97 protein-coding genes and 2 pseudogenes (2 of these 99 only partly in view) are annotated in these 115,343 nt (G+C 71.6%); 73 read left to right on the top strand and 26 right to left on the bottom strand.

Translation table 11 applies throughout. From position 1 onward, the window contains the following. The 8 genes from recG to mutM all read left to right on the top strand — a co-directional run. Nucleotides 1-1,853, top strand: the 3' portion of a protein-coding gene (gene recG, locus OG875_RS07295; protein WP_330173407.1) for an ATP-dependent DNA helicase RecG. Its footprint begins 379 nt before the window's first position; the window shows 1,853 of its 2,232 coding nt (coding positions 380-2,232); its start codon lies off the left edge, out of view; its stop codon occupies nt 1,851-1,853. Nucleotides 1,854-2,053: 200 nt separating this feature from the next. After that, nucleotides 2,054-2,635 carry a 16S rRNA (guanine(966)-N(2))-methyltransferase RsmD gene (rsmD, locus tag OG875_RS07290; RefSeq protein ID WP_330173406.1) on the top strand — a complete coding sequence of 194 codons (582 nt, stop codon included), beginning with the start codon at nt 2,054-2,056 and terminating at the stop codon, nt 2,633-2,635. A 26-nt stretch (nt 2,636-2,661) separates the two neighbouring features. Then, nucleotides 2,662-3,141 carry a pantetheine-phosphate adenylyltransferase gene (gene coaD / locus OG875_RS07285; RefSeq protein ID WP_330177638.1) on the top strand — a complete coding sequence of 160 codons (480 nt, stop codon included), beginning with the start codon at nt 2,662-2,664 and terminating at the stop codon, nt 3,139-3,141. Between the two features lie 135 nt (nt 3,142-3,276). Then, nucleotides 3,277-4,443, top strand: a complete 1,167-nt coding sequence (locus OG875_RS07280; protein WP_330173405.1) for a cell division initiation protein — start codon at nt 3,277-3,279, stop codon at nt 4,441-4,443. A 224-nt stretch (nt 4,444-4,667) separates the two neighbouring features. Beyond that, nucleotides 4,668-5,309: a YceD family protein gene (locus OG875_RS07275; RefSeq protein WP_330177637.1), complete on the top strand. Its 642-nt coding sequence runs from the start codon at nt 4,668-4,670 to the stop codon at nt 5,307-5,309. A gap of 2 nt (nt 5,310-5,311) precedes the next feature. Further along, nucleotides 5,312-5,485: a 50S ribosomal protein L32 gene (gene rpmF, locus OG875_RS07270; RefSeq protein ID WP_003965982.1), complete on the top strand. Its 174-nt coding sequence runs from the start codon at nt 5,312-5,314 to the stop codon at nt 5,483-5,485. Between the two features lie 19 nt (nt 5,486-5,504). Then, on the top strand, nt 5,505-6,368 hold the full coding sequence (rnc, locus tag OG875_RS07265; protein ID WP_330173404.1) for a ribonuclease III: 864 nt from the start codon (nt 5,505-5,507) through the stop codon (nt 6,366-6,368). A gap of 291 nt (nt 6,369-6,659) precedes the next feature. After that, complete coding sequence (gene mutM, locus OG875_RS07260; RefSeq protein WP_330173403.1) at nt 6,660-7,520, top strand: bifunctional DNA-formamidopyrimidine glycosylase/DNA-(apurinic or apyrimidinic site) lyase; 861 nt, start codon at nt 6,660-6,662, stop codon at nt 7,518-7,520. A gap of 315 nt (nt 7,521-7,835) precedes the next feature. On the opposite strand, the gene OG875_RS07255 is transcribed toward mutM, so the two are convergent. Beyond that, nucleotides 7,836-8,771, bottom strand: coding sequence for a CAP domain-containing protein (locus tag OG875_RS07255; protein WP_330173402.1), 936 nt, complete (start codon nt 8,769-8,771; stop codon nt 7,836-7,838). Between the two features lie 166 nt (nt 8,772-8,937). Here OG875_RS07255 and OG875_RS07250 point away from each other — a divergent pair, with 166 nt between their 5' ends. From OG875_RS07250 to ftsY, 5 genes are all read left to right on the top strand, one after another. After that, nucleotides 8,938-9,219 (top strand): acylphosphatase, encoded by a 282-nt coding sequence (locus tag OG875_RS07250; protein ID WP_330173401.1) that lies wholly within the window; start codon nt 8,938-8,940, stop codon nt 9,217-9,219. A gap of 466 nt (nt 9,220-9,685) precedes the next feature. Further along, nucleotides 9,686-9,904, top strand: a complete 219-nt coding sequence (locus OG875_RS07245; protein WP_330173400.1) for a hypothetical protein — start codon at nt 9,686-9,688, stop codon at nt 9,902-9,904. A 177-nt stretch (nt 9,905-10,081) separates the two neighbouring features. Next, nucleotides 10,082-13,894: an AAA family ATPase gene (locus tag OG875_RS07240; RefSeq protein WP_330173399.1), complete on the top strand. Its 3,813-nt coding sequence runs from the start codon at nt 10,082-10,084 to the stop codon at nt 13,892-13,894. A 160-nt stretch (nt 13,895-14,054) separates the two neighbouring features. After that, nucleotides 14,055-15,479: a sugar porter family MFS transporter gene (locus tag OG875_RS07235; protein WP_330173398.1), complete on the top strand. Its 1,425-nt coding sequence runs from the start codon at nt 14,055-14,057 to the stop codon at nt 15,477-15,479. A gap of 97 nt (nt 15,480-15,576) precedes the next feature. Continuing rightward, on the top strand, nt 15,577-16,797 hold the full coding sequence (ftsY, locus tag OG875_RS07230) for a signal recognition particle-docking protein FtsY (RefSeq protein WP_330173397.1): 1,221 nt from the start codon (nt 15,577-15,579) through the stop codon (nt 16,795-16,797). Between the two features lie 295 nt (nt 16,798-17,092). Here ftsY and OG875_RS07225 read toward each other — a convergent pair whose 3' ends face one another. After that, nucleotides 17,093-17,752 carry a bifunctional DNA primase/polymerase gene (locus OG875_RS07225; RefSeq protein ID WP_330173396.1) on the bottom strand — a complete coding sequence of 220 codons (660 nt, stop codon included), beginning with the start codon at nt 17,750-17,752 and terminating at the stop codon, nt 17,093-17,095. A gap of 551 nt (nt 17,753-18,303) precedes the next feature. On the opposite strand from OG875_RS07225, the gene nsdA reads away from it, so the two are divergent. The 5 genes from nsdA (at nt 18,304) to ffh (ending at nt 26,235) form a co-directional block, all read left to right on the top strand. Further along, nucleotides 18,304-19,770, top strand: coding sequence for a transcriptional repressor NsdA (gene nsdA, locus OG875_RS07220; protein WP_330173395.1), 1,467 nt, complete (start codon nt 18,304-18,306; stop codon nt 19,768-19,770). Nucleotides 19,771-20,086: 316 nt separating this feature from the next. After that, nucleotides 20,087-21,373: an ammonium transporter gene (locus OG875_RS07215; RefSeq protein ID WP_330173394.1), complete on the top strand. Its 1,287-nt coding sequence runs from the start codon at nt 20,087-20,089 to the stop codon at nt 21,371-21,373. Next, nucleotides 21,370-21,708 carry a P-II family nitrogen regulator gene (locus tag OG875_RS07210; RefSeq protein WP_078074856.1) on the top strand — a complete coding sequence of 113 codons (339 nt, stop codon included), beginning with the start codon at nt 21,370-21,372 and terminating at the stop codon, nt 21,706-21,708. The genes OG875_RS07215 and OG875_RS07210 overlap by 4 nt, the downstream gene beginning before the upstream one ends. Nucleotides 21,709-22,024: 316 nt before the next feature. Next, nucleotides 22,025-24,478: a [protein-PII] uridylyltransferase gene (locus OG875_RS07205; protein WP_330173393.1), complete on the top strand. Its 2,454-nt coding sequence runs from the start codon at nt 22,025-22,027 to the stop codon at nt 24,476-24,478. A gap of 206 nt (nt 24,479-24,684) precedes the next feature. After that, a complete protein-coding gene (gene ffh, locus OG875_RS07200) occupies nt 24,685-26,235 on the top strand; it encodes a signal recognition particle protein (RefSeq protein ID WP_330173392.1) in 1,551 nt (516 codons plus the stop codon). Between the two features lie 144 nt (nt 26,236-26,379). Here the strand turns inward: ffh and OG875_RS07195 are convergent, their stop codons facing one another. The 9 genes from OG875_RS07195 to OG875_RS07155 all read right to left on the bottom strand — a co-directional run bounded on the left by OG875_RS07195 (nt 26,380) and on the right by OG875_RS07155 (nt 35,836). Beyond that, nucleotides 26,380-27,660: a phosphopentomutase gene (locus tag OG875_RS07195; RefSeq protein WP_330173391.1), complete on the bottom strand. Its 1,281-nt coding sequence runs from the start codon at nt 27,658-27,660 to the stop codon at nt 26,380-26,382. A 53-nt stretch (nt 27,661-27,713) separates the two neighbouring features. After that, nucleotides 27,714-28,874 carry an alanine racemase gene (locus OG875_RS07190; RefSeq protein ID WP_330173390.1) on the bottom strand — a complete coding sequence of 387 codons (1,161 nt, stop codon included), beginning with the start codon at nt 28,872-28,874 and terminating at the stop codon, nt 27,714-27,716. 3 nt (nt 28,875-28,877) lie between these two features. Continuing rightward, the gene (locus OG875_RS07185) at nt 28,878-29,981 is read right to left on the bottom strand and encodes an aminotransferase class V-fold PLP-dependent enzyme (protein WP_330173389.1); all 1,104 of its coding nucleotides are present in this window, start codon (nt 29,979-29,981) and stop codon (nt 28,878-28,880) included. Nucleotide 29,982: 1 nt separating this feature from the next. Further along, a complete protein-coding gene (locus OG875_RS07180) occupies nt 29,983-31,050 on the bottom strand; it encodes a phosphotriesterase family protein (RefSeq protein ID WP_330173388.1) in 1,068 nt (355 codons plus the stop codon). Nucleotides 31,051-31,102: 52 nt separating this feature from the next. Beyond that, nucleotides 31,103-32,608, bottom strand: a complete 1,506-nt coding sequence (locus OG875_RS07175) for a YhfT family protein (RefSeq protein WP_330173387.1) — start codon at nt 32,606-32,608, stop codon at nt 31,103-31,105. Nucleotides 32,609-32,696: 88 nt separating this feature from the next. Further along, nucleotides 32,697-33,053, bottom strand: a complete 357-nt coding sequence (locus tag OG875_RS07170) for a DUF2620 domain-containing protein (protein WP_330173386.1) — start codon at nt 33,051-33,053, stop codon at nt 32,697-32,699. A gap of 13 nt (nt 33,054-33,066) precedes the next feature. After that, nucleotides 33,067-33,468 carry a transcriptional antiterminator gene (locus OG875_RS07165; RefSeq protein ID WP_330173385.1) on the bottom strand — a complete coding sequence of 134 codons (402 nt, stop codon included), beginning with the start codon at nt 33,466-33,468 and terminating at the stop codon, nt 33,067-33,069. A gap of 250 nt (nt 33,469-33,718) precedes the next feature. Continuing rightward, on the bottom strand, nt 33,719-34,657 hold the full coding sequence (gene yhfZ / locus OG875_RS07160; protein WP_330173384.1) for a GntR family transcriptional regulator YhfZ: 939 nt from the start codon (nt 34,655-34,657) through the stop codon (nt 33,719-33,721). Nucleotides 34,658-34,930: 273 nt separating this feature from the next. Then, complete coding sequence (locus tag OG875_RS07155) at nt 34,931-35,836, bottom strand: methyltransferase domain-containing protein (RefSeq protein WP_330173383.1); 906 nt, start codon at nt 35,834-35,836, stop codon at nt 34,931-34,933. An 841-nt stretch (nt 35,837-36,677) separates the two neighbouring features. Here OG875_RS07155 and OG875_RS07150 point away from each other — a divergent pair. The 17 genes from OG875_RS07150 to OG875_RS07070 all read left to right on the top strand — a co-directional run bounded on the left by OG875_RS07150 (nt 36,678) and on the right by OG875_RS07070 (nt 50,213). Continuing rightward, nucleotides 36,678-37,271: a hypothetical protein gene (locus tag OG875_RS07150; protein WP_147878267.1), complete on the top strand. Its 594-nt coding sequence runs from the start codon at nt 36,678-36,680 to the stop codon at nt 37,269-37,271. Between the two features lie 301 nt (nt 37,272-37,572). After that, the gene (gene rpsP, locus OG875_RS07145) at nt 37,573-38,013 is read left to right on the top strand and encodes a 30S ribosomal protein S16 (protein ID WP_330173382.1); all 441 of its coding nucleotides are present in this window, start codon (nt 37,573-37,575) and stop codon (nt 38,011-38,013) included. 2 nt (nt 38,014-38,015) lie between these two features. Beyond that, nucleotides 38,016-38,255 carry an RNA-binding protein gene (locus tag OG875_RS07140; RefSeq protein WP_004944869.1) on the top strand — a complete coding sequence of 80 codons (240 nt, stop codon included), beginning with the start codon at nt 38,016-38,018 and terminating at the stop codon, nt 38,253-38,255. Nucleotides 38,256-38,555: 300 nt separating this feature from the next. Then, a complete protein-coding gene (gene rimM, locus OG875_RS07135) occupies nt 38,556-39,218 on the top strand; it encodes a ribosome maturation factor RimM (RefSeq protein WP_330173381.1) in 663 nt (220 codons plus the stop codon). Nucleotides 39,219-39,229: 11 nt separating this feature from the next. Then, nucleotides 39,230-40,051, top strand: a complete 822-nt coding sequence (trmD, locus tag OG875_RS07130; RefSeq protein WP_330177636.1) for a tRNA (guanosine(37)-N1)-methyltransferase TrmD — start codon at nt 39,230-39,232, stop codon at nt 40,049-40,051. 134 nt (nt 40,052-40,185) lie between these two features. Next, the gene (gene rplS, locus OG875_RS07125) at nt 40,186-40,536 is read left to right on the top strand and encodes a 50S ribosomal protein L19 (RefSeq protein ID WP_330173380.1); all 351 of its coding nucleotides are present in this window, start codon (nt 40,186-40,188) and stop codon (nt 40,534-40,536) included. A gap of 57 nt (nt 40,537-40,593) precedes the next feature. Next, nucleotides 40,594-41,370 (top strand): signal peptidase I, encoded by a 777-nt coding sequence (lepB, locus tag OG875_RS07120; RefSeq protein ID WP_330173379.1) that lies wholly within the window; start codon nt 40,594-40,596, stop codon nt 41,368-41,370. Continuing rightward, entirely contained in the window at nt 41,363-42,367 is a 1,005-nt protein-coding gene (gene lepB / locus OG875_RS07115) for a signal peptidase I (RefSeq protein ID WP_330173378.1), read from the top strand. Before lepB (OG875_RS07120) ends, lepB (OG875_RS07115) begins: the two co-directional genes overlap by 8 nt. Further along, entirely contained in the window at nt 42,336-43,334 is a 999-nt protein-coding gene (gene lepB / locus OG875_RS07110) for a signal peptidase I (protein ID WP_330177635.1), read from the top strand. The genes lepB (OG875_RS07115) and lepB (OG875_RS07110) overlap by 32 nt, the downstream gene beginning before the upstream one ends. 69 nt (nt 43,335-43,403) lie before the next feature. After that, nucleotides 43,404-44,171, top strand: coding sequence for a signal peptidase I (gene lepB, locus OG875_RS07105; protein ID WP_330173377.1), 768 nt, complete (start codon nt 43,404-43,406; stop codon nt 44,169-44,171). Between the two features lies 1 nt (nt 44,172). Continuing rightward, on the top strand, nt 44,173-44,652 hold the full coding sequence (locus OG875_RS07100) for an NUDIX hydrolase (RefSeq protein ID WP_330173376.1): 480 nt from the start codon (nt 44,173-44,175) through the stop codon (nt 44,650-44,652). A gap of 56 nt (nt 44,653-44,708) precedes the next feature. Next, on the top strand, nt 44,709-45,017 hold the full coding sequence (locus OG875_RS07095) for a DUF2469 domain-containing protein (protein WP_003993268.1): 309 nt from the start codon (nt 44,709-44,711) through the stop codon (nt 45,015-45,017). A gap of 285 nt (nt 45,018-45,302) precedes the next feature. Next, nucleotides 45,303-45,665, top strand: coding sequence for a YraN family protein (locus tag OG875_RS07090; protein WP_330173375.1), 363 nt, complete (start codon nt 45,303-45,305; stop codon nt 45,663-45,665). Beyond that, entirely contained in the window at nt 45,665-47,293 is a 1,629-nt protein-coding gene (locus OG875_RS07085) for a YifB family Mg chelatase-like AAA ATPase (RefSeq protein WP_330173374.1), read from the top strand. The genes OG875_RS07090 and OG875_RS07085 overlap by 1 nt, the downstream gene beginning before the upstream one ends. Continuing rightward, complete coding sequence (gene dprA, locus OG875_RS07080) at nt 47,290-48,459, top strand: DNA-processing protein DprA (protein ID WP_330173373.1); 1,170 nt, start codon at nt 47,290-47,292, stop codon at nt 48,457-48,459. The genes OG875_RS07085 and dprA overlap by 4 nt, the downstream gene beginning before the upstream one ends. 271 nt (nt 48,460-48,730) lie before the next feature. Further along, nucleotides 48,731-49,579 (top strand): RNA polymerase sigma factor WhiG, encoded by an 849-nt coding sequence (gene whiG / locus OG875_RS07075; protein WP_330173372.1) that lies wholly within the window; start codon nt 48,731-48,733, stop codon nt 49,577-49,579. Nucleotides 49,580-49,652: 73 nt separating this feature from the next. Then, nucleotides 49,653-50,213 (top strand): TetR/AcrR family transcriptional regulator, encoded by a 561-nt coding sequence (locus OG875_RS07070; RefSeq protein ID WP_330177634.1) that lies wholly within the window; start codon nt 49,653-49,655, stop codon nt 50,211-50,213. 301 nt (nt 50,214-50,514) lie between these two features. Here OG875_RS07070 and OG875_RS07065 read toward each other — a convergent pair. Further along, nucleotides 50,515-51,138: pseudogene (locus OG875_RS07065) on the bottom strand (peptidoglycan DD-metalloendopeptidase family protein); the annotation flags it as partial. 291 nt (nt 51,139-51,429) lie between these two features. Here OG875_RS07065 and rpsB point away from each other — a divergent pair. The 9 genes from rpsB (at nt 51,430) to OG875_RS07020 (ending at nt 61,484) form a co-directional block, all read left to right on the top strand. Next, complete coding sequence (gene rpsB / locus OG875_RS07060; protein WP_330173371.1) at nt 51,430-52,392, top strand: 30S ribosomal protein S2; 963 nt, start codon at nt 51,430-51,432, stop codon at nt 52,390-52,392. Nucleotides 52,393-52,478: 86 nt separating this feature from the next. Continuing rightward, nucleotides 52,479-53,339, top strand: coding sequence for a translation elongation factor Ts (gene tsf, locus OG875_RS07055; protein WP_330173370.1), 861 nt, complete (start codon nt 52,479-52,481; stop codon nt 53,337-53,339). 199 nt (nt 53,340-53,538) lie between these two features. Further along, nucleotides 53,539-54,318, top strand: coding sequence for a UMP kinase (gene pyrH, locus OG875_RS07050; RefSeq protein ID WP_330173369.1), 780 nt, complete (start codon nt 53,539-53,541; stop codon nt 54,316-54,318). Nucleotides 54,319-54,447: 129 nt separating this feature from the next. Further along, nucleotides 54,448-55,005, top strand: coding sequence for a ribosome recycling factor (gene frr / locus OG875_RS07045; protein ID WP_031229369.1), 558 nt, complete (start codon nt 54,448-54,450; stop codon nt 55,003-55,005). Continuing rightward, a complete protein-coding gene (locus tag OG875_RS07040) occupies nt 55,005-56,075 on the top strand; it encodes a phosphatidate cytidylyltransferase (protein WP_330173368.1) in 1,071 nt (356 codons plus the stop codon). The genes frr and OG875_RS07040 overlap by 1 nt, the downstream gene beginning before the upstream one ends. Nucleotides 56,076-56,253: 178 nt before the next feature. Beyond that, nucleotides 56,254-57,366 (top strand): 23S rRNA (adenine(2503)-C(2))-methyltransferase RlmN, encoded by a 1,113-nt coding sequence (rlmN, locus tag OG875_RS07035; RefSeq protein WP_330173367.1) that lies wholly within the window; start codon nt 56,254-56,256, stop codon nt 57,364-57,366. Nucleotides 57,367-57,625: 259 nt separating this feature from the next. Next, the gene (locus OG875_RS07030; protein WP_330173366.1) at nt 57,626-58,720 is read left to right on the top strand and encodes a thiamine ABC transporter substrate-binding protein; all 1,095 of its coding nucleotides are present in this window, start codon (nt 57,626-57,628) and stop codon (nt 58,718-58,720) included. 101 nt (nt 58,721-58,821) lie between these two features. Then, nucleotides 58,822-60,435, top strand: coding sequence for an ABC transporter permease (locus tag OG875_RS07025; RefSeq protein ID WP_330177633.1), 1,614 nt, complete (start codon nt 58,822-58,824; stop codon nt 60,433-60,435). 5 nt (nt 60,436-60,440) lie between these two features. Continuing rightward, on the top strand, nt 60,441-61,484 hold the full coding sequence (locus OG875_RS07020; RefSeq protein WP_330177632.1) for an ABC transporter ATP-binding protein: 1,044 nt from the start codon (nt 60,441-60,443) through the stop codon (nt 61,482-61,484). A 76-nt stretch (nt 61,485-61,560) separates the two neighbouring features. On the opposite strand, the gene OG875_RS07015 is transcribed toward OG875_RS07020, so the two are convergent. The 5 genes from OG875_RS07015 to OG875_RS06995 all read right to left on the bottom strand — a co-directional run bounded on the left by OG875_RS07015 (nt 61,561) and on the right by OG875_RS06995 (nt 66,878). Beyond that, nucleotides 61,561-62,739 carry an LOG family protein gene (locus OG875_RS07015; protein ID WP_330173365.1) on the bottom strand — a complete coding sequence of 393 codons (1,179 nt, stop codon included), beginning with the start codon at nt 62,737-62,739 and terminating at the stop codon, nt 61,561-61,563. A 79-nt stretch (nt 62,740-62,818) separates the two neighbouring features. Next, nucleotides 62,819-63,973, bottom strand: coding sequence for a hypothetical protein (locus OG875_RS07010; RefSeq protein WP_330173364.1), 1,155 nt, complete (start codon nt 63,971-63,973; stop codon nt 62,819-62,821). Next, nucleotides 63,955-64,683: an ABC transporter ATP-binding protein gene (locus tag OG875_RS07005; RefSeq protein WP_330173363.1), complete on the bottom strand. Its 729-nt coding sequence runs from the start codon at nt 64,681-64,683 to the stop codon at nt 63,955-63,957. The genes OG875_RS07010 and OG875_RS07005 overlap by 19 nt, the downstream gene beginning before the upstream one ends. 318 nt (nt 64,684-65,001) lie before the next feature. Continuing rightward, nucleotides 65,002-66,381 carry an aspartate aminotransferase family protein gene (locus OG875_RS07000; RefSeq protein ID WP_330173362.1) on the bottom strand — a complete coding sequence of 460 codons (1,380 nt, stop codon included), beginning with the start codon at nt 66,379-66,381 and terminating at the stop codon, nt 65,002-65,004. Next, a complete protein-coding gene (locus OG875_RS06995; RefSeq protein ID WP_330173361.1) occupies nt 66,366-66,878 on the bottom strand; it encodes an Lrp/AsnC family transcriptional regulator in 513 nt (170 codons plus the stop codon). Before OG875_RS06995 ends, OG875_RS07000 begins: the two co-directional genes overlap by 16 nt. 175 nt (nt 66,879-67,053) lie before the next feature. On the opposite strand from OG875_RS06995, the gene OG875_RS06990 reads away from it, so the two are divergent. After that, a complete protein-coding gene (locus OG875_RS06990) occupies nt 67,054-68,502 on the top strand; it encodes a gamma-aminobutyraldehyde dehydrogenase (RefSeq protein ID WP_330173360.1) in 1,449 nt (482 codons plus the stop codon). 614 nt (nt 68,503-69,116) lie between these two features. Here OG875_RS06990 and OG875_RS06985 read toward each other — a convergent pair. Together OG875_RS06985 and OG875_RS06980 are read right to left on the bottom strand one after the other, a co-directional pair. Next, entirely contained in the window at nt 69,117-69,824 is a 708-nt protein-coding gene (locus OG875_RS06985) for a glycerophosphodiester phosphodiesterase (protein ID WP_330177631.1), read from the bottom strand. A gap of 119 nt (nt 69,825-69,943) precedes the next feature. Further along, nucleotides 69,944-70,969, bottom strand: coding sequence for an adenosine deaminase (locus tag OG875_RS06980; RefSeq protein ID WP_330173359.1), 1,026 nt, complete (start codon nt 70,967-70,969; stop codon nt 69,944-69,946). Nucleotides 70,970-71,131: 162 nt separating this feature from the next. Between OG875_RS06980 and OG875_RS06975 the strand changes: the two genes are divergently transcribed. Continuing rightward, the gene (locus OG875_RS06975) at nt 71,132-71,869 is read left to right on the top strand and encodes a DUF4190 domain-containing protein (RefSeq protein WP_330173358.1); all 738 of its coding nucleotides are present in this window, start codon (nt 71,132-71,134) and stop codon (nt 71,867-71,869) included. A gap of 39 nt (nt 71,870-71,908) precedes the next feature. Here OG875_RS06975 and OG875_RS06970 read toward each other — a convergent pair whose 3' ends face one another. Beyond that, nucleotides 71,909-72,475, bottom strand: a complete 567-nt coding sequence (locus OG875_RS06970) for an NADAR family protein (RefSeq protein WP_330173357.1) — start codon at nt 72,473-72,475, stop codon at nt 71,909-71,911. Nucleotides 72,476-72,704: 229 nt separating this feature from the next. Between OG875_RS06970 and OG875_RS06965 the strand changes: the two genes are divergently transcribed. The 8 genes from OG875_RS06965 to OG875_RS06930 all read left to right on the top strand — a co-directional run bounded on the left by OG875_RS06965 (nt 72,705) and on the right by OG875_RS06930 (nt 82,883). Next, a complete protein-coding gene (locus OG875_RS06965) occupies nt 72,705-74,225 on the top strand; it encodes a gamma-aminobutyraldehyde dehydrogenase (protein WP_330173356.1) in 1,521 nt (506 codons plus the stop codon). Nucleotides 74,226-74,262: 37 nt separating this feature from the next. Next, complete coding sequence (locus tag OG875_RS06960) at nt 74,263-75,510, top strand: ABC transporter substrate-binding protein (protein WP_330173355.1); 1,248 nt, start codon at nt 74,263-74,265, stop codon at nt 75,508-75,510. Between the two features lie 152 nt (nt 75,511-75,662). Further along, nucleotides 75,663-76,829 carry an ABC transporter ATP-binding protein gene (locus OG875_RS06955; RefSeq protein WP_330173354.1) on the top strand — a complete coding sequence of 389 codons (1,167 nt, stop codon included), beginning with the start codon at nt 75,663-75,665 and terminating at the stop codon, nt 76,827-76,829. Beyond that, nucleotides 76,826-77,764, top strand: a complete 939-nt coding sequence (locus tag OG875_RS06950; RefSeq protein ID WP_330173353.1) for an ABC transporter permease — start codon at nt 76,826-76,828, stop codon at nt 77,762-77,764. Before OG875_RS06955 ends, OG875_RS06950 begins: the two co-directional genes overlap by 4 nt. Next, on the top strand, nt 77,764-78,558 hold the full coding sequence (locus OG875_RS06945) for an ABC transporter permease (RefSeq protein ID WP_330173352.1): 795 nt from the start codon (nt 77,764-77,766) through the stop codon (nt 78,556-78,558). Before OG875_RS06950 ends, OG875_RS06945 begins: the two co-directional genes overlap by 1 nt. Before the next feature lie 52 nt (nt 78,559-78,610). Then, a complete protein-coding gene (locus tag OG875_RS06940) occupies nt 78,611-80,026 on the top strand; it encodes an NAD(P)/FAD-dependent oxidoreductase (protein ID WP_330173351.1) in 1,416 nt (471 codons plus the stop codon). A gap of 252 nt (nt 80,027-80,278) precedes the next feature. Further along, nucleotides 80,279-80,791, top strand: a complete 513-nt coding sequence (locus OG875_RS06935) for a hypothetical protein (protein ID WP_443079246.1) — start codon at nt 80,279-80,281, stop codon at nt 80,789-80,791. 259 nt (nt 80,792-81,050) lie between these two features. Continuing rightward, complete coding sequence (locus tag OG875_RS06930) at nt 81,051-82,883, top strand: chitinase (RefSeq protein ID WP_330173350.1); 1,833 nt, start codon at nt 81,051-81,053, stop codon at nt 82,881-82,883. Here OG875_RS06930 and OG875_RS06925 read toward each other — a convergent pair. Beyond that, the gene (locus OG875_RS06925; protein WP_330173349.1) at nt 82,834-83,457 is read right to left on the bottom strand and encodes a phosphatase PAP2 family protein; all 624 of its coding nucleotides are present in this window, start codon (nt 83,455-83,457) and stop codon (nt 82,834-82,836) included. The two genes, OG875_RS06930 and OG875_RS06925, sit on opposite strands and share 50 nt — an antisense overlap. Nucleotides 83,458-83,895: 438 nt before the next feature. Beyond that, nucleotides 83,896-85,230, bottom strand: coding sequence for a 4-aminobutyrate--2-oxoglutarate transaminase (gabT, locus tag OG875_RS06920; protein WP_330173348.1), 1,335 nt, complete (start codon nt 85,228-85,230; stop codon nt 83,896-83,898). A gap of 283 nt (nt 85,231-85,513) precedes the next feature. Between gabT and OG875_RS06915 the strand changes: the two genes are divergently transcribed. The 4 genes from OG875_RS06915 (at nt 85,514) to OG875_RS06900 (ending at nt 94,085) form a co-directional block, all read left to right on the top strand. Beyond that, nucleotides 85,514-87,946: an ATP/GTP-binding protein gene (locus tag OG875_RS06915; RefSeq protein WP_330173347.1), complete on the top strand. Its 2,433-nt coding sequence runs from the start codon at nt 85,514-85,516 to the stop codon at nt 87,944-87,946. A 290-nt stretch (nt 87,947-88,236) separates the two neighbouring features. Then, nucleotides 88,237-89,820 carry a PucR family transcriptional regulator gene (locus OG875_RS06910; protein ID WP_330177629.1) on the top strand — a complete coding sequence of 528 codons (1,584 nt, stop codon included), beginning with the start codon at nt 88,237-88,239 and terminating at the stop codon, nt 89,818-89,820. Between the two features lie 561 nt (nt 89,821-90,381). Then, on the top strand, nt 90,382-91,827 hold the full coding sequence (locus OG875_RS06905) for an aldehyde dehydrogenase family protein (RefSeq protein ID WP_330177628.1): 1,446 nt from the start codon (nt 90,382-90,384) through the stop codon (nt 91,825-91,827). A 296-nt stretch (nt 91,828-92,123) separates the two neighbouring features. Next, on the top strand, nt 92,124-94,085 hold the full coding sequence (locus OG875_RS06900; protein ID WP_330173346.1) for an acyl-CoA dehydrogenase family protein: 1,962 nt from the start codon (nt 92,124-92,126) through the stop codon (nt 94,083-94,085). A 65-nt stretch (nt 94,086-94,150) separates the two neighbouring features. Here OG875_RS06900 and OG875_RS06895 read toward each other — a convergent pair whose 3' ends face one another. Further along, a complete protein-coding gene (locus tag OG875_RS06895) occupies nt 94,151-95,365 on the bottom strand; it encodes a glycoside hydrolase family 64 protein (RefSeq protein ID WP_330173345.1) in 1,215 nt (404 codons plus the stop codon). 462 nt (nt 95,366-95,827) lie between these two features. On the opposite strand from OG875_RS06895, the gene OG875_RS06890 reads away from it, so the two are divergent. The 7 genes from OG875_RS06890 to OG875_RS06860 all read left to right on the top strand — a co-directional run bounded on the left by OG875_RS06890 (nt 95,828) and on the right by OG875_RS06860 (nt 104,321). Then, nucleotides 95,828-96,652 (top strand): hypothetical protein, encoded by an 825-nt coding sequence (locus OG875_RS06890; protein ID WP_330173344.1) that lies wholly within the window; start codon nt 95,828-95,830, stop codon nt 96,650-96,652. Between the two features lie 171 nt (nt 96,653-96,823). Further along, nucleotides 96,824-98,086: a 1-deoxy-D-xylulose-5-phosphate reductoisomerase gene (dxr, locus tag OG875_RS06885; RefSeq protein WP_330173343.1), complete on the top strand. Its 1,263-nt coding sequence runs from the start codon at nt 96,824-96,826 to the stop codon at nt 98,084-98,086. Continuing rightward, the gene (locus tag OG875_RS06880) at nt 98,083-99,384 is read left to right on the top strand and encodes a M50 family metallopeptidase (RefSeq protein ID WP_330173342.1); all 1,302 of its coding nucleotides are present in this window, start codon (nt 98,083-98,085) and stop codon (nt 99,382-99,384) included. The genes dxr and OG875_RS06880 overlap by 4 nt, the downstream gene beginning before the upstream one ends. A gap of 288 nt (nt 99,385-99,672) precedes the next feature. Further along, nucleotides 99,673-100,827, top strand: coding sequence for a flavodoxin-dependent (E)-4-hydroxy-3-methylbut-2-enyl-diphosphate synthase (gene ispG, locus OG875_RS06875; protein ID WP_330173341.1), 1,155 nt, complete (start codon nt 99,673-99,675; stop codon nt 100,825-100,827). Between the two features lie 263 nt (nt 100,828-101,090). Beyond that, nucleotides 101,091-101,933 (top strand): GNAT family N-acetyltransferase, encoded by an 843-nt coding sequence (locus OG875_RS06870; RefSeq protein ID WP_330177627.1) that lies wholly within the window; start codon nt 101,091-101,093, stop codon nt 101,931-101,933. A 15-nt stretch (nt 101,934-101,948) separates the two neighbouring features. Further along, on the top strand, nt 101,949-102,524 hold the full coding sequence (locus tag OG875_RS06865; RefSeq protein ID WP_330173340.1) for a GNAT family N-acetyltransferase: 576 nt from the start codon (nt 101,949-101,951) through the stop codon (nt 102,522-102,524). Between the two features lie 96 nt (nt 102,525-102,620). Beyond that, nucleotides 102,621-104,321 (top strand): proline--tRNA ligase, encoded by a 1,701-nt coding sequence (locus tag OG875_RS06860; RefSeq protein ID WP_330173339.1) that lies wholly within the window; start codon nt 102,621-102,623, stop codon nt 104,319-104,321. A gap of 287 nt (nt 104,322-104,608) precedes the next feature. Here OG875_RS06860 and OG875_RS06855 read toward each other — a convergent pair whose 3' ends face one another. Genes OG875_RS06855 through OG875_RS06845 form a run of 3 tightly spaced genes read right to left on the bottom strand, consistent with a single transcriptional unit; the run spans nt 104,609 to nt 106,564 of the window. Then, nucleotides 104,609-105,529, bottom strand: coding sequence for an aminoglycoside phosphotransferase family protein (locus OG875_RS06855; RefSeq protein ID WP_330173338.1), 921 nt, complete (start codon nt 105,527-105,529; stop codon nt 104,609-104,611). A gap of 34 nt (nt 105,530-105,563) precedes the next feature. Then, nucleotides 105,564-105,989, bottom strand: a complete 426-nt coding sequence (locus tag OG875_RS06850; RefSeq protein WP_330173337.1) for a ferritin-like domain-containing protein — start codon at nt 105,987-105,989, stop codon at nt 105,564-105,566. After that, nucleotides 105,986-106,564 (bottom strand): hypothetical protein, encoded by a 579-nt coding sequence (locus tag OG875_RS06845; protein WP_330177626.1) that lies wholly within the window; start codon nt 106,562-106,564, stop codon nt 105,986-105,988. Before OG875_RS06845 ends, OG875_RS06850 begins: the two co-directional genes overlap by 4 nt. A 228-nt stretch (nt 106,565-106,792) precedes the next feature. Here OG875_RS06845 and rimP point away from each other — a divergent pair, with 228 nt between their 5' ends. The 8 genes and pseudogenes from rimP to OG875_RS06805 form a co-directional block, all read left to right on the top strand. Next, nucleotides 106,793-107,290, top strand: a complete 498-nt coding sequence (gene rimP, locus OG875_RS06840) for a ribosome maturation factor RimP (RefSeq protein WP_330173336.1) — start codon at nt 106,793-106,795, stop codon at nt 107,288-107,290. A gap of 2 nt (nt 107,291-107,292) precedes the next feature. After that, on the top strand, nt 107,293-108,366 hold the full coding sequence (gene nusA / locus OG875_RS06835; RefSeq protein WP_330173335.1) for a transcription termination factor NusA: 1,074 nt from the start codon (nt 107,293-107,295) through the stop codon (nt 108,364-108,366). Nucleotides 108,367-108,753: 387 nt separating this feature from the next. Beyond that, nucleotides 108,754-109,023 (top strand): annotated as a pseudogene (locus OG875_RS06830) (YlxR family protein); the annotation flags it as partial. A 188-nt stretch (nt 109,024-109,211) separates the two neighbouring features. Continuing rightward, nucleotides 109,212-112,334 carry a translation initiation factor IF-2 gene (gene infB, locus OG875_RS06825; protein ID WP_330173334.1) on the top strand — a complete coding sequence of 1,041 codons (3,123 nt, stop codon included), beginning with the start codon at nt 109,212-109,214 and terminating at the stop codon, nt 112,332-112,334. A 287-nt stretch (nt 112,335-112,621) separates the two neighbouring features. After that, the gene (locus tag OG875_RS06820) at nt 112,622-112,915 is read left to right on the top strand and encodes a DUF503 domain-containing protein (protein ID WP_330173333.1); all 294 of its coding nucleotides are present in this window, start codon (nt 112,622-112,624) and stop codon (nt 112,913-112,915) included. A gap of 102 nt (nt 112,916-113,017) precedes the next feature. Continuing rightward, the gene (gene rbfA / locus OG875_RS06815; RefSeq protein ID WP_330173332.1) at nt 113,018-113,560 is read left to right on the top strand and encodes a 30S ribosome-binding factor RbfA; all 543 of its coding nucleotides are present in this window, start codon (nt 113,018-113,020) and stop codon (nt 113,558-113,560) included. After that, nucleotides 113,557-114,468, top strand: a complete 912-nt coding sequence (gene truB, locus OG875_RS06810; protein ID WP_330173331.1) for a tRNA pseudouridine(55) synthase TruB — start codon at nt 113,557-113,559, stop codon at nt 114,466-114,468. The genes rbfA and truB overlap by 4 nt, the downstream gene beginning before the upstream one ends. Nucleotides 114,469-115,282: 814 nt before the next feature. After that, nucleotides 115,283-115,343 carry the start of a bifunctional riboflavin kinase/FAD synthetase gene (locus OG875_RS06805; RefSeq protein WP_330173330.1) on the top strand. 893 nt of this gene lie beyond the right edge of the window, so only the first 61 of its 954 coding nucleotides appear in the window; the start codon lies at nt 115,283-115,285; its stop codon lies off the right edge, out of view.

The following is a 115,343-nucleotide window of genomic DNA, read 5'->3' as shown; positions in this document are numbered from 1 at the left end:
GGAAGCTCCAGCTCGCCCATCCCACCTATGTGCCGCTCGGCACGGACAGCGGCGACGAGGCGGTGGACGACTTCGCGGGCAAGCTGATCCCGATCTACCCGGCCTGCCGGGGACTGGAGTCCTGGAAGATCACCAAGGCGGTCGACGCGGTGCTGCCCAGAGCCGCCGAGGCCGTCGACCCGCTGCCGCCGACGCTCCGCGCGGGACGCGGCTTCGTCACCCTCCCCGAGGCCCTGCTGAAGATCCACCGGCCCCATACCCAGGCCGATGTCGCCGAGGCCAGGGACCGGCTCAAGTGGGACGAGGCGTTCGTGCTCCAGGTCGCCCTCGCCCGGCGCCGGCACGCGGACTCCCAACTCCCGGCGGTGGCCCGCCGGCCGGTGGCCGGTGGCCTGCTCGACGCCTTCGACGCGACGCTGCCCTTCACCCTCACCGAGGGCCAGACGAAGGTCACGGACGAGATCTTCGGCGATCTGGCGACCGAGCACCCGATGCACCGCCTCCTTCAGGGAGAGGTCGGCTCCGGCAAGACGATGGTGGCCCTGCGCGCGATGCTCTCCGTGGTGGACGCGGGCGGCCAGGCGGCGATGCTCGCGCCGACCGAGGTTCTGGCCCAGCAGCACCACCGTTCGATCACCGAGATGATGGGCGAGCTCGCCGAGGGAGGCATGCTAGGCGGCGCGGAGAACGCCACCAAGGTGGTGCTGCTCACCGGCTCCATGGGCGCGGCGGCGCGGCGGCACGCGTTGCTCGACCTGGCCACCGGTGAGGCCGGGATGGTGATCGGTACGCACGCGCTGATCGAGGACAAGGTGCTGTTCCACGACCTGGGCCTGGTTGTCGTGGACGAGCAGCACCGTTTCGGTGTCGAGCAGCGTGACGCGCTGCGCTCCAAGGGCAAGCAGCCGCCGCATCTGCTGGTCATGACGGCGACGCCCATCCCCCGTACGGTCGCGATGACCGTCTTCGGCGACCTGGAGACATCCGTCCTGGACCAGTTGCCCGCCGGGCGTTCCCCCATCGCCACCCATGTCGTCCCGGCCCAGGACAAGCCGCACTTCCTGGCCCGCGCCTGGGAGCGGGTGCGCGAGGAGGTCGGCAAGGGGCACCAGGCGTACGTGGTCTGCCCCCGGATCGGTGACGGCGAGGACGAACCGAAGAAGAAGGCGGCGGCCAAGACGGCCACGGCGGGCAAGCCGGCCAAAACGGGGGGCGCGGAGGGGGCGGACGCGGACAGGCGCCCGCCGCTGGCCGTGCTGGACATCGCGAAGCAGCTCGCCGCCGGACCGCTGGCCGGCCTCCGTGTGGAGGTGCTGCACGGCCGTATGCAGCCCGACGACAAGGACGACGTGATGCGCCGCTTCGCCGCCGGCGAGGTGGACGTGCTGATCGCCACGACCGTCATCGAGGTCGGCGTCAACGTCCCCAACGCCACGGCGATGGTCATCATGGACGCGGACCGGTTCGGCGTCTCGCAACTGCACCAGCTGCGCGGCCGGGTGGGCCGCGGCTCCGCCCCGGGGCTGTGCCTGCTCGTCTCGGAGATGCCGGAGGCGAGCCCCGCACGGGCCCGGCTCGGCGCGGTCGCCTCGACCCTCGACGGCTTCGAGCTCTCCCGTATCGACCTCGAACAGCGGCGTGAGGGCGATGTCCTCGGCCAGGCCCAGTCCGGGGTCCGCTCCTCGCTGCGGATGCTCGCCGTCATCGAGGACGAGGAGATCATCGCGGCGGCCAGGGAGGAGGCCGTGACCGTGGTCGCCGAGGACCCGGAGCTGGACGGCCTCCCGGAGCTGCGTACGGCCCTGGACGCCCTGCTGGACGCGGAGCGGGAGCGGTATCTCGACAAGGGCTGAACGGGGCCGCAGGGCCCCGTCCGGCGTCCCACGGCCCCGCCCGGTCCCGGCGGGTGCTCCCGGCGGGCCGGGCCCGGAGCCACGCCATATCGTGGGGGGAGCGCACGCACCCTCGCCCGCCGCCCCCACGCCCCACGCGAACCCGCCGCGTGACCTCCCCGTACCCGCGTACGTCCCCGAACCGAGGAGCCGACCCCCTCATGACCCGCGTGATCGCCGGCGCCGCCGGCGGACGCCGTCTCGCCGTCCCCCCGGGCAACGGCACCCGCCCCACCTCCGACCGAGCGCGCGAGGGCCTCTTCTCCACCTGGGAGGCGCTGCTCGGCCCCCTCGACGGTCTCCGGGTCGCCGACCTGTACGCCGGCTCCGGTGCCGTCGGCCTGGAAGCACTCTCCCGGGGAGCCGCGCACACCCTCCTGGTGGAGGCGGACGGCCGGGCGGCCCGCACCGTACGCGAGAACGTCCGCGCCCTCGGACTGCCCGGCGCCGACGTCCGAACCGGCAAAGCCGAGCAGATCGTGACAGGACCGGCCCCGGAGACCCCGTACGACCTGGTCTTTCTCGATCCGCCGTACGCCGTCACCGATGACGATCTTCGGGAGATCCTCCTCACACTCCGCTCGAAGGGCTGGCTCAACGACGCGGCCCTCGCCACCGTGGAGCGCAGCACCAGAGGTGGGGAGTTCACCTGGCCGAGGGGCTTCGAACCGTTGCGGGCGCGCCGCTACGGCGAGGGCACTCTCTGGCACGGTCGCGCCGCCGCACCGGAAGACGCCCGATGACCGGACCGGAGAGCGAGGGAATTCAGTTGCGCCGCGCCGTCTGTCCGGGGTCCTTCGACCCCATCACCAATGGTCACCTCGACATCATTGGCCGAGCCTCCAAGCTGTACGACGTCGTGCACGTCGCCGTGATGATCAACCAGTCCAAGAAGGGGCTGTTCAGCGTCGACGAGCGGATCGACCTGATCCGCCGGGTCACCGCCGAGTTCGGCAACGTCGAGGTGGAGTCCTTCCACGGCCTCCTCGTCGACTTCTGCAAGGAGCGCGACATCCCGGCCATCGTCAAGGGCCTGCGGGCGGTGAGCGACTTCGACTACGAGTTGCAGATGGCCCAGATGAACATCGGCCTCTCCGGCGTCGAAACCCTTTTCGTCCCGACCAACCCGATCTACAGTTTTCTCTCCTCCTCGCTGGTCAAAGAGGTGGCGACCTGGGGTGGCGACGTGTCCCACCTGCTGCCCCCGCTGGTGCACGAGGCACTGTCCCAGCGCCTCGCCGAGCGGTGACCGACGGGGCACGGAACGGGGCGCCCGGCGCGGCCGGGGGCCGATGAACCGTCATCCGGTGCCGGACGCGCACCGACTGGCCGTACAGTCGTTGCGTCCGTCTCCAACCCGGCTGTAGAGAGTGGCGAGCACACGGTGGACGTGCAGAAGAAGCTCGACGAGATCGTCGACGCGGTGGGGAACGCCCGTTCCATGCCCATGTCGGCCTCCTGCGTGGTCAACCGCGGCGAGCTGCTGTCGCTGCTCGAAGAGGTGCGCGAGACCCTGCCCGGCTCGCTCGCCCAGGCGCGCGAACTGCTCGGCGGCCACGAGCAGTTGTCCGAACAGGCCCGCCAGGAGGCGGAGCGCATCGTCGCGGCGGCCCACGCGGAGCGGTCCACGCTGATCTCCGAGACCGCGATCGCCCGTACGGCGCGGGAGGAGGCCGACCGCATCCTCGCCGACGCCCGCAGGGACGCCGAGGAGGTCCGCGCCGAGGCCGACGACTACGTGGACTCCAAGCTCGCCAACTTCGAGGTCGTCCTCAACAAGACGATCGGCTCCGTCGACCGGGGCCGTGAGAAGCTCCTCGGCCGTGGACCGGGCCTCGACCAGGAGGGGTACGCGGACGAGGACGCCCCCGAGTACAGCGCCGACCCCGACACCCTGATCCGCCGCGCCGACGACTACGTCGACGCCAAGCTCGGCGCCTTCGAGGCCGTCCTGTCCAAGACGCTCGAAGCGGTCGGCCGGGGCCGGCAGAAGCTGCACGGCAGGGTCGCCAGCGACGACCTGGGTCTGCACATGGCGGAGCAGGACGCGGCGGGACCCCAGGGCCACACCAGCGACGCGGACTACCTCTCCGGCCTCGCCGACGTGTCGGGGCACCAGTCGCTCCGCGGCACCGGGGGCCCGGCGCGCCAGGCCCCGGCCGCCCCCCCGGAGCAGCCCGCCCCGCTCGCGATCCCGGCGCAGACGGCGGCCGCGGGGCAGTACGCGGACCCCGCCGCCCAGCAGTACGCGGACCCCGGCTACGGCGGCTACCAGCAGCAGGACGCGTACGCCTACCAGCAGCAGGACCCGTACGCGTACCAGCAGCCCCAGCAGCCGGTCTACGACCCCGCCGCGTACGACCCGAACTACAGCCAGGGCTACGGGCAGAACTACGACCAGGCCGCGCAGGGCTGGCAGCAGCAGCCCGACGGCACGCAGACGGGCCACGCCGACCAGCAGCAGGCCCAGGGCGGGCTGGACGAGACCAGCCTCTTCGACACCAGCATGATCGACATGGAGCAGCTGCGCCGCTACGAACAGGGCCGCTGACCGGCCGCCCGGCGGTCGCGGGGCGCCGTACTGCGGTCGCGGGGCCGTCGCGGGACGCGTACCCGGCGCGCGAGACGGCCGCCGAGGGGCCCCGTCGGACCGGATTGGGCCATCGGCGACCGGTCAAGTATCCTTGCCCCTTGGTCGCGTGATGCCCGCGATCAGGCCGCCCGCCTCGCTCCGCGACATGGCGGCCCCTCCACGAACCGAAAGCAGGAACAGCCCTGAACGCCCGCCTCGACCACCGCGACCCCCTCGTGTTCGACACGCACGAGCTGGGTCGGCGTCCCGGCGCGCTCAAGCGGCTGACCCGCTCCGCGGCGGCGCCCAAGGACTTCGGTATCGACGGTGTCGTCGGGGTGCCGGACGGCGCTCCGATGGAGCTCAGGCTCCGCCTCGAATCGGTCATGGAGGGCGTGCTCGTGACGGGCACCGCCCGAGCGACCGCCGAGGGGGAGTGCGTAAGGTGTCTGGAGCCGGTGCGCCTGGATGTGGCAGCGGACTTCCAGGAGATGTTCTCGTACCCTGACGCCGACGACCGGGGCCGCAGCAAGCAGGCGGAACCGGCCGACGACGCCGAGGACGACGAGGACCCGCTCTACATCGAGGACGGACTGTTCGACCTCGAACCCGTGCTGCGCGATGCGGTGGTGCTCGCACTGCCGATGCAGCCGGTGTGCCGGGAGACCTGTGCCGGGCTGTGTTCCGACTGCGGAATCAGGCTGGACGAGAACCCGGACCATCACCACGACGTCGTCGACATCCGTTGGGCGTCGCTGCAAGGACTCGCCGAAACCATCACGGACGGCGAGAAGGACAACATGGGCGGCGCCGACGCAGGCGCCGACGAGAAGCAGGAGAAGTAGCCGTGGCTGTTCCGAAGCGGAAGATGTCGCGCAGCAACACGCGCCACCGCCGGTCGCAGTGGAAGGCTGCGGTCCCCACCCTGGTTTCGTGTGAGCGTTGCCAGGAGCCGAAGCTCCAGCACATCGCGTGCCCGAGCTGCGGCACCTACAACAAGCGCCAGGTCCTCGAGGTCTGAGCGGCTGGTGAGAGGCTCGATGTCTGAACTGTCCAGCGCCAAGAAGGCAGACAATGTCAGCACGGCCTCGTCCCACACGCTTCTGGAAGGGCGGCTCGGCTATCAGCTGGAGTCCGCCCTTCTGGTGCGTGCGCTGACCCATCGCTCGTTCGCGTACGAGAACGGCGGGCTGCCCACCAACGAACGGCTCGAATTCCTCGGGGATTCGGTGCTCGGGCTGGTGGTCACCGACACGCTGTACCGCATCCACCCGGACCTGCCCGAGGGCCAACTGGCCAAGTTGCGGGCCGCGGTGGTCAATTCGCGTGCACTGGCGCAAGTGGGGCGCGGCCTCGAACTCGGCTCCTTCATCCGGCTCGGCCGTGGTGAAGAGGGCACGGGAGGGCGGGACAAGGCGTCCATCCTCGCCGACACCCTGGAAGCGGTGATCGGCGCGGTCTATCTCGATCAGGGCCTCGACGCGGCGTCCGAGCTGGTTCACCGGCTCTTCGACCCGCTCATCGAGAAGTCCTCCAACCTCGGTGCCGGCCTGGACTGGAAGACCAGTCTTCAGGAACTGACCGCGGCGGAGAGTCTCGGCGTCCCCGAGTATCTCGTCACGGAGACCGGCCCGGACCACGAGAAGACCTTCACCGCTGCCGCCCGCGTCGGTGGTGTCTCGTACGGCACCGGCACCGGCCGCAGCAAGAAGGAAGCGGAACAGCAGGCGGCGGAGACCGCGTGGCGGTCCATCCGCGCGGACGCGGACGAGCGCGCGGCGGCGGCGAAGACCGCCGTCGAGGCGGGAGCCGCGGCCGACGGTGGCGATGCCGCCGGCAGAGAAGACGCGGCCGAGGCCCCGGCGCTGTCGGCGTCGGAATCCGCGGACGCGACCACGTCCTGAGCCGAGCTGTTCGGTTCCCTTCACGGTGCGCCCCTTGTGTCGATACGGCACGAGGGGCGCGACTCGTGACCGCGCCGTCCGGCGGCTCCGCGCCGGGTCCGGGACCGTGCCCGTGCCCGTGGCTGTGCGCGTCCGCCGGCCCTCGTCCGTTTCACGTCCCCAACTCCCGCCCCGTGTTCGGCCAATTGAGCCCGAGGCCGACCGTCCCGCCCCGTCTCATCCCCAGCCGAGCGTTCCATCCGATCCGATCCGATCCGATTCGCCCCGCCGCTGACTGTCTGAAGGAGCACCGTGCCCGAGCTGCCCGAGGTCGAAGTCGTCCGGCGCGGACTCGAACGCTGGGTCGCCGGGCGGACGGTGGCCGAGACCCAGGTGCTGCACCCGCGCGCCGTACGACGCCACCTCGCGGGCGGCGAGGACTTCGCCGCCCGCCTCAGCGGGCACCGTCTCGGTGTCCCCCGCCGCCGGGGCAAGTACCTCTGGCTGCCGCTCGCCGACACTGACGCCTCGATCCTCGGGCACCTCGGCATGAGCGGTCAGCTGCTCGTCCAGCCGGAGTCCGCCCCGGACGAGAAGCACCTGCGGATCCGTATCCGCTTCGCCGACGACCTCGGCACCGAACTCCGCTTCGTCGACCAGCGCACCTTCGGCGGTCTCTCGCTCCACGAGAACACCCCCGACGGGTTGCCCGACGTCATCGCCCACATCGCGCGTGACCCGGTCGACCCGGAGTTCGACGACGCCGCGTTCCACACGGCGCTGCGGCTGCGGCGTACGACGATCAAGCGCGCGCTGCTCGACCAGTCCCTGATCAGCGGCGTCGGCAACATCTACGCCGACGAGGCGCTGTGGCGCGCCAAGCTCCACTACGAGCGCCCGACGGCCACGCTGCCCCGGCCCCGCTCGGTGGAACTCCTCGGCCACGTAAGGGACGTGCTCGACGCCGCGCTCGCCGTCGGCGGCACCAGCTTCGACAGCCTCTACGTCAACGTGAACGGCGAATCGGGCTACTTCGACCGCTCCCTGGACGCCTACGGCCGTGAGGGCGAGCCCTGCCGCCGCTGCGGCACCCCCATCCGGCGCCGCCCCTGGATGAACCGGTCCAGCTACTTCTGCCCGCACTGCCAGCGCCCGCCCCGCCCCGCTGCGTAGCGCCCGCAACCCGCCCCCACGCCGCACCCCGATGCCTGCGCCGCCGCAACGTCGGCTCGGCGTCGTCGCGTAGCACCCGACACCTGCGCCGCCGCGATGCAGGCCCCCGCCCCGTAGCACCCGACGCCCGCGCCGCCGCAACGCCGGCTCCGCGTCGTCGCGTCGGCCCCGCGTGTCGTCGCCTCCGGCGGCCTTGGCCACGAAACGCGCGAGACCCGCGACACGGTGCTGTCGCGGGCCTCGTTGGGTCGTCGGTCGCCGGGTCGTCGGTCGATGTCTCCCGACACCGGCGGTACGTGGGGCGCTACGGGGCGGCTAGAAGCCGAAGTCCTGCGTCCACCAGGGGCCGCCCTCGGCGACGTGGGCGCCTATGCCGATGGTCGTGTAGTCGCAGTTCAGGATGTTGGCGCGGTGGCCCTCGCTGGCCATCCAGGACGCCATGACCGCCTGGGCGTCGGCCTGGCCCCGGGCGATGTTCTCGCCGCCCAGGTTCGTGACGCCTGCCTGCTCGGCGCGGTCCCAGGGGGTGTCGCCGTCCGGGTCGGTGTGGTCGAAGAAGCCGCGCTCCGCCATGTCCTTGCTGAACGCCTCCGCGAGGCCGTTCAGCGCCTCGTCGGCGCGCAGCGGCCGGCAGCCCACCTTCGCCCGCTCCTCGTTGACCAGCGCGAGGACCTCCGCCTCGGCGGTGGACGGGGCGGACAGCGACGGGCGCGGCGCCTGCGGCGTCTGCGGCGTCGTGGCGCGGTCCCTGGTCTCCTCGGGCGTCGGCGTGGTGGTGGAGGGCCTGGTGGTCGTCTCCTGGCTCCGGCCGCGCGTGGGCTCGCCCTCCGGCGCCGTCGTCCGCCGCTCCGGGCTCACGGACGCGGACGGCTCGTCCGGCGTCACCGGCGCGGTCCTCGGCGGCTGGGCCGGCCGTTCCGCGGTCTCACGGGTCGGCGCCGTGGAGGCACCGTCGGTCGGCTCGGCGGTCGCCCCGCCCTGCTGCTCCAGCTCGGGTGCGCCCGCCGTACGTACCTGTTCGCCCGGCAGGTTGCCGCCACTGACGGTGAACTGCTCCCCGCCCGGCAGCAGCCCGGAGGTCACGGCCACGGCACCGATCGCCATCGCGGCGGAGGCACCGAGCAGTCCGGTGCGTACGGGGGCGACGATGCCCCTCTTGCGGCTTCGGCCACTGCCCCGGTGCCGACCTGCCGCACCGGCCGCGTGGTCCTCAGCGGCGGGTGCGCCGGCCGAGCGACTATGGCGTCCCATCTGCTGTGCCTTCCTCGATGAGCCCAGGTGCCGGAGATCGCTCCCGCACCGGTCGTGACGACGGTGGTCTTCACCCGTTCGGGCGAGGCCCATTTCGACGGGACTGTACGCCAACCGGGGTGGGGGCGACGTGCTCACGTCGGGATTGGCCCATTAGCTTTCACGCATGAGTGAAGATGCACGGATCACCGTGTGGGTACGCGGTCGTGTTCAGGGAGTCGGCTTCCGCTGGTTCACCAGGGCAAACGCTCTGGAGATCGGGAGCCTGGCGGGCTTCGCCCTGAATCTGGACGACGGCCGGGTGCAGATCGTCGCCGAGGGGCCACGTGATAATTGCCACCGTTTGCTGGAGTGGCTGCGCTCCGACGACACGCCCGGACGGGTCGACGGAGTCACTGAGATCTGGGGCACACCACGCGGCGGATACGACACCTTCGCCATCCGCTGACCGCTCCGGGCCGGAGATCCGCCCGGACATGACCCGAACGCTCGCGATCATTCGGCGTCGATCTTGAACGGGCCGGACGCGCCGATTCGATATCTCCGCGAAAGGCCGTCCGGCCTGCCCGTATGCCTCATGAATGTGCACCGGGCAGGAATTCGCCGATGGTTGCCAAGAACGGCCGCCCATGCCAAGCTGCCGCGTTAACAACGATCTCCACGCCCTTCCGGGGCCGCAGGAGAGACGCCGTCCCACCGCACGCGGACAGGCGCCCCTGGGCCATCCGGTGATGACGGGCTGTGATCGTGTTGACCGTCAAACTTTTTGGTGAGACTCTGGAAGCCCCGCGCACCTTGGCTGTTTGGCAGTAAGAATCACAGTGCGGAACAACCTCTGCCAGGCAGTGCGGGTGCGGAAATCCCTCAGACCCACACCGCTTCGGTCGGTCACTCAGTGTGGAGGCCCATCCATCATGGCAAAGGCGCTTCTCGGTTACGTCGGCGGTTCTGACCCGCGACTCCTCGCCGAGATGCGACGGCTTCAGCAGCGTGTCCAGGACCTCGAATCCGAGCTCGTACGGATCCAGTCCGAGAACGACACGCTGAGCGCTGCCGCCGCACAGCACCAGGGCGATTCGCCGTTCGACGGCATCGACCTCGACGTACCCCGTGCGGAGCCCGCGCTCACCTGACAGCAGCCCCCGTCGGGGTCAGGTGAGAAACACTCCCGCAAGAACATGCAAGGGACGCTTCGGCGTCCCTTCTTTCTTTCCCCCGCCCTGTCACCCGTTCTTCTCTCGTCTGATGTGCCCTGCTCATTCAGCGGTGAAACGCCGTAGGGAGATGTGAGGACGGTAGAGTCCGGCGGCGTGCACCTCAAGGCCATGACCCTGCGCGGGTTCAAATCCTTCGCCTCCGCCACCACGCTGCGGTTCGAACCCGGCATCACGTGCGTCGTGGGTCCCAACGGATCGGGCAAGTCCAATGTCGTGGACGCGCTTTCCTGGGTCATGGGGGAGCAGGGGGCCAAGTCACTGCGCGGCGGCAAGATGGAGGACGTGATCTTCGCCGGGACGACCGGGCGGCCACCGCTCGGACGCGCCGAAGTCTCCCTGACGATCGACAATTCCGACGGCGCTCTGCCCATCGACTACGCCGAAGTCACCATTACGCGGATCATGTTCCGCAACGGCGGAAGCGAATACCAGCTCAACGGGGACACCTGTCGGCTGCTCGACATCCAGGAACTCCTTTCCGACTCCGGTATCGGCCGCGAGATGCACGTCATCGTCGGCCAGGGACAACTCGATTCCGTCCTGCACGCCGACCCCATGGGTCGCAGGGCTTTCATCGAGGAGGCCGCGGGTGTTCTGAAGCACCGCAAGCGCAAGGAGAAGGCGCTGCGGAAACTGGACGCGATGCGGGCCAACCTCGCACGCGTACAGGACCTCACCGACGAACTGCGGCGACAGCTCAAGCCGTTGGGGCGACAGGCCGCGGTGGCACGGCGCGCCGCGGTCATCCAGGCGGACCTGCGTGACGCCCGGCTGCGCCTGCTCGCCGACGATCTCGTGAAGCTGCGCGACGCCCTCCGTACGGAGATCGCCGACGAGGCGGCGCTCAAACAGCGCAAGGAGGAGGCGGAACTGCGCCTCAAGGACGCACTGGCACGTGAGGCGGAGCTGGAGGACGAGGTACGGCGCCTCGCGCCGAGGCTGGGGCGCGCGCAGCAGACCTGGTACGAGCTCTCCCAGCTGGCCGAGCGGGTACGGGGCACGATCTCGCTGGCCGACGCCCGGGTCAAGAGCGCCACCGCCCCGCAGGAGGACGAACGGCGCGGGCGGGATCCCGAGGACATGGAGCGAGAGGCTGCCCGGATCCGGGAGCAGGAGGCGGAGCTGGAGGCCGCGCTCGAAGCGGCGGAGCACGCCCTGGAGGACACCGTCGCGCACCGCTCGGACCTGGAGCGTGACCTGGCGGCGGAGGAGCGGCGTCTCAAGGACGTGGCACGCGCCATCGCCGACCGGCGCGAGGGACTGGCCCGGCTGCACGGGCAGGTGAACGCCGCCCGGAGCCGCGCCGCCTCGGCGCGGGCGGAGATCGGCCGGCTCGCTGAGGCCCGCGACGGGGCGCGGCAGCGGGCCGTCGCCGCCCAGGAGGAGTACGAACAGCTCAAGGCCGAGGTCGACGGTCTGGACGCCGACGACCGGGAACTGGGGGAGCGGCACGACGAGGCCAAGCGGACCCTGGCGGACGCGGAGGGCGCGCTGTCCGCCGCACGCGAGGCGGCCACGGCCGCCGAGCGGGAACGCGCCGCCGTCTCCGCCCGCCACGACGCGCTCGCCCTCGGGCTGCGCCGCAAGGACGGCACCGGCGCGCTGCTGGGCGCACGGGACCGTCTCTCCGGTCTGCTGGGTCCCGCCGCCGAACTGCTCACCGTCACGCCGGGCTTCGAGATCACGGTGGCGGCGGCGCTCGGCGCGGCGGCCGACGCGATCGCGGTGACCGACGTGGGGACGGCGGCGGAGGCGATCCGGCTGCTGCGCAAGGACGACGCGGGGCGGGCCTCCCTGCTGCTGGGCGGCGACCGGTCGGCGCGGCCGGCCGGCGTACCGGGACAGGCACCGCCGTCGTACGTCCCCGGAGACGGGGCCCCGGCCGCCGTGGCCCCGACGGGGCGCTCCGTCACGGCGCCGGGCGTGCCCGGACAGGGCGGGGCCGACCAGGCCGCCCCGTCCCCGGGGACGGACGGCGACGGGAGCGGGGGACGCGCTCCGTACGGCGCCGTCCCCGGCCAGGCCGACGGGGCGCGCGACGTCCCCGCCGTCGCGGCCGGCGACCCCGCCCGCCCCGTGCACGCGACCACCGCCACCGACCTGGCCGTCCCCCTCGTCATGGACCTGGTGCGGGGCCCCGACGCGCTCGTGGGCGCCGTACGGAGCCTCGTCCGCGACATGGTCGTCGTCGGCACCCTGGAGGAGGCCGAGGAACTGGTCGTCGCGCACCCCGGGCTGACCGCCGTGACGGCGGAGGGCGATCTCCTCGGCGCGCATTTCGCGCACGGGGGCTCCGCCGGGGCGCCCAGCCTGCTGGAGGTACAGGCGTCGGTCGACGAGGCCGCCACCGAACTGGCCGAACTCGCCGTACGGTGCGACCACCTGGCCGAGGCCCAGCGCCTGGCCACCGCTCGCCGCGCCGAACACGCGACACTGGTGGAGGAGTTGGGGGAACGGCGGCGGGCCGCGGACCGGGAGAAGTCCGCCGTCTCCGGCCGCCTGGGGCGGCTCGCCGGCCAGGCCCGGGGCGCCGCGGGCGAGGCCGAACGCACCGCTGCCGCCGCCGATAAGGCCCAGGACGCGCTGGACCGGGCGACCGAGGAGGCCGAGGAGCTGGCGGAGCGCCTGCTCGTCGCCGAGGAGGCCCCCGCCGAGGAGGAGCCGGACACCTCCGTACGGGACCGGCTCGCCGCCGACGGGGCCAACGCCCGTCAGACCGAGATGGAGGCGCGCCTCCAGGTCCGTACCCACGAGGAGCGCGTCAAGGGCCTCGCGGGCCGCGCGGACTCGCTCGACCGGGGCGCCCGCGCCGAGCGCGAGGCACGGGCCCGCGCGGAGCAGCGCCGCGCCCGGCTGCGCCACGAGGCGGCCGTCGCCGGGGCCGTCGCCTCCGGTGCCCGGCAACTCCTCGCACACGTCGAGGTGTCGGTCGTCCGCACCGACCGGGAGCGCGCCGCCGCCGAGTCGGCGAAGGCCGGACGCGAACGGGAACTCGTCGCGGAGCGGAACCGGGGCAGGGACCTCAAGGGCGAACTCGACAAGCTCACCGACTCGGTGCACCGGGGCGAGGTCCTGGGCGCCGAGAAACGCATGCGGATCGAGCAGCTGGAGGCCAAGGCCCTGGAGGAGCTCGGCGTCGAGCCGGCCGGCCTGATCGCCGAGTACGGCCCCGACGAGCTCGTACCGCCCTCCCTGCCCGCCGAGGGCGAGGAACTCCCGGAGGACCCCGAGCACCCGCGCAACCAGCCCCGGCCCTACGTACGGGGCGAGCAGGAGAAGCGCCTGCGGTCGGCCGAACGGGCGTACCAGCAACTCGGAAAGGTGAATCCGCTCGCCCTGGAGGAGTTCGCCGCGCTGGAGGAGCGGCACAACTTCCTCTCGGAACAGCTGGAGGACCTGAAGAAGACCCGCACCGACCTGCTCCAGGTCATCAAGGAGGTCGACGAACGGGTCGAGCAGGTTTTCACGGAGGCGTACCGCGACACGGCACTTCAGTTCGAGGGCGTCTTCTCACGGCTCTTCCCCGGCGGTGAGGGCCGCCTCGTCCTCACCGACCCCGACAACATGCTCACCAGCGGGGTGGACGTCGAGGCCCGGCCGCCCGGCAAGAAGGTCAAGCGGCTGTCCCTGCTGTCGGGCGGCGAGCGGTCCTTGACCGCCGTCGCGCTGCTGGTGTCGATCTTCAAGGCGCGGCCGAGCCCCTTCTACGTGATGGACGAGGTCGAGGCCGCGCTGGACGACACCAACCTCCAGCGGCTGATCCGCATCATGCAGGAGCTCCAGGAGAGCTCCCAGCTGATCGTGATCACGCATCAGAAACGCACGATGGAGGTCGCCGACGCGCTGTACGGCGTCTCGATGCAGGGCGACGGCGTCTCCAAGGTGATCAGCCAGCGCCTGCGCTGACCGCCCCGCCGGACCGCCGGCTACGCACCGGGACGGCGCCCCGGTCACCCGCTCCGCCGACCGGCCACGGTCGGGTGGTGCGCGCCGGGGAGCTGTGCCCCACTGGAAGGGCTTTTCCCCCTGCCCGGTGCCCCGTTCCGGGCGGCCCACAGGAGCCCATGTGACGAGCACAGCGCAGTCGCCGCGGTCCGGGCGGCCACCGGCCCGCCCGGAGCACCTCGGCCATGTCGTCTTCATCACCGCCGCTGCCGCCATGGGCGGCTTCCTCTTCGGCTACGACAGTTCCGTCATCAACGGCGCCGTCCAGGCCATCAGACAGCGCTTCGACATCGGCTCCGGCGCGCTGGCCCAGGTGATCGCCGCCGCGCTGATCGGCTCGGCCATCGGCGCCGCGACGGCCGGCCGGATCGCCGACCGGATCGGCCGTATCCGCTGCATGCGCATCTCGTCCGCGCTGTTCACCGTCAGCGCCGTCGGCTCGGCACTGCCGTTCGCGCTCTGGGACCTGGCCATGTGGCGGGTCATCGGCGGATTCGCCATCGGCATGGCCTCCGTCATCGGCCCCGCGTACATCGCGGAGGTGTCGCCGCCCGCGTACCGGGGCCGGCTCACCTCGTTCCAGCAGGCCGCGATCGTCCTCGGCATCGCCGTCTCGCAGCTGGTGAACTACGGCATCCTCAACATCGCCGACGGCGACCAGCGCGGCACCATCGGCGGCCTGGAGGCCTGGCAGTGGATGCTCGGCGTCATGGTCGTCCCCGCGATCCTCTACGGCGCGCTCTCCTTCGCGATCCCCGAGTCGCCCCGCTACCTGATCTCCGTCGGCAGGAACCGCGCGGCCAGGGACGTGCTCGCCGAGGTCGAGGACACGGGCGTCGACCTGGACGCGCGGGTGCGGGAGATCGAACGCAACCTCCACAAGGAGCACAAGCCGACATTCAAGGACCTGCTCGGCAGGGTGGGCTTCCTGCCGGTCGTCTGGATCGGGATCGGTCTCTCCGCGCTCCAGCAGCTCGTCGGCATCAACGTGATCTTCTACTACAGCGCGTCGCTGTGGCAGTCCGTCGGGATCGACCCCACCAGCTCGTTCTTCTACTCGTTCACCACCTCGATCGTGAACGTCATCGGCACCGTCGTCGCCATGGCCTTCGTCGACCGGATCGGGCGCCGTCCACTGCTGCTGATCGGCTCGGTGGGCATGACGGTGTCGCTGGCCCTGGCCGCGTGGGCGTTCTCGTACAAGAGCGGCAGCGGCACCGACATCTCCATCCCGGGCACCCAGGGCACCGTGGCGCTCCTCGCCGCCCACTTCTTCGTACTGTTCTTCGCGCTGTCGTGGGGCGTGGTCGTCTGGGTGCTGCTCGGCGAGATGTTCCCGGGCAGGATCCGGGCCGCCGCGCTGGGTGTCGCCGCGTCGGCGCAGTGGATCGCGAACTGGGCGGTCACCGTCTCGTTCCCGACCCTGTCGGACTGGGATCTCTCGGGGGCGTACGTGATCTACTCCGCCTTCGCCCTGGTGTCGATCTTCTTCATCCTCAAGTGGGTGCCCGAGACCAAGGGCAAGACGCTGGAGGCCATGGGCTGACCCGCCCGACCCGCCCCGTACGGGGGATTCGCCGCCCCGTACGGGCCCGGCATCTCCCCGTCGGCCCAAGCCGGCCGGCTCCTGCGAAGATGGCCGGGTGGACATCGTCATTCTCGCCGTAGTCATCGCCCTGGTCGCCGTCGCCGTGATCAGCGGGCTCGTGGTCAGCGGCCGCAGGAAGAAGCAGTCGCCGCCCTCGGCACCGTCGAGCACGCCGACCGTCACGACCCCGCCCGCGGAGCCGCACGTCGGCGACGAGGCGGGGCCGCCCCGGGAGGAAACCCGCCGCACCGTCGAGGAGGTGGGTCTGCCCGGCACGGCCGACGCGACCGCGACGCCGCCCGCCGTCGAGGACCCCGTCGTGGGCGCCCCGCCCGTGGCGATCGAGGTCCCGGAACCGTCCGCGGGCCGGCTGGTCAGACTCCGCGCCCGGCTCGCCCGCTCCCAGAACACCCTCGGCAAGGGGCTGCTCACGCTGCTGTCGCGCGAGCACCTGGACGAGGAGACGTGGGAGGAGATCGAGGACACCCTGCTCACCGCCGACGTGGGGGTCGCACCCACCCAGGAGCTGGTGGAACGGCTGCGTGAGCGGGTCCGCGTACTCGGTACGCGGACGCCCGACGAACTGCGGGCGCTGCTGCGCGAGGAACTGCTCGCCCTCCTCCGTACGGACTTCGACCGCGCCGTGAAGACCGAGAGCGGTCTGGACACACCGGGCGTGGTGATGGTCGTCGGCGTCAACGGCACCGGCAAGACCACCACGACCGGCAAGCTGGCGCGCGTCCTGGTGGCCGACGGCCGGTCGGTGGTGCTCGGCGCCGCCGACACCTTCCGCGCCGCCGCCGCCGACCAGCTCCAGACGTGGGGCGAGCGCGTGGGCGCCCGTACGGTGCGCGGCCCCGAGGGCGGCGACCCGGCGTCGGTCGCCTTCGACGCGGTCAAGGAGGGCATCGCCGAGGGCGCCGACGTCGTGCTCATCGACACGGCGGGGCGGCTGCACACCAAGACCGGTCTGATGGACGAACTCGGCAAGGTCAAGCGCGTCGTGGAGAAGCACGGTCCGCTGGACGAGGTGCTGCTGGTCCTGGACGCCACGACGGGGCAGAACGGCCTCGTGCAGGCGCGGGTGTTCGCCGAGGTCGTGGACGTCACCGGCATCGTGCTGACGAAGCTGGACGGTACGGCCAAGGGCGGCATCGTGATCGCGGTGCAGCGCGAGCTGGGGGTGCCGGTGAAGCTGATCGGGCTGGGCGAGGGGCCGGACGACCTGGCACCGTTCGAGCCGGAGGCGTTCGTCGACGCGCTGATCGGCGGCTGAGCGACGCCGTACGGGGCGCGTGGGAGACCATCCCGGCGCCGCAGCACCGTACGGGGCGCAGCGAGGCGCCGTACGACAGAAAGGGCCCTTCCGCGCGGCGAGCGTGCGGTGGGGCCCTTCGTACGGAGGTGGCGCGCGGGCACGCGGGTACGGAGGTGGCGCGGACCCTTCGTACGGAGGCGGCGCGCGGACATGCGGGCGCGGAGGTGGCGCGGACACCTCCGTACGGAGGTGGCGCGTCGGGTACGTCGCCGGGGCCGCGCGGCCGGCGGTCTCTCGGCTGCGCGGGCGGGACTCAGTCGCGTACGGGCGAGCGGTGGCACACGTACGCCAGGGTGCCCAGCAGCAGCCGCGCCCGCGGCGGATCCGCGGCGGTGTCCGGCACCGGCGGGCGGAGCCAGCGGACGGGCCCGAGGCCGCCGAGGTCCGACGGCGGGGCGGTGACATGGTCGCCGGCGCCCAGGCAGCGCAGATCGAGTCCGGCGTCGTCCCAGCCCATCCGGTAGAGGAGCCGGGGCAGTTCGGCCGCGGCGCCCGGCGCGACGAAGAAGAGCGCGCGCCCCGTCGGGGTGACGGCGACGGGGCCCAGCGGCAGCCCCATCCGCTCCAGCCTGACCAGGGCGCGGCGGCCCGCCGTCTCGGTGACGTCGAGGATGTCGAAGGAGCGCCCCACGGGGAGCAGTACGGCCGCTCCGGGCGTCTCGGACCAGGTCCTGGCGGCATCGTCCAGGGTGGCACCGGCGCGGACCTCCAGGGCCGGGTCCAGCGGATGCGCGCCCGGTGCGCGGCAGTCGGCGGCGCCGCAGGAGCAACGGCCCGCCGTCGCGCGTGCGCCGGGGACGACGTCCCAGCCCCAGAGCCCCGTGTACTCGGCCACCGTCGTGCACTCGGCACCTCGGCCACGGCGCCGCGAACCGGCCCGCATCTCCCGGATTCCGCCGATCGTGAAGACCATGTCCCCTCCAACGGGTCGAGCTCGTGGGTAGTTACGACGCGGAATCCCGCCCTGATCCTCCGTCCGCCCTGCCTTTCCGCGGCTCTCGCGCAGCTATCCCGCAGCTGTCGTGCGGGCCTGTCACGCGGTCGGAGCGGCCTCGTCGCGATCCCGCTCCGGCCTCGTGCCGATCCCGCCCCGGCTGCCGCGCGCCGACGGCGCGAGCGGGTTCGCGGACGGTGCGCCCCGTGGCGCGCACGCCCCCGTGCGCCCGGTGCGGGCCCCTCCGCCGCTTCCTGATCGACGCGTGTCAAGTGAATCGCGCCTGGCCACAGGCGAGTTCATTCGAAGGGGTGGCGAATGGTGGCGTTTACGGATTCCCCTTCACGGGAGGGGTGATCGTAGGATTACTTTGAGTACGCGAACGGTGGGGGGCTTCGTACGTTCGTCGTTGTGCCGCGGGCAACTCGGTTTCCCGTTCGAAGACGCGCGATCCCCGGACAGGCGAACGTGACTGACGGCATTCTGGTAGAAGTTCGCGCGACAGGGCTTCAGCGGATGGGGGCGTTCCAGTGGGCGGCAGCGGCGCAGGCGGTACGGCTGCCGGCAAGCGCCCGAACGAGCAGCTGACCTCCTGGTTCGGCCGCAGCGGCTGGTCCAAGGGCGAACTCGCGCGCCAAGTGAACCGCAGGGCCCGCCAGCTGGGCGCCCACCACATCAGCACCGACACCTCACGCGTACGCCGCTGGCTCGACGGCGAACAGCCCCGGGAGCCCATTCCGCGCATCCTCTCCGAACTGTTCTCCGAGCGCTTCGGCGTCGTCGTCGCGGTCGAGGAACTCGGGCTGCGCGCCGCGCACCAGTCGCCCTCGGTGTCCGGCGTCGACCTGCCCTGGGCCGGCCCCCAGACCGTCTCCCTCATCAGCGAGTTCTCCCGCAGCGACCTGATGCTCGCCCGGCGCGGCTTCCTGGGGACGTCGCTCTCGCTCGCCGCCGGGCCCGCCCTCGTGGAACCGATGCAGCGCTGGCTGGTGCCCACCTCACCGGCCGACCAGGACGAGCCGCCCGCGCCGCGCCGCGCGTCCCGGCTCTCCGCCGCGGAACTGGATCTGTTGGAGGCCACCACCGCGATGTTCCGTCAGTGGGACGCGCAGTGCGGCGGCGGACTGCGGCGCAAGGCCGTCGTCGGCCAGCTCCACGAGGTGACGGACCTGCTCCAGGAGCCGCAGCCCGAGGCCGTCTCACGGAGACTCTTCCGCTGCGCGGCCGAACTGTCCGAACTGGCCGGCTGGATGAGCTACGACGTGGGCCTCCAGCCCAACGCCCAGAAGTACTTCGTCCTGGCCCTGCACGCCGCCAAGGAAGCGGGCGACAAGGCCCTCGGGTCGTACATCCTCTCCTCGATGAGCCGTCAGATGATCCATGTCGGCCGCCCCGACGACGCGTTGGAACTGATCCACCTCGCCCAGTACGGCAGCAGGGACTGCGCCACCGCCCGTACGCAGTCGATGCTGTACGCCATGGAGGCGCGGGCCTACGCCAACATGGGCCAGCCCGGCAAATGCAAACGCGCGGCGCGCATGGCGGAGAACACCTTCGCCGACGCGGGGGACGACGGCCATCCGGAGCCCGACTGGATCCGGTTCTTCTCCGAGGCCGAACTCAACGGCGAGAACGCCCATTCCTACCGGGATCTCGCCTACGCGGCCGGGCGCAGCCCGACGTACGTCTCGCTCGCCGAGCCCGCCATGCGGCGCGCCGTGGAGCTCTTCGAGAAGGACGACGAGCACCAGCGGTCGTACGCGCTGAACCTCGTCGGGATGGCAACCGTCCACCTTCTCAAGAGGGAACCCGAGCAGTCCACACCTCTGATCGAGGAGGCGCTGGACGTGGCCAGGAAGGTGCGTTCCGAGCGCGTCAACACGCGGCTGCGCAAGACGGTGGCCATCGCCACGAGGGACTTCGGCGACGTCTCCGAGATCGGCGGGCTCACCGAGCAGCTGGCGGAGGGGCTCCCGGAGGCCGCGGAAGCCGTCTGAACGGCCCGTGGAGCGCGTCGCGGCCCCGCCCTGGTCTCCCAGGGGCTCCGGGGGTGCGGAAGGGCCCCTGGCGGCCCGTACGCCGCTTCGTGCCGCCGCGCCGGCGCCCCGTGCGCTGCCGGATTCTCCCAGTGCCACGCTCCGCGACACGGCAGTTCATCCAGGCGTAACACTCCGGACCACTTCGTCACTGACGCGAAACATTGGGTGGCATTGTCCGAAATCACCCCACGTCAATCTCCTCACCACCAGTCGGCCCACAGAACCACGAGCATCCGCACGGGCCGTATTTTCCACCCACGAGGAGACGCCGGCCTTGAATGGCGCAGATACCGCATTCGTATTGATCAGTGCCGCGCTCGTCATGCTGATGACGCCCGGCCTGGCCTTCTTCTACGGCGGCATGGTCCGGGTGAAGAGCGCCCTGAACATGCTCATCATGTCCTTCATCTCACTCGGCATCGTCAGTGTGCTGTGGGTGCTCTACGGGTACTCACTCACCTTCGGTGACGACATCGGTGCGGGACTGCTCGGCAACTTCGACCACATCGGTATGAAGGGCATCACCGCCGAGACCCTCACGGGCGGCAACGAGGGAATCCCCGTTTTCGCCTTCGCCCTCTTCCAACTGATGTTCGCCGTACTGACCCCGGCGCTCATGAGCGGCGCACTCGCCGACCGCGTCAAGTTCACCGCCTGGGCGCTGTTCATCACCCTCTGGGTCACCGTCGTCTACTTCCCGGTCGCGCACTGGGTGTGGCAGGCCGACGGCTGGCTCTTCAAGCTGGAGGTGATCGACTTCGCCGGTGGTACGGCGGTGCACATCAACGCCGGTATCGGAGCGCTCGCGGCCGTACTCGTCGTCGGCAAGCGCATCGGCTTCAAGAAGGACCCGATGCGGCCGCACAGCCTGCCGCTGGTGGTGCTCGGCGCCGCGCTGCTGTGGTTCGGCTGGTTCGGCTTCAACGCCGGCTCCGCCCTCGCCGCCAACGGCACGGCAGCCGTCATGGCCTTCAACACGCAGATCGCCACCGGCGCGGCCATGCTCGGCTGGCTGATCTACGAGCGCATCCGGCACGGCGCGTTCACCACGCTCGGCGCGGCCTCAGGAGCCATCGCCGGTCTCGTGGCCATCACCCCGTCCGGCGCGCACGTCAACGCCTTCGGCGCGCTGCTCATCGGTGTCGTCGCCGGTGCGGCGTGCTCGTGGGCCGTCAGCCTCAAGTACAAGCTGGGTTACGACGACTCCCTCGACGTGGTCGGCGTCCACCTCGTCGGCGGCGTCATCGGCACCCTGCTCGTCGGCGTACTCGCCATCGACGGAGTCGGCGGCGCCTCGCAGCTCGGCAAGCAGGCCATCGGTGCCTTCTCGGTGATGGGGTACTCCTTCGTGGCCTCCTGGATCCTGGCCAAGATCGTCGATGTCACCATCGGCTTCCGGGCCTCCGAGGACGACGAGACCAGCGGTGTCGACATGGCGTTCCACGCGGAATCCGCCTACGACTTCAGCGCGGTGGGAGGCTCGCCCTCGGGCCGAGGCAGCCTGACCACTCCTGACCCGAACCTCGCCGCCGCTGCGCGCAACAAGAAGGTGGACGTATGAAGCTCATCACCGCAGTCGTCAAGCCACACCGACTGGACGAGATCAAGGAGGCGCTCCAGGCATTCGGCGTCCAGGGACTGACGGTCACCGAGGCGAGCGGCTACGGCCGCCAGCGCGGCCACACCGAGGTCTACCGGGGCGCGGAGTACACCGTCGACCTGGTGCCGAAGATCCGCATCGAGGTGCTGGTCGAGGACGGCGACGCCGAACAGCTCATCGAGGTCGTCGTCAAGGCCGCCAGGACCGGCAAGATCGGCGACGGCAAGGTGTGGAGCGTGCCGGTGGACACGGCCGTCCGGGTACGTACCGGAGAACGCGGCCCGGACGCTCTCTGACCCCGCCGGACACGGGTCGGGACTCCGCCGCCGGACCCGGGGCCAGGACCCCGGGGCGGCGGACCGGGGTCCCGGCCCCAGGGGTCCGATGGCGGCGCGTGCTCGGTGAGCGGGCACGCCCCGGGCGCCGGGCGCACCCCCGCCGGGGTGCGCCCGGCGCCGCTCGCGTTCCGGGAAACCGGTCGCGAGCCGGAGCCGGCCGCCCAACTCGCGACAACGTCGCGCGAGTTGCTACACCGAGCGCGCCCGGAGAACGGGCGCGCAGCGACACCGGGCGCCCGTACACGGGGCGCCCGCCGAAAGACGGGACCTGCCGGTGACCACCCCAGAACAGACAACCGGACAGCCGGACCCGGGACCCAGCGGCTACGCGGCGGCCCGGCTGCGCCTCCTTCACGAGAAGGAGCAGCCGGGGCCGCCGCGCCGCGCCGCCCTGGCACGCCTCACCGACGACTGGCTGCACGCCCTGTTCACCGCCGCGGCCCGCGCCGCGGGCGTCCAGGGCGCGGCCCTCGTCGCCGTCGGCGGCTACGGCCGCGGCGAACTGTCCCCCCGCAGCGACCTCGACCTGCTCCTCCTGCACGACGGCAACTCCGACCCCGCGGCGATCGCCGCCCTCGCCGACCGCGTCTGGTACCCGGTGTGGGACCTCGGCCTCGCCCTCGACCACTCCGTACGGACGACGGCGGAGGCCCGCAAGACCGCCGGCCAGGACCTCAAGGTCCAACTCGGGCTCCTCGACGCCCGCCACATCGTCGGCGACCCGGCGCCCACCGCCGCCCTGCGCACCGCCGTCCTCGCCGACTGGCGCAACCAGGCACCCAAGCGCCTCCCGGAACTCGACGCGCTCTGCCGCGAACGCGCCGAGCGCCAGGGCGAGCTCCAGTTCCTCCTCGAACCCGACATCAAGGAGGCACGGGGCGGGCTCAGGGACGCCACCGCGCTGCGCGCCGTCGCCGCGTCCTGGCTCGCCGACGCCCCCCGTGAGGGCCTCGCCGACGCCCGCCGGGCCCTCCTCGACGTACGCGACTCCCTGCACCTGACGACCGGCCGGGCCACCGACCGGCTCGCCCTCCAGGAACAGGACGCCGTCGCCGAGGACCTCGGCATCGACGACGCCGACGAACTCCTGCGCCGCGTCTACGAAGCCGCCCGCACCGTGTCGTACGCCTCCGACGTCACCTGGCGCGAGGTCAACCGCGTCCTGCGCTCCCGCGCCGCCCGCCCCCGTCTCCGTGCCCTCCTCGGCGGCGGCAGGTCCGCCGCCCCGGAACGCACCCCGCTCGCCGAGGGCGTCGTGGAGCAGGACGGCGAGGCCGTGCTCGCCAGGACGGCGCGGGTGGACCGCGACACCGTGCTGCCCCTGCGCGCCGCTGCCGCCGCCGCCCAGTCCGCGCTGCCTATCTCGCCGTACGTCGTCCGCCGCCTCGCCGCAGCGCCACCGCTGCCCGTGCCGTGGCCGGCCGCGGCACGCGAGGAGTTCGTCACGCTCCTCGGCGCGGGAGAACCCACCGTCGCCGTCTGGGAGGCGTTCGAGGCCGAAGGGCTCATCACGCGCCTCATCCCCGAGTGGGAGCGCGTCCGCTGCCGCCCGCAGCGCAACGCCGTGCACACCTGGACCGTGGACCGCCACCTCGTGGAGACGGCGGTCGAGGCGTCCGCGCTGACCCGGCGCGTGAGCCGCCCCGACCTCCTCCTGGTCGCCGCACTGCTGCACGACATCGGCAAGGGCCTGCCGGGCGACCACTCCGTGGCCGGTGAGCCCGTCGCGCGCTCCGTCGCCCTGCGGATCGGCTTCGACCGGGCCGACGCGGAGGTCGTCGCCACCCTCGTACGCCACCATCTGCTGCTGGTCGAGACGGCCACCCGCCGCGACCTGGACGACCCGGCCACCGTCAGTCACGTCGCCGAGAAGGTCGACTCGATCTCCACCCTCGAACTGCTCCACGCGCTCACCGAGGCCGACGCGCTCGCCACGGGGCCCGCCGCCTGGTCCACGTGGCGCGGATCGCTCGTCACCGACCTCGTGGGCCGCGTCGCCGCTGTCCTGGCGGGTCGGGCGCCCGTACCGCCCCGCCCCGTCGTCACCAGCGCGGAACAGGAGCGGCTCGCCGTCGAGGCGCTGCGCACCGGCGGCCCCGTCCTGTCCCTCCACACCCAGCCGGAACCTCCCCAGGAGGACGACGAACCGGAGCCCCTCGGAGTCGAACTGCTCATCGCCCTGCCCGACCGCCCCGGCGTCCTGCCGGCCGCCGCCGGGGTCCTCGCGCTGCACCGTCTGACGGTGCGGGCCGCCGATCTGCGCATCGTCGAACTCCCCACGACGCTCGGCGAGGCCTCCGACGTCCTGCTGCTGAGCTGGCGGGTCGCGGCGGCGTACGGCTCCCTGCCGCAGGCGACGCGGCTGCGTGCCGACCTCGTACGCGCCCTGGACGGTTCGCTGGACATCCCGTCCCGGCTCGCGGAGCGCGAGGCGGCCTATCCCCGGCGGCGCGGCACCCAGGCGCCGCCGCCCCGTGTGACGGTCGTGCCGGTCGGTTCGGAGCTGGCCACCGTCATCGAGGTACGGGCGCAGGACGCCCCCGGTCTGCTGCACCGGATCGGACGGGCCCTGGAGGAGGCGGCGGTACGGCTCCGCAGCGCGCACGTGTCCACACTGGGCGCGAACGTGGTGGACACGGTCTACGTCACCCGCGCCGACGGTGCCCTCCTTACGGAGGGGGAGGCGACGACCGTCGCCAAGACGGTGGAGGAGGCCCTGCGCGCGTGACCGGGCGCGTGGCCGTGCCGTCGCCGTAGCAGGGGTGGCTCCGGCGCCGTACGGGGCAGGGGCCCGGGGGCGGAGCCGCCCCGTACCGGCTCCGGGTCAGGCCCCGTACGGGCCTTCGCACCGGGCAGCGCCCCCGTGTTCGCCCCGGCCGGATACTCTGGAGGGCAACCCACTCTGCCCCCGACCCCTGAGGACCTACGAGCGCCGTGTTCGATACCCTCTCCGATCGCCTCTCAGCGACTTTCAAAACCCTCCGCGGCAAGGGGCGGCTGTCCGAGGCGGACATCGACGCCACCGCACGCGAGATCCGCATCGCGCTCCTCGAGGCGGACGTCGCGCTCCCCGTGGTCCGCGCCTTCACCGCGAAGGTCAAGGAGCGGTCGCGCGGCGAGGAGGTCTCGCGGGCGCTCAACCCCAGCCAGCAGATCATCAAGATCGTCAACGAGGAGCTCGTAGGCATCCTCGGCGGCGAGACGCGGCGGCTGCGCTTCGCCAAGCAGCCGCCGACCGTGATCATGCTCGCGGGCCTCCAGGGCGCGGGCAAGACGACCCTCGCGGGCAAGCTGGGCCTCTGGCTCAAGGGCCAGGGCCACTCCCCCCTGCTCGTCGCCTGCGACCTCCAGCGCCCCAACGCCGTCAACCAGCTCTCCGTGGTCGCCGAGCGCGCGGGCGTCTCCGTCTACGCCCCGGAGCCCGGCAACGGCGTCGGCGACCCGGTCAAGGTCGCCACGGACTCCATCAAGTACGCCAAGGACCGGGTCCACGACGTCGTCATCGTCGACACCGCCGGCCGCCTCGGCATCGACGAGGAACTGATGCGGCAGGCCGCGGACATCCGCGACGCCGTCAGCCCCGACGAGGTCCTGTTCGTCGTCGACGCGATGATCGGCCAGGACGCGGTCAACACCGCGGAGGCGTTCCGCGACGGAGTCGGCTTCGACGGCGTCGTGCTGTCCAAGCTGGACGGCGACGCGCGCGGCGGCGCCGCGCTCTCCATCGCGCACGTCACCGGCAAGCAGATCATGTTCGCCTCCAACGGTGAGAAGCTGGACGAGTTCGACGCGTTCCACCCGGACCGCATGGCGTCCCGCATCCTCGACATGGGCGACATGCTCAGCCTCATCGAGCGGGCCGAGCAGACCTTCAGCCAGGCCGAGGCCGAGAAGATGGCCCAGAAGCTGGCGAAGGGGCCGAAGGAGTTCACGCTCGACGACTTCCTCGCGCAGATGGAACAGGTCCGCAAGATGGGCTCCATCTCGAAGCTGCTCGGCATGCTGCCCGGTATGGGGCAGATGAAGGAGCAGCTCAACAACATCGACGAGCGGGACGTCGACCGTACGGCCGCGATCATCAAGTCGATGACGCCTGCCGAACGCAACGAGCCGACGCTCATCAACGGCTCGCGCCGGGCGCGGATCGCCAAGGGTTCGGGTGTCGAGGTCAGCGCCGTGAAGAGCCTGGTGGAGCGGTTCTTCGAGGCGCGCAAGATGATGTCGAAGATGGCTCAGGGCGGCGGGATGCCCGGCATGCCGGGCCTTCCGGGCTCGGGAGGCGGCCCCGGCCGGCAGAAGAAGCAGCAGAAGCAGGCCAAGGGCAAGCGGCGTTCCGGCAACCCGATGAAGCGCAAGGCCGACGAGCAGGCCGCCGCCACACGGCGCGAGGAGGCGGCGCAGTCGGGCGGCGCGTTCGGCCTGCCGCAGGCCGGGGCGGACAAGAACTTCGAACTGCCCGACGAGTTCAAGAAGTTCATGGGCTGAGCGGCTGGGTGGCCGGGTGGCTGGGTCTGCTGAGCGGGCCGAGGCCCTCGGCCTCGGCCGGAGCCGCGACGGCGCGGGCCACGTCCGCCGTGGTTCTCAGTCCCGGCTGTCCGGCCGTCGTCCCGCGTCTCAGGGGCCGGCCGGCTACAGCGGCCCAGCCGAACGGCCGGAGGACCCGCTGAGCAGCGTCTCACCCGTCGTGAGCTCGGCCGGATCCAGGCCGAGGGCCGCCGCGGCTGTCGCCCCGACGTCCGCCAACGTGGCGGCGTCCGGGAGACGTTCGATTCCCGAGGCGTCCGGGCGGTGCATCAGGACCGGGACGTACTCACGTGTGTGATGGGCGTGACCGACCGTCGGGTCGTTGCCGTGGTCGGCCGTGACGATCAGGCGGTCGCCCGGCCCCGTGAGCAGCCCCGTCAGCTCGGCGAGCCCGACGTCGACCTGCTCCAGGACGCTCCCGAAGCGCTCCGTGTCCTGCTGGTGGCCCGCGAGATCGCTCTCCTGGACATTGGCGACCACGAGGCCGCCCCGCCCGCCCCGTACCGCGCCCCGTCCCGCTTGTACGGCGCTCCGCACCGCCGACAGGGTGTGCTCCAGTACCTCCGCCGTCGCGACGGCGGGGCGCCGTACGGCGGCGTCACACGCCAGGATGTCCGCCGCCTTGCCGACGAGGGTGACCGGTAGACCCGCGCGGGCGGCGACGTCGGGGAGTTGCCGGGTGTGGTCGAGGGAGGCGCCCAAGTGCCGCACCTGGAGGCCCCCGTTGCGGTAGAAGCCGCTGGCCGGGGTGTCCAGCCCGACGGTGCCGCCGTCACCGTCCCGTACGTACGCGGTGAGCGTCCGGTCCGCGTGGCCGCCGACGGCGATCACGCGGGCGACCGGCGCCACGGCCCGCACCGTGCGGGCGACGGACAGGATGCGGTCGAAGGACACGTCGCTCAGCCGCCCCGAGGCGTTCCAGTTGATGCCGGGATCGGCCTCCAGGTTGTCGTGGACGAGTACGGCCCCGTCCACGAGCAGAAGCGGCCGTTCCCCCAAGGGTTCGACCAGGTGCCCCGCGGCCTTGAGCGCGCCGCTCACCTCGTCGAGGTGCCCGGCGAGCGGTGCCACCGTGACCCGGCTGAAGTCCGCCCCCATCATGGTCTGATGCCCGGCGAACGTGTCCGCCCCCGGATAACCCAGCGCCGCCCGGCCCACGGCGACGGGGCGGTCGGTCCGGCGCGCGAGGTCCGGATGCGGACGGACCAGGCCGAGGCCCAGCGCGCCGAGAGCGGGCAGCCGGAGCGGCCGGCCCAGTGCCGCACGACAGTGGTCGAGAACGTGGCCGCAGGTGTCGGCGCTGAGATCGCCGGGGCGCAGCGCCCCGGCGTCCGGCATCGCGCCGACACCGAACCCGTCGATGACCACGATCACCAGGGTGCTCATGCTGCGGTTCACGCTCCTGCTCCGGGGTGCGGGTGCGGGTGCGGTGCGGGGCCTCACCGGACCCGGCCCTGGGCGTCGTAGAGACCGGTCAGCCTCGGCTTCCCGGTGGAGAGCCCGGCGACGACCGCGACGGTCGAGCGGGTGACGAAGATCTGGGTGCGGAAGGCGAGGACGGCGGTGTCTCCGACCTCAACATCCGCGGCGTGGCGGGGGCGTTGGAGCAGCCGGTAGTAGTCGATGTTCTCCGCCGGCGCGTCCAGTACGGGCAGTCGCAGTCCGGCACGCGGCAGCAGGGCGTCACGGATGCGGGCACGCGGGTAGAAACCGCCGCCGTGGAGCGCCGGCCGCCCGTCCGCCAGGGTGTGGGCGACCTCGCTGACGTACACGTACGCGGGCCGCTCGGGCTGCCGGCGGTCGATCGCGTGCAGGGGGGTCGTCCCGGTCAGGGCGTGACCCGGTTCACCGTGCGTGGCCCCGAGCTCGGCCAGCAGGGGGAGGGTGGCCACGCAGGTGGCGCTCGGCGCGCTGAGCTTCAGACCCTCGTGGCCCCGCGCGGCCAGCAACTCGCGCGACGTGATCGCGAGTTGGAAGTTCTGGGTGGGGGCCGGGGCGCCGGTCAGCGGATCGCACAGGACACAGGGGAACGCGGTGACGCCCGCGATCCTGATGCCGGGCAGTGCCTCCGCCGCCGTCGCGAAGTCGGTGAGCCCGGCGAGCGGCACACCCCCCTCCTGCCCCGGATAGACCTTGTCGGTGCCTTCCAGCCTCACGAGTACGTCCTGGACGAATCCGAGGCGCCGGGCGGCGTCGGAGACGGCGCGCGCGTTGGCCAGGTCGAACACGGTCACCGTCTCGGGCCGCAGGCCGAGCACGGCGGGCAGTTGACGGGGCGGGATCTGTACGAGGTGGCCGACGTTGCCTGCGCGGGCCCCCGCATCGTGCAGCAGCAGCGCCTCGTACGGATCGATCGCCGCGAACCGGGGGATGTGCCGCGCGATCGCCCGGACCAGGGCCGGGTTGCGGCCGATCTGCTTGACCACGAACCAGAGGCTGAGGCCGAGCCGTTCGGCCTCCCCGGCCAGCAGCGCGGCGTTGGCCTCCACGGAGTCGGCGTCGATCACATACGTGTCGGGAGGAACGGCGCCGGAGCGGTGCAGCGACACCGCCACGTCGACAAGTTCGGGATTGCGGGCCAGGACGGCGTCCAGGAACACGGGTCAGTCCTTCAGGTCGTGCAGCGAACGCCGCAGGATCTCGATCACCAGGTCGGAGCCGGCCCGCATCGGGTTGATCCGCACGGTCCGGTCGGCGAGTTCAGGAGCGTCGTCGATGGACGAGCCGGACATGCGGTAGAAGAGCGGGGCGATCTCGTAGCGGGAGTTGGAGCCCACGGGGTACGGCGCGGCGCCGTACCGGGCGGCGACGGCGGGCAGTTCGCCCGCGACGGGGCGCTCCAGCAGTACGAGCAGGCAGCGGTCCTGCGCGTTGGCGATCCGGACCTCCGCCACGCCGGGCACCTCCCCGGCGGCGAGCCGCTCGGCGATCTCGGCGCCGACCTGCGACTGGACGGCCCACATGACGGGGACGTGGGTGAGCGCGCGCAGGGCGTCGAGGGCCTGGTTGCCCTGCACCTGGCCACCGCCCGAGTAGTTGTCGGCCCGTACCCTCTCGACGATGTCGGCCGTCCCGACGACGGCGCCGACGCCCTCGGGGCCGTGCAGTTTGAAGAGGGAGAAGCACGAGGCGTCGGCGCCCAGCTCAACTCCGCACGACGGGGCGCGCATGACCGCGTAGTTGTCGTCGACGATCGTGCGCACCCCGGCCGCCCGGCAGACCGCGACGACCTCCCCCGCGTCGTACGAGTCCGCGAGCCGCTGCCTGCTGTGCTGGACGTACGCCCACCGGAACCCACCCGACTCCAGGGCCCGACGGAGCGCCCCGCCGTCGTTGAAGTCCGCCTCGACGGTGCGGACCCCGAGCCCGCGCAGCGTCACCGCGGTCGTGCGGTAGACCGGCGCCCGGTGGATCAGCAGCGGGTCGCCGGGGCCCACGGCGCCCTGGAGCGCGGCGCGGATGGCCCCGGTGCCCGCGCCCTGCACCAGCGCGGCGTCCTCGGCACCGAAGAAGTCCGCCAGCACCGCCTCGACCCGGGCAGTGGTACGGGGCCGGCCCAGCTCCGGCACCACGCCCGCGTCCGCCTCGAACAGCTGCTGACCCTCGAACCGCGCGGCAACGCACTCCAGCAGCCGGAACTGCTTCCGGACCGCGTCGTCCAGCGCGATCGTCGCCAGGGGGAAGGTCCGTGGCAGTCGTACGGCCATCTCAGTTCTCCTTCGGGTCCGCACCGGTCAGGAACCGCAGCGGATTGCGCCGTGTCATCAGGTCGATCAGGTCTTCGTCCACCCCGGCCGCGCGCACCCGGGGCAGAAAGGACCGGAAGAGATGCCCGTAGCCGTGGCCGCCCGCCGACCGGAGATAAGCGTGCCGGGAGATGTCGCAGCTGAGCAGGACCCGGTCGGCGTGGCCCGCCTCCAGCAGTGCCAGCAGGAGGCGCAGCCGCGTGGTGTCGCTCTGGTAGCTCTCCTTGCCGACGGTGTCGAAGGCGACGTACGCGCCGCTCGCCGCCAGCTCATGGTGCACGGACGGGGCGTCGAGCAGGTCCTGGTGTCCCAGCGAGATCCGGTGCGGGGGCAGTCCGGCGCCGGTGAGCAGTGCCAACTGGGCGAGACCGCCCCGGCCGAGCTGCGCGTGGGTGGCGACCGACAGGCCCGTGGCCACGGCGGCGTGTGCCGACGCCAACAGGACACGGGTCTCGGGCGCGGTCGGTGCGTCGCCGTGGCTGCCGATCTCGCCCAGAACGCCGGGCCGGACACCCGTGCCGCCGAACCCGTCCTCAACCTCCGCTACGAGGGTCGCGGTCAGTTCCTCGACGCCCGCCCCGTCGAGCTCCGGCGGGTGGAACGGCTCGTAGTACCAGCCGGTGGCGGCCACCACCGGTACCCCCGACGCGGCGGAGATCCGGGCCAGGGCGTGCGGACGGCGTCCCATGCCGCGGCAGGTCAGCTCGACGACCAGGCCGAGGCCGTACTCCTCGCGCAGGGCCGCCAGTTCCGCGACGACAGCGGGGCCGTGCCGCTCCGCGTCGAGAACCGCCGCCCCGTCCCCGGCGCGGTCGAGATCGAGGACCAGATGCTCGTGGGCGAGCACGGGGCCCCGGACGGCCGAGACGGCCAACGGGCCGGTGACGGTGCGCAGATGGCGCGGTTCACCCGGCGGGCGCGCACCGTCACCAGGACCACGGCCACGGCCAGGACCCCGTCCGATGCCGAGATCTGTGCCGTGGCGGAGGTACGGGGCGGAGCCGAGGCCCGGGTCGGGACGCTGCTCCATGGTGCGTGGTCCTTCCGTTGGGGGTGGGCGGCCAAGGGGGCTCGGAGCCGCCCTATCCCTTGATCGGGGTGAACAGGTCCAGCCAGTGGAGGATGTTCAGGAGTACTCCTCCGACGATGACCGCTGCGGGCGCCGCCGCCATGCGCACCACGGGGCGGCCCATCGACTCGTTCAGCAGGTAGAGCCCGCCCACGACGAGGATGCCGAGGCCCCCGCCCATGACGTTGGCGGCCATCAGCGAACCGAAGAGGATCGCGAGCCCCAGGGCGTCGCCGATCGCACTGCGCAGATATTCGGAGGAGTCGCGCACGCTGGGCAGTTTCCCGAGGAGCCTGCCGATGGCGGAGAGAGCGAGCACCTCGACGGCGAAGACCACGGCGCCCACGACGGCGGCGAGGAACGGGTTCGGCATGAGATAGCCGAGGGGGTACACGAAGGTGAACCCGGCGATGCCGTACGCGCCGGAGGCGAGCGCCGTCGTCGCGATCAGCGGTACGAAGCCGAACGCCCGGTAGAAGTCCACCTGGGCGGCTTCCGCGTAGTCCCCCTTGGCGATCAGGAAGCTCGTCGCCTCGCCGCCGGCGAACACATGTGACTGAGCCAGCACACAGACGCCGGCCCCGAGCAGCATGAACAGCGGCAGATGGCGGCGCAGCCGCAGTGCGCTCGCGCCGAACAGCGAGGCCATCGGGTCCGCCACGTCGTCGGCCGCCCTGTCGTCGGCCGCCCCGTGGTCCTTGCCCGGCTCGGCGGAGCCGCCTGTCGCAGTTGCTGTGGCCTTCGCCGGCTCGCCGACCGTCTCAGCCGTGGTCGTGGTCGTGGTCCTGGTCGTGGTCGTGGGCGCGGTCGTGGTCGTCCCGGCCGAGGCTGAGGCCGACGACTTTGCCGCCTCGGCCCGGTCCGCCTTCCGCTGCGTCATGTCCTTGTTGACCGCGAAGCCGATGAGTGTCAGCACTCCGACGGCCATCGCGAGGGAGCCGGGAAAGATGTCGGGCCAGACCTTCATCGTCGTCACGACGATGACCAGTTCGACCACCGCCGCTATCGCGCCCCGTCGCCGCCCGAACTGCTTGGTGATCGCGAGCACCGGAAAGAGCGTGAACAGGAAGAGGATCGGCGTCGACATCTGCTGGAGCGCCGTCAGGAAGTCGACGGGCAGGTCGTGGGCGAGGCCGTTGGCCCCGTTGAGGCCGAACACCACGATCGCGCCCCACGCGCCGCCCAGCAGCGGAGCGATCCATTTCCTGGGCGACAGGATGCCCAGGACGTCGGTGGGCAGGAAGACCAGCCACGGGTTGAGGACGCCGGTCGACAGCGCCATCGGGGCGCCGAGCCCGAAGATGAAGCCCGCGGAGAGCCCGAAGGACACGGCGGTGGTGGCGTTGCGCGTGGACCGCCCCTGGACGAGGTCCAGCATGAAGGGGCGTACACCGTCGTTGAAGACGGCCAGCGCCATATGAGAGATGAACGCGGTCAGCGCACACAGCGCCACCACGGTCAGTTGCTGGGCCGGCGAGAGGTCGAGGTGTGTCGAACTCGCTGCGAGGACGCTGCTCACGGAATCACTCCTCCATGCCCGGCGGGGCCTGGCACCGCGCGGGGTCGTACGAGTACTGCCGAGCCGCTACGGGCTCGCTACGGGGCCGTCAGCCGCGTGCGGCGACGGCGCGGGCCATGAGCGGGGCGATCACGTCGATCTGGTCGACGGCGAAGCCGAAGACCCGCTTGCCCTCCGCCAGCAGGGCGTTCACCTCGTCCTCGGTGGGGACGGAGCGGCCGAAGGTGTGACAGGCGGGCTTGCCGAGCAGCGCGAGGAGCACCCCGAGCGAGGCTCCGGCACCTGTGTGGCAGGTGCCGAGGTAGTAGTCGGCCTGACCGCCGCGAAGTTTCATCGCGGCGTCCATGTCGTTGGAGGTCGTGATCTCGATGCCGTCCAGGCCGAGGGCTTTGACGGTCGCCGTGACCTCGGTCTTGCCGACGCCGCCGGTGAGGATCTTCGTCATGGCTGTTTCCTTCTCAAGTCGCGCGACGTGATGGGGGAGTTCGGGACGGCGAGTTCCGGTCGAGCAGGGCGAGGTGCAGTCCCAGGAAGTTGATCTCCGAGTCGGGGAGGGGCGTGCCGAGCTCCGATGCCGCGCGTCGGGAGACGGCGCTCGCCCGTGTCACCGCCTCCGGATGCCCCGCGAGTTCGGCGGCGATCTCGGCGTCGGTGGTGAACTCCGTGATCGGTTCTCCGTCGAGCAGTCTGGTGAGGGCCATCATGAGGTGACTGGTGAGCGTGCCGGCGGTCTCCTCGGTGACGGTGCGGCCCTCGGCGGCCAGGGCGTCGAGTTCGTTCGTCACGAACGTGACGACCTCGGGCCGGACCTGACCGCCCTCGCGGAACAGGCGGATACGGAGGGCGAGCCGGTCGTCCATGCTGGTGGTCCCTTCGTCGGAGCAACACAACAGTAACCAGTATTTTGGATTTTGAGCAGAGGCTCGACTTCTTCTTTCCCCGGGCGGCGCGACGCTCCGGCCCGGGACGAAGCCGCGGGCACGCCGGTGTGAGCCGGCCCCGTACCGCGTGAGCCCGCCCGTACTTCGCGAGGCCGCCTCGTACCGCGTGAGTCCACCCCGTACACCGTGAGCCCGCCCCCTGCGGCGCCGACGAGGAGGAGCGCCGGGGTCAGTACGACGGGGCGCGCTCACCGCGCAACACCTCGTTCTGACAGGTGGTGATGACCGACAGGTCGAGGCAGTCTCGTACGGCGCCGAGCGCCTTCGCCCCCTCGGTCCTGCCGATGATCGCGGCGCTGGAGTTGCGCAGTGACAGGTCGCGGGTCATTTCCTCGCCCAGGGGCAGCACATCCACGCCGGGGCCGAGGCGGTCCTGGACCTCGTCGAGGTTCCACAGGGTGGCGTCGACCCGGTCGTGCGCGAACAGGTCGCGCAGTTGCATGTACGACGCCTCGACCCACCTGATGTCGGAACGCCCCGCGAAGACACGCTCCACGAGGGCGCGCTGGTCCTCCGAGGCATGGTCGACCGCGACGCGCAGGCCGACCGTTTCCCGCGTCGCCCCGCGGCGCAGCAGTAGCCCGTGGGCCCCCACGTACGTCGCGGGACCGAGGTCCGCGATGAGTTCCACGGGATGCTCCGCGATCAGCCGGTCGGCGGCGAACCGCGAGAGGACCACCAGGTCGACCTTGCCCTCGATCAGCGCGGTGGTCCGGGCTCCGGCGCCGCGCATGAACGTGATCGCGAAAGGCGCTCCGGCCCGCTCGAACGCCGCGCGCAGACCGGTCGCCAGTCCCTCGTACCGGTGCGAGTAGGGCAGCGGCATCGCCGCCAGGAGAGTGCCGAGCCCGGAGAACCGCCAGAGGACCGAACGGTCGGAGCGGACGAGGAAGGTGCCGAGATGGCCGCGTGCGGTCGTACCGATCGCGCCCGCCGTTTCGAGGAGTTGGAGGGCGGCCTGGACGGTGCCGTTGCCGACTCCCAGCTCCTCGGCGAAGTCACGGACACGGGGCAGGCGGGTGGCCGGCTCGTGATTGAGCAGGAGAACGGCGAGTTGTCGGGCGGCGAGGCCGTTGCGGCTCAGTAGGCGTTCGTCGATGCCGGTCACGGACAGGGACAGTAATCAGGATTCTGGATGCTGCCAAGGTCGACCGGCCAGGGACGACCGACTGAGAGGACCGGCCGAAGGGCGGCCTTCTCCCGCCCCGCGCCTGGCCGCCGACCGGGCCAGGTGGCCGACCCCACCCACCCCGCGCCCCCCGCCCCGCGACGCTGCGGCCTCCGTCCCCCGGCGTGCGAGGCGTCACGGCGTACGAGGCGCCACGGCTTATGAGGCGCCGCGGCGTACGAGGCGCCACGGCTTATGAGGCGGGCCCGTCCGTCAGGGCGTGCGCGCGATCAGGTAACGGAAGACGTTGGGCATCCATACGGTGCCGTCTCCCCGGACATGCGGGTGGAGCGCCTCCGTTATCTCCTTCTCCACCTGCGACTGGTCCGTCGCCCGTACCGCGGCGTCGAACGCCCCGGTCGACAGCAGCCCGCGCACCGCGCTCTCCATCCCCGCGTACCCGAACGGGCACGACACCCGCCCCGAACCGTCCGGCTTCAGCCCTGCCCGCGCCGCCACGTCCTCCAGATCGTCCCTGAGCGGCGGACGGTAGCCACCCCCCTTGCGCAGCCGTTCCGTCAGCCGCCCGGCGACCCGCAGCACGTTGGACGTCGCGCACCGTTCCGGCGGCCCCCAGCCCGCCAGCACGACGGGGGTTCCCCGGTCCGCCACGGACGCCGCCTCGGCCAGCGTGGGTCCGAGACCGTCCGCGTCGCCGGCGGCCACACCGATGGGCTGGAACGCCGTGATCACGTCGTAGGCGGGGCGCTCCGCCTCCAGGACGGCTGTCGCGCCGCCGGTCAGTACCCGCGCCCGTGCTCCTGCCCCGTCGCCGCGCACCCCCGACGGCGGCACGGCGTGCGGTGCCGTGTGGTCCGCGACGCGTCCGTCGTGGACGAGCCGCTCACGGGCCAGGGCGACGCGTTCCCGGTCGGCGTCCACGCCGGTGACCTCGGCGCCCCGGGCGGTGGCGATCAGCAGGGCGAGCCCGGAGCCGCAGCCGAGGCCCAGCAGCCGGGTGCCGGGGCCCACCTCAAGACGCTCGTACACCGCTTCGTAGAGCGGTACCAGCATCCGTTCCTGGATCTCGGCCCAGTCACGGGCGCGCCCGCCCGCCTCCGTAGGAGGCTCGGTCGCGGTCGCGTTCACCTGGTGCTGCTGGACGAGCGTACGAGTCATGGATAGCGCCCCAATCCGGCGAGAGTCCCCGTGCCCTGATTGACAGCCCCCGTGTACGTGCGCACCTTCGTTCCCCGTATGCCAGGGAACTCCCCATCCGTGCCCGCGTCCAGTGGTTCGCGGGCAATCCTTGCCTGCTCCGGTTGTGCGCCCCGGCGCACGGAAATCGTCTCTCGCCGGACATGGTCGGCCCACGCTCCGAGCCTCCGTCGAAACGCCCCTGGCCGCGCCCCGTGCCGGGCCCCGTGAGCCGTCATCGTGCGCGGGCGCGGAGCCGGCACAGGCAGGATGGGGCGGTCCACGGGGCCGACGACCGTGCGCTCGGGGGCGTTGGTGGTGAGGGGGCCGAAGGGGTGACGCCGCCGGGGCGTGACTGCCCCGCCCTTGCCTTCGACCGCCCCGCTCCCGGCCCCGACCGCCCCGCTATCCGCCGAATCCGTGCCGTCTGCCCCGAGCGGACCCCGATGCCGGGGATCGGCGGCGCGCCCGTTAGTGTCGTTCGTGCGGTTCTGCCCCCATGGCCGCCTCGTCACCGCCCCGTGCCGGTGTCCCGCCCCGTGCGGCGCCCGCGAGTCCTGTACGGCGGCCCGAGCGACGCCACCCTGTCACCACCCGCGCCGGCGGCGGCCGGGACGTGGCCCCGATCCGGTGTACGTATCCGGCCTACGCGTCCAGGCGTACCCCGTACTACGTACCGCCTTGTGACGAGAAGAGAAACTTCTCCGCACATCGACGCACCCGCCCTCGTCAGGACGCATCAATGGCAACTGACGGGTACGTGCAAAATATTTGAGATGCCCCGGAATGGAACCCGGGAGGGTCCCGGCTCGTTGTTCACGACGTGAGCACGACACCACCTGTCCTCGCCGCAGAACTGGCGCAGGCGTGGGCCGAGATTCAGCGGCACCACACCGAGCTGCCCGATCTTGCCGCGCCAGAGTCCCTGATCGGAGAGTCGTCGTCCGCCTGCGGCGCCGAGCTCTCCTTCGAGCGACTGCTTCACGAGGCAGTCCATGGCATCGCCGCCGCCCGGGGTGTCCGCGACACCTCCCGGGCCGGGCGCTACCACAACCGCCGATTCCTCGCGATCGCCGAGGAGTTGGGCCTGGATCATTCCGAGGAGCCGCATCCCAGCAGTGGCTTCTCGCTTGTTTCGCTCAACCCCGAGGCGAGACGGCGCTACCGCCCCACCATCGAGCGGCTCCAGCGCGCCCTCGCGGCGCACACGGTCGCGACGACGTCCGACACCGAGCGCAGCTTCCGCGGCCCCGCCGCGCGGCACGGCTCGTCGGGTGGCGGGGTGCGCGTCAAGGCGGTCTGCGACTGCGGTCGTAACGTACGCGTCGTGCCGTCGGTCCTCGCGCAGGCGCCCATCGTCTGCGGCGGCTGCGGCAAGCCCTTCCGTATCCCGGAAGTGGTCGCCGCTGCGAGCTGAGTGAGCCGGGCAGGCGGGGCGGGTCGAGTGGTCGGGGCAGTGCCGGGCAGTCTGGTCGCGCCGAAGGCCGTCGCGTCCGCCCCGCCCGGCGCTGCCCCGTCCCGGTTCACGGAGATCGGCGGCCCCGTCGGGCGGGGCACGGCGCGCCCGACGCGTGTGGCACAATGGCCAGCTGTACTCGACAGCCGCACAGGACCCCTCTCTCCTCCGGCTGACGCGTCCATCGGGCACGCGAGTACCGCAACCCCACGCGGCATGTCGCTGTGCCCAACCACGCCAAGATCCAGGAGAGACCACTTCCGTGGCAGTCAAGATCAAGCTGAAGCGTCTGGGCAAGATCCGTTCGCCTCACTACCGCATCATCGTCGCCGACTCCCGCACCCGCCGTGACGGCCGGGCCATCGAGGAGATCGGCCTGTACCACCCGGTGCAGAACCCGTCGCGTATCGAGGTCGACTCGGACCGCGCGCGTTACTGGCTCTCCGTCGGCGCCCAGCCGACCGAGCCCGTCCTCGCGATCCTCAAGCTCACGGGCGACTGGCAGGCGCACAAGGGCCTGCCCGCGCCGGCGCCGCTGCTCCAGCCGGAGCCGAAGGCCGACAAGCGTGCCCTCTTCGAGTCCCTCGCCAAGGACGGTGACGAGCCCAAGGGCGACGCCATCACCCCGAAGGCGAAGAAGGCCGACAAGAAGGCGGACGAGGCCGACGCTTCGGCGCCCGCCGCTGAGCCGACCGAGGCCTGAGCATGCTCGAGGAGGCTCTCGAGCACCTCGTGAAGGGCATCGTCGACAACCCGGACGAGGTGCAGGTCGCCTCGCGCACCCTGCGCCGTGGCCGGGTGCTCGAGGTACGGGTGCACCCCGACGACCTCGGTAAGGTGATCGGCCGCAACGGCCGTACCGCGCGCGCCCTGCGCACCGTCGTGGGCGCGATCGGCGGCCGTGGCATCCGGGTCGACCTCGTCGACGTGGATCAGGTCCGCTGACAGACTGGTGAACCGGCAGAGGCCGGGAAGGGCCTCGGCCCTTCCCGGCCTCTGCCGTCTGCGGGGCGTGGCTCCGGTACGTCGCGGCACCGGAGCTGTCCTGCCGACCCGCCCCGCCCCGTGGCACGCGCCGCCCCGCCGCCCGGCGCCCGCCGTTCGCGCCGGGAACGCGTACGACGCCGGGGAGGGCACCGGAACGGCTCCGGGGCCGAGCGGCCCCGGAGCGGCAGGAGTCCCACCCAGCAGTCGCGGAAGCCACCGCAGTAGTTACAGCAGGTTCGAGAACAGGGGCGTGTGCAAGTGCAGTTGGTAGTCGCGCGGATCGGCCGTGCCCACGGCATCAAGGGCGAGGTCACCGTCGAGGTACGTACGGACGAGCCCGAGCTGCGGCTCGGCCCCGGGGCCGTACTCGCCACCGAACCGGCCTCCGCCGGCCCCCTGACGATCGAGACCGGGCGGGTCCACAGCGGCAGGCTGCTGCTGCGTTTCGCCGGGGTCGGCGACCGTACGGGTGCCGAGGCACTGCGCAACACCCTGCTCATCGCCGAGGTGGATCCGGAGGAACTGCCGGAGGATCCGGACGAGTACTACGACCACCAGCTCATGGACCTGGACGTCGTCCTGCCGGACGGCACGGAGGTCGGCCGGATCACCGAGATCACCCATCTCCCGTCGCAGGACCTGTTCATCGTGGAGCGGCCGGACGGCACCGAGGTCATGATCCCCTTCGTCGAGGAGATCGTGACCGAGATCGATCTGGTGGAGCAGAAGGCCGTGATCGATCCGCCCCCCGGTCTCATCGACAACGACTTCGCTGTCGCCGTCCCCGACGACGACGGCGCACCACAGACCGGTGACGGCGCCGCTCCGGCCGAGGGCGACGCCGCCGACGACCGGGGCGTTGACGGGGGTGGCGACGGTGCCGGGGGCCCCGACGGTGCGGGCAGGGGCGCGGCGTCATGACGCGCGCCGCCATGTTCCGCGCCGACGTGATCACGATCTTCCCGGAGTACCTCGACCCGCTGAACGTCTCCCTCGTCGGCAAGGCCCGCGCCCGTGGCACCCTCGACGTGGGCGTGCACGACCTCCGCGCCTGGACGTACGACCGGCACAACACGGTCGACGACACCCCGTACGGCGGCGGCCCCGGCATGGTCATGAAGACCGGCCCCTGGGGCGACGCGCTCGACCAGACGATCGCGGACGGTTACGAGGCGGGCGCGCACCGCCCCGTCCTGGTGGTTCCCACGCCCAGCGGCCGTCCCTTCACCCAGGAACTCGCCGTCGAGCTGTCCGAACTGCCCTGGCTGATCTTCGCGCCGGCCCGGTACGAGGGAATCGACCGCCGCGTCGTGGACGAGTACGCGACGCGGATACCGGTGTACGAGGTCTCCATCGGCGACTACGTCCTGGCCGGCGGCGAGGCGGCGGTCCTGGTCGTCATGGAGGCAGTCGCCCGGCTGCTGCCCGGCGTCCTGGGCAACGCCGAGTCCCATCGCGACGATTCGTTCGCCCCCGGGGCGATGGCCGATCTGCTGGAGGGCCCCGTCTACACGAAGCCCCCGGAGTGGCGTGGGCGATCGATCCCGGACATTCTGCTCAGCGGTCACCACGGCCGGATCGCCCGCTGGCGGCGGGACGAGGCGTTTCGCCGTACGGCGCTCAACAGGCCCGACATGATCGAGCGTTGTGACCCCGCCGCCTTCGACAAGAAGGACCGCGAGACGCTCTCCATCATGGGCTGGGCCCCCGAGCCCGGTGGCCGATTTTGGCGCAGGCCCGACACCGTGGAATGATGAGCCACTGCCGTACGTCCGGTGCGCGCCCCTGCCACAGGGGGAACGACGCCCACCCGACGCGAACGGCACTCCGAACATTCCTCACGAGATTCCGTTGATGACCTGTGGCATCAGCGAGGAAGCAGACCATCATGGCCCACCTGCTCGACACCGTCGACGCGTCGTCGCTCCGCAGCGACCTCCCCCCCTTCCGTCCCGGCGACACCGTGAACGTCCACGTGCGTGTCATCGAGGGCAACCGCTCCCGTATCCAGCAGTTCAAGGGTGTCGTCATCCGCCGGCAGGGCTCGGGCGTCCGCGAGACCTTCACGGTCCGCAAGGTCTCCTTCTCCGTCGGCGTCGAGCGCACCTTCCCCGTCCACAGCCCGATCTTCGAGAAGATCGAGCTCGTGAGCCGTGGTGACGTACGTCGCGCCAAGCTCTACTACCTCCGTGAGCTGCGCGGCAAGGCCGCGAAGATCAAGGAGAAGCGCGACAACTGAGCCCCGGGCTCGACTCGCACACGGTTCCTACGGACCGCCGGATAAGCTCTGGGCCCGATGGACACCGAACCACAGCACTCGGAGCGCGACCCCTCATCACCGCCCGCCACAGGGACGGATGAGGGGTCGCGCTCCGTGCGCGTACCGGGACCCGGGGTACTTCCTCGTGCTCTTTCGTGGCGCGGCGCCCTCATGTTGGGCGTCCTCGGTACGGCGGCTCTGCTGCTGTTCAGCGCCTTCGTCGTGCAGCCCTTCCTGATCCCCAGCGGCTCCATGAAGCCCGGTCTCCAGGTCGGGGACCGGGTTCTGGTCAACAAGTTGGCGTACCGTTTCGGTACCGAGCCGCAGCGTGGTGATGTGGTCGTCTTCGACGGCACCGGATCCTTCGTCCAGGAGCCGGCGCCGGAGAATCCCCTCGCCGCCGCCGCCCACGGGGCGGCGGCGGCCCTCGGTCTCGCCGAACCCGCCGAGACCGATTTCGTGAAGCGTGTGATCGGCGTGGGAGGCGACCGGGTGGTCTGCTGCGACGAGGAGGGCAGGGTCGAGGTGAACGGCCGGGCGATCGACGAGCGGTACCTGTACGTCGGCGACTCGCCCTCCCGCGTGCCCTTCGACATCGTCGTCCCCTCCGGCACGCTGTGGATGATGGGCGACCACCGCAGCAACTCCCGCGACTCACGTGACCACTTGGGCGAGCCGGGCGGCGGCACCGTACCCCTCGACAAGGTCGTCGGACGGGTGGACTGGATCGGCTGGCCGCCGGCCCACTGGACCTCCCGGGAGCCCACCGACGCCTTCCGGGACGTACGAGGCCCGGACGGCGCCCATGGGTAACCGAGGCCGGCCCGGGGGCCACCGGGGCGACACCCGGCTGCCGACGGGCACCAGACCCACGTCAGGACGCGCCCTGCCCGGTCGCGCGGAGCGGCGCAAACTCGCACGCAGGGTGAAACGGCGCCGCCGCCGCTCCGCGATGACGGAGATTCCGCTGCTGATCACCGTGGCGCTGTTGATCGCGCTGGTGCTCAAGACCTTCCTCGTCCAGGCGTTCGTGATCCCCTCCGGTTCCATGGAGCAGACGATCCGGATCGACGACCGGGTGCTGGTGGACAAGCTCACGCCCTGGTTCGGCTCCCGCCCCGAGCGCGGCGACGTCGTCGTGTTCAAGGACCCCGGCGGCTGGCTCCAGGACGAGGCGGAGGTGCCGCCGGACGACCCGATCGTCGTCAAGCAGGTGAAGCAGGCCCTCACCTTCATCGGACTGCTGCCGTCCGCGGACGAGCAGGACCTGATCAAACGCGTCGTCGCGGTGGGCGGCGACACCGTCGAGTGCTGCGACCAGGACGGGCGGGTCGTCGTCAACGGCGTACCGCTCACGGAGCCGTACCTGAACCCCGGCAACCCCCCGTCGAAGCTCGACTTCCAGGTGAAGGTGCCGACGGGGCGGATCTTCGTGATGGGCGACCACCGGTCCAACTCGGCCGACTCGCGCTTCCATCTCGACGAGGAGTTCCGCGGCACCGTCTCGGAGGGCGAGGTGGTCGGACGGGCCGTCGTCATCGCCTGGCCGTTCAGCCACTGGCGGCGGCTGGAGGAGCCGGAGACGTACGCCTCCGTACCGGACGCGCGCGCCGTACCGACCACGGCGCTCGGCCCGTCGAATAGTGTGTCCTCCCAGGATCCGAACGGAATGATCCTGCTCCCGACCCCTGCGGAACTCCCGCTCGTTATGGGAGTGGTGGGCCTGCTCCGTCTCCGGAGCGGGCAGTTGCACGGAGTGAGGAGTGGATGTGGGGGATTTGGCCGTCGGCGCACGATCCGGACACGGTGAGCCCGAGGACAGGCCCGAGCAACTCGTGGAACCTTCCGTCGGTTCCGCCGGGTTCGCCGCGGGGACCCCATCCGCGGGCGCGTCCGGGGAGATGAAAGGCCACACGGTGGAGCGGCCGGACGGTGCACCCGGGACCGGTGGGCCCCGGGACTACGACGGGGCGGATGACGGGACGGACGACGGGGGGCCGGACGAGAGGAAACCGCGCTCGTTCTGGAAGGAACTGCCCCTGCTGATCGGCGTCGCCCTGCTGCTCGCCCTGCTGATCAAGACCTTCCTGGTCCAGGCGTTCTCGATCCCCTCGGACTCGATGCAGGACACCCTGCAACGCGGTGACCGTGTGCTCGTGGACAAACTCACCCCGTGGTTCGGGTCGGAGCCCGAGCGCGGCGAGGTCGTCGTCTTCCACGACCCGGGCGGCTGGCTCGACAGCACCCAGGCCCCCGAGCCCAACGTGGCGCAGAAGTTCCTCAGCTTCATCGGCCTCATGCCCTCCTCGGAGGAGAAGGACCTCATCAAGAGGGTCGTCGCGGTCGGCGGCGACACGGTGGAGTGCGTGAAGGGCGGCCCCGTCCAGGTCAACGGGAAGGCACTGGACGAGAAGTCGTTCATCTTCCCCGGGAACACCTCCTGCGACGACGAGCCGTTCGGACCGATCAAGGTCCCGGACGGCCGGATCTGGGTGATGGGCGACCACCGGCAGAACTCGCTCGACTCCCGCTACCACCAGGAACTGCCCGGTCAGGGCACCGTCTCCACGGACGAGGTCGTCGGACGGGCGATCGTCATCGCCTGGCCGCTCGACCGGCTGTCGACGCTGCCGGTGCCCGACACCTTCGACCAGCCGGGTCTCAGCGCCGCCTCCGTGGCGACGTCGGGGGCCCCGGCCGTGCTCGGTGTCGCGGGCGCCCTGCCGCTGGTGTTCTGGCGCAGGAAGAGGCTGACCGGCGGTCGTACCGCCGGGTAGGGTGCCGTCCCAGGTCGCCGATCCGGCGATGATCATTCTCCGGAACGGGGGACGGCCGGGATGACCGGGATGACCGGGAGCGTTGCGGGACGGACGAACGGCGGCCACGGCCGCCTCGGCAGGGTGCTGTCGGGGCTGGCCGTGGCCGTCGGCTGTGTGCTCTTCCTCGGCGGGTTCGCCTGGGGCGCGGTGGAGTACCTGCCGTACACCGTGCCGACGGACTCGATGGATCCGACGGTCAAGGCCGGCGACCGCGTCCTGGCGCAGCGGATATCCGGCGACCAGGTCCGGCGTGGCGACGTCGTCGTCTTCAAGGACGCAGAGTGGGGCGACATGCCGATGGTGAAGCGGGTCGTCGGTGTCGGGGGCGACAAGGTCGCCTGCTGCGACGCCGAGGGGCGGCTGACCGTCGACGGGAAGGCGGTCGAGGAGCCGTACGTCGGGCGGACGCCCGGCGGGCTCGCGTCGACCACCCGCTTCGGGGCGACGGTTCCGAAGGGGCAGCTGTTCCTCCTCGGCGACGAGCGCGGCGGGTCGCTGGACTCCCGGGTCCACCTCCAGGACCAGGGGCAGGGTTCCGTGCCCCGGTCGTCGGTGACGGCGCGGGTCGACGCCGTGGCATGGCCGCCGAGCGGCATGGTCGGGCGCCCGGCGGCATTCGCGGCACTGCCCGGCGGGGTGTCGGAGCCCGGCCCGGTGCGGCTGCTGGTGGGCGCCGTGGTTCTCGGGGCGCTGCTGATCCTGGGCGGTGCGGCGTACGAACCGGTCGCACGGCGCCTCGGCGGGGCGCGGCGTACGGGGCGGACCGGCGGGGAGGTCCCGACCGGTGCCCGGTGACATGCTCCGGAAGGTCTCACGGGTCGTACTGCTGGACCCGTACGACCGCATTCTGCTGATGCACGGGTACGAGCCGGGCGACCCGACCAAGGAGTGGTGGTTCACTCCCGGCGGCGGGCTGGAGGGCGACGAGACACGGCAGGAGGCCGCGCTGCGCGAGCTGGCCGAGGAGACGGGGATCACAGAGGTCGAACTGGGGCCGGTTCTCTGGCACCGTACCTGCTCATTTCCGTTCGACGGGCGGCGCTGGGACCAGGACGAGTGGTACTTCCTGGCACGTACGGCGCAGACCGATACCAACGCCGAGGGGCAGACGGAGCTGGAGCGGCGCAGTGTCGCGGGCTCGAGGTGGTGGACCTCCGCCGAACTGTCGACAACGCGTGAGACGGTGTACCCGACCAGGCTCGCCGGGCTGCTGCGCACGCTGCTCGACGAGGGTCCTCCTGGTGCGCCGGTGGTTCTCGCCCCTGAGATCGTCTAGGGGCGGCGGGGCCCGACGCACAATGGTGGGGACGGACGGCTGAAGGGGAACATGCCATGAGCGCCGAGGACCTCGAGAAGTACGAGACCGAGATGGAGCTGAAGCTCTACCGGGAGTACCGCGATGTCGTCGGGCTGTTCAAATACGTGATCGAGACGGAACGGCGTTTCTATCTCACCAACGACTACGAGATGCAGGTGCACTCGGTCCAGGGTGAGGTCTTCTTCGAGGTCTCGATGGCGGACGCGTGGGTCTGGGACATGTACAGACCGGCCAGATTCGTCAAGCAGGTGAGGGTTCTCACGTTCAAGGACGTGAATATCGAGGAGCTGAACAAGAGCGACCTGGAGCTGCCGAGCGGTTGAGGCCGTTGAAGCCGTTGAGGCGGTGGACGGTACGCGGCACGGTTGATGCGGTGCCGGCGGTGAGGCCTGGTGCCGGCGGTGAGGGCGGTGAGGCGCGGTTGGGGTCGTGCGTCGGCCCGGGGTTGTTCCTGGTGGCTTTCGTGTTGGCTGAGGTGGCTGCTGTGATTCGTGTGACGGCTGGTGCGCTGGTGGGTGGCGGAGTTATCCACAACCGGTGAGTTGTCCCCAGGCATCCACCCACCGCTGAGCCGCGCCCCCAGAGTCGGTGCCGGAGGTGGTGCCGACATGAACGCGACGGGGGCACTCGGGCGGTACGGCGAAGGGCTGGCCGCGCGGCGGCTGGCAGCGGCGGGAATGACCGTCATCGACCGCAACTGGCGGTGCGGCAGGACGGGCGAGATCGACATCGTGGCCCGCGACGGGGACGTGCTCGTCGTCTGTGAGGTGAAGACCCGCCGGGAAGGCTCCTTCGAGCATCCGATGGCGGCGGTGACACCGGTCAAGGCGGAGCGGCTGAGACGCCTCGCCGCCTGCTGGCTGGAGGCGTGCGGCGGACCGCCCCCGGGCGGAGTACGGATCGATCTGATCGGTGTGGTGCTGCCCAGACGCGGCGCTCCCGTGGTCGAGCACGCGCGAGGGGTGGTCTGATGGGATTCGCGCGTGCCTGTTCGGTGGCGCTGGTGGGCGTCGAGGGCGTGGTGGTGGAGGTCCAGGCCGACCTCGAACCGGGAGTCGCCGCCTTCACCCTGGTCGGGCTGCCCGACAAGAGCCTGTCGGAGAGCCGGGACCGGGTCCGGGCGGCCGTCGTGAACTCCGGCGCGGAGTGGCCGCAGAAGAAGCTCACCGTGGGGCTCAGCCCGGCCTCCGTACCCAAGAGCGGATCCGGTTTTGATCTCGCAGTTGCCGCCAGTGTGCTCGGGGCGGCCGAACGCGTCGACCCGCGGGCCATCGCCGACCTGGTGCTGATCGGTGAACTGGGGCTCGACGGCAGGGTCCGTCCGGTACGGGGCATCCTCCCGGCCGTCCTCGCCGCGGCCGAAGCCGGCTACCGGCAGGTGGTGGTGCCGGAACAGACGGCCGGCGAGGCGTCGCTGGTACCCGGGGTGTCGGTGCTCGGCGTACGGAGCCTGCGCCAGCTCATCGCCGTGCTGACCGGCGAACCGGTGCCCGAAGAACCGACGGTCACCGAGGACGGGCGGCCCGATCCGATGCTGGCCGGGCTGATCGTGCCCGGCGCCGGCGTGGGGACGGGCCTCGCCACACGCCTCGGACAGCACGACGGCCACGGCCCGGACCTCGCCGACGTCGCGGGACAGCGGGCCGCCCGCACGGCCCTGGAGGTCGCCGCGGCGGGCGGACACCATCTGCTGCTGCAAGGGCCGCCCGGAGCGGGCAAGACGATGCTGGCCGAACGCCTGCCCGCACTGCTGCCACCCCTGACCCGCCAGGAGTCCGTCGAGGTCACGGCGGTGCACTCGGTCGCCGGAATCCTGCCGCCGGGTGAGCCTCTCGTCCGTGCGGCTCCGTACTGCGCCCCGCACCATTCGGCGACCATGCAGTCCCTCGTCGGCGGTGGCAATGGGCTCGCGAGACCGGGAGCGGTCTCGCTGGCGCACAAGGGAGTGCTCTTCCTGGACGAGGCGCCGGAATTCTCCGGCAAGGCTCTCGACGCGCTGCGCCAGCCCCTCGAGTCGGGCCAGGTGGTGATCGCGCGCAGCGCCGGAGTCGTACGGCTGCCCGCCCGCTTCCTGATGGTGCTCGCGGCCAATCCGTGCCCCTGCGGGCGGCACACCCTGTACGGCGCCGGGTGCGAATGCCCGCCCTCGGCGATCCGCCGCTATCAGTCGCGCCTGTCCGGGCCGCTGCTCGACCGGGTCGACCTGCGGGTGGACGTTCAGCCCGTGCACCGCGCCGACCTCATGGGCCGGGGCGGGCGGGGCGAGACCTCGGCCGTCGTCGCCGAACGGGTCGTGGAGGCCCGCCGGAGATCGGCGGAACGGCTCGCGGGGACCCCGTGGACCGTCAACAGCGAGGTGCCGGGCCACGAACTGCGCACCCGGTGGCTGACCGCGCCCGGGGCACTCGACGCGGCCGAACGCGACCTCGAACGGGGGCTGCTCACGGCTCGCGGCCTCGACCGGGTGCTGCGGGTCGCGTGGACGGTCGCGGACCTCGCCGGGCGGGAGCGCCCCGACGAACGGGACGTGGGCGTGGCACTGGAACTGCGCACCGGCATCGCCCGGGGCGCCGGCGCCGTGATCAGGGGCGTCTCATGACCGCGGAGGCCGACGCGGACGAGCGACGGGCGCGGGCCGCACTGACCCGCGTGATCGAGCCCGGCGACGAGAACGGCGGACGGTGGCTGCGCGAGTACGGCGCCCGAGGGCTGATGCAACTCCTCACCGCTCCCGAGGGGACCGACGACAGAGCTCTGGGGGGCGTCGGCCCGCGCCGCGTCAGCGGCCTGCGGGCCCGCGCGGCGGCAGCCGCTCCCGAGCGGGACCTGTCGGTCGTCGCGGGGATCGGCGGCCGGTTCGTCTGTCCGGGCGACCGGGAATGGCCGACACAGCTCGACGACCTGGGCACGTCGCGGCCCATCGGGCTCTGGGTACGAGGCACGCCCGACCTGCGACTCTGGGCCCTGCGCTCCGTCGCCGTCGTGGGAGCCAGGGCCTGCACCCCGTACGGGGCTCACATGGCGGCGACCATGGCGTCCGGTCTGGCCGAGCGCGGCTGGGTGGTCGCCTCCGGTGCCGCGTACGGAGTGGACGGAGCCGCCCATCGGGGCGCGCTCGCCTCGGACGGCGCCACGATCGCCGTCCTGGCCTGCGGGGTCGATGTCGTCTATCCGCCCGGACACGCGGAACTGGTGCGGCGCATCGCCGAGCAGGGTCTCGTCGTGGGGGAACTGGCGCCCGGAGACCATCCCACCCGCAGCAGGTTCATCCTGCGCAACCGTGTCATCGCGGCGCTCACGCGGGGAACGGTCGTCGTGGAGGCCGAGTACCGCAGCGGCTCCCTGGTGACCGCCCGCTGCGCACAGCGGCTCGGACGCTTCACCATGGGCGTCCCGGGCCCGGCGACGAGCGGGCTCTCCGCAGGGGTGCACGAGATGCTGCGGAACGAGGGCGTGCTGGTCACCGACGCCGCCGAAGTGGTCGAACTGGTGGGGGACATGGGGGACCTGGCCCCCGCCCGGCGCGGGCCCGTCCTGGGCAGGGACCTGCTCGATCCGCCCGCCCGGCGGATCCTGGAGGCGCTGCCCGGCCGGGGTGCCCTCGGCGGGCGGGACATCGCGCGCGAGGCCGCGACGACGGTCGACGAGGCCCTCGGGAGGCTGTACGAGCTTCACTCACTCGGGTTCGTCGAACGGCACGGGGACGGATGGCAGTTGACGCCGCGGACGACACGTGACGACGGGACGCGGCGAGCCGGTCCTTGACCGGGGTCCCTCGGGTGAAAAAGTGAGCCGAATGACCCACGCAGTTCTCCCGGCGGCCCTCCCGGCGTCGCGACAGCGGCTGATACCCGTGACGCCGGGGCCGGACCGTACCGCCGCGGCGGCGTCCGACAGCGCCGGTCGGGACAAGCGCCGCAGCCGCCTCTTCGCGCACCGCGACCGTACTGTCACGCTACGCTCACCTGGAATCCGCGCCAGACACAGCCCCAGACGTACTCCTCTCACTTCACGGCAGAACGGCTCAAGGCAACGCATGCCCCAGCACACCTCCGGGTCCGACCGTGCGGCGGCGCCCCCCGTGGTGCCTCCCGCGGCCCGTGGCGACGTGCGACCTGCCGCGCCCACGGCGCTCGACACGTTGTGGCGGTCGTACAAGACCACGGGCAGTGAGCGGCTGCGTGAGCAGTTGATCCTGCACTACTCACCGCTGGTGAAGTACGTCGCCGGCCGGGTGAGTGTGGGACTGCCGTCCAACGTCGAGCAGGCCGACTTCGTCTCCTCCGGAGTCTTCGGGCTCATCGACGCGATCGAGAAGTTCGACATCGAGCGGTCGATCAAGTTCGAGACCTACGCCATCACGCGCATCCGGGGCGCGATGATCGACGAACTGCGCGCGCTGGACTGGATTCCGCGCTCCGTACGCCAGAAGGCCAGGGCTGTCGAGCGGGCCTACGCCACGCTGGAGGCGCAGCTGCGGCGCACCCCGTCAGAGGCCGAGGTGGCGGCCGAGATGGGGATCGCCGTCGAGGAACTGCACGCCGTTTTCAGCCAGTTGTCACTGGCGAACGTCGTCGCGCTGGAAGAACTGCTGCATGTCGGCGGGGAGGGCGGCGACCGGCTCAGCCTGATGGACACACTGGAGGACACGGCGGCCGACGACCCCGTCGAGGTGGTCGAGGACCGCGAACTGCGCCGACTGCTGGCCCGCGCCATCAACACCCTTCCCGAGCGCGAGAAGACCGTGGTCACCCTCTACTACTACGAGGGCCTCACCCTGGCGGAAATCGGCAATGTCCTCGGTGTCACCGAGAGCCGGGTCAGCCAGATCCACACCAAATCGGTCCTCCAGCTCCGCGCGAAACTGGCCGACGCGGGACGCTGAATCGTCCCTGCCCCGCCTGCGCGCGCGGGGTCCGCCGTACAGTGGGCGGGTGCCCAGGATTCGAGCGGCCTCCGTGGCCGAGCACCGGACCATGCAGCGCGGCGCCCTGCTGGACGCCGCACGCTCCCTCCTGTCCGAAGGCGGCACGGAGGCGTTGACCTTCCCCGCCCTGGCCGAGCGCACGGGGCTCGCCAGATCGTCGGTCTACGAGTACTTCCGGTCGCGCGCTGCCGTCGTGGAGGAGCTCTGCGCCGTCGACTTTCCGGTCTGGGCCGCCGAGATCGAGTTCGCCATGGCCGAGGCGACGACCCCCGGGGACAAGATCGAAGCGTATGTGCGCAGCCAGTTGGGACTGGTCGGTGACCGTCGACACCGAGCGGTGGTCGCCATCTCCGCGAGTGAACTCGACGCCGGTGCCCGGGAGAAGATCCGGGCGGCGCACGGCGGGCTCATCGCGATGATCGTCGACGCCCTTTCGGAACTGGGACACGAGCAGCCGAGGCTGGCCGCGCTCCTCCTCCAGGGCGTCGTGGACGCCGCCGTGCGGCGGATCGAGCTCGGCGTGGCCGAGGATCCCGCGGTGATCGCCGAAGCGGCGGTGTCCATGGTGCTCCGAGGCGTACGCGGTACCTGACTCCCGTACGGCTCCGCCCGCGCACCCACGCGGCCGCCGCGAGCAGGGCGGCGGCGTGCAGCGCGTCGCCCGCCAGTGCCGCGGTCTCGTCGGCCGCGATCGAGACATCCTGCGGACGGTGAGTCCCCGGCTCTCCCACGGGTCCGCCCGACGTCCGTGCGGCGGCGGGCTCGGGCACGCCGAACACCGGCAGCAGTCGGGCCGGCCCACGGTCGAGAAGGTCGTCGGGCAACAGGGAGAGCGGGTCGAGATAGTCCGTGCCCCGCAGCAGGCCCCAGTGCAGACACCCGCCCGCGCAGTGGAAGGGCCCCGGTCCGAGGACCGCGACGACCTGGCCCGCCGCCACCTCGTCGCCCTCCGCGACAAGCGCTGTGACCGGCTCGTAGGTGGTCCGCAGCGGCGGCTGCCCGGTGCCGTTCAGCGTGATCGAGAGAACGCCCCGTCCCGCCACCTGGCCGCTGAAGGACACCCGCCCGGGAGCGGCGGCACGTACGAGAGATCCAGGAGCGGCGGCGAGGTCCACCCCGCGGTGGCCGGGGCCGTACGGCGTGGCCGGTGGCTCCCATCCGCGCAGAACGGTCGGCCGTGACCCCACGGGCCAGGCCCGGTCCCCGCTGACGCCCTCGACGGTCGTACCGCTCCCGGTCTCCGTACCGAGCGGCGCGTTCCCGGCGGTGGGATTCGTGTCGGCGGGGCGGGCGGGGCCGGAAGCGGCCGGAGGCGGTTCGGGGCGGCCACCGGCGCCTGCGCCCGGCCCCTCGTGATCAGACGCCCGCGCGTCGGACGAGGGCCCGAAGAGGACGGCCGCCACCACCCCCGCGAGGGTGGCGACCCCGGCGGAGACGCATCGGGAGAGGATTCCCGGCCCGCGAGTCCGGCTTGGCCGGGCGGACGTATGAATGTGCAGTTCGTGGACAGTGATCATGCCGACCACGCTGCCTCAATCCGCGAATCCAAGTGGATCATGCTCGGATCCTGTGGATAACCGGCCCATTGTGTATATCTCCGTCACCCTCGCACTCCGTCGCCGGGCGCTGTGCGGGTCCCGTACACTTCCTGTGGCGATCCGGGTCACCGGATCGACTTCGCACGCCCCGCCACCGGCCTCTTCGCCGGTGTTCGCGCTTCTCGGTCCTTCGTGGCAAAGCGCTCCGGGGCGTCAGGCGCGACTGCCGTCCGGCGGACGCGACAACCGAGTACCTCAAGGAGTACGGCCATGGCCGTCGTCACGATGCGGGAGCTGCTGGAGAGCGGCGTCCACTTCGGTCACCAGACCCGCCGCTGGAACCCGAAGATGAAGCGTTTCATCTTCACGGAGCGCAACGGCATCTACATCATCGACCTGCTCCAGTCGCTGTCGTACATCGACCGCGCCTACGAGTTCGTCAAGGAGACCGTCGCCCACGGCGGCTCCATCATGTTCGTCGGTACGAAGAAGCAGGCCCAGGAGGCCATCGCCGAGCAGGCGACGCGGGTCGGCATGCCGTATGTCAACCAGCGCTGGCTGGGCGGCATGCTCACCAACTTCTCCACCGTCTACAAGCGCCTTCAGCGTCTGAAGGAGCTGGAGCAGATCGACTTCGAGGACGTAGCCGCCTCCGGCCTCACCAAGAAGGAGCTTCTGGTCCTCTCCCGCGAGAAGGCCAAGCTGGAGAAGACCCTCGGTGGTATCCGCGAGATGCAGAAGGTGCCCAGCGCCGTCTGGATCGTGGACACCAAGAAGGAGCACATCGCCGTCGGTGAGGCGCGCAAGCTCCACATCCCGGTCGTCGCGATCCTCGACACCAACTGCGACCCCGACGAGGTCGACTACAAGATCCCGGGCAACGACGACGCGATCCGCTCCGTCACCCTGCTCACCCGCGTGATCGCCGACGCCGTCGCCGAGGGCCTCATCGCCCGCTCCGGCGTCGCCACCGGCGACTCCAAGCCGGGCGAGAAGGCCGTCGGCGAGCCGCTCGCCGAGTGGGAGCGTGACCTCCTCGAAGGCGACAAGAAGGGCGACGCCGAGAAGCCGGCCGACGCCGCCGACGCCGAGGCTCCGGCCGACGTCCAGTCCTCCGCCGAGACGGAGAAGGTCGCCGACGCCGAGTCGGCCGCCGCTCCGGTCGAGGCCGCAGAGGCTGCCGAGGCCACCGAGGCCACCGAGGCTCCCGCAGCGGACAGCGACAAGGGCTGACCTCAACGATTCGGTTGCTGACGGCGGGGGCTTCGGCCCCCGCCGTCCACCCGTAGATCTTCGACTTCCGAGAGAGATTCACAGACATGGCGAACTACACCGCCGCTGACGTCAAGAAGCTCCGCGAGCTCACCGGCGCCGGCATGATGGACTGCAAGAAGGCGCTCGTCGAGGCCGACGGCGATGTCGACAAGGCCGTCGAGGTCCTCCGCGTCAAGGGCCAGAAGGGCGTCGCCAAGCGCGAGAGCCGCAGCGCGGAGAACGGCGCCGTCGTCTCCCTCGTCGCCGACGACAACACCTCCGGCGTGCTGCTGGAGCTGAAGTGCGAGACGGACTTCGTCGCCAAGGGCGACAAGTTCCAGGCCGCCGCCAACGCGCTGGCCGCGCACGTGGCCGCGACCGGCCCCGCCGACATCGACGTACTGCGCGCCTCCGAGATCGAGCCCGGCAAGACCGTCCAGGCGTTCGTCGACGAGGCCAACGCCAACCTCGGCGAGAAGATCGTCCTGGACCGCTTCGCGCAGTTCCAGGGCGAGGGCAGCTTCGTCGGCACGTACATGCACCGCACCATGCCCGACCTCCCGCCGCAGGTGGGCGTTCTGGTCGAGCTGGCGAAGGGCAGTGCCGACGACGCCACGGCGGCCGCCGTCGCCAAGGATGTCGCCCAGCACATCGCCGCTTTCGCGCCGAAGTACCTGACCCGTGAGGACGTCCCGGCCGACGTCGTCGAGAACGAGCGCCGCGTCGCCGAGGCCACCTCCCGCGAGGAGGGCAAGCCGGAGGCCGCGCTGCCCAAGATCGTCGAGGGTCGTGTCAACGGTTTCTTCAAGGAGGTCACCCTCCTCGACCAGCCGTTCGCGAAGGACAACAAGAAGTCCGTCAAGAAGGTCCTGGACGAGGCCGGTGTCACGCTGAAGCGCTTCGCGCGCATCCGCGTCGGCGCCTGACGTTCCGGACACCGTCCCGGGGCCGAGCTCCCCGGGACAGCGCAGTCGTACGCGATCGACGGTGGACCCCGCTAGGGTCTACCGCAGCCGCCGGCCGGACACGCGCCGGACGGCCGCAGATCTGACGAGGAGGCCATTGCCGCTAGGGACACAGACCCATCGGCAATGGCCTTCTTCGTATGTGCACGAGGAGATCCCCATGAACAAGGGCGCGGACGCCACCCAGTCCACCGACGACAACGACGACCCCGGCAAGAAGGCCGGGCGTTTCATGCTGAAGCTGTCCGGTGAGGCGTTCGCCGGCGGGGGAGCACTCGGCGTCGACCCCGACGTCGTACACGCCATCGCCCGTGAGATCGCCGCCGTCGTACGCGACGGGGCGCAGATCGCCGTCGTCATCGGCGGAGGCAACTTCTTCCGCGGCGCCGAGCTCCAGCAGCGCGGCATGGACCGGGCCCGCTCCGACTACATGGGCATGCTCGGCACGGTGATGAACTGTCTGGCACTCCAGGACTTCCTGGAGAAGGAAGGCATCGACTCCCGTGTCCAGACCGCCATCACCATGGGGCAGGTCGCCGAGCCGTACATCCCGCTGCGCGCCGTACGGCACCTGGAGAAGGGACGCGTCGTCATCTTCGGCGCCGGCATGGGGATGCCGTACTTCTCCACCGACACCACCGCCGCCCAGCGTGCCCTGGAGATCGACGCCGAGGCGCTGCTCATGGGCAAGAACGGCGTGGACGGGGTCTACGACTCCGACCCCAAGACCAACCCCGACGCGGTGAAGTTCGACGCGCTGGAGTACGGCGAGGTGATCACCCGTAACCTCAAGGTCGCCGACGCGACCGCCGTCACCCTCTGCCGCGACAACGCCCTGCCGATCCTTGTCTTCGAACTCCTCGCCGAGGGCAATATCGCGCGCGCCGTCCGGGGTGAGAAGATCGGCACGCTCGTGAGCGACCAGGGCACCCGGGCCTGAACTCCGGCTGCCCCGCGCGGGGATGGACAAAGCCCTGCCGGTCGGACACCGTGCAGGAAGAAGACGCGACGCAGGTTCCGCGGGCCCACTGAGCACACCGGGCCCACTCAAGACACGCAGGAGCAAGTGGTGATCGAAGAGACCCTCCTCGAAGCAGAGGAGAAGATGGAGAAGGCCGTCCTGGTCGCCAAGGACGACTTCGCCGCGATCCGCACCGGTCGTGCGCACCCGGCGATGTTCAACAAGATCGTGGCGGACTACTACGGTGCCCTGACCCCGATCAACCAGCTGGCGTCGTTCTCGGTGCCCGAGCCGCGCATGGCGGTGGTGACCCCGTTCGACAAGAGCGCGCTGCGCAACATCGAGCAGGCCATCCGGGACTCCGACCTCGGGGTGAACCCGAGCAACGACGGCAACATCATCCGCGTGGTGTTCCCCGAGCTCACGCAGGACCGCCGCAAGGAGTTCATCAAGGTCGCCAAGACCAAGGCGGAGGACTCCAAGATCTCGATCCGCTCCGTGCGCCGCAAGGCCAAGGAGACGATCGACAAGCTGATCAAGGACGGGGAGGTCGGCGAGGACGAGGGGCGCCGCGCCGAGAAAGAGCTCGACGACACCACGGCGAAGTACGTCGCCCAGGTGGACGAGCTGCTCAAGCACAAGGAAGCCGAGTTGCTCGAGGTCTGATGAACGACTCTTCCTGGGGGGCCCCGCCGACCACCGGCTACTGGGGACCGCCTGACCAGGGGGCTGCCCCGGCGGGTCCCGCATACGATGAGCTTGACGCACAGCAGACTCGGCCCATGCCCATCGTGCCCGACGTACCCGCGAGCGGCGGGGCCCAGGATGACGACCGGGGGGCTGCTCGGCCGGGTGGCCCCCTGTTCCGTGACGAGATGCCGCAGGAGCCCATGTCCGCCCCTCCACCGCCCCCGCCGAAGAAGCGGGCGGGCCGCGATCTCCGTGCGGCCATAGGGGTCGGTGTGGGGCTCGGCGCGGTGATCGTGGCGTCCCTGTTCATCGTGAAGGCCGTCTTCATCGGCGTGATAGTGGTCGCCGTCGTCGTCGGGCTGTGGGAGCTGACCTCCCGGCTCGACGAGAAGAAGGGCATCAAGGCGCCCCTGGTCCCGCTCGCGGTCGGGGGCGGGGCGATGATCGTCACCGGGTACGTACGGGGCGCGGAGGGCGCCTGGGTCGCCACCGCGCTCACCGCCCTCGCGGTGCTCGCCTGGCGCATGACGGCGCCGCCCGAGGGCTATCTCAAGGATGTGACGGCGGGCGTCTTCGCGGTGTTCTACGTCCCCTTCCTCGCGACGTTCGTCGCGATGATGCTGATGGCGGACGACGGGGCGCAGCGCGTGCTCACGTTCCTGGTGCTGACGATCGTCAGCGACACCGGCGCGTACGCGATCGGCTGGCGTTTCGGCAGCCGCAAACTGGCACCGCGGATCAGCCCCGGCAAGACCCGCGAGGGGCTTCTCGGGGCCGTGGGATTCGCGATGGCGGCGGGCGCGCTGTGCATGGAGTTCCTCGTCGAGGACGGCACCTGGTGGCAGGGACTGCTCCTCGGTCTGGCCGTCGCGGCCAGTGCCACGCTCGGGGACCTGGGCGAGTCGATGATCAAGCGGGATCTCGGCATCAAGGACATGGGGACGCTGCTGCCGGGGCACGGCGGCATCATGGACCGCCTCGACTCGCTGCTGCCGACCGCTCCGGTGGTGTGGCTGCTGCTGGTGGTGTTCGTCGGCTCGGGCTGAGCCGTTTCCGTACCGGTTACCCTGGTGAGGCCCGCCGTCCCGGACGGCGGGCCTCACCGCGCTCCGCGGTCGCGGGGCCAGGCACCTGAGGTCTCCTGGCACCGGCAGTGTGCCCGCGCCCTCCCTCCCGCAGCCGGCGGGGAACACCGGCCTCGTCGTACCGAGGAGAAAACAGCTCATGGCCCCGCCCATTCCCGGAGAACTCACCTTCGTCGCGCCCCGCGGCGCCAAGAAGCCACCGCGGCACCTCGCCGACCTCACGCCGGAGGAACGACGTGAGGCCGTCACGGCGCTCGGCGAGAAGGGGTTCCGGGCCAAGCAGTTGTCGCAGCACTACTTCGCCCGGTTCGCGCACGACCCCGCCGAGTGGACGGACATCCCCGCCGCCGCGCGGGAGAAGCTGGCCACGGGGCTGCTGCCCGATCTGATGTCCGTGGTGCGGCACATCTCCTGCGACGAGGACACGACCCGCAAGACGCTGTGGCGGCTGCACGACGGCACGCTCGTCGAGTCCGTCCTGATGCGCTATCCGGACCGGGTCACCATGTGCATCTCCTCGCAGGCCGGCTGCGGCATGAACTGCCCGTTCTGCGCCACGGGGCAGGCGGGACTGGACCGTAACCTGTCCACCGCCGAGATCGTCCACCAGATCGTGGACGGCATGCGCGCGCTGCGTGACGGTGAGGTCCCCGGCGGCCCCGCCCGGCTGTCCAACATCGTCTTCATGGGCATGGGCGAGCCTCTCGCCAACTACCGCCGCGTCGTCGGGGCGATCCGGCGGCTCACCGACCCCGAGCCGGACGGTATCGGCCTCTCGCAGCGCGGCATCACCGTCTCGACGGTGGGCCTCGTGCCCGCGATGCTGCGCTTCGCCGACGAGGGCTTCAAGTGCCGGCTCGCGGTCTCGCTGCACGCCCCCGACGACGAGCTGCGGGACACCCTGGTACCGGTGAACACCCGCTGGAAGGTGCGGGAGGTGCTGGACGCCGCCTGGGAGTACGCGGAGAAGTCGGGCCGCCGGATCTCCGTCGAGTACGCCATGATCCGCGACATCAACGACCAGGCGTGGCGTGGGGATCTGCTGGGCCGGCTGCTCAAAGGCAAGCGGGTGCACGTCAATCTGATCCCGCTCAACCCGACGCCCGGCTCGAAGTGGACCGCCTCCCGCCCCGAGGACGAGAAGGCGTTCGTCGATGCCGTGGCGTCCCACGGGGTGCCCGTGACGGTGCGGGACACCCGCGGTCAGGAGATCGACGGGGCGTGCGGCCAACTGGCGGCCACGGAGCGCTGAGCACGGCTGTGCGGCCCCGTCGGGGGCACCTGTACGCTGGGGTCCGAACGAATCACATAGTCCGACAGGGGAGCGCCACAGCGCTGAGAGTGCGGCAGAGGCTCGGAAGAGTCCCACCGTCGCAGACCCTCTGAACCTTGCCCAGGTCATTCTGGGTAGGAAGTTCGGTCATCACTCAAGCTGTTGTGCCCTGCCCTGCTCCGGTCCGCCGGTGCGGGGCGGGGCCGCGTCTTCTCCTGGAGACCCCAGGAGGATTGCCGTGCGTAGCACGAAGAAGCTGGCGGCCGGCGCCGTCGCCGCCGCGTTGGGCGTCTCCACGCTCGCCGCCTGCGGCGGTGGGTCCGAGGACTCCTCGTCGCCCGACGGGGCCACGTCCACGAGCGTGACACTCGTCGCCCACGACTCGTTCGCCGCCTCGGACTCCGTACTGAAGAAATTCACCGAGGAGACGGGCTACACCGTCAAGGTGCTGAAGAGCGGCGAGGCCGGCGAGGCACTCAACAAGGAGATCCTCACCAAGGGAGCGCCCCAGGGCGACGTGTTCTTCGGAGTCGACAACACGCTGCTGTCCCGTGCCCTCGACAACGGTCTGTTCGCGCCGTACGAGGCGAAGGGCCTCGACCAGGTCCGCACCGACGTACGGCTCGACGACGCGCGGCACCGTGTCACCCCCGTCGACACCGGGGACATCTGCGTCAACTACGACAAGAAGTACTTCGCGGACAAGAAGCTGGCGCCGCCGGAGACCTTCGCCGACCTGACGAAGCCCGCCTACAAGGACCTCCTCGTCGTCGAGAACCCCCAGCAGTCCTCACCGGGCCTCGGCTTCCTGCTCGGCACCGTCGCCGCGTACGGGGACGACGGCTGGCAGGACTACTGGAAGAAGCTCAAGGCCAACGGCGCGCAGGTCGTGGACAGCTGGGAGCAGGCGTACAACGAGGACTTCTCCGGCTCGGCGGGCGGCAGGAAGGCGAAGGCGGAGCGTCCGCTCGTCGTCTCGTACGCGTCGAGCCCGCCCGTCGAGGTCCTGTACGCCGACCCTCGGCCCGCGGAGGCCCCGACAGGCGTCGCGGCGGGTACCTGCTTCCGCCAGATCGAGTTCGCCGGCCTGCTCCAGGGGGCGAGGAACGAGGCGGGCGGCAAGGCACTCCTGGACTTCCTGCTGACCAAGACCTTCCAGGAGGACCTGCCGCTCACCATGTTCGTCAACCCGGTCGTCGACGGTGCGAAACTACCCGCGCTCTTCACCGACCACGGGGCGGTCGTAGACGATCCCCAGACCATGGCCCCGGAGCGGATAGCCGAGAACCGCGACGCGTGGATCCAGTCGTGGTCCTCACTCGTAGTCAAGTAGGCGCGGACGCCGCGCGGAAGGGCGGGCGGCGACCGCGGACGGTCGGGAGCGACGCGGTGCGCGGCGCACACCGACGGGGCCGCGCCGTACGCCTCGGCCTGATGGTGGTGCCCGTCGCCTTCTTCGCCGTCTTCTTCGCCTACCCCGTCGCGGCGATCGTCGGCCGGGGACTGAGAGCGGACGGCGCCTGGCACTGGGGCAGGTTCGGCGATGTGCTGGGCCGGCCCGACATCGGGCAGGTGCTGTGGTTCACGACGTGGCAGGCCGTTGTCTCCACCGTCCTGACCTTGCTGATCGCGCTCCCCGGCGCCTACGTCTTCGCGCGCTTGGCGTTCCCCGGCAAGCAGCTTCTGCGCGCCGTCGTGACGGTGCCGTTCGTGTTGCCCACCGTCGTCGTGGGTACGGCGTTCCTCGCGCTGCTCGGACGTGGCGGGCTGCTCGACGAACTGTGGGGCGTGCGGGCGGACACGACGGTGTGGGCGATCCTCCTGGCGCACGTCTTCTTCAACTACGCCGTGGTCGTCCGCACCGTGGGCGGTCTCTGGGCGCAACTCGACCCCCGTCAGGAGGAGGCCGCCCGGGTCCTGGGCGCCGGGCGGCTCGCGGCGTGGTGGCGGGTCACATTGCCCGCGCTGGGCCCGGCCGTCGCCGCGGCGGCGCTGATGGTCTTCCTCTTCACCTTCACGTCCTTCGGCATCGTCCAGATCCTGGGTGGTCCGGCGTACTCCACCCTCGAGGTGGAGATCTACCGGCAGACCGCGCAGTTGCTGGATCTGCCCACCGCCGCAGTCCTGACGATCACTCAGTTCGCCGCGGTCGGCGCGGTCCTCGCGCTCCATGCCTGGACCGTACGGAGGCGTGAGACGGCCCTGAATCTGGTCGACCCCGCGGGGACGGCGCGCAGGCCGCGCGGAGCCGGGCAGTGGGTGCTGCTCACCGGGGTGCTCGGCACCGTACTCGTGCTGATCCTGCTGCCGCTGGGCGTGCTGGTCGAACGGTCCCTCGACGGCCCCGCCGGCTATGGCTTCGACTACTACCGGGCGCTCCGTTCGGTGGAGGCGAGCGGTGGGACGTTCCTCGTACCACCGTGGGAAGCCGTCGGGAACTCCCTGCGCTACGCCCTGACGGCCACCGCCGTCGCACTTGTCGTGGGCGGGCTGGCGGCCGCGGCACTCACCCGGCGGGCGGGGCGTATCGTACGGGGTTTCGACGCGCTGCTGATGCTCCCGCTGGGTGTCTCCGCCGTGACGGTCGGCTTCGGTTTCCTGATCACGCTGGACAAGCCGCCGCTGGACCTGCGGGCGTCCTGGATCCTTGTGCCGCTCGCCCAGGCGCTGGTGGGGGTCCCCTTCGTCGTACGGGTCATGCTTCCCGTACTGCGGGCGGTGGACGGGCGGCTGCGTGAGGCCGCGGCCGTTCTGGGGGCGTCGCCGCTGCGCGCCTGGCGGGAGGTGGATCTGCCGATGGTGCGCATGGCGGTGCTGGTGGCCGCCGGGTTCGCCTTCGCGGTCTCGCTCGGCGAGTTCGGTGCCACGGTCTTCATCGCGCGGCCCGACCGGCCGACACTGCCGGTGGCCGTGGCGCGGCTGCTGGGGCGGCCCGGTGACCTCAACTACGGGCAGGCGATGGCGCTCAGTACGGTCCTGATGGTGGTGTGCGCCGTGTCGCTGCTGGTGCTCGAACGTATCCGTACCGATCGCTCCGGAGAGTTCTGATGGCCCTGCTCACCCTTGAGGACGTGACCGTGCGGTTCGGGCGGCGTACGGCGCTCGACGCGGTGGACCTGGAGGTCACCGAGCGGGAGATCGTCTGCGTACTCGGCCCGAGCGGCAGCGGTAAGTCCACTCTGCTCCGCGTCGTTGCCGGCCTTCAGTCCCCGGAGACGGGACGGGTGTCACTGGAGGGCACCGACCAGGCGGGGGTGCCGGTGCACCGGCGTGGCGTCGGGTTGATGTTCCAGGACCACCAGCTCTTCCCCCAGCGTGACGTCGCGGGGAACGTCGCCTTCGGGCTGCGCATGCGTGGCGAACAACGCGGTGAACAGCGGCGACGTGTCTCCGAGTTGCTCGACCTCGTCGGTCTTCCCGGCAGCGAGCGCCGCGCCGTCGCGACACTGTCCGGCGGAGAGCAGCAGCGCGTCGCCCTGGCGCGCGCGCTCGCTCCCCGGCCCCGGCTCCTGATGCTCGACGAACCACTGGGGCAGCTCGACCGGAGTCTGCGCGAAAGACTGGTGGTCGAACTGCGCGGCGTGTTCGGCGCGTTGGGTACGACGGTGCTCGCCGTCACACACGACCAGGGCGAGGCATTCGCGCTCGCGGACCGGGTCGTGGTGATGCGTGACGGGCGTGTCGCCCAGACCGGCACCCCCGTGGAAGTCTGGCAGCGCCCCGCCTCCGCGTTCGTGGCGCGTTTCCTCGGCTTCGACAACGTCGTCGCGGCCACGGTGCGCGGCGTCGACGCCGACACCGCCTGGGGCACGCTGCCCGTGCCGGCCGGCTCGCCCCAGGGCCCGCGCACCCTGCTGGTACGTCCCGCCGGCGTACGGCTCGGGGGCCCCGGGACCGGACTGCGCTGCACCGTCGGCGCACGCACCTTCCGGGGCAGCCACGTGGCTGTCCTGCTGCGCCCCACCGACGGGCCGGAGTTGGAGGCCGAGTGCGGCTTGCGCGACGTGCCCGACGAGGGAGCGACGGTCGGGGTCGGCTTCGTCGCGGAGGACGTGGTGGTCCTGGACGAACGGGAACCGGAGCGGGCCGACCCCTGATGCCCGACGACGGTCGGGACCTCAACAGGCCACGACGGGGCGGCTTGTTGAGGCGACCTCCTGCCCAGTCGATCGGTCAAGCCGAGAGCCGGGCCAGGGCCTCGGGCGCTTCCGCCACGGAGTCGACCAGCGCGATACGGGATTCCATCGAGCGCTCCCGGGCCAGCGACATGAGCAACGGCCACGCCGGCAGCCGCTCCGTCCAGTGGGCACGGTCGACCAGGACCATGGGCGTCGGTTCGCCGCGTGATTGGTAATAGTTGGGCGTCGCGTTGTCGAAGATCTCCTGGACGGTGCCCGCGGCGCCGGGCAGGAAGACGACTCCGGAGTTGCAGCGGGCGAGCAGGCCGTCCTCGCGGGTCGCGTTGGCGAAGTACTTCGCGATGTGGCCGGCGAAGGCGTTCGGGGGTTCGTGCCCGTAGAACCAGGTGGGGATGCCCACGGAACCGTCGCCCCCGGGCCAGCGGCCCCGTACCTCGAACGCGGCGCGCGCCCAGTCGGAGATCGACGGGCTGAACGACGGCGTCTTGGCAAGGATCCCGAGGGCCTCGTCCAGCATGGCGTCCGGATGCGGGGCGGCGTACGCGCCGAGGTTGGCAGCCTCCATGGCGCCGGGGCCGCCGCCGGTGGCCACGGTCAGCCCCGTACGCGCCAGTTCACGTCCGAGCCGCGCCGCCCCGCCGTACGCGTCCGTACCCCGTGCCATGGCATGGCCGCCCATCACACCGACGACCCGTGCGCCGACGAGGAGTTCGTCCAGCGCGTCGGAGATGGCGTCGTCGTGGACGGACCGCAGCATCGAGGCGAGGATGTCGCCGTCGGCCTTGGTCCGCTGGAACCACTCGTAGGCGAGGGCGTCCGGCGTCGCTTGGTACCCGCCCGTGTCCAGGTTCTCGAAGAGGTGCTCGGGTGTGTAGAGCAGTCCCCGGTACGGGTCGAAGGGGAGATGCGGGACGGGAGGGAAGACCAGGGCCCCGTCCGCGCGTATCTTCGCCGTGGCGTCCGGGGCCATCGGGCAACCGAGGAAGACCGTTTCGGACGTGTCGGTGGACAGCAGAGCGAGCGTACGGTCCGTCAGGTCGACGGACTGGACACGGAAACCGCTCAGTGTCCCACTCAGGATCACCTGGTCGAACTCGCCCAGGGTCTCTATCTCGCGGTCCAGGCCGTCCGCCCGGTGTTCCCAGCGCCCCGGGGCCCTTTCCTCCGCTGCCGGCTGTGCTTCATGTCCGTCGTGTCCTTCGCCGTACGCCATGCGGACACGATAGGCCCCTCGTACGGACGCAGAACCGCAGTTCGAGCGTGCAGGCCGGCGCGGAGTGCCGAGACGTTGTTCAGCCGGTGAGCGGCACCGCGGCCAGTGCCGCGACCAGCCACGTCAGCGGACCGAACACGGCGAGCAGCGCGCCTGCCCGCAGCGCCGACGCGGTGCGCAGGAGCCCCGCCGGGGCGCCCACCCGGACCAGCGCCGCCGTCGTCCCGGTGCGGGCGTGCCTGGCCTCAAGGAGCGCTGTCGCCAACGTCGCCACGGTGCACCCCACGACGAGCGTGGCACCGAGGCCCGTGAGCGGACCGAACGGACGCGGATCACCGGGGCCGTACAGCGTCGCGGCCGCGAACCCGCCGGACACGACGGCGCAGACGACGCCCAGCGGGCGGCCGATGCGTACCGCCTCGTCCATCAGGACACGCCCCGCGAGCAGTCTCGTCGCGCCCGGACGGAGCGACTGGAGGAGCCGGCCGCAGAGGTGCGCGATACCGGGACCCGCCAGGGCCAGGCCGAGCGCCGTCAGCGACCAGCCGAGCAGCACACCGGCCGGGCTCCCGTCGAAACGTCCCGGCAGCGGCAGCGGGGCTCCCGACCCGCCCCGGCTCGCGTACGTCTCGACGGCGAGCCCGGCCGCGGTCAGAGCCACACCCCAAGGCAGCCCCGACGGGGCGGGCTTGGGCGTCGTCGCGTGCTCGTCGGACTCGTCGGCCGGCCCCGTCCCGCGCGGACGCAGGGCGACTCCCGTGGCGACCGCGGCGAGGACCGGGACGACGGTGAGCAACGTGAGGACGGCGGCCAGCGGCAGTGGCCGCCCGGCACCGAGGAGGTCCGACGCGGCGCCGTCGAACGGCAGCCCCGTGAGGTCGCCCCGCAGATGGAGGAAGAACAGCAGCGCCACCACACTGCCGAGCGTGCAGGACAAGGCGGTGGACGCCGCGGTCAGCGCGGTGAGCTGCGCCCGGCCGAGGCCCACCGCCGAGAGGCCGGAGCGCGGCCGGGTACTCGGATCCAGACGGGCCACCGCGACGGCGAACTGCACCGTGGCGCCGAGCGGGAGCAGACACCACAGCAGGCGCAGCGACGAACCGGCGGGATGGTCCACGGCCCACCCGAGCGTGCACAGCAGCAGGAAGCCGACCCCCGCCGACGCCGCGGCCACGAGCAGTCTGCGCAGCAGGACGAGGGGGCGGCCGCCACGGGCTAGACGGAGAGCGAGCACGCTGCCTGGCCTTCCGCCTCGGCCGGCCCCGGGGCGCCCACACGGCGGCCGTCGGCCAGGACGACGGTGCGGTCGGCGAGCGACGTGACCTCGTCGTCCAGGGTGGCGATCACGACGGTGATGCGGTGCGAGCGCGCCGCCGTCGTCAGGGTGCGCAGGACCTGCGCGCGCTCGGCGGCGTACAGCGGGGCCGTGGGTTCGTCGGCGAACAGTACGGCCGGCGCGCCGACGAGGGCGCGGGCCACGGCGACGCGCTGGCGCTGCGACTGGAGCAGGGCGTGCGGACGTCTCCGGGCGCACGCGCTGATGTCGAGCCGCTCCAGCCACTCGAGGGCCGCGGCCTTCGCCGCGCGGCGTGAGGAGCCGCGGAGCAGCAGCGGCAGCGCGGCGTTCTCCCACGCGTTGAGCTCCGGGACCAGGACCGGGTCGGAGTCGATCCAGCCGAAACGGTCGCGCCGGAGCCGTTCGCGCAGCACGGGAGGCATGGTGTGGACGGCGGTGCTGTTGAACCAGACCTCGCCGTCCTCCGGGACGATCTGACCCGAGAGACAGCGCAGCAGAGTCGTCTTTCCGCTGCCGCGCGCGCCGCTGACGGCGAGGATCTCGCCCTCGCGCACACCGAGCGAGACGCCGCTGAGCGCGGGTGAGCCGCTGTGCGAATGGTGCAGTGAACGCGCCCAGAGCACGTCGTCGTCCGGCGGGGCAACCATGGCGTACACCTCGGTTCGGTCGGGCTCGGTGACGAGCTGACGTACCGCGCCCCGTTCGGGCAGAACGAGGCGAAGCCGATCGGTACTGCACCGTAAGGATCGACAACGAGGTGAGTACACGGCACGCGGCCCGGGCGCCGCCCTTTGCACTCGAACGGGGGCACCCGGGCCGTCAGGCGGCGGAAGAGCGCGGGGCAACGACGCGGAGCGGGGCGCCCCGTACGCAGCGCCGTCACCACGGGCTCGTCGGCGTCCCACGGAACGCCGCCTCGCCTCGTGGGCCCCGCCTTGGACGCCCCGCCCCGTACGCCGCGGCGATCAGAGCTTCGTCCACGCCTCCGTGAGGACGGTGCGCAGAATCTGCTCGATCTCGTCGAACGTCGACTGATCGGAGATCAGCGGCGGCGCCAGCTGTACGACGGGGTCGCCGCGGTCGTCGGCGCGGCAGTAGAGCCCGCTGTCGTACAGGGCCTTGGAGAGGAAGCCGTACAGGACGCGCTCCGTCTCCTCGTCCGTGAACGTCTCCTTGGTCGCCTTGTCCTTGACCAGTTCGATGCCGTAGAAGAAGCCGTTGCCCCGTACGTCGCCGACTATCGGCAGGTCGTGGAGCTTGCGCAGCGTCGAGAAGAACGCGCCCTCGTTGTCGAGCACGTGCTGGTTGAGGCCCTCGCGCTCGAAGATGTCGAGGTTGGCGAGCGCGACGGCTGCGGAGACCGGGTGGCCGCCGAAGGTGTAACCGTGCAGGAAGGTGTTGTCACCTTCGTAGAAGGGCGCGGCGAGGCGGTCGGAGATGACGCAGGCGCCGATCGGTGAGTAGCCCGACGTCATGCCCTTGGCGCAGGTGATCATGTCCGGTACGTAGTCGAACTTGTCGCACGCGAACATCGTGCCGAGCCGGCCGAAGGCACAGATGACCTCGTCGGAGACGAGCAGCACGTCGTACTGGTCGCAGATCTCGCGGACCCGCCGGAAGTACCCCGGCGGGGGCGGGAAACAGCCGCCGGCGTTCTGCACGGGCTCCAGGAAGACGGCGGCGACCGTGTCCGGGCCCTCGAAGAGGATCTGCTGCTCGATCTGGTCGGCGGCCCAGCGGCCGTACGCCTCCGGGTCGTCGCCGTGGATCGGGGCGCGGTAGATGTTCGTGTTGGGCACCTTGCGCGCACCCGGGACCAGTGGCTCGAACGGGGCCTTGAGGGCCGGCAGGCCGGTGATGGACAGTGCCCCCTGCGGCGTGCCGTGGTAGGCGACGGCGCGCGAGATGACCTTGTACTTGGTGGGCTTGCCGGTCAGCTTGAAGTACTGTTTGGCGAGCTTCCAGGCGGTCTCGACCGCCTCACCGCCGCCGGTGGTGAAGAAGACCTTGTTGAGGTCGCCGGGCGCATGGTGGGCCAGCCGCTCGGCCAGTTCGATCGCCTTCGGGTGGGCGTAGGACCACACGGGGAAGAAGGCGAGTTCCTGGGCCTGCTTGTAGGCGGTCTCCGCCAACTCGTGCCGCCCGTGGCCCGCGTTGACCACGAACAGGCCGGACAGGCCGTCCAGGTAACGCTTACCCTGGGCGTCGTAGATGTAGGTGCCCTCACCACGCACGATGGTGGGCACGGGTGCGTTCTCGTACGACGACATGCGGGTGAAATGCATCCACAGGTGGTCGTAAGCGGTTTTGGAGAGGTCCTTGCTCACGGCTATCGGGTTCCCCACATGTAGGTCTGCTTCTTCAGCTTGAGGTAGACGAAGCTCTCGGTGGAGCGCACGCCGGGGAGCGCGCGGATCCGTTTGTTGATGACGTCCAGCAGGTGGTCGTCGTCCTCGCAGACGATCTCCACGATCAGGTCGAAGGAGCCCGCGGTCATCACCACGTACTCGCACTCGTCCAGTTCCGTCAGCGCGTCCGCCACCGTGTCGAGGTCGCCCTCGACCTTGACGCCGACCATCGCCTGGCGCCGGAAACCGACGGTCAGCGGGTCGGTCACGGCCACGATCTGCATGACGCCCTGGTCAAGCAGTTTCTGGACGCGCTGGCGTACGGCCGCCTCCGAAAGGCCCACGGCCTTGCCGATCGCGGCGTAAGGGCGCCGTCCGTCCTCCTGGAGCTGTTCGATGATCGCCAGGGACACGGAGTCGATCGCCGACGACGATCCGCTTCCGTGCCCGTTCCTGGGGTCTGCGCTACGACTGGCCACCGGCTCACTGTGCACCGCGACTCGTCCGTCTCGCAACCCTGAAGCGATGATATTCGTTGTTCGGAGGTCTCGATATGACTGAATCCGAAGTTGAGAGGTGTTGGGCCTGTCGAATGCGTCGGCCGAGCGCTTAAGGTGGGGTGTCTCACCCATCGGACATCCGGCATGACTTCTGTAAGGAGGGGTGGCAGTGACCACCGAGCTGCGCCGTCTGCGTAACTACATCAACGGGGAGTTCCGGGACGCGGCCGACGGACGGACCATCGAGGTGGTCAACCCGGTCACGGGGGAGGCGTACGCCACGTCCCCGCTGTCCGGCCAGGCCGACGTCGACGCCGCCATGGAGGCCGCCGCCGCGGCGTTTCCCGCGTGGCGCGACACCACCCCGGCCAAGCGCCAGAGGGTGCTGCTCAAGATCGCGGACGCCTTCGAGGAGCGCGCCGAGGACCTCGTCGCGGCCGAGTCGGAGAACACCGGCAAGCCGCTCGAACTGACCCGCACCGAAGAGATCTCGCCGATGGTGGACCAGATCCGGTTCTTCGCGGGGGCGGCGCGGATGCTCGAAGGGCGCTCGGCCGGCGAGTACATGGAGGGATTCACCTCCATCGTGCGCCGTGAGCCGGTGGGCGTCTGCGCGCAGGTCGCCCCGTGGAACTACCCGATGATGATGGCGGTGTGGAAGTTCGCCCCGGCGCTCGCGGCGGGCAACACCGTCGTACTGAAGCCGTCGGACACCACCCCCGCCTCCACGCTGCTGATCGCGGAGATCATCGGCGCCATCGCGCCCAAGGGCGTCTTCAACGTCATCTGCGGCGACCGTGACAGCGGGCGCGCCATGGTCGAGCACCCGACTCCGGCGATGGTCTCCATCACCGGCTCCGTACGGGCCGGGATGCAGGTCGCCGAGTCCGCGGGCCGGGACGTCAAGCGCGTGCATCTGGAGCTGGGCGGCAAGGCGCCCGTCGTCGTCTTCGAGGACCTCGACAGCGAGGCGATCACCAAGGCCGTCGAGGAGATCTCGGTGGCGGGCTTCTTCAACGCCGGGCAGGACTGTACGGCGGCGTGCCGGGTGCTGGTGCACGAGGACGTCCACGACGAGTTCGTGGCGGCGCTGGCCAAGGCCGCCGCCGAGACCAAGACGGGGGCTCCGGACGACGAGGACGTGCTGTACGGGCCGCTGAACAACGCCAACCAGCTCAAGCACGTCTCGGGCTTCATCGAGCGGCTGCCGGCCCACGCCAAGGTCGAGGCGGGCGGTCACCGGGTCGGGGACACGGGGTACTTCTACGCGCCGACCGTCGTCTCGGGGCTCAAGCAGGACGACGAGATCATCCAGAACGAGGTGTTCGGGCCCGTCATCACGGTGCAGTCGTTCTCGGACGAGGCGCAGGCGCTGGAGTACGCGAACGGGGTCGAGTACGCCCTCGCCTCGTCGGTGTGGACGAAGGACCACGGGCGCGCGATGCGGATGTCCAAGAACCTGGACTTCGGCTGTGTCTGGATCAACACGCACATCGTGCTGATCGCCGAGATGCCGCACGGTGGCTTCAAGAAGTCCGGCTACGGCAAGGACCTGTCGGCGTACGGCTTCGACGACTACACCCGGATCAAGCACGTGATGACGTCGCTCGACGCGTGAGCGGCGTGAGAGGGGCGGACTGCTGAGGCGCGCCCGCTGGCGGTGTGCTTCGGTCCTCAACTCGCGGAGACGTCGCACGGGTTGGCGCCCGACGCGTGGGCGGTGCGAGGCACCTGGGCCGGTGAGACTCCTGCCGCAGTGCCCGTGGGCGCCAACTGGCTGAGACGTCGCACGGGTTGTGGCCCGGGGTTGGCGCTCGATGCGTGTGCGGTGCGAGGGGCCGGGCTGGTGGGGCGCGTGCTCGCGGTGTGCGTGGGCGCCAACTGGCGGCGACGTCGCCCGGGTTGGCGTTCGACGTACGCGTGGTACGAGGTGCCTGGGCCGCTGAGGTGCCTGCTGCGGTGTGCCTGGCTCGGCAATCGGCAACTCGCGGAGACGTCGCCCGAGTTGGCACACGCGCGGGGCGGAGGGCGGGCCTGTTCGCAGGTCCGCCCTCCGCCCTATCCGTCGTCCGTCGCCTCCGCGCGGGGCCGTATGTCCCTCGGAGCCCAGTCCCGCCGCGACGGGCTCCGTCGTCCCGCAGCCGCCGGCGGCTGCGGTTACGCCCCGACGGGGCACCCCGCTGCCTGACCGCCGGTGGTTGCGCCCGCCCCGTCGGCCGCCCGCCTACCGGTCTACGCCCCGGTCGGCCGGTCCCGGCCGAGGACCTTCGTGAGCGTGTCGATGCGGTTGCTGGTGATCGAGTCGACTCCCGCCGCGACCAGGCGTCGCATGCTGCGCCGGGTGTCGGCCGTCCAGGAGGACACCAGCATCCCGTCACGGTGGACCCGCTCCGTCAGTTCCCGGCTCACCAGACCGAAGCGGTAGTTGAGCCAGCGGGGCCGTACCGCCTCCACCAGTACGGGGCGCGGCGGGGACAACGACTGCCACGTCATGGCGATCTCGGCGTCCGGGTCGGCGGCCCGTACGGCGAGCATCGCGTCGGCGCCCGCGCAGTAGTACACCCGCTCCGCCGCGCCGCAGGCGCGCACCGTCTCGACCACCCGGCGCACCGTCGCCGCCGTGGCCCCCGGCAGGTCGACCATGAGGCGGGCGTTCCCCACCGTTCCCGGTGCCAGGAGCACTTCCTGGAGTGTCGGTACGCCGCCCCGTGTGACCGTGCCCACCTCGGCATGGGTGAGCGCGGAGACGGCCAGGTCGTGCCCCCACAGCCGTTCCAGCGAGGCGTCGTGCAGCAGGACCGGTACGCCGTCGCGGGTGACGCGTACGTCGATCTCGACGGCGTCCGCGCCCCGTTCCAGGGCGGAGCGGACCGAGGGAAGTGTGTTCTCGCGGACGCGGTACGGGTCGCCCCGGTGTCCCACGGCCACGACCGCCAGCAGGGCGTTGCTGGGCCGCGCGTCCTCCACGCCCCCGTCGCCCGTGGCGTCGGGGCTGATGCCCGTACCGCCGCCCAAGCTGTCCGTACCGCCCTTGCCGCCAGCGGGGCCCCCTGCGGCCGTCACTTGGCGAGCCACTGCGCCGTGTACGTGTCGATCTCGGCGTTCAGCCGCTTCTTGCCCGCCGGGTCGAGGAACGAGGCCTCGACGGCGCCCTTCGCGAGCTCCGCCACCCCCCGCTCGTCCAGCTCCAGGAGCCGCGCGGCGACCGCGTACTCGTTGTTGAGGTCGGTGCCGAACATGGGCGGGTCGTCGCTGTTGACCGTCACGAGCACACCCGCGGACACCAGCGTCCTGATCGGGTGCAGTTCGATGTCGGTGACCGCGCGCGTGGCGATGTTGGAGGTGGGGCAGACCTCCAGGGGGATGCGGTTCTCGGCGAGGTACGCCATCAGCTCCTCGTCCTGGGCGGAGCTGATGCCGTGACCGATCCGCTCCGCGCGCAAATCCTTCAGCGCGTCCCACACCGTGCCGGGCCCCGTCGTCTCGCCCGCGTGCGGCACCGAGTGCAGCCCCTCGGCGATCGCCCGGTCGAAGTGGGGCTTGAACTGCGGCCGGGGCACGCCGATCTCCGGCCCCCCGAGACCGAACGACACCAGGCCCTCGGGCCGGAGGTCGACGGCGAGCCGCAGGGTCTCGTCCGCGGCCTCCAGGCCGGCCTCGCCCGGAATGTCGAAGCACCACCGCAGGACGACGCCGAACTCCGCCTCCGCCGCCTTCCGCGCGTCCTCGATGGCCTCCATGAAGGCGACCTCGGGGATACCGCGCCGGGTGGAACTGAACGGGGTGATCGTCAGCTCGGCGTAACGGACGTTCTGCCTGGCCATGTCGCGGGCGACCTCGAAGGTCAGCAGCCGGACGTCCTCCGGCGTTCGCAGCAGATCCACCACGGAGAGATACACGTCGATGAAGTGCGCGAAGTCGGTGAACACGAAGTAGTCGGCCAGCGCCCCGATGTCGGTCGGCACCTGGGAGCCGGGGTGCCTGGCCGCCAGCTCGGACACGATACGGGGCGAGGCCGAGCCCACGTGATGGACGTGCAGCTCGGCCTTGGGCAGCCCTGCGATGAAGGGATGAAGGTCGGTCATCGGGTCCTCCGCGTGCTGGGCGGCGGCGGAAGGGATGCCGCCGTCCGCCGGGCAGGACGTCCCCCTGCCCAGGGCCGTTTCCGGACGGTGGCCATCGTAGGCGGGGCGCCGGAAGCATCCGGCATTGGCCTTAGCATGACGGAATCACGATGGGGGAGGACCATGTCAGACAGCAGCGCGCAGCCGCCGGGGGGCGGCGGGCCCCGCGATCCCTGGGCGCCGCCGGAGCGCACGGTGCCCCTGGACAAGCCGGCCCGGACGCCGCACGTCCAGGATCAGCCGCCGGTCAGGCCCGTGTACGACCAGCCGACCGTCACCGCGATACCCGGCGCGGCCCCGCCGGGCGCGCCCGTTCCGGCGCCCTTCCCGGGGCCGGGGCAGGCGGGACAGGCTCCCGGGGCCGTACCGCCACCGCCGACCGCCCCCGGAGGACCGGCCCCGGCGCCCACCGGTCCGTACGGCTACCCGGGAGCGCCCGCCGCGCCCCAGCACACCGGCGCGGGCTACCCCGGCTATCCGGGTTACGGCTATCCCGGATACGGCCACACAGGCTGGCAGCCCCCGGCGGCGAACGGCATGGGTGTCGCCGCGATGACGCTGGGCATCCTCTCGATCTGTCTGTTCTGCGTCTACGGCATCGTCGGCGTCATACTCGGCACCCTCGCCGTGATCTTCGGAGTCGTCGGCAGGAAACGCGCCGAGCGGGGCGAGGCCACCAACGCCGGTCAGGCCCTCTCGGGGATCATCACCGGCACCATCGGCATCGTGCTCGGCGCGATCACGATGGGCCTCATCATCTGGGGCATCACCGACGCGATCAACAACGAGGACGACGACTTCGACTACGACAGCGGCATCGACGACTACTCCGCGATCCTCCTCGTGGACGCCGGCCGCTGACCGCGCGGCGGGGGACGGCCGGCGGCCCCCGGCGCGGCGTCAGGCGCCGGCCGCCTCCTCACGGAGCCGTTCACGCGTCTCCATGAGCGCGAAGCCCAGCAGATTGAGCCCCCGCCAGCGCGCCGGATCCTGTGCCCGCTCGTCACCCTCGGCCAGTCCGATGCCCCATATCCGGTCCATCGGGCTGGCCTCGACGAGCACCCGGTCGCCGGTGCCCAGCAGATAGTCGCGCAGCCGGTCGTCCTGCCGGAACTTGTGAAGGTTGCCCTCCACGACGATGCCGGACCGCTCGCGCTGCCACACGGCCTCGTCGAAGCCCCGCACCAGCCGTCCGGCCTTCTTGGCCTGCGCCGGACCAGGAGCGGTCAGCGCCACCCGCTCCGCGTCCGCGTCGCCGAAAAGCCGGGCCTTGGCCGCCATCATCCAGTGCTCCGCCGTCGCGTACTCCACCCCGTCGACCGTGAACGACGACTCCCACCACTGGCTGAGACAGCTCGCGCCGATCACGCCGTCGGGCCGCGGGGCGGGTCCCCAGAAGTACACGTACCTGACCTTCTCCCCTCGCCCCGTACGGTCGGCCAGCGCGCTCACCGTGATCATCTCCATGGCACGGGAGTCTGCCAGCCACCACTGACAGTCCGTCTGCCGATTTACGGGAGGCAGCGACACAAGGTCAACCGATTCCGTCGCGTAACCAAAAGGCAACAACGGAATCACTTGTTGGACGCCCCATGCTCTGTCAGTATCGGCACTCAATTCAGGCCAGAACAACACTGACGGCTTCGGGTCGACCGTGGCGACGGCCGGGAACACGGCCGGAAGGACGGAGAGCGCCATGGGCAACCGTTTCCCCGCGCGGGAACGCTTCGCGGACGGTGCGCAGTTCATCGACGGACGGCTGCGCCCCGGAACCTCGGGCCGCACGCACACCGTGGTCGACCCGGCGACGGGCGCGGACGTGCTCACGTACGAACTGGCGGGGACGGCCGACGTCGACGCGGCCGTCGCCGCCGCGCTCGCCGCGTACCCGGGCTGGGCCGGCGCCACGCCGGGGGAGCGTTCCGACGCGCTTCAGCGCTTCGCCGCCGTACTCGCGGAGCGGGCGGCGGACTTCGCGGCGGCCGAGTCGCTCCAGTGCGGCAAACCGATCAAGCTGTCCACGGAGTTCGACGTACCGGGGACCGTCGACAACGCCGCGTTCTTCGCCGGCGCCGCACGTCATCTGGAAGGCGCGTCGGCGGGGGAGTACAGCGGCGACCACACCTCCTACGTACGCCGTGAACCGCTCGGTGTCGTGGGCTCTGTCGCGCCCTGGAACTACCCGCTCCAGATGGCGGCGTGGAAGATCCTTCCGGCGGTCGCCGCGGGCAACACGATCGTGCTGAAGCCGTCCGAACTCACTCCGCTGACCTCGCTGATGTTCGCCCAGGCGGCGCGGGAGGCGGGCATCCCCGACGGTGTGATCAACATCGTCAACGGCGCGGGCGCCGACGTCGGCGAGCACCTCGTCGGCCACCCCGACGTCGTCATGACCTCCTTCACCGGCTCCACCGCCGTCGGCAGGCGCGTCGCCGAGATCGCCACGGCCACCGTCAAACGACTGCACCTGGAACTCGGCGGCAAGGCCCCGTTCCTGGTCTTCGACGACGCCGACCTGGAGGCCGCCGTCCAGGGCGCCGTCGCGGGCGCCCTCATCAACACGGGGCAGGACTGCACCGCCGCCACCCGCGCCTACGTCCAGCGGCCCCTCTACGAGGCCTTCGTGAGCGCCGTCGCGGCGCTGATGGAGACGGTGCGCCTCGGCGACCCGTTCGCCCCGTCGACCGACCTGGGGCCGCTCATCTCGCACGCGCACCGCGACCGCGTCGCCGGCGTCGTCGACCGGGCACGCGGCTACGCCCGCGTCGTCACCGGCGGCTCGGCCCCCGACGACGCCGCCCTGGCCGACGGCGCGTACTACCTCCCCACACTCGTCGTGGACGCCCCACAGGACAGCGAGATCGTCCAGTCGGAGATATTCGGCCCCGTCCTGGTCGTCCTGCCCTTCGACTCCGACGACGAGGGGCTCCGCCTGGCCAACGACACCCCGTACGGCCTCGCGGCGTCCGTCTGGAGCCGCGACGTGTACCGCACGGGGCGCGCCACCCGTGAGATCAAGGCCGGCTGCGTGTGGGTGAACGACCACATCCCGATCATCAGTGAGATGCCGCACGGCGGCTACAAGGCGAGTGGTTACGGAAAAGACATGTCGTCGTACTCGTTCGAGGAGTACACCCAGGTCAAACATGTGATGTACGACAACACCGCGGCCGTCCGGAAGGACTGGCACCGCACCATCTTCGGGGACCGTCCCTGACCCTCCTCCCCTCTCCTCACCCGAAAGGGCACCGCCCATGGAGCAGTACGAGCCCGACCGTCTCTCCGCGGCCCAGACAGCCGCGACGCGTCGCAGCCTCAGCAACGGACGGGGCGCGCTCAGCCGCCGTTCGCTGCTGCGCGCCACCGGCGCCGGGGCGCTCACGATCGGCGGCGTGGCAGGTCTCGGCGCCTGCGGGATTCCTCCCGCGAAGCGCGAGGGCGGGGGTCCCGCGTCCACGGACCACTCGGCGAAGGAGAAGCGCGTCGTCTTCTCCAACTGGACCGAGTACATGGACGTCAGCGAGGACGAGAAGAGCTATCCGACCCTGGAGGCGTTCACGAAACGCACCGGGATCCAGGTGAAGTACACGGCGGACATCAACGACAACGTCGAGTTCTTCGGCAAGATCCAGCCGCAGCTCGCCGCCGGCCAGGACACGGGGCGCGACCTCATCTGCGTCACCGACTGGCTCGCCGCCCGCATCATCCGGCTCGGCTGGGCGCAGAAGCTCGATCCCTCCAACCTCCCCCACGCGTTCGCGAATCTGTCCCAGCAGTTCCGCTCGCCGGACTGGGACCCGGGGCGCGCGTACTCCTATCCGTGGACCGGGATCCCCTCCGTGATCGCGTACAACCTGAAGGCCACGGGGGGCCGCAAGATCGAGTCCGTCTCGCAGCTTCTCGACGATCCGGACCTCAAGGGGCGGGTGTCGATGCTCTCCGAGATGCGGGACTCCATCGGACTGACGCTGCTCGACATGGGCAAGGACCCGGCGTCGTTCACCGACGACGACTACGACGGCGCCGTCGCCCGGATCCAGAAGGCCGTCGACAAGAAGCAGATCCGCCGCTTCACCGGCAACGACTACACGGCGGACCTCAGCAAGGGCGACATCGCGGCGTGCGTCGCCTGGGCGGGCGACATCGTGCAGCTCCAGGCGGACAACCCGGACATCCAGTTCGCCATACCCGAGTCCGGCTACATGATCTCCAGCGACAATCTGCTGGTCCCCGCCAAGGCCCGGCACAAGACCAACGCCGAGAAGCTCATCGACCACTACTACGAGCTCCCCGTCGCCGCGCAGCTCGCGGCGTACATCAACTACGTCTGCCCCGTCGAGGGCGTCCGTACGGAGCTCGCGAAGATCGACGAGTCGATGGCGGCGAACCCCCTGATCCTTCCGGACGCCGAGATGGCCTCGAAGTCCCACGCCTTCCGCTCGCTGAGCGGTGAGGAGGAGACGGCGTACGAGGAGAAGTTCGCCAAGCTCATCGGCGCCTAGGCCCCGTCCGGCGAAGATCCGCCGGACAGGAACCGGGCCCAGGCCGGGTCCGCCGCCTCCCCGCCGACCGCCTCGCAGGGGCCCCGCAGGGGTCCAGCAGGCCCCGTCCGCTCCGTGCTCCGTTTTCCCCCAAGACTCCGGGATCGTTATCCATGACTGAGACCGCATCCACCGACCGGGGCGGCGACGACGTCCGCCTCACCGGGATAAGCAAGTCGTACGGCTCCTTCCACGCCGTGAAACCCCTCGACCTGACCGTTCCCGAGGGCTCGTTCTTCGCCCTCCTCGGCGCCTCGGGCTGCGGCAAGACCACCACGCTGCGGATGATCGCCGGCCTGGAGGACCCCACCACCGGATCGGTCTTCCTGGGCGACAAGGACGTCACCGGCCTGCCGCCCCACAAGCGCCCCGTCAACACCGTCTTCCAGAGCTACGCGCTCTTCCCCCACCTCGACATCTACGAGAACGTCGCCTTCGGCCTGCGCCGGCGCGGCGTGAAGTCGGTGAAGAAGCAGGTCGGCGACATGCTCGACCTGGTCCAGCTCGGTGACTTCGCGAAGCGCAAACCGCACCAGCTCTCCGGCGGTCAGCAGCAGCGCGTCGCCGTGGCCCGCGCGCTCATCAATCACCCCAAGGTGCTGCTGCTCGACGAGCCGCTGGGCGCGCTCGACCTCAAACTGCGCCGTCAGATGCAGTTGGAGCTCAAGCGCATCCAGACCGAGGTCGGCATCACCTTCGTGCACGTCACGCACGACCAGGAGGAGGCCATGACGATGGCCGACACGGTCGCCGTGATGAACGCGGGGCGGGTCGAGCAGCTGGGCGCCCCGGCGGAGCTGTACGAGAACCCGCAGACCACCTTCGTCGCCAACTTCCTCGGCACCTCCAACCTCATCGAGGCCGACGTCGCGGAGAAGTCCGGCGACCAGGTGGTGGTGACGTCGGCGGGCGTCGCCCTGAGGCTGCCCGCCGAGCGCTGCCCGGCGGGGGTCTCGGACGGTGGCCGGCTGCTCGTCGGCGTACGCCCCGAGAAGATCTCCCTCACGCACGCCGACGACGAGAGCACCGTCCCCGCGGGCCGCAACCGGATCACCGGCCGCGTCGTCGACTCCAGCTTCATCGGAGTCTCCACGCAGTACGTCATCTCCAGCCCCGTATGTGGGGAGTTGGAGGTCTACGCGCAGAACATCGAGCGCGACGGACGGCTCGCTCCGGGCGCCGAGGTGGTCCTGCACTGGAACCCCGCCCACACCTTCGGGCTCGACGCCGCCCAGGACATCGACGCGGGCGTCAAGACGGTGGACGAGGAGGCGTCGTGACCACCACGGAGGCGCCACCGGCGCCCGCCGCACCGCCGCCCGCCGCCGACCCGGCCGTCCGCGCCGTCCCGCGCCGCCGGCGCCTCGTGCCGTACTGGCTGCTGCTGCCCGGCATCCTGTGGCTGCTGGTCTTCTTCGCGCTGCCGATGGTCTACCAGGCGTCGACCTCCGTGCAGACGGGCTCGCTGGAGGAGGGCTTCCAGGTCACCTGGCACTTCCAGACCTACTGGGAGGCGCTCCAGGAGTACTACCCGCACTTCGTGCGCTCGCTGCTGTACGCGGGCACCGCCACCGTCCTGTGCCTGGTGCTCGGCTACCCGCTCGCGTACCTCATCGCCTTCAAGGCCGGCCGCCGGCGCAACCTGCTGCTGGTCCTGGTCATCGCCCCGTTCTTCACCAGCTTCCTGATCCGCACGCTCGCCTGGAAGACGATCCTCGCGGACGACGGCGCGGTGGTCGGGGCGCTGGACACCCTCCGGGTGCTCGACGTGACCAGCTGGCTCGGCTGGACGGCCGACGACCGCGTCCTGGCCACGCCCATGGCGGTCGTCTGCGGCCTCACGTACAACTTCCTGCCGTTCATGATCCTGCCGCTCTACACCTCGCTGGAGCGCATCGACGGCCGGCTGCACGAGGCGGCCGGGGACCTGTACGCGAGGCCCGCGACCACCTTCCGCAAAGTCACCGTCCCGCTGTCCATGCCGGGCATCGTCTCCGGCACGCTGCTCACCTTCATCCCGGCGAGCGGCGACTACGTCAACGCGGAACTGCTCGGTTCCACCGACACCAAGATGGTCGGCAGCGTGATCCAGAGCCAGTTCCTGCGGGTGCTCGACTATCCGACCGCCGCGGCGCTCTCGTTCATCCTCATGGCGGTCGTGCTGGTCGTGGTCACCGTCTACATCCGCCGTTCAGGGACGGAGGACCTGGTCTGATGCGCTGGATCCGACGCAACGCTGTCGTCGTCGCGGGGCTGCTCACGCTCGCGTACATGATTCTTCCGAATCTCGTCGTGCTGGTGTTCTCCTTCAACAAGCCGAAGGGGCGCTTCAACTACGCCTGGCAGACGTTCTCACTGGACGCGTGGAAGGACCCGTGCGGCGTCGCGGACCTCTGCGAGTCGCTGACGCTCTCGTTCCAGATCGCCGTCTGGGCGACGATCGGGGCCACGGTACTCGGCACCATGATCGCCTTCGCCCTGGTGCGTTACCGCTTCCGGGCACGCGGCGCGGTCAACTCGCTGATCTTTCTGCCGATGGCCATGCCCGAGGTCGTCATGGCCGCCTCGCTGCTGACCCTGTTCCTGAACATGGGGGCGGAGTTGGGCTTCTGGACCGTCCTCATCGCGCACATCATGTTCTGCCTCAGCTTCGTGGTGACGGCCGTCAAGGCACGGGTGATGTCCATGGACCCGAAGCTGGAGGAGGCGGCGCGCGACCTGTACGCGGGGCCGGTGCAGACCTTCGTACGGGTCACCCTGCCGATCGCCGCGCCGGGCATCGCGGCGGGCGCGCTGCTCGCCTTCGCCCTCTCGTTCGACGACTTCATCATCACGAACTTCAACGCCGGATCGTCGGTCACCTTCCCCATGTTCGTCTGGGGATCCGCGCAGCGCGGCACACCGGTGCAGATCAACGTCGTCGGGACGGCGATGTTCGCCGTCGCGGTACTGATGGTCATCGGCGGCCAGTTGATCAGCGACCGGCGCAAGAAGGCCGCGACACCCTGAGCGGAACCCCCTGATCGGACCCACCGAGCAGGACTCGAAGGAGTTGGAAGACATGGCCCCTGGTGCCATGCGTACAGCCGCCGCCTCACTCACCGACGCGCAGCCCGTCGCCCACTGGCTCGACGACCCGGGCAGGCCGGGCGCGGTGCCCGCCCTCGCGGGCGACGAACGCTGCGACCTGCTCGTCGTCGGCGGCGGCTACAGCGGCCTGTGGACCGCGCTCCTCGCCAAGGAGCGCGATCCGCGCCGCGACGTCGTCCTCATCGAGGGCCGGGAGGTGGGCTGGGCCGCCTCCGGCCGCAACGGCGGCTTCTGCTCCGCCTCCCTCACCCACGGCCTCGCCAACGGTCTCAGCCGCTGGCCCGGCGAACTGCGGGCCCTCGAAGACCTCGGCCACGGCAATCTCGCCGGCATCGAGGCCGCCGTGGAGCGCTACGGCATCGACTGCGACTTCGAGCGCACCGGCGACATCACCGTGGCCACCGAGCCGCATCAACTGGACGGTCTGCGCCGGTTGCACGAGGAGGCGACGGCGGCCGGCCTCACCGGTCTGGATCTCCTGGACGGTGACGAGGTACGCGCCGAGGTCGACTCGCCGACGTTCCTGGGCGGTCTGTGGGACCGGCGCGGCGTCGCCATGCTGAACCCGGCGCGGCTGGCGTGGGGGCTGAAGCGGGCCTGCCTCGACCTCGGCGTACGGATCTACGAGAACACCCCCGGCCTGCGACTGGCCCGCTCCGGCCCCGGCATGGCCGTCGGTACGCCGTACGGCCGTGTCCTGGCCCGCCACGTCGCCCTCGGTACGAATGTCTTCCCCTCACTCGTACGGCGCGTGCGGCCGTACACGGTGGCCGTCTACGACTACGCGCTGACCACCGAACCTCTTACCGAGGAGCAGCTCGCCGCGATCGGCTGGAAGGGGCGGCAGGGGCTCAGCGACTCGGCCAACCGGTTCCACTACTTCCGGATCACCGCGGACAACCGCATCCTGTGGGGCGGTTACGACGCGGTTTATCCGTACGGAGGACGCGTCGATCCCGCCCTCGATCACCGCCCCGAGACGTATCTCAGGCTGGCCTCGCACTTCTTCCGGTGCTTCCCTCAGTTGGAGGGGCTGCGGTTCAGTCACGCGTGGGGCGGCGCCATCGACACCTGTTCACGGTTCTCCGCCTTCTTCGGTACGGCGCACGGCGGGCGGGTCGCGTACGCGGCGGGGTACACCGGCCTCGGCGTCGGGGCGACCCGCTTCGGGGCGGACGTCATGCTCGATCTGCTGGCGGGGGAGCGGACGGAGCGGACGGCGCTGGAGATGGTCAGGACGAAGCCGGTGCCCTTCCCGCCCGAGCCGGCCGCCTGGGCGGGCATCGGGCTCACCCAGTGGTCGCTGGCCCGCGCGGACGACAGGGGCGGCCGGCGCAATCTCTGGCTGAGGGCCATGGACCGGGTGGGCCTCGGCTTCGACAGCTGACCCTCCGTACGGCTGACTCTCCGTACGGCTGAGCCTCCGCCACGCCCGACCTCGGTGAGGAGGGCGTCGTCCCCGTCGCAGTACCGCACCCTCGGCCGCCCCGTGGGGCCGGTGCTGTGATCCACATCACCGACGGCTGTCGCCCGACTCGCGTCATCGTCCGGCGGGACCCGCCTCTCCCTCTGTGGACGCACTGTCCCTGGACGCACTGTCCTGCAACGTGGAAGCGGAGGCCGCATGATGACCGACTCGATGGCCCACACGGGGGCGAGGAGCGCGCTGGGGTGGCTGGCGTCGGTGGCGCCCGATCCCGGCGCCTGCCGCCGGGAATGGGAGCGGAACCCGCACGGGATCGCCCTCCTTCCCGCAGGCAAGCGGTGGGACGTCCTGATCCTCCCCGGTGAACTGGGGCGTTCGACGCTCGGCGTGCTGACCCGGCTCGTCGACCGGCCGGGCCCCGTCCTGGCCGATTTCGGTGACGCGCGCCTCGGGTTCCTCGTTCCGCCGGGCACCGTCGGGTGCTGGATCGGGACCGGGGTGCGGGGCGCGGGCAGCGGTACATGGATCGTCGTCCCGTATCCGGGGCGGGGCGGCAGCGGCGTCCGCTGGGTGGTGCCGCCGGACGGGTCGGGCACGCTCACCGATCCGCCGGTGCTGGAACTGGCGATGCACGAGGCGGCGGCCGGGATCGCCGGGGGTACGCGGGGATCCGGGGCCGGGGGCGGCGGGCGCGGTGTCGCCGGGGGCGGCGCCCGCGAGGGCTGACCGCCGGGGCCGGGGGCGGAGGGCGGAGAGCGGAAGGCGGAGGACACGGGGCCGAGGTCTGGAGGGCCGGAGGACCCCGGCCCGGTGACGGGCGGGGACGGGGCCCGGCGCGGGGACTGTTCGACGGGCAGCGGCACCGACGGCCTGTGGAGCCGTAGCACGCCGGAGGGCCAGAGGTCTTGACAACCCGATTGGTCTGGACCATGTTGGCCCGGCTCGATGTGTCCGACATTCAATTCCGCCATGCCCGGAGGCAGTTGTGGAACGCAGCAGACGCCGTTCTCGGTACCCCAGACTCGTGGCCGCCCTCGCGGCGGCCGTACTCACCGCCGGCGGCCTCGTGGTCACCACCGGGACGGCGCGCGCCGCCGACGTGGACGTCGCCGTCAACGGCGGCTTCGAATCAGGGCTCTCCGGCTGGAGTTGTACGGGCGGCAGCGGCACGATCGTCGGCACCCCCGTGCACGGCGGCGCCGCCGCGCTCAAGGGCACCCCGGCGGGCAGCGACAACGCGAAGTGCACCCAGACCGTCACCGTCCGGCCCGACTCGGCGTACACGCTGAGCGCGTGGGTCCAGGGAAGCTACGTCTACCTCGGCGCCTCCGGCATCGGCACGGGCACCGGCGACGTGTCGACGTGGACGCCGTCCGCGCCCAGCTGGCAGAAACTGACGACGTCCTTCCGCACCGGCCCCGCCACCACGTCCCTGACGCTGTACACCAACGGCTGGTACGGCACACCCGCCTACCACGTCGACGACCTCACCCTCGTCGGACCGGGCGGCCAGACCGGGCAGCCGCCGGCCACGCCCACGGGGCTCCGGACCTCCTCGGTCACCGCGTCGTCGGTCGGCCTGTCCTGGTCGCCCGTGACGGGCGCCACCGGCTACACGGTGCACCGTGACGGCGCCCCGAACGTGAACGTCACCGGCACGTCGACCACCGTCACCGGGCTGAGCCCCGCGACCGCCTACCGTTTCCAGGTCTCGGCCACCAACGCGGCGGGCCGCTCCCCGCTCTCCCCCGCGATCACCGCCACCACCTCGGCCGGCAACGGGGGCGAGGGCGGCGCAGACCTCCCCGCCCACGCCCTGGTCGGCTACCTGCACTCCAGCTTCGCCAACGGCTCCGGCTACACCCGCATGGCCGATGTGCCCGCCTCGTGGGACGTCATCAACCTCGCCTTCGGCGAACCGACATCCGTCACCTCCGGCGACATCCGCTTCAGCCTCTGCCCCGTCGCCGAATGTCCGAACGTCGAGTCACCCGCCGAGTTCAAGGCCGCCATCAAGGCCAAGCAGGCCGCCGGCAAAAAGGTCCTGATCTCCATCGGCGGCCAGAACGGCCAGGTCCAGCTCGCCTCGACCGGCGCCCGCGACGCCTTCGTCAGCTCCGTGTCCAAGATCATTGACGAGTACGGCCTCGACGGTCTCGACATCGACTTCGAGGGCCACTCGCTCTCCCTCAACACCGGCGACACCGACTTCCGGAACCCCACCAGCCCCGTCGTCGTCAACCTGATCGCCGCCGTGAAGAGCCTCAAGGCCAGGTACGGGGCGGACTTCGTGCTCACCATGGCCCCGGAGACGTTCTTCGTCCAGCTCGGCTACCAGTTCTACGGCTCCGGCCCCTTCGGCGGCCAGGACCCGCGTGCCGGGGCGTACCTCCCGGTCATCCACGCCCTGCGCGACGACCTCACCCTGCTGCACGTCCAGGACTACAACTCGGGGCCGATCATGGGGCTCGACAACCAGTACCACACCATGGGCGGCGCCGACTTCCACATCGCGATGACCGACATGCTGCTCACCGGCTTCCCCGTGGCCGGCGACAGCACCAGGGTCTTCCCGCCCCTCGCCCCGAGCCAGGTGGCGATCGGTCTCCCCGCGTCGACCCACGCGGGCAACGGCCACACCGCCCCGTCGGAGGTCAACAAGGCCCTGGACTGCCTGACGAAGAAGACCAACTGCGGTTCGTACCAGACACACGGCACGTGGCCCGCGCTGCGCGGGCTGATGACCTGGTCGATCAACTGGGACCGCTTCAACCAGTGGGAGTTCTCGCGCAACTTCGACGCGTACTTCGGGAGCTGAGCGCCGCCCCGTCACGGCTGTCGGCCCACCGCAGGGCCGCCACCGACGGGGCCCACAGCAGGCCGCAGAGCAGCCAGCTCCCGAGCACGTCCAGCGGCCAGTGGTAGCCCCGTAGCACCAGTCCGATGCCCGTCGCCGCACCGAGCACCACGGCGACGGGCATCGCCCGTACGCGCCCCGTACGGGGCCCCAGCAGCAGCGCGACGCCGCAGTAGGCGACCGTCGCCGTCGCGGTGTGGCCGGACGGGTAGAAGCCGGACTCGGCAGTGAGCGGCCCGGTCCGGTCGATCCAGAGCTTGAACGGCACCACGAGCAGGGGAACGGCGGCCATGGCAAGCGCCACGGCCGCCGCCCGCGCACGGTGCCCACGCCACGCCGCGTACCCGACGGCGACGGCCAGGACGGGGAGAGCGACGGTGACGTTGCCGAGATCGGCCAGGAACTCCGTCAACCGGGCGGGGCCCTGCCCGAAGGCCGTACGACCCAGGCGTTCGTCGGCGTCACGGAGCGGACCGCCGGCTGCGACCTGCCAGGTGACGAGCCCGAAGAGGACGGCGCAGAGGGCCGACACCACGAGGGGACCGAGCCGACCGGTGGGGCCGAGGAGGCGGAAGAAGCCGAGGGGGCCGTCGGGGCCGGTGCGCCGGGAGAGGGAAGTCGGCCGCCCCGGAACAGGGGGGGTAGTTCCGAGACGGCCGCCAGGACCGGGTCGCCGCGCGCCCCGGGGGGTGTGGGGCGGGCGGCCGTCCGATCGGTGAGGAATTCCGGAGCTGGGTGCTCCAGTGCGTCCGAGGACGCGGTCCGGACGGTGCTGGGGCAGCTCCGTCGCGGGCTCGCCCGCAGTCTCCTGCGAGCGGGGTGTTTCTCTCATCTGCCGGAACCGTACGTCAGCGCCGTGAGGACCGACAGCGGGAAGGGGAACCCGCCATCGGCCCCGCACAGCTTCTTCACAGGCCCCGCCCGGGCCCCCGCCCCGGGGCGGGGCGGGGGCCCGGGCGGCGGCACCGTCGGATCAGAGACCGGCGAGCGCCTGCTCCAGGATGTCCAGCCCCTCCGTGAGGAGGTCCTCGCCGATGACCAGCGGCGGCAGGAAACGGAGCACGTTGCCGTACGTGCCGGTGGTGAGCACCAACAGCCCTTCCACGTGGCACGACTTGGCGAGCGCGGCCGTCGCCTCCGGGTTCGGCTCCTTGGTGTCCCGGTCCTTGACCAGTTCGAGGGCGAGCATCGCGCCACGGCCCCGTACGTCGCCGATGACGTCGAACTTCTCCGCCATCTCCTTGAGCCGGGGCTTCATGATCTCCTCGATGCGCCTCGCCTTCGAGACGAGGTCGAGCTCGCGCATCGTCTCGATCGCACCGAGCGCAGCGGCGCAGGCCACCGGGTTGCCGCCGTACGTACCGCCGAGGCCGCCCGAGTGCGGGGCGTCCATGATCTCCGCCCGGCCGGTCACGGCGGCGAGCGGCAGGCCGCCCGCGATGCCCTTCGCCGTGGTGATCAGGTCGGGCACGACGCCCTCGTCCTCGCACGCGAACCACTGCCCCGTCCGGCAGAAACCGGACTGGATCTCGTCCGCCACGAACACGATGCCGTTGTCCCTGGCGAACTTCGCGATGGCGGGCAGGAAGCCCTTCGCCGGCTCGATGAAGCCGCCCTCGCCGAGCAGCGGCTCAATGACGATCGCCGCGACGTTCTCCGCGCCGACCTGCTTGCTGATCTCGTCGATGGCCTGGGCGGACGCCTCGGCGCCCGCGTTCTCCGGACCGGTCGGCCAGCGGTAGCCGTACGCCACGGGGACCCGGTAGATCTCCGGGGCGAACGGACCGAACCCCTGCTTGTACGGCATGTTCTTCGAGGTCAGCGCCATCGTGAGATTCGTACGGCCGTGATAGCCGTGGTCGAAGACGACGACCGCCTGGCGCTTGGTGTACGAGCGGGCGATCTTCACCGCGTTCTCGACCGCCTCGGCGCCCGAGTTGAAGAGCGCGGACTTCTTCGCGTGGTCGCCCGGCGTCAGCTCGGCGAGCTGCTCGCAGACCTCCACGTACCCCTCGTACGGCGTGACCATGAAACAGGTGTGGGTGAAGTCCGCGAGCTGCGCCGTGGCGCGGCGTACGACGGCCTCCGCGGAGGAACCGACGGACGTCACCGCGATGCCGGACCCGAAGTCGATGAAACGGTTGCCGTCCACGTCCTCGACGACCCCGCCACTCGCGCGGGCGGCGAAGACAGGCATCACGGACCCCACACCGGCGGCGACCGAGGCGGTACGGCGGTTCTGCAGCTCCACGGACTTGGGACCGGGGACGGCGGTCACGATGCGCCGCTCCTGCGGGATTGAGGTCATGAGGGGCTCCTGGGGGTGGTTCCGGACGCTACGTGTCTCGTGTTCTCGGATCTGGGCTTCACTTCGCAGGCTAGGGGCGGAGCGGGGCGGCGGGCATGCGCCGTTCGGGAGTGTCGGCTGCGTGTCCTTGTCCGTCCCGGACATAGGGGCGCGCCGGACCTCTCCGGGCACGCCCGGGCGCCCGGTCGACACTCCGTACGGCCGGAACGGTGAACTCCCCCTACGTGGGCACTAGATTGAGGCGTGTACAGGGCGGACCTGGCTGGTCAGGGGACAGGGGTTCATGAACACCGACGGCACGCACGACCCGCGCGGCACACGAGCCAATCCGGTGCCCCGTCCTGCGGGGCCACCGCCCCGGCCCCCCGCACCACCGTCGGCGCCGCCCGCCGCTCCCTGGGGAACGCCGGACGTCCCGCCGTCCGAGGGCTCCGCCCCCCCGGAGCACCTGGCCGCCGCGCCCGCCTCCGCCGCCCCGGCGCCGCCACCGTCGCCGACGCACGCCCCGGCCCCGGGCATCGGCGCCTCCGTCGCCGACTGGCTGCGCATCCCCCGCCCCCAGGCCGAACCGGGCGTCTGGCGCCTCGGCCACCGCCCGCGCCCGCCGGAGGAACCCGATCAGGTGCCGGCCCGGCAACTGTTCAGCGGCGCCCTCGTCGCGTACCTCTGCGGCTGGCTCGTCTGGTCGCTGCTGTGGAACGGCTACCTCGGCGGCTGGTGGATCTTCGGCGACCGCTGGTGGCTCCTGCCGATCCAGTGGCTCACCCCGGAGAGCTGGCGGTTCCGGGACAGCCCCGACGTCGAGCTGTACGTCGCGGCCAGCTATCTCTACTACGCCCTGGTCATCGGCCTGCTCGCCGTCGGCTTCGGCCGTATCGGCAACTGGAACGAGGTCTGGCGGCGCTACGGCGTGCCGCTGTGGCCGCTCTTCGTCCTGCTGCCGGGTTTCTGGCGTGAGATGCCGCGCACCGTCGACTGGCTGACCTGGGTGTCGAACGTCTACTACGTGCTGCTCGTCGCCGCCGTCGTGGCCGTCCTCGGGCGGGCCGGCACCTGGCCCCCCGTACGGCGCCGCCTCGGGACGGCCACCGAGGCCGATACGCCCGCGCCGCTCCCGGCCGACGCCGACCCCGCCGACTGGCCCGACCTCCGCGCCGCCGGACTCACCGACGCCGCCGCCACGCTCGCCGCGGCCGTGCGCCGCGGCACCCTCGGCGACGTCGACTACGCGCGGATCCGCCGCGCCTGGCAGGGCGTCCGCGCCCGCCCCGAGCGGCTGCCCGCCTTCAACGACACCGTCCGGGCCCACGGAGCGGGCGCCTGCGCCCACCCGTCCGGGGCCCGCGACCTACCGCTGCGCACCGCGAACCACGACCTCGCCACGGGGCAGGTCAGGATCGGCACCGCGGCGGACCATCCCCGCAACCCGTATGCGCGGCGCACCACCGGCGTCGCCCTCGAACCGGGACTCCTGGGTACGTCGCTGCTCGCCGTGGGGCCCGCCGGCTCGGGCAAGACGGTGCGGCTCGTCCGCCCCGTCGTCGAGTCGCTGTGCCTCCAGGCGCTCGCCAACCGTGCCGCAGTCGTCGCCGTCACCGCCTACGGGGCCGCGTTCGCCCCGGACGACTCCTTCGACCTCGTGATCGCCGTCGGCCGCCCCGACGCCACACACGACCTCGACCTCTACGGGAGCACCGACGACCCCGACGAGGCCGCCAGGACGCTGTCGGAGGCGCTCGTGGGCGATCTCGCGGCCGGTCTGCCCGGCGGCGACAGGCGCCGGGCCGCGACCGCCCTCGCGCAGCTCGTCGGCCCGTACCGCGCCGTCCACGGGCACTTCCCCGCCGTCCCGGAGCTGCGCGAACTGATCGGCGGTTCCCCCACGGCCCTCCAGGCACTGCGGACCGCGCTGGAGTCGTCCGGCGACACCGGCGCCGCCGCCCAGCTGCGAGAGCTCGACGCGCGTGAGCGGCAGTCGGCGCGCGGCGACGACATCGGCGTACTCCTCGCCGAACGCCTCGCCTTCCTCGACCGCCCCGCCTTCGCCGACTTCTTCCGTACGGACGGCAACGGCAGCCGCCGGGCCTTCTCACCACGTGCGATCGAACACCCCCTGAGGGTCAGGATCGACCTCCCCGAACGGGGCCATGCCGAGGCGTCACGGATCATCGCCCGGCTCCTCCTCGCGCAGTTCACCGACGCCGCCCTCGCACGGGCCGACCGCTCACTCTTCGCCTGCCTCGTCCTGGACGACGCGACGTACGCCGTGACGGGCGACTCCGTGCGCGCCGTCCAGCGGCTGCGTTCCGCGAACGCCGGGGTGGTCCTCACGCTGCGTACGTTGGAGGACGTGCCCGACCCGTTGCGCGGCCCGCTCCTCGGTGCCGTCGGCTGCCGCATGGCGTTCTCCGGGCTCGGTCCCTGGGACGGCGGGCGCTTCGCGGAGAGCTGGGGCACCGAGTGGGTCCAGACCCGCGACGTCACCAACCGGCAGATCATCTCCGACGAACCGCTCACCAAGGCGGTGCACTTCATGCGCCGCCTGGTGACCGGCAAGGCGGCCACCGCGGAGGCCGTCACCGTGCGGGAGGTCGAGCGGGAACGGTGGTCGGCCTCCGAACTGGCCCACTCCGTACCGGCCGGCCACGCCGTGCTCTCCCTGACCACGGTCGGTGGCGAGCACGCGCCACCCATGCTGGTGGACCTCCGTACCTGAGCGATCGCGGACGACCGGAGCGCCCGCGCCGGGAGCGCGTCCTCTCCAAGAGGCGGCGGCGCCGCTCCGACCTCCGTAAGGAGGGGACGTCGTCGACGGAGGGAAGGAGACGTCGGAGACGGCCCGCCCGGGAAGCGCAGGACCTGGGGCCGCGAACGGGCCCGCCGTGCGCCTACTCGCGCGGACCCGCGTCCCCGTTCTCGTACACCCTGGCACCATTGGGGTAAGCCGTTGCTACGGGACGGCGAAAACGTCCGCTCGTCCTCCTCATGAAGGTCCTACGGTCCGCCATGCCGCCCACGCTCGCCTCGCTCATCCAGCACTCGGCGCTCAAGCTCACCGTGCGCGCGGGGGAGGACCGGCTCGACACACCGGTGCGCTGGGCACACGTCAGCGAACTCGAAGACCCGGTGCCGTACATGGACGGCGGCGAACTGCTGCTCGTCACCGCCGTCACACTGCACGCCGAGGACCCCGAGGCCATGCGGCGCTACGTGCGACGCCTCGTCGGCGCCGGTGTCGTCGGACTGGGCTTCGCCGTCGGCGTCAACTACGAGGACATCCCGGACGCCCTGGTCGACGCGGCGCGGGACGAGGGCCTGCCGCTCATCGCCGTACCGCGCCGTACGCCCTTCCTCGCGATCAGCAAGGCCGTCTCGGCGGCGATCGCGGCGGATCAGTACCGGTCGGTGACGGCGGGCTTCGAGGCACAGCGGGAGCTGACCCGCGCGGCGCTCTCCGAAGGTCCGACGGCGCTGCTGTCACGCCTCGCGGCGCACGTCGACGGCTGGGCCGCGCTCTACGACGCGACCGGCGCGGTGATCGCCGCCGCGCCGGACTGGGCCGCACGCCGGGCCAGCCGCCTCCGGCCCGAGGTGGAACGGCTGCGGAAGCGGCCGGCCCCCGCCAGCGCCGTGGTAGGCGACCCGGACGACCGGGTCGAGCTCCAGTCCCTGGGCTCCGGCCGACGGGTACGGGGCGCGCTCGCCGTCGGTACGGGGGCGGCCCTGGGCACGGCGGAGCGGTACGCGGTGCACTCGGCGGTGGCTCTGCTGACGCTCACCACGGAGCGGTCGCGCGCGCTCCAGGAGGCCGAGCAGCGGCTCGGGTCCGCGGTGCTGCGGATGCTGCTCTCGGGGCAGCCCGACCACGCGCGGGCGGTGGCGGGAGACCTGTACGGGGGGCTGCTGGACGCCCCGTTCCGGCTGCTCGTCGCCGAACCGGCCGACGCCGCCTCCGACGTCCGGGATCCCACGGCGACCCATCCGCTCCAGACCCTGACCGACACGCTGGAGGCTTCGGCGGCGCACGGAGGGGAAGCGGTGCTCGCCGTCCCCGACGGCGAGGAACGGCTGGTCGTGCTCGCGGCGGACGGGGGAGCGGTCACCGCCGCCTGCGAGACGTACAAGGAGCAGCAGGCCGACGACGCGGGTGTCGTCATCGGTCTCTCCGCCCCGACGGGGCCGATCGCGGCCGCCGGCGCGTACAAACAGGCCGAGCAGTCGCTGTCCGTCGCGCGCCGACGGGGCCGCGCACTGGTGGAGCACGAGGAACTGGCGGCCGGGTCGCTGTTGCCGCTCCTCGCCGACGACGCGGTGCGGGCCTTCGCCGACGGCATGCTGCGCGCGCTCTACGAACACGACGCCAAGGGGCGCGGCGACCTGGTGGCCTCTCTCCGGGCCTGGCTCTCGCGCCACGGCCAGTGGGACGCCGCGGCGGCCGACCTGGGTGTGCACCGGCATACGCTGCGTTATCGCATGCGCCGTGTCGAGGAGATCCTCGGCCGGACACTGGACGACCCGGACGTCCGTATGGAGCTCTGGCTGGCCCTCAAGACCACCTCCGCGACACCGCCGGGAGCCCAGTCCGCCTGAGCCAGCCGGGCCACATGCCCGCCCCGGCGAATGTCCGTCCGGCGTCACCCGGTCCTATCGCCCGCGTGGCCCCGTGACCGGCCCGACCCGCCCAGGCCCGACCCGACCAGGCCCGACCCGCCCAGGTCCGGCCCCCGCCCAGGTCCGGCATACGGGCATGCCGACACGGACATCCGCGTCGCGCACCACCGGTCCCAACTGCCGCGACGTGTTCGGAAGTTGTGCCGCCGGGCCCGCCGCCGGGCCACCACCACCGCCCTGCGGTGGGCCGAGCGACCCCGTCGAGGTACGGCCGCCGCGCCCTCCTGCCGCCGCCCCGTCACCCCTCCCTTCCCACGTCCCTCCCCCAACACCCCGCCCCGTCGCCCGTGCCCCGTCCGCAGCGCCCCCTCGGCCGCGCCCCGGCGACCCACCCCGACGCCACGTGTGCCAAAGCGTCACAGCCCGTCCCCGCCACCACTCCACCCCGGACAAATCACGTCGACGGTCACCACCCCTACGGTGGGAGGGACAGCTTCACCCATCTCGGAAGGGCCGGGACCCGCAATGCCGAACGAAACCGTGGCAGCCACCCATGCCTTCTGGCTCGCCGGACGCCCCGCCACCGGTGAGGAGACCTTCGACGTCACGTCCCCCTGGGACGGCCGGCTCGTCGGCAAGGTCGCCGTCCCGACGGAGGCGCAGGTCGAGGAGGCCGTCGCCGCCGCGTACGCCGTGCGTGACGAGTTCGCCGCGACGCCCGCGCACGTCCGGGCCGCCGCGCTCGACCATGTGTCGCGTCGCCTCGTCGAGCGCACCGAGGAGATCGCCCGTCTGATCTCCGCCGAGAACGGCAAGCCCATGAAGTGGGCACGCGGCGAGGTCGGCCGCGCCGTGTCGGTGTTCCGGTTCGCGGCGGAGGAGTCCCGCCGGTTCAACGGCGGCGAGGCCCAGCGACTCGACACCGACGCCGGCGGCACCGGGCGCCTGGCGCTCACCCGCCGCTTCCCGCGCGGCGTCGTACTCGGCATCGCGCCGTTCAACTTCCCGCTGAACCTCTGCGCCCACAAGATCGCCCCCGCCCTCGCGGTCGGCACCCCGATCATCCTCAAGCCCGCCCCGGCGACGCCGCTCTCCGGCCTGCTCATCGGCGAACTGCTCGCCGAGACCGAACTGCCTGCCGGTGCCTGGTCCGTGCTGCCCGTCGCCAACGACCGGATGCCCGCCCTCGTCCAGGACGAGCGGCTGCCCGTGATCTCCTTCACCGGCTCCGACAAGGTCGGCTTCGCCATCATGGACTCGGTCCCGCGCAAGCACTGCACCCTCGAACTCGGCGGTAACGGTGCGGCAGTTGTGCTCGCCGACTACAACAGCGAGAAGGACCTCGACTGGGCGGCCACCCGCATCGGAGCCTTCGCCAACTACCAGGGCGGCCAGTCCTGCATCTCCGTGCAGCGCGTCGTCGCGGACGCGTCCCTGTACGAGCGCCTCGTACCGAAGATCGTCGCGGCCGTCGAGGCACAGGTCACCGGGGACCCGTCCGACGACGCCACGGACGTCGGCCCCCTCGTCAACGAGGACGCCGCCAAGCGGGTCGAGGAATGGGTGGACGAGGCCGTGCGCGCGGGCGCCACGCTCCTGGCCGGCGGCAAGCGGGACGGCTCCTCGTACGCCCCCACCGTCCTCGCCGACGTCCCGGCGGACGTCACGCTCTCCTGCGAGGAGGCGTTCGGCCCCGTCCTCACACTCAGCAGCGTCGACGGCGAGGCAGCGGCGTTCGCGACGGTGAACGACTCCAAGTACGGCCTTCAGGCAGGTGTCTTCACCCACGACGTGCAGGCCGCGTTCCGCGCCCACCGGGCGCTCGAGGTCGGCGGCGTGATCGTGGGCGACGTCCCCTCGTACCGGGCCGACCAGATGCCGTACGGCGGCGTCAAGCGCTCCGGCGTCGGCCGCGAGGGCGTCAAGTACGCGATGGACGACTACACGTACGAGCGGGTGATGGTTTTCACGGGCCTCGCCCTCTGAGAGGACCGTGCCCCGCACAGCCGCCCCGTCCGGACTGCGTGCCGGCGGAACGCGTGCGCCTCTGTACGAAGGAGTGAGGGCCGGGAGCGCCGCGCGGCGCTCCCGGCCCTCACCGTGTACGCCCCCGGACCCCGCCCCACCGCCCCGACGGTGTGCGGCCGGACTGGCTGGGCCCCTGGTAATCGGGTAGATACGGACGAGTAGTACCGGCCGGTACTTAACCCACCAGGGCGTCACCACACCGCCTTGGCCGGTCGGGCCCATCGACCCGACGTTCGCGGCGAGGTGAGTTCCCGATGTCCGCTCCATCCGATTCCTTCGACACGGCCCAGGCCCCGGAGCCCAAGGTCTCCGAACGCGAAGCACGACAGGTGGCCGAGGCCGCCCGAGAGCAGGGCTGGCGCAGGCCCAGCTTCGCCAAGGAGCTCTTCCTCGGCCGTTTCCGGCTCGATCTCATCCACCCCCACCCCGCACCCGCCGCGGAGGACGTACGGCGCGGAGAAGCCTTCCTGGCCACGCTGCGGGACTTCTGCGAGACCCGGATCGACGGTGCACGGATCGAGCGCGAGGCGCGCATCCCCGACGAGGTCGTGGCCGGCCTCAAGGAACTCGGCGCCTTCGGCATGAAGATCGACAGGAAATACGGCGGCCTCGGCCTCACCCAGGTGTACTACAACAAGGCCCTCGCCCTGGTCGGCATGGCGAACGCGTCGATCGGCGCGCTGCTCTCCGCGCATCAGTCGATCGGCGTACCGCAGCCGCTCAAGATGTTCGGCACCCAGGAACAGAAGGACGCGTTCCTGCCGCGTCTCGCCCGTACCGACATCTCCGCCTTCCTCCTTACGGAGCCCGACGTGGGATCCGACCCCGCCCGGCTCGCGACCAGCGCCGTACGCGACGGGGACGACTACGTGCTGGACGGCGTGAAGCTCTGGACGACCAACGGCGTCGTCGCGGACCTGCTCGTCGTGATGGCCCGCGTACCGAAGTCCGAGGGGCGCCGGGGCGGTATCACCGCCTTCGTCGTCGAGGCGGACTCGCCCGGCATCACCGTGGAGAACCGCAACGCCTTCATGGGCCTGCGCGGTCTGGAGAACGGGGTCACCCGCTTCCACCAGGTGCGGGTCCCGGCGGCGAACCGTATCGGCCCCGAGGGCGCCGGTCTCAAGATCGCGCTCACCACGCTCAACACCGGCCGCCTCTCGCTGCCCGCCATGTGCGTCGGCGCCGGCAAGTGGTGCCTCAAGATCGCCCGTGAGTGGACGGCGGCGCGCGAACAGTGGGGCAAGCCCGTCGCCCACCACGAGGCGGTCGGCGAGAAGATCTCGTTCATCGCGGCGACGACGTTCGCCCTGGAGGCCGTGGTCGACCTGTCGTCCCAGATGGCCGACGAGGACCGCAACGACATCCGTATCGAGGCGGCGCTGGCCAAGCTGTACGGCTCCGAGATGGGCTGGCTCATGGCGGACGAGCTGGTCCAGATCCGCGGCGGACGGGGCTTCGAGACGGCGGACTCCCTGGCGGCCCGGGGGGAGCGCGCCGTGCCCGCCGAGCAGGTCCTGCGCGACATGCGGATCAACCGGATCTTCGAGGGCTCCACGGAGATCATGCATCTGCTGATCGCCCGCGAGGCGGTCGACGCCCACCTGGCGGTGGCCGGCGACATCATCGACCCGGACAAGACGCTGTCCGACAAGGCGAGGGCGGGCGCGGGGGCGGGCGCCTTCTACGCGCGCTGGCTGCCCAAGCTCGTCGCGGGGCCCGGTCAACTCCCCAACTCCTATGCGGAGTTTCACCCCAAGGGGCACCCGGATCTCGCGGCGCACCTGCGCTACGTCGAGCGGTCGTCGCGCAAGCTCGCCCGCTCGACCTTCTACGCCATGTCGCGCTGGCAGGGCGGCATGGAGACCAAGCAGGGATTCCTCGGCCGCGTCGTGGACATCGGGGCGGAACTGTTCGCGATGAGCGCGGCCTGCGTACGGGCCGAGATGCTGCGCACCACGGGGGACCACGGCCGTGAGGCGTACCAGCTCGCCGACGTCTTCTGCCGGCAGTCGCGGATCCGTGTGGAGGAGCTGTTCACGCGGCTCTGGTCCAACACCGACGACATCGACCGCACGGTCGTCAAGGGCGTGCTGTCCGGGACGTACGCGTGGCTGGAGCAGGGCATCGTCGACCCGAGCGGTGACGGCCCCTGGATCGCGGACGCCACACCGGGCCCCTCCCGGCGGGAGAACGTCCACCGGCCGATCGACTGACCGAACACGGACCGGGCCGCGTCCTCCTCACGGAGGGCGCGGCCCGGCCATGACGGGGCGTCGGCTCAGCTGAACGGGTCGAGCGTGAGGAACGCCTCGCGCGGGTCGCCGTCGTGCACCAGCGACTCGTGGGCCCCGACGTCGTCGAAGGCGAAGGCGTACGCCTTGCCGTCAACCATCTGCTCGTGGATCTTCCGCGCGTAGTGGTTGGTGACGGAGTCCTTGTAGAAGTCCGCCGCGCTCGCGTCGGGCTGGTTGGGGTTGGTCAGCAGCGTGGAGCGGTTGAACCCCGCGCACAGGGTGCGTGAAATCGGGCCCCGTACTTGGTCGTTGGGCGCGTCGAGCAGCTTGTAGCAGCCGAAGATGCTGTCGGCGTCCGGCTTCTGGAACGACGTGACCACGGCGCCCGAGGTGTTGGTGAAGTTCATGACGTTGCCGGAGACCCGGCCGACGTACTTGACGTTCGGCTGATTCGTGAACGGGGTCACCGTGAGTGGGGAGTTGGCGTACTTCGCCCACACCCGGTCGATGTAGTCGTTCATGACGCCGGCCGGCAGGGCGCCGGACGCGACACCGTGACCGGGCGCCAGAGCCCGCAGGACGGTGCCGTCCGACCGGGTCCGGATCAGTCCGGCCCAGCCGCCCGGCTGGCTCCTCAGCGAGTTGAAGAAGCCGTTGTAGCCGCCCGGCTTCAGGTGCCCCGTGGTCTTGGTGGTGCCGTTGGGAAGCTTGACCCCGACGGCGTACGGCGCCGAGAACATGTCGACCTGGGTGCTGTTGATCCACAGACCGGAGTCGTTGAGCGTGTACTCCGACCAGTTGAAGAGGATGTTGCTGTTCGGGTCGCTCGGATTCTGTACGGCGGGCTGTACCAGGCCGCCGGTGGCGAGCCGGAAGTCGAGCTTCTGCCCGTACGAGAAGTAGACCCGCCCGGAGAACTTCGGCAGCCGGATCGTCATGCTCTGGCCCTGGGCCGGGCCCGCGATCGAGGCGTCGGGCGCGGGGGTCGGCGGGTTGCCGCCACCGGGCCAGGCGTGGAAGGTGCCGCCGGCGTCGGCCCAGCCCTGTCGGCCGGACGAGAGCTCCGTACCGAGGTTGTAGATGTAGACCTGTTCGCCGCGGCCGGAGTTGTTCGTGATGGTGAACGGAATGGTGCTGGGGACCGCGGCCTCGGCCGGGACCACGGCCTGGGCCGGGGTTCCCGTGGTCAAGGCCGTGAAACCGGTGGTGACAACCACCGCGGCGGCCAGCGAAGCCAGCAGCTTGCGTATCGCAGGCACTCGCTCTTCCTCCTCGTCAGGTGAGTCCGTGTGGGGACAGTGGGGGGCGGAATCTGACGTACGGACGCCGCCGGTGAGGCGGGGTACCACCGAAGGGCCGGACGGCGGACCGGAAGCCGGAAGTGGGGAGACCGGAAGCAACCGCGCTGCCCTTCAGGTACAGACCTTTCTGAGAGCGCTCTCAGAATTGCGCCACCCGTATGGCGTGTCAATGAGGAAGTCACAACTCGCGGAAGACAACTTCACCCGGAGCGGTCGCCCGGCCCGCCCCGTGGGCGAGCTGACGGCCCGTACACGGCATAGTTTGCCGTGATGTGACCCTATGCGCGCGCAACTTGCCCGGCCGGGCGGGCGGTTCGTCAGGCTCTCTCGGCCGGACGAGCCTGACGAAACCGGGGCAGCAACGGGGCACCCGAGGGGACGGACGGCCGACGGGGCCGTCGACCGACGACGGGGGCAGGCATGGTCGAGGCACGGACCGAGGAAAGACCGGCGGGTCGGCGCGCGTGGCGGCGCCCCGTGGCGGCGCTCGCTCTCGCCGGTGCCGTCCTGACCGGTGCGGCGGCCTGCGGCGACGGGGCGGGCGACGGCGGGAAGGGCGGCGGGAGTGCGCGTACGGACGGCAGGGCGTCCGGGGCCGCGCCGGGCCCCTCGGGCGCGTCCACGGCCTCCGGCGCGTCCGGCGGCACCGGGGCCCTGACTCTGCGCGACCTCACGGCCCTCGCGTTCACCGACGGCGAGAGGATGGGCAAGTACGCCGCCGCCGAGATGATCCTCGGCACGCCCATCGATGAGGACTACACGGCCGACCCCGCTGTCTGCCAGCCCTTCGTCAGCCTCACCGAAGGCGCCACCGCCTTCGATCCCGTGTCCGAGGTCAACCGCGAAGTCAGCGCCGTCGAGGACATGTGGGGCGGAACGATGGTTGACGTTCAGCTCCGCTCCTACGACGGAGACGAAGCCGCCTCCGTCATGAAGGCGATCGGTGCCGCCGAGAAAGCGTGCGCGGGCGGCTTCGTGGAGGAGCGGGCCCTGGCCGAGGGCCAGTACCTGAAGGCGGAGCCGGTTCCGGCACCGGACGTCGGCGACGAGGCGCGGGCGTACCGCTTCACGATCCTCGATGTGAAGGGCAGGCTGAAGCTGTACGAGTACCTCACCGTCGTACGCTCCGGCCCCACCACCCTCTCCTTCCGCGCCGAGACCCTGGACACCAAGGACTTCGGCGGGGTGCCCGACGAGGTCGTGGCGGCACAGTGGAAGAAGTTCGAGGCAGCCGCGACGGACTGACCGGCGGGCCGTCCCGCCGCACCGTCGCGCGTCACCCTCTCCCGCAGAGCCCCGCCGACCGCGTCCCCGGGGCGTCCGCGCCCCGTGTCGCGCACCGCGCCGCCCCGATGACGCGCCCCGTTTTCGCCCCTCACCGTCCGCGCCGTGGCCCGATGCGGCAAGAATGGGGCCATGAGCGACAGTCCAGCCCCCCTCGCCGACCCCCATATCGCCTTCGACGCGTCCGAAGGCCGCCGGGACATCGTCGTCCTCGGCTCCACCGGGTCCATCGGCACCCAGGCGATCGACCTGGTCCTGCGCAACCCCGACCGTTTCCGTGTCACCGCGCTGTCCGCCGCAGGCGGGCGCGTCGGACTGCTCGCCGAACAGGCGCGCCGGCTCCGGGTCCGCACCGTGGCGGTCGCCCGTGAGGACGCCGTGCCGACGCTGCGCGAGGCGCTGGGGGCGGAGTACGGCTCCGAACCCCTCCCCGAGATCCTCGCGGGGCCGGACGCCGCCACCGACCTCGCGACGTCCCCATGCCACACGGTGCTCAACGGCATCACCGGATCCATCGGCCTCGCGCCGACCCTCGCCGCCCTGAAGGCGGGCCGCACGCTCGCCCTCGCCAACAAGGAGTCCCTGATCGTCGGCGGGCCCCTGGTCAAGGCGCTCGCCCGCCCCGGGCAGATCATTCCGGTCGACTCCGAGCACGCCGCCCTCTTCCAGGCCCTCGCGGCGGGCACCCGCGCCGAGGTGCGCAAACTGGTCGTCACGGCCTCCGGCGGCCCCTTCCGCGGCCGTACGAGGGCGGAACTGGCCGACGTCACCCCCGACGCCGCCCTCGCCCACCCCACCTGGGCGATGGGCCCCGTGATCACGATCAACTCCGCGACCCTCGTCAACAAGGGCCTGGAGGTCATCGAGGCGCACCTGCTGTACGACATCCCCTTCGATCGCATCGAGGTCGTCGTGCACCCGCAGTCGTACGTCCACTCGATGGTGGAGTTCACGGACGGCTCGACTCTCGCCCAGGCCACGCCGCCCGACATGCGCGGCCCGATCGCCGTGGGTATCGGCTGGCCGGTACGGGTGCCGGACGCCGCTCCGGCCTTCGACTGGTCCACGGCGTCCACCTGGGAGTTCCTCCCGCTCGACAACGAGGCGTTCCCGTCGGTCGGACTCGCCCGGCACGTCGGATCGGTGGGCGGCACGGCCCCGGCGGTGTTCAATGCCGCCAACGAGGAATGCGTGGAGGCGTTTCTCGCCGGACGGCTGCCGTTCAACGGCATCATGGACACCGTCACCGAAGTCGTCGCCGAGCACGGACAGCCCTCCGGGGGAACCTCGCTCACCGTGGCGGACGTCCTCGACGCGGAGACCTGGGCGCGCGCCCGCGCCCGCGAAGTGGCAGAGAAATTCGGCGAAGCACAGCCAGCGGAGGCTCGCGCATGACGATCCTGTTGACAGTCCTCGGCATAGTGATCTTCGCCGTTGGGCTGCTCTTCTCCATCGCGTGGCACGAGTTGGGCCACCTGTCGACGGCCAAACTCTTCGGCATCCGGGTGCCGCAGTACATGGTCGGGTTCGGCCCCACCCTCTGGTCGCGCCGGCGCGGCGACACCGAGTACGGGATCAAGGCGATCCCGCTCGGTGGCTACATCCGCATGATCGGGATGTTCCCGCCGGGCGCCGACGGACGGATAGAGGCGCGGTCCACCTCCCCCTGGCGCGGCATGATCGAGGACGCCCGCTCGGCCGCCTTCGAGGAGCTGAAGGAGGGCGACGAGACCCGGCTCTTCTACACGCGCAAGCCGTGGAAGCGCATGATCGTGATGTTCGCGGGACCGTTCATGAACCTGGTCCTCGCCGTCGTGATCTTCATGGGCGTCGCGATGAGCTTCGGCTTCCAGACCCAGACCACCGAGGTCGCCGGCGTCCAGAAGTGCGTCATCTCGCAGAGCGAGGACCGTGAGAAGTGCGCCGCGGGGGACCCCGTATCGCCGGCCCGCGCCGCCGGTCTTCAGGAGGGCGACAGGATCGTCGCCTTCAACGGAGAGCGGGTCGAGAAGTGGTCCGTGCTCTCCACCCTCATCAGGGAGACGATCGGCCCCGCCACCCTCACGGTCGAGCGTGACGGCAAGGAGCAGGTCCTCCGGGCGACGCTCGCGAAGAACATGGTGGCGGAGAAGAACTCCGACGGGGAGGTCGTCCCGGACAAGTTCGTGCCCGCCGGCTACCTGGGCTTCGCCGCGGCCACCGAGATCGTCCCGCTCTCCTTCGGAGAGTCCGTCGACCGCATGGGCGACATGATCGTGACCGGTGTCGAGTCGATCATCGCGCTGCCGTCCAAGATCCCCGATCTGTGGAACGCCGCCTTCTCCGACGGCGAGCGCAAGGACGACTCACCCGTCGGTGTCGTCGGTGCCGCGCGGATCGGCGGCGAGGTGATGACGCTGGACGTCCCGGCCCAGAACCAGGTGGCGATGATGCTGTTCCTGCTGGCCGGATTCAATCTCTCGCTGTTCCTCTTCAACATGCTGCCGCTGCTGCCGCTCGACGGCGGGCACATGGCCGGTGCGCTGTGGGAATCCGTACGCCGCTCACTCGCCCGCCTCTTCAAGAGGCCGGACCCGGGACCGTTCGACGTCGCCAAGCTGATGCCCGTCGCCTACGTCGTGGCCGGGATCTTCATCTGCTTCACGCTGCTGGTGCTCATCGCCGACGTGGTGAATCCCGTCAAGATCATGTAGTCGGCGACGGGCGCCCGGCCCCGGCCGCGTGCCCGACCTCCTTCGTACGGCAGGACGCACGTAGCGCCGCACGGCGGGACGTACGGCCGATCGACCGTACGACGGCGAACGGGCCGTGTCGCCGGGACGGCCAACGCCTTGCGGCCGGGTGCACCTTCGCACCCGGCCGCAAGCCTTCGGGTGGTTTGCGCGCAGCGCTGTGCTCCTACCGGGTGCCGGTGCCGTAATCTCGATGCTGGAGCCCGCCGAACTCGGGACCGCGATCCACACCTTGGGGTTGTACTGCAGATGACTGCGATTTCTCTCGGAATGCCGGATGTTCCGACGAAGCTCGCCGACCGGAGGGTCAGCCGGAAGATCCAGGTCGGCACGGTGGCCGTCGGTGGTGACGCGCCGGTGTCGGTGCAGTCGATGACGACGACACGTACGTCCGACATCGGGGCGACCCTCCAGCAGATCGCCGAGTTGACGGCGTCCGGGTGCCAGATCGTGCGGGTGGCGTGCCCGACGCAGGACGACGCGGACGCGCTCGCGACGATCGCGTCCAAGTCCCAGATCCCGGTGATCGCGGACATTCATTTCCAGCCCAAGTACGTGTTCGCGGCCATCGACGCCGGATGCGCGGCGGTCCGGGTCAACCCGGGCAACATCAAGCAGTTCGACGACAAGGTCAAGGAGATCGCGAAGGCGGCCTCCGCGGCGCGGACGCCCATCCGTATCGGGGTCAACGCCGGATCCCTGGACGCGCGGCTGCTGCGCAAGTACGGGAAGGCGACACCGGAGGCCCTGGTCGAGTCGGCTCTGTGGGAGGCGTCGCTCTTCGAGGAGCACGGCTTCCAGGACATCAAGATCTCGGTGAAGCACAACGACCCGGTCGTGATGGTCAACGCCTACCGGCAGCTGGCGGCCCGCTGCGACTATCCGCTGCACCTCGGTGTCACGGAGGCCGGCCCGGCGTTCCAGGGGACGATCAAGTCGGCGGTGGCGTTCGGCGCGCTGCTGAGCGAGGGCATCGGCGACACGATCCGGGTGTCGCTGTCCGCGCCGCCGGCGGAGGAGGTCAAGGTCGGCCTCCAGATCCTGGAGTCGCTGAACCTGAAGCAGCGGCGGCTGGAGATCGTGTCGTGCCCGTCGTGCGGGCGGGCGCAGGTGGACGTGTACAAGCTGGCGGACCAGGTGAGCGCGGGTCTGGACGGCCTGGAGGTGCCGCTGCGCGTCGCCGTGATGGGCTGTGTCGTCAACGGTCCCGGCGAGGCCCGTGAGGCGGATCTGGGCGTCGCGTCCGGCAACGGCAAGGGGCAGATCTTCGTCAAGGGCGAGGTCATCAAGACGGTGCCGGAGTCGAAGATCGTCGAGACCCTCATCGAGGAAGCCATGAAGATCGCCGAACAGATGGAGAGGGACGGCATCGCGTCGGGCGAGCCCGAGGTCTCCATCAGCTGACGGCCCCCGCGCGAGGGCCGACCCGTCCGCGACCGGTGCGGGGGCTTCTCGGAGCCGTACGCCCGCGGTCTCACCGCCCACGGCTCGGCGCCCGGCCCCTCGCCCCCAGGGCCTCACGTGTCGCGCACACGGCTCCGTCAGGGCCCCGTTCCCCACGCCTCCGGGCGTCCGGGGAGCGGGGCCCTGACGCGTACGCGGCACACCGCGGGAGCGGCGGGTACAGTGCGGAGAATCGGCAGACGTATGGTGAGGCCCTTCTCGTGTTGACGCAGACCACCACCCGGGTGCTTGATCCGGGCGAACTCGACGCCGCGCTCGCCATTCTTGACAGTGAGCCCGTCGCCAACGCGTTCGTGACTGCGCGCGTCCGGACGGCGGGCCTCGACCCCTGGCGCCTCGGCGGCGAGATGTGGGGCTGGTACGCGGACGGGCGGCTGCGCTCGCTCTGCTACTCCGGCGCCAACCTGGTGCCGATCTGCGCGCCCCCCGAGGCTGTACGGGCCTTCGCGGACCGCGCCCGCCGGGCGGGCCGCCGCTGCTCCTCCATCGTCGGCCCCGCCGAGCCCACGGCGCTTCTCTGGCGGCTGCTGGAGCCCAACTGGGGCCCCGCCCGCGAGGTTCGCGGGAATCAGCCCCTCATGGTCACCGAGCGGGTCCCGGACACGGTGCGGCCCGACCCCCTCGTCCGCCGCATCCGCAAGGACGAACTCGAAACGATCATGCCGGCCTGTGTGGCGATGTTCACCGAGGAGGTCGGCGTCTCACCGCTGGCCGGCGACGGCGGGCTGCTCTACCAGGCGAGGGTGGCCGAACTCGTTGGAGCCGGGCGCTCGTTCGCCCGTATCGACGACGGCAAGGTGATCTTCAAGGCGGAGATCGGCGCGGCCACGTCGCGCGCGTGCCAGATCCAGGGCGTCTGGGTCGCCCCCGAGTTCCGCGGCCGGGGCCTCTCCGAGACGGGGATGGCGGCCGTCGTACGGTACGCGCTCGCCGACGTCGCCCCCGTCGTGAGCCTCTACGTCAACGACTACAACACCCCGGCCAGGGCCTCCTACCGACGGGTGGGCTTCCGCGAGGTGGGCGCGTTCATGAGCGTCCTCTTCTGAAAGTAGGGTTCGGCCATGCCCAGCGTGCCGAGCTTTCCCGGGAGCGGCTCCCCGGTCCCCGACGTACGCGTCGGCCCCATCGACCTCGCCGCGCGCGTGGACGAGGCGCTCGCGGTACAGGCGCTCGCCTTCGGGCTGAGCGAGGGCGAGATCGGCGTACGGCGCCAGATCGTGCTGCGGCACCTCCTGGTGCCCGGTGCGCGCGCGTACGGGGCGGTCACGCGCGAGGGGCGGCTGGCCGGCTTCGTCTACGGCATGCCGAACGACCGTTCCCACTGGTGGTCCACGGTCGTGGAGCCGTATCTGCGCGCGGAGGGCGTCGACGGCTGGCTGGACGACTCCTTCGTGATCACGGAACTGCATGTCCACCCGGCGTTCCAGGGCCGGGGCACCGGGCGCGACCTCATCACGACCGTCACCGACCTCGCGCGGGAGCCCCGCTCGATCCTCTCCGCGATCGACATCGAGAGCCCCGCACGCCGCCTCTACCGCGCCCTCGGCTACCAGGACCTGGCGCGCCGGGTCGGCTTCCCGAGCGCCGCGAAACCGTACGCCGTGATGGGCGCCCCGCTGCCGCTGCGGCGCCGCTGAGCCCCGTACGGGGCGGGATTACTGATTTCCGCCTGCCGGTCCGCCCCGGCTAACCTCCCTGGCAACAACCGAGAAGAAACCGCAGGAGTGCTCCCCATGTCCCAGGTCCAGCGCATGTCCCGACTGATGGCCAAGACACTGCGCGACGATCCGGCGGACGCGGAGACCCTCAGCCACAAGCTTCTGGTCCGCGCCGGGTACGTGCGGCGCACCTCGGCCGGCCTCTGGAGCTGGCTCCCCCTCGGTAAGAAGGTCCTCGACAACATCGCGGGCGTCGTGCGCGAGGAGATGGACGCCATCGGGGCGCAGGAAGTACTGCTGCCGGCGCTGCTTCCCAAGGAGCCCTACGAGGCGAGCGGTCGCTGGGACGAGTACGGCGACCTGCTCTTCCGCCTCAAGGACCGCAAGGGCGGCGACTATCTGCTCGGTCCCACGCACGAGGAGATCTTCACCCTCGTCGTGAAGGACCAGTGCACGTCCTACAAGGACCTGCCGGTGATGCTCTACCAGATCCAGACGAAGTACCGGGACGAGGCGCGGCCCCGCTCCGGCGTGCTGCGCGGCCGTGAGTTCCAGATGAAGGACTCGTACTCCTTCGACACCACCGACGAGGGCCTCGCCGAGTCGTACGCGCTCCACCGCGGCGCGTACCAGAAGATCTTCGCGCGCCTCGGGCTCGACTACCGCATCGTCTCCGCGGTCTCCGGCGCGATGGGCGGCTCCGCGTCCGAGGAGTTCCTGGCCCCGGCCGCCGCCGGCGAGGACACCTTCGTGGACTGCCCCAACGGCGACTACTCCGCCAACACGGAGGCGGTCACGTTCAGCACCGGCCCCGTCGACGGGTCGGCGCACGGGCCCCTGGAGGAGCTGGACACCCCCGACACGCCGACCATCGAGACGCTGGCCGCGTTCCTGGGCGTCCCGGCCTCCGCGACGCTGAAGAACCTGCTGGTGAAGGTCGACGGGGAGATCACCGCCGTCGGCGTTCCCGGTGACCGCGAGGTGGACCTCGGCAAGCTCGGCGAGCACTTGGCGCCCGCCGTCGTGGAACTGGTCACGGCCGAGGACTTCGAGGGCCGGCCCGACCTGGTACGCGGCTACGTCGGCCCCCAGGGGCTGAAGATCCGCTACATCGCCGACCCGCGCGTCGCGCCCGGCACGGCGTGGGTGACCGGCGCGAACAAGGCCGACACCCACGCGCGCGACGTCGTCTGCGGACGCGACTTCGAGGTCGACGACTACCTGGACGTCGTGGTCGTCGAGGAGGGCGACCCCTGCCCCGTGTGCGGCGCCGGACTGAAGCTGGGCCGCGCCATCGAGATCGGCCACATCTTCCAGCTGGGCCGCAAGTACGCCGACACCTTCCAGCTCGACGTGCTGGGGCAGCAGGGCAAGCCGGTGCGGGTGACCATGGGGTCCTACGGCATCGGCGTCTCCCGCGCCGTCGCCGCGCTCGCGGAGCAGACCGCCGACGAGCAGGGTCTGTGCTGGCCCCGTGAGATCGCGCCGGCGGACGTGCACGTCGTCGCGGCGGGCAAGGCGCTCCAGACGGAGCTGGCGCTCGACGTCGCCGAGAAGCTGGGCGCGGCGGGGCTGCGGGTGCTCGTGGACGAGCGCCCCGGGGTCTCGCCGGGAGTGAAGTTCACGGACGCGGAGCTGATCGGTGTGCCGTGGATCCTGGTCGCGGGGCGCCGCGCGGGCGACGGAGTGGTGGAGCTCAAGGACCGCCGCACCGGGGAGCGCGAGGAACTCACCGTCGCCGAGGCGATCGAGCGCCTCACGGCTGTCACGGCCTGACGCCGTCGCGGCCCACGAGGCCGCCCACGAGGGAAGCGCGTACGGGGTACGGGGCGGGCGGCAGGACCGGATGACGGTGACGCACCCGCCCCGTACCGCCCCGTCCCTGCGCCCCGTGCTCGGCCTGGTCCCCGTCATCCTCCTCGGCACCGGGCGCGTAGGGCCGCCTGCGCCGCCCCGTCGCCGCCCTTATCGCTCCGTACCGCCCCGTGAGGCCCGTCTGTACGGCGCGGCGCCGGGGAAACGGTGACGGGCGCGTGGGGACGTGTCCCCGGGGGCCGTACGCGCTACAGCCAGCCCGCGAACTCAAGCAACAGTTCCGCGTCTTGGCGCCGTCCGGCGCCCAGCGCGCGAACACCCGACTCCACCGCGCGGAACAGGGTCCAGCCACGCAGCCGCTCACGGTCGATGTCCAGCGAGTCGGCCAGCCTGGTCACACGGCGCCGCGTCGCCGCGGCGCCCGACGCCGCCGCGACCAGATCCTCCACCCGGTCGCGCACCAGGCGTGCCAGGTCGTACGCGCGCTCGCCGACCACGGGCGCGGGGCCGACCGCCAGCCACGGCGACCGGTCGCCCGCGAGCACCTTGCCCTGGCGGAACGCCCCGTGGAGCAGGAACGACTCCGACGCGGCGTCTCCGGGGCCGCCCCCGTCACCGCCCCCGAGCAGTTCCACGCGCGCGTCGAGCGCCGCCGTGACGAGCGGAGCGACCTGGGGGTCGGTCGCCGCCCGCATCGCCGTCGCCTGCCGCTCCGTCCGCCCGGCGACCGTTTCGAAGCCGTGGCCGGCGGGGGGTTCGACCCACAACTTCCGCACCGTTCCCGCCGCTTCGAGCAGCGCCTTCGCCTCGGCCAGGGAACGCAGTGACGTCTCGGAGTGGAGCCGCTCCAGCAGCAGCGCACCGTCGGAGCCCGAGATCAGTTCCACCGCGCCCCAGCCCCTCCAGTGCGCCAGCGCCGCCCGCTCCGCCTCCGGGGCCGCGAACGGCGGCGCCACCTTGAGCGCGGCGGGGGCCCCGTCGGGACGCCGTACGAGCACCACCAGGCTGCTCCGGCCACCCGGCACCACCACCCGCTCGACCGTCAACTCCCGCCCCGTCACCGCGTCCTGGGCGATCCCGGGCAGCCGCCCGAGCCACTCTCCAGCTACGGACGCCCCGTACGTCTCGCCGAGGGCGCGCACCAGCCGCTGCGGCGGTTCGAAAGCCATGCGCGCCCAGTTCCCCTTTCCGGAGCGAACGGGCTCACAGACGCTCGGCGAGCCCAGGGAAGGCTACGCCGCTGCCCCGCCAGCGCACCGCCCGCACCGCCGCCTCGCGCAGCGCCCCCGCCGCCTGTTGGCGCAGCGGCCCCCTGGAGGCCCGCACGAGGTCGGAGTAGACACCCGCGATCCGGTCCTCCAGATCCGCCGCGAGGCGCAGGGCGGCGGCCGCGTCGGGCACCTCGAAGGGCAGGGCGTACGCGGCGGCGGCCACCGCCGGTTTCCCGCCGAGGTCGCGCACCGTACGCGCCAGCGCGTCGCGCCGGGCACGGTGCGCGTCGTACGCGGCCGTGGCCTCCGCGCGCCGCGCGTCGTCCAGGCGCCCGCCGACGACGCCGTACCCGTACACCGCGGCGTGCTCCGCCGCGAGCGCCGCCTGGGCGGCGTCCAGCACACCGTCGTCGCTCACGCGGGGACCCCTTCCGTCAGCAGGTACGCGTGGGCGGCGCCGGCCGCCGCGAGCGAGGCGAGCAGCCGGGCGAGTTCCGGTGGGGCGTGGACCAGTGCCGCGGCGTGCGCGTCGGAGGTACGGCGCTCGGCGGCGGCCAGGTCCTTCAGCGCGGCGCCGGGGTCGTCCGGCACGGAGGGCGGGGCGGTGGGCCCGGCGTCGCCGACCGACGGAGCCCGCGACGGCGCCGACGAGGCGGACGCGGGCGCGGACGTGGCGGCGGACAACGACACCGACGGCGACGGCGCGGCGGACCCGCCCCTCTCAGGCTCACCGTCCTTCTCGGGCCCCCCGCCCTTCTCGGAAGGGTCGGCGGGCGGTGTCAGCGCGGCCACGTGCCGGGCGACCGAGACCCGTAACGGCGTCAGTCGCGCCGCGTGCCCCGGATGCCTCGCGATCACCGCGTCGTACCGCAGCAGCAGAGCCCCGCTCGTCCGCGCGGACCTCGCCCGCAGCGCCTTCGCGGCCCGCGCCGCCGCCGCGCCCGCCGGGCCGCCGGACTCGTCCTCGTCCGAGCCGGAGCAGGCCGTCAACACGGTGGTCAACAGACCTCCGGCCACGGCACCCGCCGCCACGAGCGCACCTCTCCGTGTCGTCCCCGTGCGCCCCACGCGTGTCTCCCTCGGGCCTCGCAGTGATCACCGCAGGCGAGCGTACCTGCGGGTCAGCCGCAGGTGGACGGCAACACCCCCCGCGACCGGATACCCTTTGCCTGACACGCGACGATCCCACAACAGCACACACGCGGCCGAGGAGTCACCCGGATGAGCACCACCCCCAGCGAGAGGCTGCGCGGAATGCTTGAGCCGCTCGTCAGTGCCAAGGGCCTGGATCTCGAAGACATCGAGGTGTCCCGGGCGGGCAGGCGCCGTGTGCTGAGAATCGTGGTCGACTCCGACGACGGGGTGGACCTGGACGCGTGTGCCGAGCTGAGCCGCACCATCTCCACGAGTCTCGACGAGACCGACGTGATGGGCGAGGACGAGTACCAGCTCGAAGTGACCTCCCCGGGAGCCGACCGCCCGCTGACCGAGCGCCGCCACTACGAGCGCGCCGTCGGCCGTCTGGCGAAGATCCAGCTCCACGGGGGCGACGAATTCGTGGCCCGTCTTCTCGCGGTGGACGAGGAAGGGCTCGACCTCGAAGTACCGGGCGTGAAGGGGCGCAGGCCGACCGCCCGCCGGGTCGAGTTCGCGTCGATCGCCAAGGCGCGCGTGGAACTCGAATTCAACCGCAAGGACAAGAAGGAAGAGGAGGCGTAGCCATGGACATCGACGTGAAGCTCCTGAAGGGCTTGGCACAAGAGAAGGAGATCCCGTTCGACCTGCTGGTCGAGGCGATCGAATCCGCCCTCCTCATCGCCTACCACCGCACCGAGGGAAGCCGCCGCGCCGCCCGCGTCGTCCTCAGCCGTGACAACGGTCATGTGACGGTGTGGGCCAAGGAGGATCCGTCGGAGCTGGAGGAGGGCCAGGAGGCCAAGGAGTTCGACGACACCCCGTCGGACTTCGGCCGTATCGCCGCCACCACGGCGCGGCAGGTCATCCAGCAGCGTCTGCGGGACGCGGAGAACGACGTCACGTTCGGTGAGTACGCGCGCCGTGAGGGCGACATCGTCGCCGGCCAGGTCCAGCAGGGCAAGGACCCCAGGAACGTCCTGGTGCGGCTCGACGACAAGCTGGAGGCGATCCTCCCGGTGCAGGAGCAGGTGCCGGGCGAGGAGTACACGCACGGTCTGCGGCTGCGTACGTTCGTGGTCCGCGTGGCCAAGGGCGTACGGGGCCCCTCCGTCACCCTGTCGCGCACCCACCCCAGCCTCGTGAAGAAGCTGTTCGAGCTGGAGGTCCCGGAGATCGCGGACGGCTCCGTGGAGATCTGCGCGATCGCCCGCGAGGCGGGGCACCGTACGAAGATCGCCGTGCGCTCCACCCGCTCCGGCCTCAACCCCAAGGGCGCCTGCATCGGCCCCATGGGCGCGCGGGTGCGCAACGTGATGGCGGAGCTGCACGGTGAGAAGATCGACATCGTGGACTGGTCGGACGACCCGGCCGAGATGGTCGGCAACGCCCTTTCCCCGGCCCGGGTCAGCAAGGTCGAGGTCGTCGACCTCGGCGCCCGCTCCGCGCGCGTGACGGTGCCGGACTACCAGCTGTCGCTGGCGATCGGCAAGGAGGGCCAGAACGCCCGCCTCGCCGCCCGCCTCACCGGCTGGCGCATCGACATCCGGCCCGACACGGAGCAGACCGACGGGGCGGACGGGAACGGCGCGGCCGGCGACGCGGACAGGGACGGAGCTCCGGCGGGCGGCCAAAGGTCGCCGCGCGGCGACCGCCGCTGACGGCACCGGCGGGGCACCGGCGGGACCGGCACCGCGGGCCGGTGCGCCGGAACCCACGGTGCCTGCGGGACACGGCTCACCGGCCGGCGGAGCGGGCATCGGTGGGGCCCGCGGGGCCGACGGGGCGGGGACGCCCCGCGTACGGCACTGCGCGGTCCCGGCCGCCCTCACGCGGCCGGTCGGCCGCACCGTATCCGGCCATCACCCGGCGTCCACCGGCCGTCCGCGCCCACCGCGTGCCGCCGGCGATCACCCCGTACGGGGCCCGCAACGTGCGGCGACGCGCGACGGCGGACCCGCCGGGGAACAACCGAGTCTTTTTGGCCAGCGAGCGCTCGCCCACTGCCCCGAAAGGGGTGGGGACGGCGCGGGGAGGTAGACTTGAAGATGTCTGGCCGGACGCATGCCCGCGCCTGCCCTGAGCGAACCTGCGTGGGTTGCCGGGAGCGAGCGGCCAAGAGCGATCTGCTGCGCATCGTGGTGGTCGAGGGTGCTTGCCTCCCTGATCCACGCGGTACGCTGCCCGGCCGGGGCGCGTATGTACACCCCGCCTCGTTCTGTATCGATCAGGCGGTCCGCCGCCGGGCGTTTCCCCGGGCCTTCCGGGTCAAGGGACCGCTCGACAGCACGGAACTGCTGCGCCATGTCGAGCGGACAGCGGCGCACGACACGACAGTGCGGGACACAGCAACGCACGAAGACGTACGGCACGGAACCCCGTGCGGTTCAGGTACCTCGCGAGTTGGAAGTAGGTCGAGATTGCGATGAGCACTCGATGAGTACGCGATGAGTACGCCCATGAAGTAGCGACGGTCCGGCGGTAACCCGGACCTAAAAGGAGCGAAGTGGCTAAGGTCCGGGTATACGAACTCGCCAAGGAGTTCGGCGTGGAGAGCAAGGTCGTCATGGCCAAGCTCCAAGAACTCGGTGAATTCGTCCGTTCGGCTTCCTCGACGATCGAGGCGCCGGTTGTACGTAAATTGACTGACGCTTTGCAGGGCCCCGGCGGCAACGCCGCCAAGCCCGCGGCGAAGCCCGGGGCGCCCCGTAAGGCGAGCCCCGCCAAGCCCGCCGCGCCCTCCCCGGCGCAGGCGGCACGTCCGGCTGCCCCCAAGCCCGGCGCCCCGGCCCCCAAGCCGGCCGCCGCCGAGGCCCCGCGGAGCAGCACCCCTTCCTCTCCGGCTCCGGCCGCGACGCCCGCCTCCGGCCCGCGTCCCGGTCCGAAGCCCGCGGCGGCGAGGCCCGCGCCCGCCCCGGTACCCGCGGCCGAGTTCTCGGCCCCGGCTCCGGCGCAGCCCGCGGCGCCCCAGGCGCCGCAGTCCGCGCGTCCCGCGTCGGCCACCCCGGGGCCCCGCCCCGCCGGTGGCGCCCGTCCGGCCGCCGGTGGCGGTCAGCGCGACGGCGGCCGTGAGGGCGGCCGTGACGGTGGCCGCGGCGGCGAACGCCCCGCGCGTCCGGCCGGTCAGGGTGCCCGTCCGGGTGCTCGTCCGGCGGGTCCCCGTCCGGGCAACAACCCCTTCACCTCGGGTGGCTCCACCGGAATGGCGCGCCCGCAGGCGCCCCGTCCGGGTGGCGCGCCCCGTCCCGGCGGTGCCGGTGCGCCGGGTGGTCCGCGTCCGCAGGGCGCCGGTCAGGGCGGTCCTCGTCCGCAGGCCGGTGCCGGTGGTCCGGGCGGTCGTCCCGCCCCCGGTGGGATGCCCCGTCCGCAGGCCCCGCGTCCCGGCGGCGCTCCCGCCGGTAACCGTCCCAACCCGGGCATGATGCCGCAGCGTCCCGCCGCGGGTCCGCGTCCCGGTGGTGGCCCCGGCGGAGGCCGCGGTCCCGCCGGTGCCGGCCGGCCCGCCGGTGGCGGCGGTCGTCCCGGTGGCGGCGGCGGCTTCGCCGGTCGTCCCGGCGGTGGCGGTGGCGGCGGTTTCGCCGGCCGTCCCGGTGGCGGTGGCGGCGGCGGTGCTCCGGGTCGTCCCGGTGGTGGCGGTTTCGGTGGCGGCGGTGGCCGTCCCGGCTTCGGCGGACGTCCGGGTGGTCCCGGTGGCCGCGGTGGCACACAGGGCGCGTTCGGCCGTCCCGGTGGACCGGCCCGTCGTGGCCGTAAGTCGAAGCGTCAGAGGCGCCAGGAGTACGAGGCCATGCAGGCCCCGTCGGTGGGCGGCGTCATGCTGCCGCGTGGCCAGGGACAGACCGTCCGGCTGTCGCGCGGTGCCTCGCTCACGGACTTCGCGGAGAAGATCAACGCCAACCCGGCGTCGCTCGTCGCCGTGATGATGAACCTCGGCGAGATGGTCACGGCCACGCAGTCCGTCTCCGACGACACGCTGCACGTGCTCGCCGGCGAGATGAACTACGTCGTCGAGATCGTCAGCCCGGAGGAGGAGGACCGCGAGCTTCTCGAGTCCTTCGACATCGAGTTCGGCGAGGACGAGGGCGGCGAGGAGTTCCTCGTCGCGCGTCCGCCGGTCGTGACCGTCATGGGTCACGTCGACCACGGTAAGACCCGGCTGCTGGACGCGATCCGCAAGACGAACGTCGTCGCGGGCGAGGCCGGCGGTATCACGCAGCACATCGGCGCGTACCAGGTCGCCACCGAGGTCAACAACGAAGAGCGCCGCATCACCTTCATCGACACCCCGGGCCACGAGGCGTTCACCGCCATGCGTGCCCGTGGTGCCAAGTCCACCGACATCGCGATCCTCGTGGTCGCGGCGAACGACGGTGTGATGCCCCAGACGATCGAGGCGCTGAACCACGCCAAGGCGGCCGACGTGCCGATCGTGGTCGCGGTCAACAAGATCGACGTCGAGGGCGCGGACCCGACGAAGGTGCGCGGTCAGCTGACCGAATACGGTCTCGTGGCCGAGGAGTACGGCGGCGACACCATGTTCGTCGACATCTCCGCCAAGCAGGGCCTGAACATCGACAGCCTGCTGGAGGCCGTGGTCCTCACGGCGGACGCCTCGCTCGACCTCCGGGCCAACCCGGAACAGGACGCGCAGGGTATCGCCATCGAGGCGCACCTCGACCGCGGTCGCGGCGCCGTCGCCACCGTGCTCGTCCAGCGCGGCACGCTGCGCGTCGGCGACACGATGGTCGCCGGTGACGCGTACGGCCGTGTCCGGGCGATGCTCGACGACAACGGCAACAACGTCGAGGAAGCGGGTCCCGCGACCCCCGTCCTGGTCCTGGGACTCACCAACGTCCCCGGCGCCGGCGACAACTTCCTGGTCGTCGACGAGGACCGCACCGCGCGGCAGATCGCCGAGAAGCGCGCCGCTCGTGAGCGGAACGCGGCGTTCGCCCGCAAGGGCGTCAGGTTCTCCCTGGAGAACCTGGACGAGGCCCTCAAGGCCGGCCTGGTGCAGGAACTCAACCTCATCATCAAGGGCGACGCGTCCGGTTCGGTGGAGGCTCTCGAGTCCTCGCTGCTCCAGCTCGACGTCGGCGAAGAGGTCGACATCCGGGTGCTGCACCGCGGCGTCGGTGCGGTCACGGAGTCCGACATCGACCTGGCGATGGGCTCCGACGCCATCGTCATCGGCTTCAACGTGCGCGCCGCGGGGCGTGCCTCGCAGATGGCCGACCGCGAGGGTGTCGACGTCCGCTACTACTCGGTGATCTACCAGGCCATCGAGGAGATCGAGGCGGCCCTCAAGGGCATGCTCAAGCCGGAGTACGAGGAGATCGAGCTCGGTACGGCGGAGATCCGCGAGGTCTTCCGCTCGTCCAAGCTCGGCAACATCGCCGGTGTCCTCATCCGGTCCGGCGAGGTCAGGCGCAACACCAAGGCCCGGCTCGTCCGCGACGGAAAGGTCATCGCGGAGGACCTCAACATCCAGGGTCTGCGCCGCTTCAAGGACGACGTCACCGAGATCCGCGAAGGCTACGAGGGCGGTATCAACCTCGGAAACTTCAACGACATCAAGATCGACGACGTCATCGCGACGTACGAGATGCGCGAGAAGCCGCGCGGCTGACGTACGGACCGACCCACGGCCGGGACACCGGCCGCGGGTCGCCGTCACGTGACCGCCGTGGCAGCCGTGAACGACGCGTGACCGAGATGATCCATGGGGATCCGAGGTGACGTGAGGTGACGCGGTGCCGATGCCGCCCGGGTTCCGCTCGGGCGGCATCGGCGGGTCCGGGGCCGGTCGGCGGTGCTAATTCCGTCGATCGGCCCCGGCCGTTCCCTGTACGGTTCGTGTGCCCCCGCCAAGCGCTGGCGGGCCCGACCCCGTACCGGCGGGACATCCGGAAACACATGTATGTGGGGACCCTCTCCTTCGACCTGCTCCTCGGCGACGTACGGTCTTTGAAGGAGAAACGCTCGATCGTCCGGCCGATCGTCGCCGAACTCCAGCGGAAGTTCGCGGTGAGTGCGGCGGAGACCGGCGACCAGGACCTCCATCGCAGGGCCGAGATCGGTCTGGCGATGGTGTCCGGGGACACGGGACATCTGAGAGACGTTCTGGACCGGTGCGAGCGCATGGTCGCCGGCCGTCCGGAGGTGGAGCTGCTGTCCGTACGACGGCGGCTGCACGGCGACGACGACTGAGCCGCCCGCCCCCGGGGCAGGCGAGGGCCGCGACGGCGGGAGCACCGCCGCAGCGGCGGCAAGAGCGGCAGACAAGAAACCAGAAGGAAGAGTGACGGACCGGTGACCGACAACGCGCGGGCCCGCAAGCTGGCCGACCGCATCCAGGTCGTGGTCGCGGAGACCCTGGACCGGCGTATCAAGGATCCGCGACTGGGCTTCGTGACCATCACGGACGCCCGGGTCACCGGCGACCTGCGGGAGGCCACGGTCTTCTACACGGTCTACGGCGACGACGAGGAACGCGCGGCGTCCGCCGCCGCCCTGGAGAGCGCCAAGGGAGTGCTGCGCTCCGAGGTCGGCCGCCAGACGGGCGTCCGGTTCACGCCGACGCTGGCGTTCGTCCCGGACGCCCTGCCGGACAACGCCCGCACCATCGAGGACCTGCTCGACAAGGCCCGCGCCAAGGACGCCGAGGTGCGGGAGGTGTCGACCGGTAAGACCTACGCGGGCGAGGCCGACCCTTACCGCAAGCCCGGTGACGAGGGCTACGACGAGGACGGCGAGGCCGGCGAAGGCGCCGAGGGCGCGGGTGGCGGACCTGCCACGGCCTCCGGCGAGGCGGGCCGCGACGGCGACGACACGGACGGTGCCGCCGCTCAATGACACAGCAACTCCCCACGCCCGACGGCCTTGTCATCGTGGACAAGCCGTCGGGTTTCACTTCGCACGACGTCGTGGCCAAGATGCGCGGCATCGCCAGGACCCGCCGCGTCGGTCACGCCGGCACGCTCGACCCCATGGCGACGGGCGTCCTCGTCCTCGGCGTGGAACGGGCCACCAAACTGCTGGGCCACCTCGCCCTGACCGAGAAGGAGTACCTCGGCACGATCAGGCTGGGGCAGGACACCGTCACCGACGACGCGGAGGGCGAGACGACGTCGTCCACCGACGCGTCCGGCGTCACCCGCGAGGGCATCGACGCCGGGGTCGCGGCCCTCACCGGTCCGATCATGCAGGTGCCGTCCAAGGTCAGCGCGATCAAGATCGACGGGAAACGGTCGTACGCACGTGTACGGGGCGGCGAGGACTTCGAGATCCCGGCCCGGCCGGTGACGGTCTCGTCGTTCCGCGTGTACGACGTCCGCACGGGCGTCGCCGAGGACGGTACGCCGGTGGTCGACCTGGTCGTGTCGGTCGTCTGCTCCTCGGGCACGTACATCCGCGCCCTCGCGCGTGACCTCGGCGCCGGGCTGGGCGTCGGGGGGCACCTGACGGCGCTGCGCCGGACACGGGTCGGTCCGTACGGCCTCGACGGGGCGAGGACGCTCGACCAGCACCAGGAGCAACTCACGGTCATGCCGGTCGCCGACGCCGCCTCGGCGGCGTTCCCGCGCTGGGACGTGGACGAGAAACGGGCGAAGCTGCTCCTCAACGGCGTACGGCTGGACATGCCGGCGCGGCGGGAAGGGGGCGGCCCGGGGCCCGTGGCGGCCTTCGGCCCCGACGGGCGGTTCCTGGCACTGGTGGAGGAACAGGGCGGGCGGGCGAAGAGCCTCGCCGTCTTCGGCTGACCACGGGTCGGGCACTGACTGTTCCGGCTGCTCCGGCTGTTCCGGTGATCGCCGGGTGGAGCATGAGCCGTTCCCGTGGCTGCGGGGTCGGTCAGGGCGGTACGGCCGCATCGTGGAGCGGGCACGACGGCCTGCCCGCTCCACGATCCCCCTCCCTCGATATCTGTCCACGCGGTCCGGGGGACGCACCTCACCGGTGCGGGCGCTCGGGGGCAACGGAGGGGGCACCGGGGGCGCTCCCCCGGCTCTCGTCGCGCCCCACCGGGGCGGGGGTGGGCGGGCGGATGGGGCGGGCCGGGCGGGTACGGCGGGGACCGGCCTTCGCCGCTGATGCGGTGGTCCCCTGACGCGGGGGTAGGGCGGCGGTGGCCTGTCACGCGGTCAGCTCCGGAGCATCGCCCAAGCGTCAACTCGGGCACCGTGTTCCGGAGTTGACGCCCGGGAAGGGCTGCGTTCTCCGGCGGGCGGGCGGTGTGGCGGACACGGCCCCGCACACGGCGCACCGGCGTCGCGGGGGGACCTCTCGTGAGACCTGTTGCGTGAGGCCGGTGGCCTCGTACCGCGACGCGGTCGTCGCCGGACTCCGGGCGCCCCAACTCACCGGTCACGTCGCGGCAGTTGTACGGTCACGGGGCACGCCGGGAGACGTTGGCGGCGTGTGCTCGGCGGCGGGCGGTCGGCGCGGGCCGGGCCGTGAGGGCGCCCGCTCCCCTGTTGCCGATGCCGATGCCGGTCAAAAGCGACGGGCATGGCAGTCTTAGACCAGCGTAAGAGGCATTCGGGTACATGGGTTCGGGTGAGGAGAGCGGTCACAGTGCAGCGCTGGCGCGGCTTGGAGGACATCCCCCGGGACTGGGGACGCAGCGTCGTCACCA

The organism is Streptomyces sp. NBC_01498, assembly GCF_036327775.1.
Taxonomy (GTDB): Bacteria; Actinomycetota; Actinomycetes; order Streptomycetales; family Streptomycetaceae; genus Streptomyces.
Note: the sequence above shows the minus strand (reverse complement) of the source record. Positions and strands in the feature narration are given on the sequence as shown.

Excerpts from the sequence above, each read along its gene's own strand:
- OG875_RS06940 (WP_330173351.1), top strand. The coding sequence starts at position 78,611 with ATGGCCCCTGGTGCCATGCGTACAGCCGCCGCCTCACTCACCGACGCG.
- lepB (WP_330173377.1), top strand. The coding sequence starts at position 43,404 with ATGACCGGGAGCGTTGCGGGACGGACGAACGGCGGCCACGGCCGCCTC.
- OG875_RS06960 (WP_330173355.1), top strand. The coding sequence starts at position 74,263 with ATGGAGCAGTACGAGCCCGACCGTCTCTCCGCGGCCCAGACAGCCGCG.
- OG875_RS06890 (WP_330173344.1), top strand. The coding sequence starts at position 95,828 with ATGGTCGAGGCACGGACCGAGGAAAGACCGGCGGGTCGGCGCGCGTGG.
- OG875_RS07245 (WP_330173400.1), top strand. The coding sequence starts at position 9,686 with ATGGCAAAGGCGCTTCTCGGTTACGTCGGCGGTTCTGACCCGCGACTC.
- OG875_RS06900 (WP_330173346.1), top strand. The coding sequence starts at position 92,124 with ATGTCCGCTCCATCCGATTCCTTCGACACGGCCCAGGCCCCGGAGCCC.
- truB (WP_330173331.1), top strand. The coding sequence starts at position 113,557 with ATGACACAGCAACTCCCCACGCCCGACGGCCTTGTCATCGTGGACAAG.
- OG875_RS06945 (WP_330173352.1), top strand. The coding sequence starts at position 77,764 with ATGCGCTGGATCCGACGCAACGCTGTCGTCGTCGCGGGGCTGCTCACG.
- OG875_RS06880 (WP_330173342.1), top strand. The coding sequence starts at position 98,083 with ATGACGATCCTGTTGACAGTCCTCGGCATAGTGATCTTCGCCGTTGGG.
- OG875_RS07025 (WP_330177633.1), top strand. The coding sequence starts at position 58,822 with ATGGTGGTGCCCGTCGCCTTCTTCGCCGTCTTCTTCGCCTACCCCGTC.
- OG875_RS07170 (WP_330173386.1), bottom strand. The coding sequence starts at position 33,053 with ATGACGAAGATCCTCACCGGCGGCGTCGGCAAGACCGAGGTCACGGCG.
- rplS (WP_330173380.1), top strand. The coding sequence starts at position 40,186 with ATGGCCCACCTGCTCGACACCGTCGACGCGTCGTCGCTCCGCAGCGAC.
- trmD (WP_330177636.1), top strand. The coding sequence starts at position 39,230 with ATGTTCCGCGCCGACGTGATCACGATCTTCCCGGAGTACCTCGACCCG.
- OG875_RS06860 (WP_330173339.1), top strand. The coding sequence starts at position 102,621 with ATGTCCCAGGTCCAGCGCATGTCCCGACTGATGGCCAAGACACTGCGC.
- OG875_RS07165 (WP_330173385.1), bottom strand. The coding sequence starts at position 33,468 with ATGGACGACCGGCTCGCCCTCCGTATCCGCCTGTTCCGCGAGGGCGGT.
- OG875_RS07155 (WP_330173383.1), bottom strand. The coding sequence starts at position 35,836 with ATGACTCGTACGCTCGTCCAGCAGCACCAGGTGAACGCGACCGCGACC.
- OG875_RS06980 (WP_330173359.1), bottom strand. The coding sequence starts at position 70,969 with ATGACCGACCTTCATCCCTTCATCGCAGGGCTGCCCAAGGCCGAGCTG.
- rpsB (WP_330173371.1), top strand. The coding sequence starts at position 51,430 with ATGGCCGTCGTCACGATGCGGGAGCTGCTGGAGAGCGGCGTCCACTTC.
- OG875_RS06975 (WP_330173358.1), top strand. The coding sequence starts at position 71,132 with ATGTCAGACAGCAGCGCGCAGCCGCCGGGGGGCGGCGGGCCCCGCGAT.
- OG875_RS07095 (WP_003993268.1), top strand. The coding sequence starts at position 44,709 with ATGAGCGCCGAGGACCTCGAGAAGTACGAGACCGAGATGGAGCTGAAG.
- OG875_RS07250 (WP_330173401.1), top strand. The coding sequence starts at position 8,938 with ATGAGTGAAGATGCACGGATCACCGTGTGGGTACGCGGTCGTGTTCAG.
- rlmN (WP_330173367.1), top strand. The coding sequence starts at position 56,254 with ATGGCCCCGCCCATTCCCGGAGAACTCACCTTCGTCGCGCCCCGCGGC.
- OG875_RS06910 (WP_330177629.1), top strand. The coding sequence starts at position 88,237 with ATGCCGCCCACGCTCGCCTCGCTCATCCAGCACTCGGCGCTCAAGCTC.
- OG875_RS06935 (WP_443079246.1), top strand. The coding sequence starts at position 80,279 with ATGGCCCACACGGGGGCGAGGAGCGCGCTGGGGTGGCTGGCGTCGGTG.
- pyrH (WP_330173369.1), top strand. The coding sequence starts at position 53,539 with ATGAACAAGGGCGCGGACGCCACCCAGTCCACCGACGACAACGACGAC.
- OG875_RS06965 (WP_330173356.1), top strand. The coding sequence starts at position 72,705 with ATGGGCAACCGTTTCCCCGCGCGGGAACGCTTCGCGGACGGTGCGCAG.
- OG875_RS07255 (WP_330173402.1), bottom strand. The coding sequence starts at position 8,771 with ATGGGACGCCATAGTCGCTCGGCCGGCGCACCCGCCGCTGAGGACCAC.
- nusA (WP_330173335.1), top strand. The coding sequence starts at position 107,293 with ATGGACATCGACGTGAAGCTCCTGAAGGGCTTGGCACAAGAGAAGGAG.
- gabT (WP_330173348.1), bottom strand. The coding sequence starts at position 85,230 with ATGACCTCAATCCCGCAGGAGCGGCGCATCGTGACCGCCGTCCCCGGT.
- ispG (WP_330173341.1), top strand. The coding sequence starts at position 99,673 with ATGACTGCGATTTCTCTCGGAATGCCGGATGTTCCGACGAAGCTCGCC.
- lepB (WP_330173379.1), top strand. The coding sequence starts at position 40,594 with ATGGACACCGAACCACAGCACTCGGAGCGCGACCCCTCATCACCGCCC.
- dprA (WP_330173373.1), top strand. The coding sequence starts at position 47,290 with ATGACCGCGGAGGCCGACGCGGACGAGCGACGGGCGCGGGCCGCACTG.
- rsmD (WP_330173406.1), top strand. The coding sequence starts at position 2,054 with ATGACCCGCGTGATCGCCGGCGCCGCCGGCGGACGCCGTCTCGCCGTC.
- rimP (WP_330173336.1), top strand. The coding sequence starts at position 106,793 with ATGAGCACCACCCCCAGCGAGAGGCTGCGCGGAATGCTTGAGCCGCTC.
- rnc (WP_330173404.1), top strand. The coding sequence starts at position 5,505 with ATGTCTGAACTGTCCAGCGCCAAGAAGGCAGACAATGTCAGCACGGCC.
- OG875_RS06970 (WP_330173357.1), bottom strand. The coding sequence starts at position 72,475 with ATGGAGATGATCACGGTGAGCGCGCTGGCCGACCGTACGGGGCGAGGG.
- OG875_RS07040 (WP_330173368.1), top strand. The coding sequence starts at position 55,005 with ATGAACGACTCTTCCTGGGGGGCCCCGCCGACCACCGGCTACTGGGGA.
- dxr (WP_330173343.1), top strand. The coding sequence starts at position 96,824 with ATGAGCGACAGTCCAGCCCCCCTCGCCGACCCCCATATCGCCTTCGAC.
- tsf (WP_330173370.1), top strand. The coding sequence starts at position 52,479 with ATGGCGAACTACACCGCCGCTGACGTCAAGAAGCTCCGCGAGCTCACC.
- OG875_RS07185 (WP_330173389.1), bottom strand. The coding sequence starts at position 29,981 with ATGGCCGTACGACTGCCACGGACCTTCCCCCTGGCGACGATCGCGCTG.
- OG875_RS07100 (WP_330173376.1), top strand. The coding sequence starts at position 44,173 with ATGCTCCGGAAGGTCTCACGGGTCGTACTGCTGGACCCGTACGACCGC.
- OG875_RS07005 (WP_330173363.1), bottom strand. The coding sequence starts at position 64,683 with ATGGTTGCCCCGCCGGACGACGACGTGCTCTGGGCGCGTTCACTGCAC.
- OG875_RS07225 (WP_330173396.1), bottom strand. The coding sequence starts at position 17,752 with ATGGTCTTCACGATCGGCGGAATCCGGGAGATGCGGGCCGGTTCGCGG.
- OG875_RS06915 (WP_330173347.1), top strand. The coding sequence starts at position 85,514 with ATGAACACCGACGGCACGCACGACCCGCGCGGCACACGAGCCAATCCG.
- OG875_RS07140 (WP_004944869.1), top strand. The coding sequence starts at position 38,016 with ATGCTCGAGGAGGCTCTCGAGCACCTCGTGAAGGGCATCGTCGACAAC.
- OG875_RS06865 (WP_330173340.1), top strand. The coding sequence starts at position 101,949 with ATGCCCAGCGTGCCGAGCTTTCCCGGGAGCGGCTCCCCGGTCCCCGAC.
- OG875_RS07090 (WP_330173375.1), top strand. The coding sequence starts at position 45,303 with ATGAACGCGACGGGGGCACTCGGGCGGTACGGCGAAGGGCTGGCCGCG.
- OG875_RS07210 (WP_078074856.1), top strand. The coding sequence starts at position 21,370 with ATGAAGCTCATCACCGCAGTCGTCAAGCCACACCGACTGGACGAGATC.
- whiG (WP_330173372.1), top strand. The coding sequence starts at position 48,731 with ATGCCCCAGCACACCTCCGGGTCCGACCGTGCGGCGGCGCCCCCCGTG.
- OG875_RS07085 (WP_330173374.1), top strand. The coding sequence starts at position 45,665 with ATGGGATTCGCGCGTGCCTGTTCGGTGGCGCTGGTGGGCGTCGAGGGC.
- OG875_RS06820 (WP_330173333.1), top strand. The coding sequence starts at position 112,622 with ATGTATGTGGGGACCCTCTCCTTCGACCTGCTCCTCGGCGACGTACGG.
- lepB (WP_330173378.1), top strand. The coding sequence starts at position 41,363 with ATGGGTAACCGAGGCCGGCCCGGGGGCCACCGGGGCGACACCCGGCTG.
- OG875_RS07195 (WP_330173391.1), bottom strand. The coding sequence starts at position 27,660 with ATGAGCACCCTGGTGATCGTGGTCATCGACGGGTTCGGTGTCGGCGCG.
- OG875_RS07015 (WP_330173365.1), bottom strand. The coding sequence starts at position 62,739 with ATGGCGTACGGCGAAGGACACGACGGACATGAAGCACAGCCGGCAGCG.
- OG875_RS06855 (WP_330173338.1), bottom strand. The coding sequence starts at position 105,529 with ATGGCTTTCGAACCGCCGCAGCGGCTGGTGCGCGCCCTCGGCGAGACG.
- OG875_RS06955 (WP_330173354.1), top strand. The coding sequence starts at position 75,663 with ATGACTGAGACCGCATCCACCGACCGGGGCGGCGACGACGTCCGCCTC.
- OG875_RS07180 (WP_330173388.1), bottom strand. The coding sequence starts at position 31,050 with ATGGAGCAGCGTCCCGACCCGGGCCTCGGCTCCGCCCCGTACCTCCGC.